The following is a 112875-nucleotide window of genomic DNA, read 5'->3' on the forward strand; positions in this document are numbered from 1 at the left end:
GCATGGACCAGTTCCTCCGGTCGTGACAAACGCCGGGAGATGCCCCGCAACACCTGCCCCAGCACCTCGAAATGGCGATAGGAACCGAGCCAGTCATCCGCCGCCATGTAAGGCGCGATCTGCGCCAGGCGCCCGGGCAGGCGCGGCTCACGCGCCAGCACCCGATAGACCCCGGCGGTGAAACCCTCCAGCGGCCCCTCGGCATACAGGGCCCAGTCCCGCGCCAGGCAATGGTCGAAGAACACATCCAGGACGATCCCGGCATAACGTCGACGGGTCAGCTCGAAACGCGACAGCGCCTGGTCCACCAGGGGATGGCTGTCGGTAAAGACATCGATCCGGCGATGCAACAGGATCGCAGCCTCGATCGAAGGCGTGAACTGCCCCTCCACGCGCCCCTTGACGAAGTCGCCATAGAGGCTGCCGAGCAGTTGTTCCGGGTGCTGTCCGCCCAGATGAAGATGTGCGAGATAGTTCATGGCTCCCAGCTTAGCACTCGCCACCTCTGTATCGTTATAACCCGATATAGCGATTCATGCTGAACACAGAGCAAAATCATATTGGTATATCGCGAAATAGCGATTTATATTTCGCCCCATCGCGATATACCGTTTTATCACCCCTGAGACACCGCCATGACCCTCGACCTCGACGAAATAATAAAAGCGCTGGCGCACCCAGTACGCCGAGACATCCTCCACTGGCTGAAAGACCCGAAAGCCCAGTTCCCCGACCAGTTGCACAACCACGAGTACGGTATCTGCGCCGGGCAGATCGACCAACGCTGCGGCCTGTCGCAGTCGACCGTGTCGGCGCACCTGGCGACGCTGCAGCGGGCCGGTCTGATCAGCAGCCAGAAGGCGGGCCAGTGGCATTTCTTCAAACGCAACGAGGAAACCATCCAGGAATTCCTCCGCATCATGAGCCAAGAGCTCTAAAGGATCGCATACGATGCCCCTCCCGCTACTCATCCTGGCCCTGAGCGCCTTTGCCATCGGCACCACCGAGTTCGTCATCATGGGCCTGCTGCCCGATGTGGCGACCGACCTCGGCGTGTCGATTCCCGGTGCCGGCTGGCTGGTGACCGGCTACGCTCTGGGCGTGGCGATCGGCGCACCGTTCATGGCCATGGCCACCTCGCGGCTGCCACGCAAGGCGGCCCTGGTGGTACTGATGGGGATCTTCATCGTCGGCAACCTGCTTTGCGCGGTGGCCAGTGACTACAACGTGCTGATGCTGGCACGGATCATCACCGCCCTGTGCCACGGTGCCTTCTTCGGTATCGGCTCGGTCGTCGCCGCCAACCTCGTGGCACCGGACAAGCGTGCCTCCGCCGTGGCCCTGATGTTCACCGGCCTGACCCTGGCCAACGTGCTCGGCGTACCGCTGGGCACCGCCCTGGGGCAACAGGCCGGCTGGCGCTCGACCTTCTGGGCGGTGACTGTCATCGGCGTGATCGCGCTGATCGGCCTGATCCGCTTCCTGCCGGTGAAACACGACGAGGAAAAACTCGACATGCGCGCCGAACTCGGCGCACTCAAGGGCGCCGGCCTATGGCTGTCGCTGAGCATGACCGTACTGTTCTCCGCCGCCGTGTTCGCCCTGTTCACCTACATCGCGCCGCTGCTCGGCGAAGTCACCGGCGTGTCACCACGGGGCGTGACCTGGACCCTGGTGCTGATGGGCCTGGGCCTGACCCTCGGCAACATCCTCGGCGGCAAACTGGCGGACCGCAACCTGGCCGCGACGCTGATCGGCGTGTTCATCGCCATGGCCGTGCTGGCGACCGCCCTGACCTGGAGCAGCGTGCTGGTCATTCCCGCCGAGCTCACCCTGTTCCTCTGGGCCACGGCCTGCTTCGCCGCCGTCCCGGCGCTGCAAGTCAACGTGGTGACCTACGGCCAGGCCGCCCCCAACCTGGTCTCGACCCTGAACATCGGCGCCTTCAACGTCGGCAACGCTCTCGGCGCCTGGGTCGGCGGCAGTGTCATCGCCCATGGCCTGGGCCTCACCAGCGTGCCCCTGGCCGCCAGCGCACTGGCAGTGCTCGCGCTGCTGGTGACCCTGATCACCTTTCGCCAGAACGGCCCCGCCGAACTGGTTCCAGCTAGCAACTAATCATCAAGAGGGTTGTACCCATGGCAACTATTTTCGATCCGATCAAACTGGGCGATCTCGAACTGCCGAACCGCATCGTCATGGCTCCGCTGACCCGCTGCCGGGCCGACGAAGGCCGTGTGCCGAACGCGCTGATGGCCGAATACTACGTACAGCGCGCCTCCGCCGGGCTGATCCTCAGCGAGGCCACCTCGGTCACACCGATGGGCGTCGGCTACCCCGACACCCCCGGCATCTGGTCCAACGACCAGGTCCGCGGCTGGACCAACGTGACCAAGGCCCTGCATGCCGCCGGTGGCCGGATCTTCCTGCAACTGTGGCATGTGGGGCGAATTTCCCACCCGTCGTACCTGAACGGTGAATTGCCGGTCGCACCGAGCGCGATCCAGCCCAAGGGCCACGTGAGCCTGGTTCGTCCGCAAGCGGACTACCCGACTCCACGCGCCCTGGAAACCGCCGAGATCGCCGACGTCATCGAGGCCTTTCGCGTCGGTGCGGAAAACGCCAAGGCTGCCGGTTTCGATGGCGTGGAAATCCATGCCGCCAACGGTTACCTGCTCGACCAGTTCCTGCAGAGCAGCACCAACCAGCGCACCGACCACTACGGCGGTTCCCTGGAAAACCGCGCCCGCCTGCTGCTCGAAGTGACCGACGCCGTGGTGGAAGTCTGGGGCCCCGGCCGGGTCGGCGTACACCTTGCTCCCCGTGCCGACTCCCATGACATGGGCGACGACAATCTCGCGGAAACCTTCACCTACGTCGCCCGGGAACTGGGCAAGCGTGGCATCGCCTTCATCTGCTCGCGGGAGAAGGAAGCCGACGACAGCCTCGGCCCACAGCTGAAAGCGGCGTTCGGCGGCACCTACATCGCCAACGAACGCTTCACCAAGGACAGTGCCAATGCCTGGCTGGCCGAAGGCAAGGCCGACGCGGTGGCCTTCGGCGTCCCGTTCATCGCCAACCCGGACCTGCCGGCCCGCCTGAAGGCCGATGCCGAGCTGAACGCAGCGCACCCGGAAACCTTCTACGGCAAGGGTCCGGTCGGCTACATCGACTACCCGACACTGTAAACTCAGAAACTTCAGTAGTGTGTGCAGGCCCCGACTCGCAAGAGCCGGGGCTTTTTCGTTGTAGTTGAATGTCCCGGCCTGGATATCGGAAAACACTCACAGAACAGAGAGTGGTTCACCGCGAGCTTTTTTTGTCCCGATCCTCATACTTGCCTGGCGCTATCCAACTGCGGAAAAGCGTGCAGCGTCACGGAATGGCGCTGCCATCGCGATCCACCCAAAAGGACTTAACATGTACCTCATGCAATTGCTGGGCGTAGCCCTGTCCTGCGCGGCCCTCTCCGGCCTGCTGTCATTTGCCGCCTATGCCGCGGGCACCGAGCCTTCGGCGACGGTCATCGTGGAAATCAGCAACGAGTCGCCACAACCACTCGAACTGCTCGGCACCGGCCTGGACCTCAAGGGTGCTCCGGTTTCGAACTTCTCGATCGCCAGCGGCGAACGTCGGGAACTGCGCCTGGAAGGGCCGCGGGCCTGGTTCATCTACGGCTCCGGGCCACGCAAATGCCGGTTCGTCGCCCAGCACTCGCTGAAGCAGCGCTTCACCGACTCGGAACACACCAGCTACCTGCCCACCTGGTCCCGCCAGGCCGAGTCGATCGGGGAACATGCGGCTTCCTGCAAGGCGCGCCTGAGCAAGACACTCAAGGTCCCGCCCTACAGCTATAGCGTGAAATTCAGCATGGGCTGAGCCTATCGAAGCTGGATGAATCACCTCCACCAGGGCTGTCGATGTCACTCAAAACGCTGACAGCCATGGAAAATTCCCACACAACAAACGGAAACCATTCCTATTTAGTCCCCTTCCCAGCGGCCGATTCTTGAAGCATCTGCACTCAGCAGTGATCGGTTCAACGGAAGGATCGCATGATCGACCTCGAACACTACGGCCCGCTGCCGCACCAGGTACTGGCCGAGGCCATCGACAACCTGCGGCTGGCCGGCCGGCGCGCCTGGCTCAGCCTGTTGGGACTGACCATCGGCAGCGGCTCGATCATCGCCCTGCTGAACATCGGCAACAGCGCACAATCCGAAGCCCTGCGTGCGTTCCAGGCCATGGGCACCGACATGCTGGTGGCCCGGTTTTCGCCGGGGCGCAAAACCTCCCTTCCCCCGCCCGTGACATTCGATGCGCAGACCTTGCGCAGTTCCCTCCCACAACTGATCGATATTGCGCCTGTCAGCCTGTATTCGGTCCGCTTCAGGCATTCGGCAATCGAGGTCGATGCCGCCCTGGTCGGTACCTCTGGCGACCTGGCAAAGGCCCTCGACCTGAAGCTGCAGAACGGTCGATTCCTGAACCCATTCGACCATCAGGAAACATTTGCCGTGGTCGGCGCTCGGGTCGCGCACCAACTCTCGATGAAAGGCCGCCCCCTGCAACTCCAGGATCGACTGCCCATCGAAGGCTATCTGTTCAGCGTTGTCGGTATCGTGGCAGAGCATTCCGGCAACCCATTGCTTCCAGTGGATATCGATCACTCGGTCCTGATCCCCGCAGAGGGGCTGCGACGGTTGTTCCCTGAACCGAAGATCGACAGCCTGATCGTGCGGATCGCAACGCATGCCGATCCGGATCTGACGGCACAAGCCCTGAAAGACCAACTGCCGGCGCTGTTCCATGGCCAGAAAGTCGAGATACAGATCCCACGACAGTTGCTCGACGGCCTGAAACGCCAGGCCGCGACCTTCTCTCGCCTGCTGGCCGGTCTGGGCGGCATCGTCCTGCTGGTGGCGGGCGTCGGTGTCATGAATGTGATGCTGATGAACCTGGCCGAACGGCGCCGGGAGATCGGCCTGCGCCTGGCGCTCGGCGCGCGTCCCCGGGATATCCGCAATGCCTTTCTCTGCGAGGCACTGTGCCTGTCGCTGCCCGGCGTCCTCGTTGGGGCGGTGCTGGGCAGCCTCGCCGCACTGATTTTCAGTCACTTCGCCAATTGGCCCTTGCGCCTGAGCCTCGAAGCCCTGCTGCTCGGCACCGGCAGTTCCCTGCTGACCGGGGTGTTCTTCGGCCTGCATCCGGCCCTCAAGGCCTCCCGCCTGCAACCCATGGAAGCACTACGGGAGACTGCCTATGAGTAACTAACACCGGAACACCACTTACAACTCAAATATCTCTCTATTTTTCAGGAATACCATCATGAAAAAGATGCTTTCGCTCGCCTTGATTTTGGCCAGCACTCAAACTTTTGCAGCGGATGCCAGTATCACCAAGTCGAAAAGGCCACCCAGCTTCTTCAGTTATATAAGCACAGCGACTTCAATACATAGCACGCAACTCGCCGACTTAACTCACCCGACTAACGTCCTGATGAAGCTGAAAGAGCTTCGCTGGAATACGACATTCTTTCCAGTCGCGATAAACGAGAAAGTTAAGCTCTGTTACTTCGAGCCTTACTCCAATGCCGAAGTCGACTGCCAAATCATTACTCCAAATTCGACAGGAAGTACCAGGATTTTCAATCAGAAACGCTTTGGCCATGGAGTAAAAGTCCACCTCACCCACATGACGGACGATCTGAAAGGACCTGCTCACCCCGCAGGGGAAGACAGCATCACATTTGAATACAGCTACCAGTAATGAGCCGCTCCGTCAGCAAAAGGCTGACGGAGCACCTATCTACCCACAAGGGCAACCAGATGAAAATTACTCAAACAGACAACTCATATAGACACACCCCACAAACAGCCAAAGAACCCCAAAGGACGCTCGAAAAAAACACCACAATCAAAACTGAATCCTCATCAGTCTCAATTAGCGGCCACGCACTACTGATAACCCATGTATATGGAGGAGAACCTAACCCGCACTTTGAAACAGTGCTCGACTCAACAAAATGCGAGAAATACTACCTAACCCAAGCCGACAGGGATCTATTGTCGCGTATTTACGAATTTGCTCAGGAACAGGGGGCATCCCCCAGATACGTCACAGCCCTGGCCAGGGACCTTGCAGAATATCGCCAGTTCCAAAATGGCACGATGCTACACAACTTGAACTGTGCTGAGAACTACGATAGCGAAGGACATCGACTGAGCTACAGTTTCATTGAAAAAGACGCTGCAACAGCCGACAGAATTCTCAAGGGCGACGCCCTGAAAGGCAGCGCCCTGGATCAGGATTTCATACGTTACACGACGGACCCCGACCATGGGGCTTACCACCTCTGCGATTTCGACTTTCTGGAAAAAGTCATCACCCGCTTTTCCAGTACCGGCGATCCGGATGTGAAACTGCCGCCTCAATTCCAGACCTACGAGCGCAAACAAGGCTACATCGAGCACAAGTCCAAGGAAATTCTCAACACAACGGTACTGGAACGCATGGCCAAAAAGCAGCAGGCTGCCACCGCCGAGAACAGCACCACGCCCTCCGCCGAGCCCGGCGCAACAACCACCGAAACCCTGAAAGACGTCTGGCACAGGGCCCTGCTGCAGATGATGCGCAAGGGCGGCTGGCAATCGTCATTGGCCACGTTTCTCAGCGGCAATCGCAACGGCTGACGGCCGCCCCTGGGGTCAGCCGCGCTTGCGCTGCCCCCAGGCCACCAACAATCCGCTCAGGCAGATCACCCCGATACCGACCACGGCGAACACGTCCGGCATATGGTCGAAGACCAGGTAGCCATACATGCCGGCGAAGAGAATCTGCCCGTAGCTGAACGGCGCCAGCATCGCCGGCGGGGCATGCCGGAACGCCTGGGTCAGCAGCAGGTGGCCGAGCATGCCGCAGGTGCCCAGGCCAATCATGAACAGGCCATGGACCAGGGTCGGCGCGTTCCAGAAGAACGGCAGCATGGCCGTCATGATCAGGCTGTTGAGAATGCCGGTGAGGAAGTTGCTGGTGGTCGGGCTGTCGATGCCGCTGAGCATGCGGGTCAGCAACTGGTAGAAACCGAAGCACAACGCCGAGCACAGTGGCAGCAGAATCGCCGGGGTGAACAGCGCACTACCCGGACGAATGATGATGAGCACCCCGACAAAACCGGCGATCACCGCCGCCCACTGCCCGCGGCTGACCCGCTCACCCAACAGCGGCACCGATAGGGCGGTCACCAGCAGCGGCGCGAGGAAGTTGACCGAGGTGGCTTCCGCCAGCGGGATGTAGCGCAAGCCGGTGGTGAACAACAGGCTGGTGCCGATCAGGCACAGCGCACGCAACAGCTGCAGCCCCGGGCGCTTGGTGCGTACCACCGCCGACAGGCCGCTGCGCGGCACGAACACCACCAGCATCAACAGGGTATGGACCACGTAGCGGGCCCAGACCACCATCACGATCGGGTAGAAGGCCGACAGGTACTTGGACAACGCATCGTGGCTGGCGAACAGCAGTACCGCCCCACAGATCAGCGCGATGCCCTTGAGCGGCTGCTCGGAGCCCTTGTGCAGCAGGTTCGGTACATTCATTCACAGGCTCGCAACAAATTCACTACAAAATACTTAGCACACTAACTACCAAGATGCAGCACGGCGGTATATAAATGATGCCCGCTGTCGAGGCACGCGCCGTCGGGTTGAGGTGACTGGCACAGGATACTGGCAACGCTGGACTCAGTTACACATTTTGACTCAATTGCGCAGGCTGGGGCTCAAGCGCAGCATGTCCAACCCTGTATCGACCCAGCGCTCGGCATCTTTATTCAGGTCGAAGCTGTCCGGTGCCAGCAGCCATTGATAGAGAATGCCATCGATCCAGGCATGGAGACTGATGGCCGCGCGGGCCGTATCGAGATTCTCCGGAAGCTGTCCTCGGTTCACCGCATTACGCAAGGCCAGTTCGATGTGCGCGTTGCAGTCCAGGCTGACGGCACGACGCTGGCGGCGCAGGTCACACATTTCATCGGTGAACTCGCACTTATGAAACAAAATTTCATTAATGCGTCGGACTTTCGGGTCGAGAGCAATCTGCTGAAACAAATGAATCAGCAATTGGCGCATGCAGCCCAACGGGTCGGGCTCGTCCTGATCCTCACTGGCCTTGGCCATGTCATCCAGCGGCTCGCGCAGCGAGTCGAGCATCGCCTGCACCAGGTCGGCCTTGTTGCTGAAGTGCCAGTAGATGGCACCGCGCGTGACCCCCGCCAGGGTCGCGATGTCGGCCAGGGTGGTACGCGCCACACCGCGCTCGTAGAACGCCTTCTCGGCAGCTTCGAGAATCTGCCTGCGGGTTTCCTGAGCTTCTTCTTTGGTACGACGAACCATGGCAGTAAAACCTCGATCAGGGTGCCGCGGACTCCCCCTGGGTTTAATCCGGGCTTAACGACGGGAGGCGATTTTTGTGCCTTTTCCCGAGATGAAATCCATGCTTTGTAACGACTTTTGGCAAAAGTTCAAGCCTTTACAAACAAACGTGAATGTAAGTATATTCATTAGCAACCTATTAATCCAGTCGGATCACCCTTCATACCCTTCCACCCTTCTTGTGCGCTTCACGCGCGCCTGACCCGAGGATCTTCATGCAACTCAAGCCAGCTGTTACCGCTCTGGTCACCGCCGTCGCCCTGGCATCGCTGCTCAGCGGATGCAATAAAAAGGAAGAAGCCGCTCCGGCGGCCGCCCCCGCCCCTCAGGTCGGCGTCGTGACCCTGCAAGCCCAACCCTTCACCCTGATCTCCGAGCTGCCCGGCCGTACCACGGCCTATCGCATCGCCGAAGTCCGGCCGCAGGTCAATGGCATCATTCTCAAGCGCCTGTTCAAGGAAGGCGGCGACGTCAAGGCCGGCCAGCAGCTCTATCAGATCGACCCATCGGTCTATGAAGCGACGCTGAAAAGCGCCGAGGCGAACCTGCAGTCGACCCGGTCGATCGCCGACCGCTACAAGCAACTGGTGAACGAACAGGCCGTCAGCCGCCAGGAATACGACACGGCCGTGGCCAACCGCCTGCAGTCGGAAGCGAACCTGCAAAGCGCGCAGATCAATGTGCGCTACACCAAAGTGCTGGCCCCGCTGTCCGGCCGCATCGGCCGCTCCTCGGTGACCGAAGGCGCACTGGTCAGCACCGGCCAGAGCGATGCCATGGCGACGATCACTCAGTTGGACCCGATCTACGTCGACATCACGCAATCCACCGCCGACCTGCTCAAGCTGCGGCGCGAACTGGACAGCGGTCGCCTGCAGAAGGCCGGCGACAACGCGGCCATGGTCAAGCTGACCCTGGAAGACGGCAGCACCTACGCCCAGCCGGGCAAGCTGGAGTTCTCGGAAGTCACCGTGGATGAAACCACCGGGTCCGTGACCCTGCGCGCGGTGTTCCCGAACCCTGACCACTCGCTGCTGCCCGGCATGTTCGTCCATGCCCAGCTGCAGTCCGGAGTGAACAGCGCGGCGATCCTCGTGCCGCAACAAGGCGTGACCCGTGACCTCAAGGGCACCCCGACCGCACTGGTCGTCGGCCCGGACAACAAGGTCGAGCTGCGTCAGCTCAAGGCCAGCCGTACCCAGGGCAGCCAGTGGCTGGTCGAGGACGGCCTAAAGTCGGGTGATCGGGTGATCACCGAAGGCCTGCAGTTCGTGCGCCCAGGCGTCGAGGTCAAGGCCAGCGAAGCCACCAACGTCAAAACCGCCAACCCGGCCCCTGCCCCGGCAACCGACAAAGCCGCGGGCAGCAAAGGGGAGTAAACCATGTCGAAATTCTTTATCGACCGCCCGATCTTCGCCTGGGTGATCGCCCTGGTGATCATGCTGGTCGGCGCGCTCTCGATCCTCAAATTGCCGATCAACCAGTACCCGGCGATTGCGCCACCGGCCATCGCCATTTCCGTGACCTACCCGGGCGCCTCGGCGCAGACCGTGCAGGACACCGTGGTCCAGGTGATCGAACAGCAGCTCAACGGTATCGACAACCTGCGTTATGTCTCCTCGGAAAGCAACTCCGACGGCAGCATGACCATCACAGCCACCTTCGAGCAGGGCACCAGTTCCGACACCGCCCAGGTCCAGGTCCAGAACAAGCTGAACCTGGCCACGCCCCTCTTGCCGCAGGAAGTGCAGCAGCAGGGTATCCGCGTCACCAAGGCGGTGAAGAACTTCCTGATGGTGATCGGCGTGGTGTCGACCGACGGCAGCATGACCAAGGACGACCTGTCGAACTACATCGTCTCCAACATGCAGGACCCGATCTCGCGGACTGCCGGAGTCGGTGACTTCCAGGTGTTCGGTGCCCAGTACGCGATGCGGATCTGGCTCGATCCGGCCAAGCTGAACAACTACCAGCTGACCCCGGTGGACGTGAAGACCGCCGTGGCCGCGCAGAACGTCCAGGTGTCTTCCGGACAACTGGGTGGCCTGCCGGCCCTGCCTGGCCAGCAACTGAACGCCACCATCATCGGCAAGACCCGCCTGCAGACCGCCGAGCAGTTCAAGAATATCCTGCTCAAGGTCAACAAGGACGGCTCGCAAGTGCGCCTGGGTGACGTCGCCGATGTCAGCCTGGGTGGCGAGAACTACAGTGTCTCCGCCCAGTACAACGGTAGCCCGGCATCCGGCCTGGCGGTCAAGCTGGCCAACGGCGCCAACGCCCTGGACACCGCCAAGGCGCTGCGCAAGACCATCAGCGACCTGGAACCGTTCTTCCCGCCCGGGATGAAAGTGGTATTCCCGTACGACACCACGCCGGTGGTGAGCGAATCGATCAAGGGTGTGGTTGAAACCCTGATGGAAGCGATCGCGCTGGTGTTCCTGGTGATGTTCCTGTTCCTGCAGAACTTCCGCGCCACCATCATCACCACCATGACTGTGCCGGTGGTACTGCTGGGTACCTTCGGGATCCTCGCGGCGGCCGGCTTCAGCATCAACACCCTGACCATGTTCGGCATGGTGCTGGCCATCGGCCTGCTGGTGGACGACGCCATCGTCGTGGTGGAGAACGTCGAACGGGTGATGAGCGAGGAAGGTCTCTCGCCCAAGGAAGCGACCAAGAAGTCCATGGGCCAGATCCAGGGGGCACTGGTGGGTATCGCCATGGTGCTCTCGGCGGTACTGCTGCCGATGGCGTTCTTCGGCGGCTCCACCGGTGTGATCTACCGCCAGTTCTCCATCACCATCGTTTCGGCCATGGGCCTGTCGGTGCTGGTGGCGCTGATCTTCACACCGGCGCTGTGCGCCACCCTGCTCAAGGCCATTCCCCATGGCGAGCATGGCACACCGAAACGCGGCTTCTTCGGCTGGTTCAACCGCAATTTCGACCGCAGCGTGCGGGCCTACGAGCGCAGCGTCGGCGGCATCCTGGCGCACAAGGCGCCGTATCTGCTGGCCTACGCCCTGATCGTGGTCGGCATGATCTGGCTGTTCGCCCGTATCCCCACCTCGTTCCTGCCGGAAGAAGACCAGGGCGTACTCTTCGCCCAGGTCCAGACCCCGGCCGGCTCCAGTGCCGAGCGGACCCAGGCGGTGGTCGACAAGATGCGCGCCTACCTGCTCAAGGACGAAACGGGAGCCGTGAGTTCGGTATTCACCGTGACCGGTTTCAACTTCGCCGGCCGTGGCCAGAGCTCGGGTATGGCCTTCATCATGCTCAAGCCGTGGGACCAGCGTAACGCCGACAACAGTGTGTTCAAGCTGGCGGAACGGGCCCAGGCGCATTTCTTCAGCTTCCGCGACGCGATGGTGTTCGCCTTCGCCCCGCCGGCGGTGCTGGAGTTGGGTAACGCCACCGGTTTCGACGTCTACCTGCAGGACCGTGCCGGCGTCGGCCACCAGAAGCTGATGGAAGCTCGCAACCAGTTCCTTGGCATGGCGGCACAGAGCAAGGTCCTCGCGGCGGTCCGTCCCAACGGCCTGAACGATGAACCGCAATACCAGTTGAGCATCGACGACGAGCGCGCCAGCGCCCTGGGCGTGAGCCTGTCGGACATCAACAACAGCCTGTCGATCGCGCTGGGCGGCAGTTATGTCAACGACTTCATCGACCGCGGTCGGGTGAAGAAGGTCTACATCCAGGGCAAGCCTGCCTCGCGGATGAGCCCTGAAGACCTGCAGAAGTGGTACGTGCGCAGCAGCAGCGGCACCATGGTTCCATTCTCGGCATTCGCCAAGGGCGAGTGGGTCTACGGCTCGCCCAAGCTGGCGCGCTACAACGGCGTCGAAGCGATGGAAATCCTCGGTGCCCCGGCACCGGGCCACACCACCGGTGAGGCCATGGCGGAAGTCGAGGCCATCGCCAAGAAGCTGCCGGCGGGTGTCGGTATTTCCTGGACCGGCCTGTCGTACGAGGAACGCCTGTCCGGTTCCCAGGCGCCAGCGCTGTTCGCCCTGTCGCTGCTGATGGTGTTCCTGTGCCTGGCGGCGCTGTACGAAAGCTGGTCGATCCCGATCGCGGTGGTACTGGTGGTACCGCTGGGGATCATCGGTGCACTGCTGGCGACCACCCTGCGCGGCCTGTCCAACGACGTGTACTTCCTGGTGGGGCTGTTGACCACCATCGGTCTGGCGGCGAAGAACGCCATCCTGATCGTCGAGTTCGCCAAGGAACTGCACGAACAGGGCAAGAGCCTGCGCGATGCGGCGATCGAGGCCTGCCGCATGCGTCTGCGTCCGATCATCATGACCTCGCTGGCGTTCATCCTCGGCGTGGTACCGCTGGCGATCTCCACCGGCGCCGGCTCCGGCAGTCAGCACGCCATTGGTACCGTGGTGGTTGGCGGTATGATCAGCGCAACCGTCTTGGCGATTTTCTGGGTTCCGTTATTCTTCGTTGCCGTCTCGGCCATTGGTGGCGAGAAGAAGCACGCGAAACCAGCAACCCCTGAAACTCCACAGCATGAGGCTGGCCAATGAGCAAGTCCCTTCTCTCTGTAGCGGTCGCGGCCTTCGTGCTCAGCGGCTGCTCGCTGATCCCCGACTACCAGCGCCCCGAGGCGCCGGTAGCGGCGCAGTACCCGCAAGGACCGGCCTACTCGCCGGCCCAGGCGGCGAACGTCGCCGCGGCCGAACAGGGTTGGCGCCAGTTCTTCAACGACCCGGCGCTGCAGCAACTGATCCAGGTGGCGCTGGAAAACAACCGCGACCTGCGGGTCGCGGCGCTGAACATCGAAGCCTACCGGGCCCAATACCAGATCCAGCGCGCCGACCTGTTCCCGGCCGTCAGCGCCGACGGCAGCGGCAGCCGCCAGCGGGTCCCGGCCGATGCCTCGGGCACCGGCAAGGCTGCGATCACCAGCCAGTACTCGGCGACCCTTGGCGTCAGTTCCTATGAACTGGACCTGTTCGGCCGTATCCGCAGCCTGAGCGAACAGGCGCTGCAGACCTACTTCGCCAGCGAAGAGGCCCGCCGTACCACGCAGATCAGCCTGGTGGCCAGTGTCGCCAACGCCTACCTGACCTGGCAGGCCGACAAGGAACTGCTCAAGCTGACCCAGGAAACCCTGGCGGCCTACGAGGAAAGCTACCGGCTCACCTCGCGCAGCAACGAAGTCGGCGTGGCCTCGGCCCTGGACCTGAGCCAGGCGCGGACCTCGGTGGAAGGCGCACGGGTCAAGCTGGCGCAGTTCACCCGCCAGGTCGCCGAAGACCAGAACAGCCTGACGCAACTGCTGGGCACCGGTATTCCGGCCAACCTGCCGGCGGCCCAGCCGCTGTCGGCCAAACTGCTCAGCGAACTGCCAGCCGGCCTGCCTTCGGACCTGCTGCAGCGGCGTCCGGACATCCTCAGCGCCGAGCACCAGTTGATGGCGGCCAACGCCAACATCGGCGCGGCACGTGCGGCGTTCTTCCCGAGCATCAGCCTGACCGCCAACGCCGGCACCCTGAGCCCGGACCTGGGCGGCCTGTTCAAGGGCGGTTCGGGCACCTGGCTGTTCTCGCCGAAGATCAGCATCCCGATCTTCAACGCCGGCAGCCTGAGAGCCAGCCTGGATTACTCCAAGATCCAGAAGGAAATCAGCGTCGCCAACTACGAGAAGGCGATCCAGACCGGCTTCAAGGAAGTCTCCGACGGCCTGGCCGCACGCCAGACCTTCAACGAGCAGTTGCAGGCCCAGCGCGACCTGGTCGCCGCCAACCAGGACTACTACCGCCTGGCCGAGCGTCGCTACCGCATTGGCGTCGACAGCAACCTGACCTTCCTCGATGCCCAGCGCTCGTTGTTCAGCGCCCAGCAATCGCTGATCAGCGATCGCCTGTCGCAGCTCACCAGCGAGGTCAACCTGTACAAGGCCCTCGGCGGTGGCTGGAACGAACAGACCGGCCAGGCCCGGCCAATCGACGAGACGCCACCGAAAGGCTGAGATCGTTCACGCTGCACAAAAACCCGCCATTGGCGGGTTTTTTCATGCCCGCACTGTTCCGTTCGATAATCGCCCAAAACCGTCAAACCCCGATTGAACACGCGGTTCGATCCGCCGCACCATGCCAGCGCATCGACCCATACCAATAACAACAGGTTCACCCGCCATGTCCCGACTCCCTGCCCTCAGCGGCTGATCGCAGCCGTTCGTTCCCCCTGTAAGCCCCTTGTCTGCAACCCCCGGGTTGCGGCTGCGCCCTGCTTCACCCCTAACAATTAGAGAGACCGATCCATGAAGCCACTGAACCACAGCAACCGTCCCCCACTTGCCCTGCTGACCCTCGCCCTCGCCGGTGCGGCCCTGCCGGCCATGGCCGAGGAACATGGCTTTGTGGAAGACGCCCAGGCCAACCTGAACCTGCGTAACTTCTACATCAACCGCAACTTCACCAACCCGGCCTACCCCCAGGACAAGGCCGAGGAATGGACGCAGAACTTCATCCTCGACGCCCGCTCCGGCTTCACCCAGGGCACCGTCGGTTTCGGCGTCGACGTGCTCGGCACCTTTTCCCAGAAGCTCGACGGCGGCAAAGGCACCGGCGGCACGCAACTGCTGCCGCTGGACCGTGACGGGCGCCCGGCGGACAACTTCGGCCGCCTGGACGTGGCGTTCAAGGCACGGATTTCCAAAACCGAGCTGAAGGTCGGCGAATGGATGCCGGTGCTGCCGATCCTCCGTTCCGACGACGGCCGCTCGCTGCCGCAGACCTTCCGCGGCGGCCAGGTCACCTCGAAGGAGATCGACGGCCTGACGCTGTACGGCGGCCAGTTCCAGAAGAACAGCCCGCGCAACGATTCGAGCATGACCGACATGTACATGCAGGGCAAAGCCGCCTTCACCTCCGACCGCTTCAACTTCGCCGGCGGCGAATACACCTTCAACGACAAGCGCACCCTGATCGGCCTCTGGAATGCCCAACTGAAGGACATCTACCGCCAGCAGTACGTCAATCTGGTCCACAGCCAGCCACTGGGCGACTGGACCCTGGGCGCCAACCTCGGTTTCTTCTACGGCAAGGAAGACGGCAGCGCGCTGGCCGGCGACCTGGAGAACAGAACCTGGTCGGGGTTGTTCTCGGCCAAGTACGGCGGCAACACCTTCTACGTCGGCCTGCAGAAGCTCACCGGCGACAGCGCCTGGATGCGGGTCAACGGCACCAGCGGCGGCACCCTGGCCAACGACAGCTACAACAGCAGCTATGACAATGCGCAGGAAAAGTCCTGGCAGTTGCGCCATGACTACAACTTCGCCGCGCTGGGAATTCCGGGGCTGACCCTGATGAACCGCTACATCAGCGGTGACAACGTGCATGTCGGCGCGGTCACCGACGGCAAGGAATGGGGGCGTGAGTCGGAACTGGGCTACACCGTCCAGAGCGGCACCTTGCGCAACCTGAACATCCGCTGGCGCAACTCGAGCATCCGCAGGGACTACAGCACCAACGAGTTCGACGAGAACCGCCTGATCATCAGCTACCCGATCTCGTTGCTGTAAACCGGTTGGGCTGACTTTGAGAGCAGGACTTCAGGGTCTATTCGCGGGCAAGCCCTGCTCCTACATGAGTGGAGTCTTACGCGGGCTTGCATGCGACACAAATCTGCAGGAGCAGGGCTTGCCCGCGAACCGGCCACCGGCAACACCGCTCGACTCAGTGCGAATCGCGGTCCCACCACCAATCCCAGAAACCGGGCAAGTGTACCGGCGTGGAGCTGCTCGGCACCGTACGCGCCAGTACCGCCCGCAGCAGCGCCGAACGATCGGTGTAGAACGGCTGCTCGGCAGTCCGCACACCGGTCTCCCGCGCACAATCCATCAGGATCTGCAGGTACTCCTGCATGTGCCGGGCGGTATAGCGGTTGAGGTCGTGGAAGGTCACCACCACCGGAATCACCCCATCGACCACCGGCATCTCGCCCCGGGCGATCTGCTCGCGCACCTCGGCCAGGTGCTTGAGCAGGTTGGCCCGACGCTGCGGGCTCGCGGTGATCCCCCAGACCTTGCCATCGTTGGCACTGAGGTCAGTCAGCAGCACGTGCAGCCCATGCTGCCGGTAGGCCGCGAACGTGCGCTTGTCGTAGTTCCAGAACGGCGGCCGCAGGAGGGTCGGCGGAGCACCGGTGATCGCTGCGATAACGGCACTGCCATCGTTCAGTGACTGTTCCAGTTCCTGCGGATTCAATGAACGATGGTTGGTGTGCCAGGGCCCCGCCGTATGAAAGCCGAGGACATGCCCCTCGGCCTGTTCGCGCCGCATCAGCGCCCGGCCTATGTCGCTGTTGCCGGCCCTGGGGGCACCGGTCTGGACGAAGAACACCGCCTTGATGCCCGGCTGAATCGGGTTATGGGCCAGGTCGTCGAGCACCGACGCGGTCGGGTTGTAGAAACTCGACGCACTGGGCCCGTCATCGAAGGTCAGCAGGAAACGGATCGGCGGCTGCGTGCGTAGCGCCTGTTCGGTGCTCGGGCTCAGGGGGATCGGCGGGCCGATACAGCCGGCCAGGCCCGTGGCGAGCGCAAGCACCAGGAATGAGGTCAAAAGCGATTTCATGAGGTTGGCCTGGTCCAGGTCACAACAATTGCAGAACCAAGATGTATTCAAGCCATCGTCATGCAGAACGGAATGGGAACTTGAGTGCGCATCTTACCGACAGGATGGCGCAACGTCCCTGCCCTCCGCCATCACACGGAGGGGCCATCGTTCCTGTCAGATCAGCGAAAACGCCAAGTGTTCCGGGATGGGCGTTTTTTCAGACGAATGAGAAAGGACCGCCGCCACGGCCTGTTCCCAGGCAGGCGCATGGGAACAGGCCGTGGCGGGCTTACTGACGCGATTCCACGCCCAGCTCGTCCCACACCGACTCCGCCAGGTGGAAGGTCGCGTTGGCCGCCGGGATGCCGCAGTAGATCGCGCTCTGCATCAGCACTTCCTTGATCTCTTCGCGGGTCACGCCGTTGTTGGCCGCAGCCCGCAGATGCAGCTTGAGTTCTTCATTGCGGTTCATGCCGATCAGCATGGCGATGGTGATCAGGCTGCGGGTGTGCCGGGGCAATCCCGGGCGGGTCCAGATATCACCCCAGGCATGGCGGGTGATCATCTCCTGGAACTCCGAGTTGAACTCGGTCAGGTTGTTCAGGCTGCGGTCGACATGGGCATCCCCGAGCACGGCACGCCGCACCCGCATCCCCTCGGCATAACGTTGTTTCTCGTCCACGGACACTCTCCTCAAACCCGGTCCAGCAGGAAATCCAGCACGCGCTGGCTGAAGGCATCGCCGGCCTGTACGTTCGACAGGTGGGCGGCATGGAATTCGGCGTACTCGGCGCCCTTGACGTGCTGCTGGATGAACAGACTGCCGCTGGGCGGCGTTACCGCATCCTCGCTGCCGGCGATCACCAGCACCGGAGCGCGGATCCTGTCCAGGTGCTCGCGAAAATCGGCATCGCGCACCGCCGCGCAGTTGGCCGCATAGCCTTGCGGCGACGTGGCGGCGAGCATGTCGGTGATCGGCTTGACCTGCTGTGGCTGCGCGGCGGAAAACTGCGGCGTGAACCAGCGGGCGATCGCCCCGTCGCGCAAGGCGGCCATGGCCGCCGCGCCATCGCGCAACACGGTCTCGATGCGCGGATTCCACATCGCCGGGTCGCCGATCTTCGCCGCCGTGTTGCACACGATCAGCCTGTTCAAGCGCTGGCCGGCATGGATACCCAGCCACTGGCCGATCAGCCCGCCCATGGACAGGCCGCAGAAGTGCGCCCGCTCGATACCCAGCGCATCGAGCAGGGCCACTACGTCACGGCCCAGTTGCTCGATGCTGTACGGACCTTCGGTCACCAGCGAACGACCATGGCCACGGGTGTCGTAGCGCAGCACCCGGAAGTGTTCGGCGAACGCCGGGATCTGAGTGTCCCACATGCCCAGGTCGGTGCCCAGGGAGTTGGAGAGCACCAGCACCGGTGCCTCCTGCGGACCGTCGAAGCGGTAGTGCAGTTCGCCATCAGCCAGTTGTACAAAAGCCACGACAATCTCCTTCAGGTAAAAGCCAGATGCTCGGCCACCGCACGCTCGACCCAGGTACGGGCCTGGCCGAGGTAATGGGCCGGATCGAGCAGGTGGTCCAGTTCTTGCACGGATAGTTGCGCGGTGATTTGCGGTTCGTCGCCCAGCACAGCCCGCAAGTGGCGCTGCTCGGCCACCGCGCGCTGACAGCACTGCTCCAGCAGGTGGTGGGCGGCGTCGCGCCCCAGGCGCTGGGCGAGGACGATACTCACCGCCTCCGCCAGCAACAGGCCACGGGTCAGATCGAGGTTGCTCAGCATCCGCGCCGGGTCCACTTCCAGGCCTTCGGCAACGATCAGCGCCTGCTGCAGCGAGCCCGAGACCAGCCGGCAGATTTCCGGCAGGGTCTCCCATTCGGCATGCCACAGGCCGAGGCTGCGCTCGTGTTCCTGGGGCATGGCGCTGAACAGGGTCGAGAGCAGGCCCGGAACCCGGGTCGCGGTGCCGATCAGTACCGCGGCGCCCACCGGATTGCGCTTGTGCGGCATGGTCGAGGAACCACCCTTGCCCGGTGCCGACGGCTCGAAGACTTCGGCGGCCTCGGTCTGCATCAGCAGGCTGACATCGCGTCCCAGTTTGCCCAGGCTGCCGGCAATCAGGCCGAGGACGGCACCGAATTCCACCAGGCGGTCGCGATGGGTGTGCCAGGGTTGTTCGGCGAGGTTGAGCTGCAGCTCCTCGGCCAGCGCCTCGGCCACCGGCATCGCCTGTTCGCCGAGGGCGGCCAGGGTGCCCGAGGCACCGCCGAACTGCAGGCACAGCAGCCGCGGTTGCAGTTCGCGCAGACGCTGGCGATGGCGGGTGACCGCGCCCAGCCAACCGGCGATCTTCATGCCGAGGGTGACCGGCGTGGCCTGTTGCAACCAGGTCCGCCCGGCCAGCGGTGTGTCCGCATACCGTTGGGCCTGGGCTGCCAATACGTCAGCCAGGCGTTGCAGGTCGGCGTCGATCAACTGCCAGGCACTGCGCAGTTGCAGCACCAGGCCGGAGTCCATGACGTCCTGGCTGGTGGCGCCCAGATGCACATAACGCTCGGCCCCGGCATCGGCGGCAGCGATCCGCTTGCCCAGTGCCTTGACCAGCGGGATCGCCGAATTGCCGGCCGTGGCGATCGCCTCGCCGAGAGCGGCGTAATCGTAGAACCCGGCCTCACATGCCGCGGCAATCGGCGCGACCGCCGCCTGGGGAATCAGCCCGACCCGCGCCTGCGCACGGGCCAGCGCGGCCTCGAAGTCGAGCATTGCCTGGACCCGGCCCTGGTCGGAAAACACCTGGGCCATATCGCGGGCGATAAAGTAGGCATCGAACAGTTGGTTGCTCGGTCGTTGCATGGGAAATCCCTGGTAAAGGCGCGCCCATCACAGGCGCGCAGGTCGATCAATGATCGTGGTGCAGATACGCCGCCTGTTTCGGCAGACGCAGGCTGAACAGGAAGGCGACCACCATCATGACGGTCACGTACCAGTAGAAGGCGTTCTCCATCCCCATCGATTTGAGGTTCAGCGCCACGTACTCCGCCGAACCGCCGAACACCGCGTTGGCCACCGCATAGGCCAGCCCCACCCCCAGCGCCCGCACCTGAACCGGGAACATCTCGGCTTTGACCAGGCCGCTGATCGAGGTGTAGAAGCTGACGATCGCCAGAGCCAGGCTGATCAGCACGAAGGCCAGGAACGGACTGGTGACGGTCTTCAGGGTCAGCAGGATCGGTACCGTGCACAGTGCCCCCAGGGCACCGAACCAGAGCATCGAGTTGCGCCGGCCGATCCGGTCCGAGAGCATGCCGAACACCGGTTGCAGGCACATGTAGAGGAACAGTGCGCCGGTCATCACGAAGCTCGCGGTCTTGGCGCTCATCCCGGCGGTGTTCACCAGGTACTTCTGCATGTAGGTGGTGAAGGTGTAGAAGATCAGCGAGCCGCCAGCGGTGTAGCCGAGCACGGTGACGAACGCCGCCTTGTGGTCACGGAACAGCGCCCGCAGGCTGCCGGCGTCCTTGTCCTGGCGGGTTTCCCTGCTGGTGGTTTCCTTCAGCGAACGACGCAGCAGCAACGAGATCACCGCAGCGACGGCGCCGATCACGAACGGGATGCGCCAACCCCAGGCCTTGAGTTCGGGTTCAGTGAGAAACTGTTGCAGGATCACCACCACCAGCACCGCCAGCAACTGGCCGCCGATCAGGGTCACGTACTGGAACGAGGCGAAGAAACCCCGCTGGCCACGCAACGCCACTTCACTCATGTAGGTCGCGGTGGTGCCGTACTCGCCACCCACCGACAGGCCCTGGAACAGCCGCGCCACCAGCAGCAGCGCCGGCGCCCAGGCGCCGATGCTGGCGTAGGTCGGCATGAAGGCGATGACCAGGGAGCCGCCGCACATCATCAGCACCGAGATCATCATCGAATTCTTGCGCCCGTGCTTGTCGGCCACCCGGCCGAACAGCCAGCCGCCGATGGGACGCATCAGGAAGCCGGCCGCAAACACACCGGCAGTGTTCAGCAACTGAACCGTCGGATCATCGGAAGGGAAAAAGGCGGGGGCGAAATAGATGGCACAGAAGGCATACACGTAGAAGTCGAACCATTCGACCAGGTTGCCCGAAGAAGCACCGACGATGGCAAAGATCCTTTTGCTACGTTCCTCACCGGTGTACGGCGTCGTTGTTGTTGTCATGTTCACTCACTCGTAAGGGATAGTTGCAGTCTAGACATACTTTGCAACAAGCCTGTTCCCCCGGCACACCAGACCTTTGTAGAAGCCTGCCTGCGGGCGATCAATACGACACGGAATCTCTGCTACACCCCATCGTCCTGATCACCAGCAAGCCGGTTCCTACAGAGGTGGGCTTCAGACCCGCTCGATAGCCAGCGCCAGGCCCTGGCCGACGCCGACGCACATGGTCGCCAGGCCCTTGCGGCCGCCGGTTTTTTCCAAGTGATGCAGCGCGGTCAATACCAGGCGTGCACCACTCATGCCCAGGGGATGGCCGAGGGCGATGGCACCGCCGTTCGGATTGACCTGGGCCGCATCGTCGGCGATCCCCAGCTCGCGCAACACCGCCAGACCCTGGCTGGCGAAGGCTTCGTTCAGTTCGATCACGTCGAACTCGCTCACCGCCAGCCCGAGGCGCTCGGTCAGCTTGCGCACCGCCGGCACCGGGCCGATGCCCATGACCCGCGGCGCCACCCCGGCACTGGCCATGCCGAGTACCCGCGCGCGGGCGGTCAGGCCATGCTTTTTCACCGCCTCGGCGGAGGCCAGGATCAGCGCCGCCGCGCCATCGTTGACACCGGAGGCGTTGCCGGCGGTGACGGTCTTGTCGGGACCGTTGACCGGCTTGAGTTTCGCCAGGGCCTCCAGGGTGGTATCGGCGCGCGGATGCTCATCCTGCTCGACCACGGTCTCGCCCTTCTTGTGGGCGATACGCACCGGCACGATCTCCTCGGCGAAGAACCCGGCGGCCTGGGCCGCGGCAGTCCGCTGCTGGCTGCGCAGGGCGAACGCGTCCTGGTCGGCGCGGGACACCCGGTAGTCGTCGGCGACGTTATCGGCGGTCTGTGGCATCGCATCGACCCCATACTGGGCCTTCATCAACGGGTTGATGAAGCGCCAGCCGATGGTGGTGTCTTCCAGTTTCATGTTGCGGGAAAACGCCGCATCGGCCTTGCCCATCACGAACGGAGCCCGGGACATCGACTCGACGCCACCGGCGATCGCCAGCTCCATTTCGCCGCTGGCGATGGCGCGGAAGGCATTGCCGATCGCTTCCATGCCCGAGGCACAGAGACGGTTGAGGGTCACGCCGGGAACGCTCTCCGGCAGCCCGGCCAGCAACAGGGCCATGCGCGCGACGTTGCGGTTGTCCTCGCCGGCCTGGTTGGCGCAGCCGAGGAACACCTCGTCGACCTCGCTCCAGTTCACCGACGGGTTGCGTTCCAGCAGCGCCTTGATCGGCACGGCGGCCAGGTCATCGGCACGCACACCGGCCAGGCCGCCGCCGAAACGGCCGATGGGGGTACGGACGGCGTCACAGATAAAGACTTCGCGCATCAGGCTTCTCCCGGGGCTTGGCCATGGGCCGCGGCAGTGCGGGCCTCAAGATCGCGCAGGGCGCTGAGCTCGACGTCGGTCGGCTCGGCGGTGCTGGCGACCTGCTCGGCGAACCGTACCGGCCAACCGGTGGCGGCAATCACCTGCTCACGGGTCACGCCCGGGTGCAGGGAGGTGACGACGAACTCGTGGGTCCCGGCTTCCGGTTCCATGATGCACAGGTCGGTGATGATGCCTACCGGACCGGCGCCCGGCAGACCGAGGCGCTGACGGGAATCGCCGCCCTCGCCGTGACCGACCGAGGTGACGAAGTCCAGCTTGTCGACGAAGGAGCGCGCCGACTGCTTGAGGATGATCAGCACGCTCTTCGCCGAACCGGCGATCTCCGGTGCGCCGCCAGCCCCGGGCAGACGGACCTTCGGCGAGAAGTAGTCACCCACCACCGTGGTGTTGATATTGCCGAAACGGTCGACCTGGGCCGCGCCGAGGAAACCGACATCGATGCGACCACCCTGCAGCCAGTAGCGAAAGATCTCGCCGGTCGGCACCACGGTATCGGCGGTTTCCGCCAGCTCACCGTCGCCGATGGACAACGGCAGCACGCTGGGCTTGGCGCCGATCGGGCCGGACTCGTAGATCAGCACCACATCCGGCGAGGACGTCAGGCGCGCCAGGTTGGCCGCCTTGGACGGCAGGCCGATGCCGACGAAACAGACCGAACCGTTCTTCAGGCGACGGGCGGCGGCAACGGTCATCATTTCATTGGTGGTGTAGGTCATTATTTTGCCTCCGAGGCTTGGGCCAGCTTGGCCCGGAACTCGGCGAAGTCCGCCGTGCCATGGATGTAGTCGGCGATCCAGGCGGTGAAGGTTTCACGGTCGCGGGCAATCGGATCCCAGGCCTGGTAGAAACGGTTGTCGCGCTCGCTGTAGCCATGGGCATAGGACGGGTGGGCGCCGCCCGGTACATGGCAGACCGCGCTGACGGCCCAGGTCGGCAGCACGCAGGCGTTCATCGGAGCCTGCAGATCGTCGACGATCTCCTCGACGGTGACGATGCAACGCCGGGCCGCCAGTACCGCTTCCTTCTGCACGCCGAGAATGCCCCACAGCAGGACGTTGCCCTTGCGGTCGGCCTTCTGCGCATGAATCACCGTGACATCGGGACGTACCGAAGGTACTGCGGCCAGCACTTCACCCGTGAACGGGCAGGTCACACTCCTGATCAGCGGGTTGACCTTCGGCAGGTCGGAGCCGGCGTAGGCACGCAGCACCGCGAATGGCAGGCCGGAAGCGCCGGCGACGTAGGCATTGGCCAGGTCGGCGTGGCTGTGCTCCTCGATTTCCAACGCGTGGGGCCACTGCTTCTCGACCGCATCGCGCAGGCGGTGCAGGGAACCGACACCCGGGTTGCCGCCCCAGGAAAACACCAGCTTGCGAGCACAACCGGCACCGATCAGTTGGTCGTAGATCAGGTCGGGGGTCATCCGCACCAGTGTCAGGTCTTTCTTGCCCTGACGAATGATTTCATGACCCGCCGCAGTCGGAATCAGGTGAGTGAAGCCTTCGAGCGCGACGGTATCGCCGTCATTGACGAATTGCTTCACCGCGTCATGCAGCGAAAGTATTTCAGCCATGGATACAGACTCCCGGTTTCAACAAGCCAGCTTGGAAGAAAAAGGCGCGAGGTCAGCGCCGGAGTGAAGCCAGATTAAGCCGGGGCTCGGCCCGCAAACAATCCGATAATCGCTTATGTGTTCGATAATCGAACCAATTGTTTGCAGGCTATCGACTCCCCCCACACCCGGTCGACTCAGGTCGCATCCGCGTGGCTGACCCGGCCCTTGATCAGCACGCCAGCCGTCGCCAGCGCCGCCGGTACCACCAGCACGGTCAGCACCTGCTCGAAGTTCCAGCCCATGCCCAACAGCGTAGCGCCCATCCAGGCGCCGAGAATCGCGCCAAAACGACCGATCCCGAGCATCCAGGACACACCCGTGGCCCGCCCCTGGGTCGGGTAGAAGCGTGCCGCCAGCGAAGGCATCGCCGATTGCGCGCCGTTCACGCACATGCCAGCCGCCAACACCAGGGTTCCCAGCAGGGCGATGTGGCCCAGGCTCTGGCCGACCGCGTAGGCAAAGATCCCGGCCAACAGGTAGAAAGTGCCGATGACCTTGTGCGGGTTGAAGCGGTCCATGGCCCAACCCACCCCGACCGCACTCAGCACCCCGCCGAACTGGAACAGGGCGCCAATGAACGCGGCCTGTTCCAGGCTCGCGCCGCTGTCACGCATCAGCGTCGGCAGCCAGCTGGTCAGCAGGTAGACGATCACCAGGCCCATGAAATAGGTCAGCCACAGCAGCAGGGTGCCGGCGCTGTAGGTGCCGGAGAAAATCACCGCCAGCACATTGCGCGCCTTGACTGTCTTCTGCTCCGGCACGCTGAAGCTCGCCGCCGCGGCCACCTGCTGTGGCGCGATCGGCGCCAGGGCCTTGCGTATCCTGTCCACGCCGCGGTTGCGCACCACCAGAAAACGCGCCGACTCCGGCAGCCAGAGCAACAACACCAGCACCAGCAACAGCGGCAGCAGCCCACCGATCAACAGCAAGCTGTGCCAGCCGAAGGCCGGGATCAGCTTGGCCGAGACGAAACCGCCACCGGCCATGCCCAGGTTGAAACCGCAGAACATGCTGGTCACCAGCAGCGACTTGTGCCGCTCCGGGGTGTATTCCGAGAGCAGCGTCGTGGCATTCGGCATGCCCGCGCCCAGACCCAGGCCGGTGAGGAAGCGCAGCACCAGCAACTGGTCGACGTTGCTGCTGTAGGCCGAGGCCAGGCTGAAGGCGCCGAACAGCAGAACCGCGCCCACCAGCACCACCTTGCGTCCGAAGCGGTCCGCCAGGGGGCCGGAACCGAGCGCGCCGAAGACCATGCCGATCAGCGCCGCACTCATCACCGGCCCGAGGCTGGCACGGTCGATGCCCCAGTCCTGGGACAGCGCCGGCGCGATGAAGCCCATGGCCGCCGTGTCCAGGCCATCGAGAAAAACGATCAGGAAACACAGGATCACCACCCGCCACTGGTACCTGGACAGCGGTTGGCTATTGATAAGGGACTGCACATCGAGGCAGTGACCGACAGTGGATTGAGGCTGGTTCATTATTTTTATTTCCACACAAGCGCGCAGACGAACAGGCGCCGACCGGGCCGGCGACGTTGGATGAAGCGGGTTGGTTCAGGCGTGCCGCGTCAGGACGGCGAACACGCGGGAGAGGTATCGGGAGAGATGTTCATGGCGGTCTGGCCTCTTCATTATTATTAGAGCGGCCCGGAGCGAGCCTTGCAGGCTCGTCAATTCAGGGCGCTGCCGCGACATTAATCAGCGGTATTCAACCGCGCAATTCGATAAACGCGTAACTGGGCGGTTATCGAACAGCTTTGCTGAGGAGCCGGCCATCAGGCGAACAGTTGGGCACTCAGGTCACGGCTGGCGGCGAGCATGTTTGGCAGGAAACGCTGCTCCAGCTCGCTGCGGCTGACACTGCCGGCATGGGTGCTGACGTTCAGGGCCGCGAGCACCTGGCCCGAGGCGTCGTAAACCGGTACGGCAATCGAACGCAGGCCCTGCTCCAGCTCCTGGTCGACGATGCACCAGCCCTGTCGACGCACCTGCTGCAGGCATTCGAGCAGCGCTTCGGGGGTATGCAGGGTACGGCTGGTCTTGGGCTGCAGGTCGGCATGTTCGAGGTAGTCCTGCAGCGACGCATCATCCAGCGCGGCCAGCAGGATCCGGCCCATCGAGGTGCAGTAGGCCGGCAGTCGCCCGCCGACGGACAGATCGACCGAGATCAGCTTCTGCGGCGTGGCCGAGCGGGCGATGTAAAGAATGTCGTCACCCTCGAGGGTGGCCATGTTGCAGGCCTCGTGGAGCTGCTCGCTCATGCGGTCCAGATAAGGCTGGGCCGACACCGCCAGAGGTGTCGAGGACAGATAGGCATGCCCCAGGGTGAGCACCTTGGGCAACAGCGAATAGGTGCGCCCGTCGGTGGTGGCATAGCCGAGCTTGATCAGTGTATGCAGGCAACGTCGCACGGCCGCCCGGGGAATCTCCGTGCGGTGGCTGATCTGCGCGATGGTCAGGTGCCGCTTGCGCTCCTGGAACGCCTGCACCACCGCCAGGCCACGGGCCAGCGACGTCATGAAATCCGGGTCGCCGGTAAAGGCCTGAATCCGCTTGGCGGGCGAGGCGACGATAGGCGGCGCGACGGAATTGAAGGCAGTACGCAGTGGGTCGTTCATTCCAGGTCCTTGTTCACACTGTCAGCCGCTATTACAGGCCGCCGACAGCCGATAGACAAGCCATGCAGGCCCTACATTGTGCGATTATCGAACATACGGCCGATAATCGCAATTGACCTGGGCGGTCCCGAGGCTTATAACGTTGCCTTGCCGCTCTGCGATTCCCGGCATACTGGTCAGGTACCCACCGGGGAACTCACCGGCACGGCCTTACCCACGAAGTAAGGCCGTTCTCCCCTCCCCCCTTTGCATTGCTGGTGATACAAACTTCCCTATACAACTGTTATTATCCAGCCAATTAGCGGTATCAAAAACTTCCAGCGAAAGTTTGCCGCCGGGAAACAGGCAGCACTTGCCCAAGCCCTCAAGTTACAGTTCAAAACTCCTACGTGACAAAGCCCCTGGACAAAGTTGACGGGCTCTCCCCTCTTCGCGGTAATATTGTTCAAACCGACCGATATACTCTACGTACGCTGCGTGCCATCAGGCGCCCTCGTAGCCGTGGGAGCCGGGCTCAGCCCTGTCAGGCAAGTCCATCCCGCGCGGTCGTGTTTACAGAGACGGAAAAACCCTTCAATTCAAATTAGGTAACACTGTGACGAAAGACGAACTGCGCGCGGAACTTGAGCGCCAGGAACAACGTTACAAGGATGTTTACGGCGGAGAAGTCACCACCTACGCCGCGCAACCCGAACCGGAACGCAAACCCTGGCGTAAACGGGCCAGTCTTCGCGACCAGGCCTTTAGCCAGGAACTGCAAAAGATGGAACAGGAACTCAAGGCGCAACAGGCCCAGGCGACTCAGCCTTGACACCGTGAGGCTTGCCTCCTGCAGCCTGTCATCCTACCCGGATCCTGCCAGGCTCCCGCATGTCAACGGCTTGCGCTATCCGCGACGAGCCCTGGAAGCCGCCCCACCCAACGGGCTGATTGACGCCAGGCAGGTCCTCACACAGAAATTTCATACAGCCGTTTCGGCCCAGAAGCCCTGCGCCGAAACCTCGCGTTTTCCCGATATTTCCAATGAAATCAGAAGCTTGCCAGAGCCCCGGAAAACCTGGGTTTGCAGGGTTTCCTACATTTTTTTTCATTGAAGAATGTTACCGATGGGCAGCTAGTGCATCGATTAGCGGGCTTTTCTGGCATAATCGCGCCCCCTTATGACCGGGTCAGAAAACCTACATGATCGATTTATTCAGCGGACTGGATGCTTGGGTCCTCGTGAGCCTGCTGCTCGCCCTGGCCTTTGTCCTCAGCTTCGAGTTCATCAACGGCTTTCATGACACCGCTAACGCGGTGGCCACAGTGATCTACACCAAAGCGATGCCGCCCCATCTCGCGGTGTTCTCCTCCGGTGTATTCAATTTCCTCGGGGTTCTGCTCGGCGGGGTCGGCGTTGCCTATGCCATCGTCCACCTGTTGCCGGTGGAACTGCTGATCAACGTCAACACCGGACATGGCCTGGCCATGGTGTTCTCGCTGCTGGCTGCGGCCATCACCTGGAACCTGGGAACCTGGTATTTCGGCATTCCGGCCTCGAGTTCCCACACCCTGATCGGTTCGATCCTCGGTGTCGGCCTGGCCAATGCCCTGCTCAACGACATTCCGTTAGGCGACGGGGTCAACTGGCAGAAAGCGATCGATATCGGTGCCTCGCTGGTGTTCTCGCCGCTGGCCGGCATGCTGGTGGCAGGCCTGGTTCTGGTCGCTCTGAAGTGGTGGCGTCCGAAGTCGAAGATGCACAAGACGCCGGAACAGCGCCGCAAGATCGACGACAAGAAGCACCCTCCGTTCTGGAATCGCATGGTACTGGTGGTTTCGGCCATGGCCGTGAGCTTCGTGCACGGCTCCAACGACGGTCAGAAAGGTATTGGCCTGATCATGCTGGTGCTGATCGGTATCGTGCCGGCGCAGTTCGTACTCGACCTGAGCACCACCACCTACCAGATCGAACGCACCCGCGACGCTACCCTGCACCTGAGCCAGTTCTACCAGCGCAACAGCGCCACCCTGAGCGAGTTCCTGGCACTGGGCAAGAGCGTGCAGGACGACCTGCCGGGCAAGTTCAGCTGCAATCCGCAGCAGACCGAACCGACCATCGCCGCGCTGCTGAACGATCTCAAGGGCGTCAACGACTACCATTCGCTGGCACCTGAAAAGCGTATCGAAGTGCGCCGCTACCTGCTCTGCCTCGACGACACCGCGAAAAAGGTCGGCAAGCTGCCGGGCCTGGACGCGCGCGAGAAGGCGGACCTGGAAAAACTGCGCAAGGACCTGACCGCCACGACCGAATACGCACCGTTCTGGGTGATTCTGGCGGTGGCCCTGGCCCTTGGCCTGGGGACCATGGTCGGCTGGAAACGGGTGGTGCTGACCATTGGCGAGAAGATCGGCAAGCAGGGCATGACCTATGCCCAGGGCATGTCGGCCCAGATCACCACGGCCGGGATGATCGGCCTGGCGAACATCTTCGCGCTGCCGGTTTCGACGACCCACGTGCTGTCGTCGGGTGTGGCGGGGACCATGCTGGCGAACAAGAGCGGGCTGCAGAGCAGCACGATCAAGACCATTCTGCTGGCCTGGGTACTGACCTTGCCGGCGACCGTCGGCTTGTCTGCCGGTTTGTTCTGGCTCGCTTCGAAGATTATCGGCAGTTGAGTTGACTGCCGTGATCTAAAAATAAAGGTGCAGCCTTTGGGGTGCGCCTTTTTTTTCGTCTTGATGTTTGTATGTAGTGTTTAACTTTGAGGTGAGTGTACATATCCGTTTGCGCGTTTAACTGATGTTACGGTTTCGCCCCTTACGGGCGAGTTACTTTTTTTCAGACGCCAAAAAAAGTAACCAAAAAACGCTGCCCCTCCATTGGCCCCTCGCTACGCGAGGGGTTCCCTCATTCCACCCTCGCTCCGTGGGTCGCGCCGCATGGGCATCCATGCCCATCGGCGCTAACTCGGCATCCATGCCGAGTTCCCCACTACACGAGGGCTCCATTCGGCCTGCTGGGAACGGGGCCGGTAGAGCAAGAGCAAGAGCAAGAGCAAGAGCAAGAGCAAGAGCAAGAGCAAGAGCAAGAGCAAGAGCAAGAGCAAGAGCTAAAGAGCTTCGCGGGCAAGCCCGGCTCCTACAAGTTTGCGTCGTACACAGAGGCTGCATACGACACCCATCTGTAGGAGCCGGGCTTGCCCGCGAAGAGGCCATTGAAGTCGCCGAAAAACTTCCAGATTCCCCCTCTGCTTTTGATCTTGCTTTTGATCTACCGGCCCCGTTCCCAGCCGGCTGAGTGGAGGTTCTGTTTCGAGAATCGCCCGGCAGGGATGCCGGGCGAGCCGTGTTGGGCCATGGATGGCCCGTCACGGCGTGCTCTCGAAACAGGACCGGAGCGAAGGAACCCTCGCGCAGCGAGGGCCAATGGAGGGGCAAGCGTTTTTTGGTTACTTTTTTTGGCGTCTGAAAAAAAGTAACTCGCCCGTAAGGGGCGAAACCGTAACATCAGTTAAACGCGCAAACGGATATGTACACCCAGTAACAATTACTCCCCCCCAAAAAGCCCAAAAACGCGAGACAAAAAAAGGGCGACCGAAGTCGCCCAAAATGCCTTGCGTGCTCGTTCTCTGAAAAGACCTAAGGTTTCTTCCTCTTATGTGAGTCTTTCCAGATAAAAAATCCAAAACCGCCGAGGAACACCACCATGAGGCCAACCGTCAGCACTCCGGCAATTACCACGTTATCGAAAAACATGACTGGCCTCCTGCACTCGCCCTGTTGCGATGTGGCTAAGTTACCCAAATGGGCACGGAGGAAAATTGACCGGCGTCAATGCCGCCCGGAACCGGGCGCGGGGAAAGGAAATTAACTGACTTGCATCAAGTTTCAGCGCAGATATCAGCGCTTTTTCGGCTTGTTCTTCGGCTTTTTCCTGCCCTTGCCCAACGGCATCGCCTGCTCGAAGGCCTGGCGTACTTCATTCAGGCGTTTCTCGTTCAGGTCATGGACACGCTTGGCCCGTTCCGCATTCAGGTCGATCAACTTGTCGTCTTGGCTCATGATCACTACATCGCTATCGGTCGAATTCAGCCAGGCTCGCCCCCGGCTCACGCAATACCCCCATAATGCGGGCAAGCGTCGGCGCTGACCAGCCGGGAAATGATCGAGCTATGTCCGCCATGCCCGTTTGCGCGCAAAATCGCCCACTCAGTATGGCTACCAAGGATCGTTGAAGTGACACTGCCCAAGGACCTCCCCCCGCTCATGGCCCTGCGCGCCTTCGAATCGGTGGCCCGCCACCTGAGCTTCATCAAGGCCGCCGATGAGCTGTCGGTCAGCCAGAGCGCGGTAAGCCATCAGATCCACAAGCTTGAGCAGTACCTCGACCAGCGCCTGTTCATCCGCAGGACCCGTGCCATCGACCTCAGCGACGCCGGCAGCCGCTATTACCAGCAGATCCGCCCGGCCCTGGAACAGATCGCCGAAGCCAGTCGACAACTGCGCGCACCGACATCCCCACGGGTGCTGCGGATCGGCCTGCTGGCGTCTTTCGCCACGCTCTGGCTGGCACCGCGCCTGACCGACTTCATTACCCGCCACCCGCACATCCAGGTTGCCCTGGAGCCGTCGATCCAGCTCGCCGATGTCGCCGGCGCCCAGGTCGACCTCGCCATCCGCTACGGCAAGGGCGGCTGGCCGGATGTCGATGCCAAGCGGCTGATGAGCGAACGCCTGTTCCCCGTCTGCAGCCCGGCCTTCAAGGCCGCATCCCACGGGCCGGGCCCGTTGCTGATGGCCCAGGCCCGGCAACCCTTCGAATGGATCGATTGGGCCCGGCACCATCATTTCGATCTGCAGCGCTACCCCACGGCCATGCTCCATGACTACAACATCGTGGTCGAAGCCGCCATCGCCGGCCAGGGTATCGCCATGGGCCGCCAGCGCCTGATCGATCGCCGGCTCAAGGACGGCTCGCTGGTACCGGCATTCGACAGCCCCCCTTATGAGAGCGAGATCGGCTATTGGCTGATCAAACCCAACACCGCGCTCTGCGCGGAAGCCGAAATCTTCTGCACCTGGTTGATGGAACAATGCGCGGACACATGAGCCAATCAGATACGTCCGATTTAATCTATCCGTTTGTCGGCCAATTCCGCGCCGAGCATGCTGAAACCTTCTTCAAGGAGGTTTCCCCCATGAGCAATTCCCTGTCAGATCGCGTCAGTCAACTGGGCCTGAACCTGCCGCAGCCCAGTCAGCCGATTGCCAACTATGTGAATTACGTAATCAGCAACAACCAGCTGTTCATCTCCGGGCAGATCCCCCTGCAGGATGGTCAGCCCGCCGGCATTGGCCGCCTGGGCGATACCCTGGGCGAAGAGGAAGGCGCCAGGGCAGCGGAGCTGGCGGCCCTCGGCCTGCTGGCGCAATTGCGTCACGCCATCGACGACAACCTGTCGAAGCTGGTGCGCATCGTCCGCCTCGGCGTCTTCGTTGCCGCCAGCCCGGACTTCAAACGCCAGGGCGTTGTGGCGAACGGCGCATCCAACCTGCTGGTCAACGTGCTGGGTGAAAAAGGTCGGCACGCCCGGACCGCGATCGGCGTATCGAGCCTGCCCAGTGGCGTCGCCGTGGAAATCGACGCGATCTTCGAGCTGCAGCCATGATCGTCGACGATTGGTCGGAAAGCGAAATCGCCCACCTGCGTGCCGCGACTCCCGGCTGCTCGCGGGTGATCCATTTCAATCACGCCGGCGCCTCGCTCCCCAGCCAGGCCACCCTGGAGGCAATGACCGCCCAGTTGCGACTCGAGGCAGGCATCGGCCCGATGGAGGCTGGCCCCGAGGGCGCGCGACTGGAGGAGGAAGCCCGCCAGGCTGCCGCCGAGCTGCTCAACACCAGCGTCCAGAGCATCGCCTTTGCCGGCAGCGGCTCAGCCGCCTGGGGCCAGGCCTTCGCCGCACTGGGCCCCTGGCGTGCCGGCGACCGGATCCTGGTCGGGCGTCATGAATGGGCCGGCAACCTGGCCTGCATGGCCGAAGCGGTCAAGGCCGGCGCTCGTCTGGAAGTGATCCCCTGCGATGAAACCGGTGCGGTGTCGGTCTCTTCCCTGGAACAGATGATCGACGCCCGCGTGCGCCTGATCGCCCTGACCTGGCTACCGGCCAATGGCGGCCTGATCAACCCCGCCGAGGCCATCGGCCAGGTGGCGCGACGCCATGGCATCGCCTATTTCATCGACGCCGGACAGGCTCTCGGCCAACTGCCGTGCGATGTCCAGGCCCTGGCCTGCGACGTGCTCAAGGGTGCCGCCCGCAAGTTTCTCCGGGGCCCACGAGGTACCGCGCTGCTGTATGTGCGCGAAGGCTTTCTCGAACAACTGACCCCCCGCTACCTCGATGTGTCATCCGCGCCCTGGGACGATCACGGCTTCACCCTGCGCAACGATGCCCGCCGCTTCGAAACCAGCGAGCGCTCGCTGGTGTTGATGGCCGGCCTGGCCAATGCGCTGAAGGAGGCCAATCAGTTGGGTATCGCGCGTATTCGCGGCAGGATTCAGCGGTTGGCGACAGGATTGCGCGAAGCCTTGCGCAAGATCCCCGGGCTGGAACTGCACGACCTGGGCCTGCCCGGACAGCAGTCGGGCCTGATTGCGTTCACTCTGGAAGGATGGGATGCCTTGGCGCTGAAACAACGGCTGGCCGAAAGCGCTATCAACATCGGTGCCAACGGCACCGCCTACACGCCTCTGGACATGCAGGCCCGCGAACTGCCGGCGATTGCCCGGGTCGCGGTGAGCTATCTCAATACCGAACAGGAGATCGGCTTGCTGCTGGAGGCCCTTGGGCAACTGGCCGAAGAGCGCCGTCAGACCTCGACGTCGACCAGCAGGCCCTGACGCGGCTGCTCTTCCATCAATGCGACCACCGGTACGGTGTTGTCGGCGTTCAATTCGTCGCCCGGCACCGCCAGGTGCAACTGCGGATCATCCTCGGCCTCACGCCGGCGTTGCTGCTGTTGCTGCTGGCGCCGCTGTTCCTCGCGCAACTGCCACGCGGCCTCTTCCGGGTCGCGCTTCTGCAGGTCGATGGTGCTTTCATTGGAGCTTTCCTGCACGGGCACCACAGGCGGGATATCCGGTCGCGGTCGGATCGGGTCCTGCTGGGAAGTGACCGGCACGGCACTCAGGGGTAACATCGGTGGCAGCATGATTTCTTCTCCTGTCGGCAGGCTTTCGGCGGCGGCTCCCGTGACTTGAGCCGTCAGTCGCGAAACTGTGACCCGGTTATCGCTAAAGGGTGCAATACGCTCCGACGAACGTCATGCTCAACGACCTTTCAGCCTGGGTCGGTGTACTTTCTCGGATCAGTCCTTTCGATCAAGAGCTTTGGCCTGAAAGCGTCGATTCCGTTAAGATAGTCGGCTTTTTCAAGGCGGGAGTCAGGCAGCATGGCGCAGCAGTATCAACCGGGGCAACGCTGGATCAGTGACAGCGAAGCCGAGCTGGGTTTGGGCACCGTTCTGGCACAGGATGGCCGCTTGTTGACCGTGCTCTATCCGGCCACTGGCGACACTCGCCAGTACGCGCTAAGGAATGCGCCCCTGACCCGCGTGCGATTCTCGCCCGGGGACAGCATCACCCACTTCGAGGGGTGGAAGATGACCGTGCGCGAAGTCGAGGATGTCGACGGGTTGCTGGTCTACCACGGCCTCAACGTGCAGAACGAAGTCGTCGCGCTGCCGGAAACCCAGCTGTCGAACTTCATCCAGTTCCGCCTGGCCAGCGACCGGTTGTTCGCCGGACAGATCGACCCGCTGCCATGGTTCTCGCTGCGCTACCACACCCTGGAACACACCAGCCGCCAGTTGCAATCGCCGCTCTGGGGCCTGGGTGGCGCCCGTGCGCAACCGATCGCCCACCAGTTGCACATCGCCCGGGAAGTCGCCGACCGTATCGCGCCACGGGTCCTGCTGGCGGACGAAGTGGGCCTGGGCAAGACCATCGAGGCCGGCCTGGTGATCCATCGCCAGTTGCTGTCCGGTCGCGCCAGCCGCGTGCTGATCCTGGTCCCGGAAAACCTCCAGCACCAGTGGCTGGTGGAAATGCGCCGGCGCTTCAACCTGCAGGTAGCGCTGTTCGATGCCGAGCGCTTCATCGAGAGCGATGCCAGCAACCCGTTCGAAGACACCCAGTTGGCCCTGGTGGCCCTGGAGTGGCTGGTCGAGGACGAAAAGGCCCAGGATGCGCTGTTCGCCGCCGGCTGGGACCTGATGGTGGTCGACGAGGCGCATCACCTGGTCTGGCATGAAGACAAGGCCAGCCCGGAATATACGCTGGTCGAACAACTGGCCGAGACCATTCCCGGCGTACTGCTGCTGACCGCCACCCCCGAACAGCTGGGCCAGGAAAGCCATTTCGCGCGCCTGCGCCTGCTCGATCCGAACCGTTTCCACGACCTGGCCGCGTTCCGCGCCGAAAGCGAGAACTATCGCCCGGTGGCCGAAGCGGTGCAGGAACTGCTGGACCAGGGCCGTCTGTCCCCGGCCGCCCACAAGACCATCCAGGGTTTCCTCGGCAACGAAGGCGAGGCCCTGCTCACCGCGGTCAACGACGGCGACAGCGAAGCCAGCGCGCGTCTGGTACGCGAACTGCTCGACCGTCACGGCACCGGCCGCGTGCTGTTCCGCAACACCCGCGCCGCCGTCCAGGGCTTCCCGGAGCGCAAGCTGCACGCCTACCCGCTGCCGAACCCGGACGAATACCTGGAGCTGCCGCTGGGCGAACACGCCGAGCTGTACCCGGAAGTCAGCTTCCAGGCCCAGACCGAAGGCGGTGACGAGGAACGCTGGTGGCGCTTCGACCCACGGGTCGAGTGGCTGATCGACCAGTTGAAAATGCTCAAGCGCACCAAAGTGCTGGTGATCTGCGCCCACGCGGAAACCGCCATGGACCTGGAGGACGCCCTGCGCGTGCGTTCCGGCATCCCGGCCACCGTGTTCCACGAAGGCATGAACATTCTCGAGCGTGACCGCGCCGCCGCCTACTTCGCCGACGAGGAATTCGGCGCCCAGGTGCTGATCTGCTCGGAAATCGGCAGTGAAGGCCGCAACTTCCAGTTCGCCCACCACCTGGTGATGTTCGACCTGCCGGCGCACCCGGACCTGCTGGAACAGCGCATCGGCCGCCTGGACCGGATCGGCCAGAAGCACGTGATCGAGCTGCATGTGCCGTACCTGGAAACCAGCCCGCAGGAACGCCTGTTCCAGTGGTACCACGATGCCCTGAACGCCTTCCTCAATACCTGCCCGACCGGCAACGCCCTGCAGCACCAGTTCGGTCCACGCCTGCTGCCGCTGCTCGAAGGCGGCGACGACGGCGAGTGGCAGAAGCTGGTGGACGAGGCCCGTGCCGAGCGCGAGCGCCTGGAAGCCGAATTGCACACCGGCCGCGACCGCCTGCTGGAACTCAACTCCGGCGGTGCCGGTGAAGGTGAGGCCCTGGTCGAGGCGATCCTCGAGCAGGACGACCAGTTCGCCCTGCCGATCTACATGGAGACGCTGTTCGACGCCTTCGGCATCGACAGCGAGGACCATTCGGAAAACGCCCTGATCCTCAAGCCGAGCGAGAAGATGCTCGACGCCAGCTTCCCGCTGGGCGACGACGAAGGCGTGACCATCACCTACGACCGCGGCCAGGCGCTGTCGCGCGAAGACATGCAGTTCATCACCTGGGAACACCCGATGGTGCAAGGTGGTATGGACCTGGTGCTGTCCGGCTCGATGGGCAACACTGCCGTGGCGCTGATCAAGAACAAGGCACTGAAACCGGGGACCGTGCTGCTGGAACTGCTGTACGTCAGCGAAGTGGTCGCACCACGCTCGCTGCAACTGGGCCGCTACCTGCCGCCGGCCGCCCTGCGCTGCCTGCTGGACGCCAACGGCAACGACCTGTCGCCACGCGTCGCGTTCGAGACCCTGAACGACCAGCTGGAAAGCGTGCCCAAGGCCAGCGCCAACAAGTTCATCCAGGCCCAGCGCGACAGCCTGGCGCCGAAGATCAACGCCGGCGAAGCGAAAGTCGCCCCTCGTCACGCCGAACGCGTGGCCGAGGCACAACGTCGCCTGGCGGCCGATACCGACGAGGAACTGGCGCGCCTGACCGCGTTGCAGGCCGTCAACCCGAGCGTGCGTGACAGCGAGCTGGTCGCACTGCGCAAACAGCGTGAACAGGGGCTGGCGATGCTGGAGAAGGCGGCGCTGCGCCTGGAAGCGATCCGGGTGCTGGTCGCCGGTTGATATGACGGTGCGCTGTGGGGCGGGATTCGTTTAGGGCTTCAGGGCCCCCTGTTCGCGGATGAATCCGGCACCCACAGTGGAGCGGTGTTCACAGATTTTGTGATCACCACTGGACCTGTGGGAGCCGGATTCATCCGCGAACAGGCCCCCATTCAACTGACTATCAAGCCGTTACAGGTGCCACGCCTTCCTGCTCCTGCCCCATCCCCTCGCGCATCCGCGCCGCATCCCGACTGAAACACCGTGCCGCCTGGAACAGGAACAGCAGCGTCAGCAGCAACGCCGCCGGAATCAGATACATCGCGTCATGCAGACCCACGGCCTTGAATGCCTCGGTCATTTCCTGCGCACCTGCCGCCAGCATCGCCGCATGGGCGAAATGGTCGGACAGCAGGCCGACCACCACCGGCCCCAGCCCCCCACCCAGCAGATACAGGCCGGCGAAATACACCGCCATCGCCATCGCCCGCAGCCGCGGCTCGACCACGTCCTGGATCGCGGTATAGACGCAGGTGTAGAAGTTGTAGGCAAACAGCCAGCCGACACTGAATACGGCGACGAACACACCGATCTCGATCCGCCCGGCATGCAGTGCCCAGGCCGTGGCCAGGGTCGACACCACCAGGCTCACGGCCGCGAACAGCAGGCGTCCGTTGGCGATGCGCTGGTGAATCTTGTCCGCCACCCAGCCGCCCAGGGTCAGCCCGACCAGGCCGGTCACGCCGACGATCACCCCGGTGGCCACCGCCGCTTCCTGCAACGGCATCTGGAAGTAGCGCTGCAGCATCGGCACCAGGAAGGAGTTGCAGGCGTAGGTGGCGAAATTGAAGGTCAGCCCCGCCAGCACCAGCCAGAGAAAGGTCGGGATCGCCAGCAGGCGCCGTACCGGCCGCTCGATCCGTGTCTGGGCGACCTGTACGGTTTCCGCCGCGCCGCGCTTGGGCTCCCTGATGAAGAACATGAACAGCGCCAGCACCAGGCCGGGGACCGCCGCAATGAAAAACGGCGCCCGCCAGCTGTCGAACGCCTTGACCATCGCGCCGATGGTGAAGAACGCCAGCAACAGCCCCAACGGCAGGCCCAGCATGAAAATGCCCATGGCCCGTGCCCGGCGATGGGCCGGGAACAGATCGCCGATCAGCGAATTGGCCGCTGGCGCATAGCTGGCCTCACCGATCCCGACGCCCATGCGCACCAGCAGGAAGCTCCAGAAACTGCCCACCAGGCCATTGACCGCCGTCAGCCCGCTCCAGACCGCCAACCCCCAGCCCATCAGCTTGCTGCGCGAACCGTTATCGGCCATGCGCCCCAGGGGCAGGCCGGCAACGGCATAGACGATGGTGAAGGCGGTGCCGATGATGCCGATCTGGAAATCGCTCAGGTGCCACTCCATGCGGATCGGTTCGATGATGATCGCCGGGATGGTCCGATCGAAGAAATTGAACAGGTTGGCAAGGAACAACAGGAACAGAATGCGCCAGGCATTCGCCGCTTGGGTCGAGTTCTGCATGGGGTCCGTCTCTTTATTGTTATAGGGCTTGGCTGCCACTCAATCTAGTCAGCCTGATATCGCCTGTCTGCCACCATTCGCGGCGCTGATACCGGCCAATGGAGGCTCTATCGGGACCCGTAAAAATACTTGTAACACCCCCTTACAAAGCCGCGGCCGAAGCCTAGAATAGTGCCAAACTCCCTCCCTTCTTCTTTCTCCGTTGACCTTCCATGTCTGATGCTAATCCGTGTCTGAATTGCGGTGCCTGCTGTTCCTATTTCCGTGTCTCGTTTTATTGGGGAGAGTGCGTGTCGGGCGGCGGCCTGGTGCCCGACGAACTGGTCAGCCAGATCAGTCCGAGCCGCGTGGCCATGAACGGTACCGAAGGGAAAAAGCCGCGCTGCACCGCCCTTGAAGGTGAAGTCGGTAAAGGCGTCAGTTGCTCGATCTACCACCAGCGCTCCAGCCCCTGCCGCGAATTCGATGCCGCCTGGGTCAACGGTGAACCCAACGAACGCTGCGATGCGGCCCGCGCCGCCTTCGGCCTGCCGCCCCTGGAGCCCGAGCAGCAGCCCGGCTTAGTACCAATCGCTATTTAGCTCATCGCCAAATCATTGGGAGCACTCTGCCATTAGGGCTCCCGGCTCCAGACGAGCCTCTATACTCCAACCCATTGGTCGGCGCGCAGCGTCGGTAGTCCAAGGGCGGAATAGGACAGGCTATGGAGTGGCTGGGTTTGCATTTTGTCGACAAACTTCCCGAGCAAGGGCAGTTGCTGCTCGACTGCAGCCACGATCCGCTGCTGGTCATGCTGGCCTATCTGGTGGCCTGCGCCGCGGGCTTCGCCACGCTCGACATGGCCGAACGGGTCGGTCATGTGGAAAAACCGGCGCAACAGCGCCTTTGGCGCTGGGTCGGTGCCTGTTGCCTGGCGGGCGGCATCTGGGCCATGCACTTCATCGCCATGCTGGCGTTTCGAACGCCCATCGCGATGAGTTACGACCTGCCCACCACCATGGTCTCGCTGCTGATCGCCCTGTTCGCCTCGTTTCTCGCCATGCACACCCTCGGTCGCGCCGAACTGCGCCCTTCCCAGACCGTTCGCGCCGCCCTGTCGATGGGGCTGGGGATCGCCGCCATGCATTACATCGGCATGTCGGCCTTGCGTTCGACTGCACAGCAGTACTATCAACCCGGCCTCGTCGGCCTGTCGGTACTGATCGCCATCGGCGCCAGCCTGGCGGCCTTGCTGCTGGCCAGGCACTTTCGCACCGGTAGCGGCATCTTCCATCAACTGCTCAAGTACAGCGCCAGCCTGGTGATGGGCGCAGCCATCGTCAGCATGCACTTCACCGGCATGTGGGCACTGCGCCTGGTCGTCCCGGAAGGCGACGTCCTGGGCGCCGCAGTGCAGAACAACCATCTGCAACTGGGCATGACCATTGCCCTGATCACCCTGCTGATCATCGGCAGCAGCATCAGCGCGGCCCTCTCCGACAAGAAGCTGCAGCACAAGGAACAGGACCTGCGCCGGGTCAACGCGCTGCTCAGCCAGTTGGACCAGGCCCGCCTGTCCCTGGCCCAGGTCGCCCACTACGATGCCCTGACCAACCTGATCAACCGCCGCGGCTTCAACCAGATCTTCGCCGAGAGACTGATCGAGCGCAGCAGCAATGGCGGCATGCTGGCGGTGATGTTCCTCGACATCGACCACTTCAAGCGGATCAACGACAGCCTCGGCCACGACGCCGGTGACGAGCTGCTCAAGGTCATCGCCGCGCACATCAAGAGTGCCACCCGCAGCCATGACGACGTGGTCGCGCGCTTTGGCGGCGACGAGTTCTGCATCCTCATCAGCCTGCACAAGCGCGACGAAGCCCGGCACATGGCCCAGCGCATCATGCAGAAGATGAAGGAACCGATCGAACTGGCCGGCCGGCGCATGGTGATGACCACCAGCATCGGGATCGCCGTGTTCCCCGAGGACGGCCAGACCTGCGAGGAGCTGCTGAAGAACGCCGACCTGGCGCTGTACCAGTCCAAGGAAGCCGGGCGCAACAGCCTGCATTTCTTCAACGCCAACCTGAAGACGAAGGCGACCCTGGAACTGCAACTGGAGGAACAACTGCGCCAGGCGCTGCGCGACGGCCGCGAGCTGCAACTGTTCTACCAGCCGATCTGTGCGGTCAGGACCGGCCAGGTCGCCAAGCTCGAGGCCCTGGTACGCTGGAACCATCCGCAACACGGGCTGCTGGCCCCGGACCGCTTCCTGCACATCGCCGAAGCCAACGGCCTGATCGCCGATCTGGACAAGTGGGTCCTGCGCACCGCCTGCCAGGACCTGGCGGCACTGGACGAACAGGGCTACAGCGACCTGATGGTCAGCACTAACTGCTCGTCCCTGAACCTGGCACGCGAGGAACTGGCCGACGACATTGAAAACATCCTGCGCAGCACCGGCGTTTGCGCCAACCGGCTGGAGCTGGAGGTCACGGAAAACGCGCTGATGGGCAATATCACCAATACCCTGCAGTTGTTGCGGCAGATGCGTACCCTCGGCGTCTCGCTGTCCATCGACGACTTCGGCACCGGCTACTCGTCCCTGGCCTACCTCAAGCGCCTGCCACTCAATACCCTGAAGATCGATCGCTCGTTCATCCTCGACATCCCCAAGTCGGCCCCGGACATGGAGATCATCCAGGCGATCATCGTCATGGCCCACACCCTGCATCTGCAGGTGGTCACCGAAGGCGTCGAGACCCAGCAGCAATACGAGTTCCTTGCCGAGTACGACTGCGACTACATCCAGGGCCACCTATTCAGCCGACCGGTGCTGTTCGAAGAACTGCCCGCGACCATCAGGCAGCTCAACCAGCGCCCACCACCCAGCGTCACGCCACTCACTCCGCCGGCGACGGCGGCTCGCGATACAGATTCACCAATGTCGCGGGATCCTTTTGCAGATACCCCTGGCTACCATGCAGGCGCATCAACTGTGCGGCCAATCCGCTGATGGGTGTCGCCGAACCCTGTTCACGGGAGAACTTCACGGCACCGTCCAGGTCCTTGAGCAAGGTGCGCACATGCCATTTGATCGGTTCAAAACGGCTTTCGGCCATCTGCGGCGCGAGGATCTGCAACGGCCTGGAGTCGGCGAAGCCACCGCCGAGCGCTTCGGCCAGCAGGCTGGCATCCACCCCGGAGCGTTCCGCCAGCGCCACCACCTCGGCAATCACCAGGGCATTGCAGGCCACGATCATCTGATTGCAGGCCTTGGTCACCTGCCCGGCACCCACCGCCCCCATGTGGGTGACGCGCTGGCCAAGGGTCAGCAAGACCGGGCGAACCCGTTCCAGATCGGCCACGTCCCCACCGGCCATGATCGCCAGGCTGCCGGCCTCGGCCCCGGCGGTGCCGCCGGAAACCGGCGCATCCAGCCAGCGCACACCGCGCTCGGCCAGCAGGCGCGCGGCCATTTGTCGCGTCGCCGTGGGCTCCAGGCTGGAAAAATCCACCAGCAGTTGACCCGTCTTCGCCGCCTGCGCCACCCCGTCGACCCCGAAAACCACCTCCTGCACCACCGCGGTATCGGCCAGGCACAGCATCACCACGTCTGCCTGCGCGCACAGCTCGGCAGGGGTGGCGACCTGCCGCGCACCGGCCGCCACCAGTTCGGCGCATTTGTGCGGCGACCGGTTCCACACCGTCAAGGGGTACCCCGCGGCCAGCAAGCGACGGCACATCGGCAGCCCCATCAGGCCGATTCCGGCGAACCCCAGGGCAGGTAGTACAGAATTCATAAAAAGTTCCCCGTCAATTAAAGAACGTCAAATACTGGCCGATTCAACGATATCCAGAGCAGGGTTCACCCCTAGGGAAACCTAGGGCCAACCCCTATCGATCAAGCCAATATCGCGCGTTAAAGTCGCGATCTCTCACCGTGATGGCGCGTTGATATTCCCTCGACCGCCCAACCAGACCAGGCATATGGCGCACAATGACCTCCAAAAATAACCCAGCCAACGCAGTATCCGATCTGATGTCGCCCGCGGTCGTGGAAAAAACCTACAAGGCCTACTCGACGCCCCGTCCACTGGCGACGCAGCAGTACCTTTATTTCACCGAAACCAATACGGATCGTATCCTCGACAACCTCGACGGTCTGCGCGACATGGTATTTCCGCGCCCACCGCACCTGGAGGTGGAGAACGAGGCCCGTCGCGAACAGGAATTCCCCTCGGTCTGCCTGATCGGTCTGGGCCGCTGCGGCTCGAACATCGCACTGGATGTCGCCGAACTGGTCTACAACGCCCGCAAGTTCTACCTCAACGAATTCAACAACGACGACAAGTCCGTCGACAAGGGCTACCGCCCCGCCCAGTGGATCCGCAATAACCTGCGCCTGGTGCAGAGCAAGTCCGCCAAGCCGGTGTTTCTGGTCGAACCGCTGGTGATGCTCGGCGACCTGGATAAGGACATCGCCGGCCGCATCCGCTTTTCGCGCAAGGGCGAGAAAAGCGGGTTCATCCGCGACTACAGCAAGATGAAGATCATGGACCTGTCCGAGGTGCATGCCGGTGGCGCGGGTAACGCCCCGATCCTCGGCCAGTACCTGGCCAAGATCATCCTGAACAAGGACACCCAACGCTTCTCCAGCCCAGACTGGAAGATGATCCACTCGTACCTGATCGACTCCTGCGGCATTAAGGCCAACCAGTCGCGCCTGTACTTCTCGATCTTCAGTGCCGGCGGTGGTACCGGTTCGGGCATGGCCTCGGAATTCGGCCTGGCCCAGCAGTACTCGTACATGAACAAGACGTTCGACACCAAGCCGATGGACGAGCACGACAGCAAGAGCGGCCACTCCTTCGTCTTCGAACCGATCTTCACCAGCGGCATCTGCGTGCTGCCGAACATCTCCGACCATCGCAGCGAAATGTCCGAGGCCCTGCACATCAACGCCGGCCGCCTGCTCTGCAAGTACCTGTCGGAAGAGTGGGACTTCTCGTACAACTTCGACAATGAAGACAGCAGCGAAGCCAGCGTCATGGGCCGTATCCGCCCATGGAACGCGATGATGCTGATCTCCAACGACATCATGCGTTATGCCGAAGAGAACGATGACGGCAATATCCAGAACATCGATGTCAATGCCATGGAGAAGCACGCCAACCAGTACATCTCCCAGCAGATCTTCAACATCCTGACCGCCCAGGCGGTGACCACCGACTACGACCAGAACTACTTCCGTCGTGCCGGCATCGACATCGGCGAGACCATCCGCCTGGACGCCAACGACCTGTTCATGAGCCTGGCAGGCCCCGTGGCGATCGCCTACGCCGAATCCGTGGTACCGGAACAGCCGGCGCCAACCGGCGACAAGTTCAAGGTGTTCGAAAAGGAACAGCAGCGGTTGAACATCGACGACCTGTTCTTCCGCTCCATCGACCTGCCGCACTTCAACAAGGTCACCCAGGCCATCGAAGGCATCAGCCTGCTGCCGATCGAGTCCAAGCGCTACCGCGCCGCCCTGGAGCAGTACAAGGCTTCGGGTTACGACGCCGCGGCGCTGCACGACCTGCATTTCTTCAAGAACTGCTCGTCGGTGGTTTCGATCGTCTCGCTGCCCAAGGACTACAAGCTGTCCTATATGGACCTGAACCGGCTCAAGACCCACCTCAACAGCCTGTTCCCCAACACCACGCTCAAGCGCTACGCCCTGGTGATCGGGGCCTCGGCCAACCTGTCGCTGACCACGCTGATCGCCAAGAGTCCGTGCCTGTCGGACGACTTCCTGACCCTGATCGTGGCCTTCATCAAGCGCTGCTTCGCGCGCAACCCGTACCGCTTCGACGACACGCTGGACAACTCGATGCTCGAGTTCATCACCCGCGACGAGTTCGACGAAGGGCATATCGACGACCTGCTCAACGAGTTCGAGAACCCGGCGAAGATCCTCGATACCAACTGGTACGCGATCAAGCCGATGTACGAGAAGAAGTACCGCGAACTGATCAACGACAAGGACAAGTTCGTCTCGATCAACGATATCCGCCTGTCCCGCGATTGCGTGAAGAAGGCGATCAAGTATCTGCGCGAGATCTACCGTCACCGCATCGGCAAGACCAAGGTCATTTCCTTGAACAGCCACACCGGTCGGACCGAGTACTGAGCCAACCGCCCCCATCACCCTGTAGGAGCCCGGCTTGCCGGCGAATGGGCCCTTGAGGCCGCCAGAAGCTTCGCAGGCAAGCCGGGCGCCTACAGAATCGGATGTCGTGGCAGGGAAGCTGCGATATGCCTGTCAAGGACTGTGGATTTTCTCCACGGGCAAACTGCCATTACTGCCGCATGCGGTTACTGGCCTACACACTCGTAGGCCATAAACGCATAACGCATATGCACCATTACAGTGCCTTGAATTACCTCGCCGCTCTTTCCTGGATCATCACCCAGGGCGATACCACCACCGCCCACAGGCTCGGATCACGCTCGAGAAGATCCTGGGCCCGCGTTTCAGACACCTTGGCCAACGCTCCGGTGGCCAGCCAATCCGCTACTTTCTCGGTCTGATTCTCGGCCATGGCCTGCGCCGCGGCGATCAGATCCAGCGACGGTTCGACCCACAATAGGGCACCCCGGGCAAAGAACGGTTGCAGCTCCTCCCAGCGGATAGATGCAGTTTCACCAAGCAGCTTGGCATAGAGGGTGCTAGGTTCTTCAATCATGGGAGTTCCACCTGAGAAAAAATCGGCGCAATCATAACGTCGCGACTCAAGGTAGAAAAACCCGGATGTAAAGGTTGGGGTGAAAGAAGGATCAGGGTTGCAGGGATTGCCGTGAAAGCTCAGCAACATCCAGATAATAATCTGCATGGCCATCTGCCGCTATTCTGTCTCTTTCTTTCATTTAAGCGACATCTCCCGATTTTGTCCCCGGCAGCCCGCTATCCAAGCGATAAACGAGCGCTCTAAACTGTATCGGTACAGTTGCCGGGTAAAATCGGGTTGTCAAAACCCGGTTCTGCCGCCCTGGCGTCAGGACTATAAAAATTACAACAGCAAGAGTGGAGCACTAATGACTAAGCAGATTTCCAAACTGTTCGCCGCTATGGTTCTGGCCGGTATCGCCAGCCATTCTTTCGCTGCAGACACCATCAAGATCGGCATCGCCGGCCCCAAGACCGGCCCTGTGACCCAGTACGGTGACATGCAGTTCACGGGCGCGAAACAGGCCATCAAGGACATCAACGCCAAGGGCGGCGTCGATGGCAAGAAACTCGAAGCGGTCGAATACGACGACGCCTGCGATCCGAAACAGGCCGTGGCCGTCGCCAACAAGGTTGTCAACGATGGTGTCAAGTTCGTCATCGGCCACCTCTGCTCCAGCTCCACCCAGCCCGCTTCGGACATCTACGAAGACGAAGGCGTGATCATGATCACCCCGGCGGCCACCAGCCCTGAAATCACCGCCCGTGGCTACAAGCTGGTGTTCCGCACCATCGGCCTGGACAGCGCCCAGGGCCCTGCCGCCGGCAACTACATCGCCGACCACGTGAAACCGAAAGTGGTTGCCGTACTGCACGACAAGCAGCAATACGGTGAAGGCATCGCCACCGCGGTCAAGCAGACCCTCGAGAAGAAAGGCGTGAAAGTCGCGGTCTTCGAAGGCCTGAACGCCGGTGACAAGGACTTCTCCTCGATCATCCAGAAGCTCAAGCAGAACAATGTCGACTTCGTCTACTACGGCGGCTACCACCCAGAGCTGGGCCTGATCCTGCGCCAGTCCAAGGAAAAAGGCCTGAACGCCAAGTTCATGGGTCCGGAAGGCGTCGGCAACGACTCCATCTCGCAGATCGCCCAGGACGCTTCCGAAGGCCTGCTGGTCACCCTGCCGAAGTCCTTCGATGCCGACCCGGAGAACAAGGCCATCGTCGACGCCATCAAGGCTGACGGCAAGGATCCGAGCGGTCCGTTCGTGTTCCCGGCCTACTCCGCTGTCGAACTGATCGCCGACGGCATCAAGAACGCCAAGAGCGAAGACACCGCCAAGGTGGCTGCCGCTATCCACGCCGGGACCTTCAAGACCCCGACTGGCGAACTGTCCTTCGACGAGAAGGGCGACCTGAAGAACTTCAAGTTCGTGGTCTACGAATGGCACTTCGGCAAGCCGAAGACTGAAGTATCCCCTCAGTAACTCAGGCCTGACAGGTCAACAAGCCCACTGTTTGCACAGTGGGCTTTGTTTTACGAGGTTTATGGGCCTGACACCCGCGATCCGGGAGCTGGCTCACCTGAAAATCTTAAAACCGTCACCAGCGGTTCGCTGGCAAACGCTCGTGCCAACGTGGCGACAGACCACGCCCGACGAGCCGGAACATGACTCCACCAGTGAAATGCGTATCGGGTTTTTAGGAGCGCTGTAATGCCTGAGATCTATCACTTCTTCCAACAGCTGGTTAATGGCCTGACCATTGGCAGCACCTATGCCTTGATAGCCATTGGCTACACAATGGTTTACGGCATCATTGGAATGATCAACTTCGCCCATGGCGAGGTCTACATGATTGGTTCCTACGTGGCCTTCATCGTCCTTGCCGGGCTGGCCATGATGGGAATCCACTCCCTGCCGCTGCTGATGACCGCCGCGTTCATCGCGACGATCGTCGTGACCAGTGCCTATGGCTACAGTATCGAACGCGTTGCCTACCGCCCACTGCGCGGCAGCAACCGTCTGATTCCGCTGATTTCCGCCATCGGCATGTCGATTTTCCTGCAGAACACCGTACTGCTGTCCCAGGACTCCAAGGACAAGTCCATTCCCAACCTGATCCCGGGGAGCATCTCCTTCGGTCCGGGGGGCGCAGAGGAAGTCCTGATTTCCTACATGCAGATCCTGGTTTTCGTGATCACCCTGATCGCCATGACCGGACTGACCCTGTTCATCTCCCGTTCACGCCTGGGCCGCGCCTGCCGTGCCTGCGCCGAAGACATCAAGATGGCCAACCTGCTGGGGATCAACACCAACAACATCATCGCCCTGACCTTCGTCATCGGTGCCGCCCTGGCCGCGGTCGCCGCCGTGCTGCTGAGCATGCAGTACGGGGTGATCAACCCCAACGCCGGCTTCCTGGTGGGCCTGAAGGCCTTTACCGCCGCAGTCCTGGGCGGTATCGGCAGCATTCCGGGCGCCATGCTCGGCGGGTTGGTGCTCGGTGTGGCCGAAGCCTTTGGTGCCGACGTGTTCGGCGACCAGTACAAGGATGTGGTGGCGTTCGGTCTTCTGGTCCTGGTGCTGTTGTTCCGTCCGACCGGCATCCTGGGCCGTCCGGAGGTTGAGAAAGTATGAACAGATATCTCAAACAGGCGCTGTTCAGCGCCCTGCTGGTCTGGGCCGTGGCCTTTCCGGTACTCGGCCTGAAGCTGAGCATCGTCGGGATCAACCTCGAAGTGCATGGCACCGGTCCCCTGACCCTGACCGTCATCGCCCTCTGCTCGGTGCTGATGTTCCTGCGCGTGCTGTTCAGCCAGCAGGTCAGCACGATGTTCAAGTCGTCCCGTGGCCCGCTGGTGTCGCCCAAGGTCGGTCAGTTCCTGACCCTGCCACGGACCCAGCGCTGGATCATCATCGGCCTGATCGTGGCCGCACTGATCTGGCCGTTCTTCGGCTCGCGGGGGGCGGTCGATATCGCCACCCTGATCCTGATCTACGTGCTGCTGGGCCTGGGCCTGAACATCGTGGTGGGCCTGGCCGGCCTGCTCGACCTGGGTTATGTCGGCTTCTACGCGGTGGGCGCCTACAGCTACGCGCTGCTGTCGCACTACTTCGGCTGGAGCTTCTGGCTGTGCCTGCCGGTCGCCGGTCTGATGGCCGCGACCTTCGGCTTCCTGCTCGGTTTCCCGGTGCTGCGCCTGCGCGGTGACTACCTGGCCATCGTGACCCTCGGCTTCGGCGAGATCATCCGGCTGTTCCTGCGCAACCTCACCGACCTCACCGGCGGCCCGAACGGCATCAGCAACATCCCCAAGCCGACCTTCTTCGGCCTGAGCTTCGAGCGCAGTGCCGCCGAGGGTGTGAAGACCTTCCACGAGTTCTTCGGGCTGGCCTACAACCCGGTGAGCAAGGTGGTCTTCCTGTACCTGGTCGCCCTGCTGCTGGCGCTGTTCGCGCTGTTCGTGATCAACCGCCTGCTGCGCATGCCGATCGGCCGCGCCTGGGAAGCCCTGCGTGAAGACGAGATCGCCTGCCGCGCCCTGGGCCTGAACCCCACCGTGATCAAGCTCTCGGCATTCACCCTGGGTGCCTGCTTCGCCGGTTTCGCCGGCAGCTTCTTCGCCGCCCGCCAGGGCCTGGTGACCCCGGAGTCGTTCACCTTCATCGAATCGGCGATCATCCTCGCCATCGTCGTGCTCGGCGGCATGGGCTCGCAACTGGGGGTGATTCTCGCAGCGATCGTGATGATCCTGCTGCCGGAGCTGATGCGTGAATTCAGCGATTACCGCATGTTGATGTTCGGCGCCATGATGGTGCTGATGATGATCTGGCGTCCACAGGGTCTGCTGCCGATGCAACGTCCACACATGGAGCTGCGCAAATGAGCCGCGAGATCCTGAAAGTCGAAAACTTGAGCATGCGCTTCGGCGGCCTGCTGGCGGTCAACGGCGTGGCCCTGACCGTGAAAGAGAAACAGGTCGTGGCACTGATCGGCCCCAACGGTGCCGGCAAGACCACGGTGTTCAACTGCCTGACCGGCTTCTACAAGCCCAGCGCCGGCAGCATCATCCTCGACGGCCAGCCGATCCAGGGCCTGGCCGGCCACGAGATCGCCCGCAAGGGCGTAGTGCGGACCTTCCAGAACGTGCGTCTGTTCAAGGACATGACCGCAGTGGAAAACCTGCTGATCGCCCAGCACCGTCACCTGAACACCAACTTCCTGGCCGGTCTGTTCAAGACTCCGTCGTTCCGCAAGAGCGAAAGGGAAGCCATGGAATACGCCGCGTACTGGCTGGACAAGGTCAACCTGACCGAATTCGCCAACCGCCCGGCCGGCACCCTGGCCTATGGTCAGCAGCGTCGCCTGGAAATCGCCCGCTGCATGATGACCCGTCCACGGATCCTCATGCTCGACGAACCGGCGGCCGGCCTGAACCCCAAGGAAACCGACGACCTCAAGGCGCTGATCAGCGTGCTGCGCGAGGAACACGGCGTCACCGTGCTGCTGATCGAGCACGACATGAAACTGGTCATGAGCATTTCCGACCATATCGTCGTGATCAACCAGGGCACGCCGCTGGCCGATGGCACACCACAACAGATCCGCGACAATCCCGATGTGATCAAAGCCTACCTGGGGGAAGCGTAAATGCTGCAGTTCGAAAACGTTTCCACCTTCTACGGCAAGATCCAGGCCCTGCACAGCGTCAACGTGGAAGTCCGCCAGGGCGAGATCGTCACCCTGATCGGCGCCAACGGCGCAGGCAAGTCGACCCTGCTGATGACCCTCTGCGGTTCGCCGCGGGCCCACAGCGGCAGCATTCGCTACATGGGCGAAGAGCTGGTGGGGCAGGAGTCCTCGCAGATCATGCGCAAGAGCATCGCGGTGGTGCCGGAAGGCCGCCGTGTGTTCTCGCGCCTGACCGTGGAGGAAAACCTCGCCATGGGCGGTTTCTTCACCGACAAGGGCGATTACCAGGAGCAGATGGACAAGGTCCTGGAACTGTTCCCACGGCTCAAGGAGCGCTTCAGCCAGCGCGGCGGCACCATGTCCGGCGGCGAACAGCAGATGCTCGCCATCGGCCGGGCGCTGATGAGCAAGCCCAAGCTGCTGCTGCTCGACGAGCCGTCGCTGGGTCTGGCACCGATCATCATCCAGCAGATCTTCGATATCATCGAACAACTGCGCAAGGACGGAGTGACGGTGTTCCTGGTGGAGCAGAACGCCAACCAGGCGCTGAAGATCGCCGACCGCGCCTACGTGCTGGAGAACGGCCGGGTGGTGATGGAAGGCAGCGGCAATGACCTGCTGACCGACCCGAAAGTCCGCGAAGCGTACCTGGGCGGTTGATTCCACTGCCGTGCAACGAGAAGGCCCCGTTCTGTCGGGGCTTTTCTTTGCCCGGAACATCGTGTCCGTACCCTCGCCGCCCATAATCGATTATGTTGGCCGCACCCCGCCTACCCTCGCTGCCCACACCAGACAGGAAGGCGCCCTCTTCAATTGGAGATCGACCATGAGCAACGCCACCAGCCGTACGCTGTCCGCCGCCACCCTCGCCCTGACCCTGGGCTCCGCCCTGAGCATCGCCGCACTGCCGATAACCGCCCACGCCGGGGACACCGAGAAATGCTTCGGTGTCGCCGCCAAGGGCCAGAACGACTGCGCCGCCGGCGCCGGTACCAGCTGTGCCGGTACCTCGACCCAGGACAACCAGGGCAGCGCCTGGAAACTGGTGCCCAAGGGCACCTGCGAGAAAACCGCCAGCAGCACCTCGCCGACCGGTTTCGGCCAACTGCAGGCCTTCACCGAAAAAGGCTGACACGCGCAATGCCGCCGTCAGCGCAATCCGCGCCCATTGATTGCGCCAGCGCCCACCCGCTCCCATCCAGGGTCGGGCTGGGGCTCAAGAGCGAGCACTTCCAGGTGGTCCTCGACAGCCGCCCCGACCTCGGCTTCTTCGAGGTGCATGCCGAGAACTACATGGTCGCCGGCGGCCCGTTCCAACATTACCTGGGGCGGATTCGCGAAGACTATCCGTTGTCGCTGCACGGGGTCGGCCTGTCCATCGGCGGCGAAGGCCCGCTGGACCGGCAACATCTCCAGCGCCTGGCCAGGCTGATCGAGCGCTACCAGCCACAGTCGTTTTCCGAACACCTGGCCTGGTCGGGACACGGCCCGGTGTTTCTCAACGACCTGCTGCCACTGGCCTACGACCCGGCCACCCTGCAACGGGTCTGCGAACATGTCGACCTGGTGCAGAACACCCTGAAACGCCCGATGCTGCTGGAAAACCCGGCGACCTACCTGCAATTCCAGCGCTCGACCCTGGACGAGACAGACTTCATCGGCGAGGTCATTCGCCGCACCGGCTGCGGCCTGCTGCTGGACGTGAACAACGTGTATGTCTCCTGCGTCAACCATCAACGCGATGCACTGGCCTACATCGGGGCCCTGCCGTTGCGAGCCGTCGGCGAGATTCACCTGGCCGGCTTCGCCGAGGACCGTGACAGCCTCGGCGACCGTCTGTTGATCGACGATCACGGCGCGCCCATCGATTCGGCGGTCTGGGCCCTTTACCAGCAGGTGCTGGCCAGGACCGGGGCGCTGCCGACCCTGATCGAGCGCGACAACCGCGTCCCGGCCTTCAGCGAATTGCTCGTTGAAGCGGCACGAGCCCAGGCCCTGCTCGATGGTGTCGAGGTAGGTCGATGAGTGACCAGGACCGCTTCAGCGCGGCACTGCTCGACCCGCAACAGCCCTGCCCGCCCGGCCTGCACAGCCGCAACGGCGCCGATCCGGCCAGCCGTTTCGCGGTGTACCGCAACAATGTCCAGAGCTCGCTGATCAACGCCCTGGCCGACAGTTACCCGGTGGTCCGGGCACTGGTCGGCGACGAGTTCTTCCGGGCCATGGCCGCCGTGCATGTCCGGCAGCACCCGCCCCGCAGCCCGATCCTCAACGACTACGGCCGGGAGTTCGCCACGTTCATCCGCGGCTTCGCGCCAGCGGCCAGCGTGCCGTACCTGGCCGACGTCGCGTGCCTGGAGCGTCTGCGGATCAACGCCTATCACGCCGCCGATGCCACGCCCTTGAGCCCGGAACAGATCGGCCTGCACCTGGCGGCACCGGAGTCCCTGGGCCGCCTGCTGGTAGGCCTGCACCCCAGCGTCGCGGTGCTGGAGTCACGCTACGCGACGCTGTCGATCTGGCTGGCGCACCAGGGCGAAGGCCGGTTGGAGCAGATCGACCCGAGCCGGGGTGAAGCGGCACTGGTACTGCGTTGCAACTGGCAGGTCGAGGTGTTCAGGCTCGACCGTGGCAGCCGGGTCTTCATCCAGGGCCTGCTCAATGAACAAGCGCTGGAAAGCGCCATGACCCACGCCCATGAAGCCGACCCCGAATTCGATCCGGCACGGACGCTGGGCCTGCTGATTCGCTACGGCGCCATTACCCGGCTGCAAGCGGCATGACTACAGCTCAAGCCGCTCCAGTGCCTCGCTGCTGCGCTTGAACCAACCGATCAGATAGTCGGCCAGCACCTGGGTGCGCCGCGGCAGCCCGCCCTGGTAGGGATGCACCAGGTACGCCGGCATGTCGCGGGTGCGATAGTCGCGCAACAGCCAGCGCAAACGCCCGTCTGCCAGTTCCGCGGCCAGCGCGTAGGACGGCAGCCGGGCGATACCGGCACCGGCCAGCGCGGCTTTCTTCAGCAGGCTGTAGTGGTTGCTGGCAAACGTGCCACCCACCCGCACCCGCAGCAGTTCATGCTGGCTATGGTATTGCCACTCCTCACGCCCACTGTAGTGGCTGTTGAGCAGGCAACGATGGTTGGCAAGCTCCCGGGGCGTCTGCGGCTCACCATGGGCCTCGAGGTAGGCCGGGCTGGCACAGGTCAGTTCGTTGATCACCAACAGCGGCCGGGCCACCAGTCGCTCATCGCGGCCGGTCTCGGTGCGAATCGCCAGGTCAAAGCCCTCGCGCACCAGGTCGCGGAAGCTGTTGCTCAGGTCCAGCTCGATCTGGACATCGGGATAATTGCGAGAGAACTCCAGCAGCAGTCCATCGAAAAAGGTTTCGCCCAGGGACACCGGCACCGTCATGCGCACCGGGCCGGCGATATCGTCCTTGAGCCGGGCCAGCGCCTGGCGCGCCCGTTGCACCTGCACCACCAGTGCCTGGGCCTGGGGCAGCAGGGCCGCTCCGGCGGCGGTGAGACTCAGGCGCCGGGTGGTGCGGTGCAGCAGTTGCACCGCGAACTGTGTTTCCAGGTGGCTGATGCGCTTGGACAACTGCCCCTTGCTGCACCCCAGTTGCTCGGCGGCCAGCGTGAAGCTGCCCGCTTCGACCAGCACGGCAAAGGCTGCCAGGTCATCCATTTCGCTCACGGGATTGTTTCCAGAATAAAACCAAAGGTTGCCTATTAGCACGCTTATCCGGGGAAAAATCCAGCCTAGACTGAGTGTTCAATCCCCCCACAGGAGCAAGCGCAGGATGAAAATTCTCTTGATTGGTGCCAGCGGCACCATCGGTTCGGCCATCAAAAAGGAACTGATCCAGCGACACGAGATCATCAGCATCGGCCGCACCAGCGGCGACCTGCACGTGGACATCAGCGACAGCGCCTCGATTCGTCAATTGTTCGAACAGACCGGCAAGTTCGATGCCCTGGTCTGTGCCGCCGGCAACGTCAGGTTCGCCCCGCTGGCCGAACTGACCGAAGAGGATTTCGCCGTGGGCCTGCAGGACAAGCTGATGGGCCAGGTCAACCTGGTGCGGATCGGCAGCGCATACGCCAATGACGGCGCCTCGTTCACCCTGACCACCGGCGTCCTCAGTCATGACCCGATCCGCTTCGGCGCGTCGGCCAGCCTGGTCAACGGCGCCATCGACAGTTTCGTCAAGGCGGCGGCGATCGAATTGCCGCGGGGTCTGCGGATCAACTCGGTAAGCCCGACCGTGCTGGTCGAGGCGATGGACGAGTACGCGCCCTACTTCCGTGGCTTCAAGCCGGTAGCGGCGGTGGACGTGGCGCTGGCCTACGCCAAGAGCGTGGAAGGCCTGCAGACCGGCCAGACCTACCGCGTCGGTTGAGCCGGTTCCCACAAGGCTTGTGATGCGGGTCCAGGCTGGGTAACGTGGCGGCACTTGCCAGGAGACCCGATGATGCGTGCCGCCCGTTCCTTGATGATTTTCGCCCTGCCCCTGTTCGCCGCCGGTTGCCAGATGCTCGCCCCCAGCGGCCCGCACCCCACGGCCGGACTGAACCGCATGCAGGGCGAACTGAGCAGTGTCGATGGCAAGCTGCTGTTCCAGCCCTGCCAGGAACAACGCCGCTTCATCGTCAACGACAGCGGCAACACCAGCATCGCCCAGCAAGCCGCGACCTTCGCCGGCAAGCCCGGCAAACTGTTCGTCGACCTGCGTGGCAGCTTCTCGTCGAGCAAGGCCGACGGCTCCGACGGCCAGTTGAACCTGCAGCAACTCTACCGCCTGGAGCGCGATACCGGCGGCTGCGCCGACCTCGACTTCCGGCGCCAGACCGTGATCGCCAGCGGCCATGGCCCGGACTGGTCGTTCAAGGCCAGCGGCAAGGGCATGATCCTCGAGCGCGACAAGCAGCCGCCCCTGGTCCTGCCCTACCTGGAAGAGCAATTGGGTGACGGGCGCTTCAGCCTGAGCACCGAAGCCAACAACCAGCACATCGAACTGTGGGTGGCACCGCAGCGCTGCGTCGACAGCACCACCGGCAGCGTCCGCCACCTCAGCGCCGAATTGCGCATCAACGGCCAGGTGCAGCGCGGCTGCGCCACGTTCGGCGGTGCCCGCAACGACTGATTCGGACCAGCAGTCATTCAAGCCTCACGGAAAACCGCCGTTGGGGCTTATAATCTCCGGTTTGTTGTAAAGCCGGCGCGCCCGCGTGGCCGCATACTGGACCCTGTCATGTTACGAATCACCGAACTCAAGCTGCCGCTCGACCATCCCGATGAAGACCTGCGCTCGGCCATCGTCCAGCGCCTGGGCATCGCCAGCGCTGACCTGCTGGACTTCACCGTGTTCAAGCGCAGCTACGACGCCCGCAAGAAGTCGTCCGAACTGCTGTTCATCTACACCATCGACCTGGCGGTGCGCAACGAAGAAGCCCTGCTGAAGCAGTTCGCCGACGACCACAATGTCGGTCCGGCGCCGGATGTCAGCTACAAGGTGGTCGGCCAGGCGCCGGCCGACCTGCGCGAGCGGCCGATCGTGGTCGGTTTCGGCCCCTGCGGCATCTTCGCCGGCCTGCTGCTGGCGCAGATGGGCTTCAAGCCGATCATTCTCGAACGCGGCAAGGAAGTGCGCCAGCGCACCAAGGATACCTGGGGCCTGTGGCGCAAGAGCGTGCTCAACCCCGAGTCCAACGTACAGTTCGGCGAGGGCGGTGCCGGGACCTTCTCCGACGGCAAGCTCTACAGCCAGATCAAGGACCCGCACCACCACGGCCGCAAGGTCCTGCAGGAGTTCGTCAAGGCCGGCGCGCCGGAAGAGATTCTCTACGTCAGCAAGCCGCACATCGGTACCTTCCGCCTGACCGGCATGGTCGAGAACATGCGCAAGGAAATCGAGGCCCTGGGCGGCGAAGTGCGCTTCCAGCAGCGGGTCACCGACCTGGTGCTCGACGGCGGGCAACTGACCGGCGTGGTGCTCGACAGCGGTGAACAGCTGCATTCGCGCCACGTGGTCCTGGCCCTGGGCCACAGCGCCCGCGACACCTTCCGCATGCTGCACAGCCGCGGCGTGTTCATGGAGGCCAAGCCGTTTTCCATCGGTTTCCGCATCGAGCACCCGCAGTCGCTGATCGACAGCGCCCGCCTGGGCAAGTATGCCGGCCACCCGAAACTCGGCGCCGCCGACTACAAGCTGGTGCACCATGCCAGCAACGGCCGTTCGGTCTACAGTTTCTGCATGTGTCCGGGCGGCACTGTGGTCGCCGCCACCTCCGAGCCGAACCGGGTGGTGACCAACGGCATGAGCCAGTATTCGCGTAACGAGCGCAACGCCAACTCCGGCATCGTCGTCGGCATCACCCCCGAAGTCGACTACCCGGGCGGCCCGCTGGCCGGTATCGAGCTGCAGGAGCGCCTGGAGTCCCACGCCTTCGTGCTCGGCGGCAGCAACTACGAGGCTCCGGCGCAACTGGTGGGCGACTTCATCGCCGGCAAGCCGTCGACCGCCCTGGGCAGCGTCGAGCCGTCCTACAAGCCGGGCGTGGCCCTCGGCGACCTGGCACTGGCGCTGCCGGACTTCGCCATCGAAGCCATCCGCGAGGCCCTGCCGGCCTTCGAGCGGCAGATCAAGGGCTACTCGCTGCACGATGCGGTACTGACCGGGATCGAAACCCGCACCTCGTCGCCGCTGCGCATTACCCGCGACGCGTCGATGCAGAGCCAGAACGTCAAGGGCCTGTTCCCGGCCGGGGAAGGCGCCGGTTATGCCGGCGGCATTCTCTCGGCCGGCGTCGACGGTATCCGCATCGCCGAAGCGGTGGCGCGCAATATCCTCGGGATCGAGGCCTGAGGCCTGCCGCGATGAGCTACAGCGTCTCGCCGATCGGTTTCGTGCGCTCCTGTTTCAAGGAGAAATTCGCCATCCCGCGCCAGCCACAACTGGCGCCGGCGGCACGCGGTGTTCTGGAACTGCTGGCACCGTTCGACCAGGGCGATGCGGTACAAGGCCTGGAACAGGTCAGCCATGTCTGGCTGCTGTTCCTGTTCCACCAGTCCCTGGAGGCCAAGCCGCGGCTCAAGGTGCGGCCGCCACGCCTGGGCGGCAACAAGTCCATCGGCGTGTTCGCCACCCGGGCGACGCACCGGCCGAACGGTATCGGCCAGTCGGTGGTGCGGCTGGACAAGGTCGAAGGACATCGGCTGTGGATCTCCGGTATCGACCTGCTGGACGGCACGCCGATTCTCGACATCAAGCCCTACGTGCCCTATGCCGACAGCGTTGCCACGGCCGTCAACGACATCGCCAGCGCGGCGCCGCAGCTGATTCCCGTGCAGTGGGCGGACAGCGCCCTGCACCAGGCCCAGGCGCACGCCCGGCGCCTGGGCGAGCCACTGATCGAGCTGATCGAACAGTGCCTGGCCCAGGACCCGCGTCCGGCCTATCAGACCCCCACGCCCGAGCGGGAATACGGCGCGCAGTTCTGGGACCTGGATGTGCGCTGGCACTACCCGCAGGCGGGCGTGATCCGCGTGCTGGAAGTCGTGCCCGCCGAGTAGAAACGCCAGAAACGAAAAAGCCCGCGCTGCCTTTCGGCAACGCGGGCTTTTTTCTGTGGCGCCGGCTTGCGGACGCTATCGCCGGCAAGCCGGCTGCCACAGCTCCGAAACGGACCTTACTTCTCGACGAAAGCGCGCTCGATCAGGTAGTCACCCGGCTCGCGCATACGCGGCGAAACGGTCAGGCCGAAGCTGTTGAGCACTTCGCTGGTCTCTTCGAGCATGCTCGGGCTGCCGCACAGCATGGCGCGGTCGTCCTGCGGGTTGATCGGTGGCAGGCCGATGTCGCGGAACAGCTTGCCGCTGCGCATCAGGTCGGTCAGGCGACCTTCGTTCTCGAACGGCTCGCGGGTCACGGTGGGGTAGTAGATCAGCTTCTCACGCAGCGCCTCGCCAAAGAATTCGTTCTGCGGCAGGTGCTCGGTGATGAATTCGCGGTAGGCGACTTCGTTGACGTAACGCACGCCGTGGCAGAGGATCACTTTCTCGAAACGCTCGTAGGTTTCCGGATCCTGGATCACGCTCATGAATGGCGCCAGGCCAGTGCCGGTGCTCAGCAGGTACAGGTGCTTGCCCGGCTTCAGGTCGTCGAGCACCAGGGTACCGGTAGGCTTCTTGCTGATGATGATCTCATCGCCTTCCTTCAGGTGCTGCAGTTGCGAGGTCAGCGGACCATCCGGCACCTTGATGCTGAAGAATTCGAGATGTTCTTCCCAGTTCGGGCTGGCGATCGAGTAGGCGCGCATCAGCGGCCGGCCGTTGGGCTGCTGCAGCCCGATCATCACGAACTGACCGTTTTCGAAGCGCAGGCCCGGATCGCGGGTGCACTTGAAGCTGAACAGAGTGTCGTTCCAGTGGTGAACACTGAGGACACGCTCGTGATTCATGTTGCTCATTGGGATAGGGCTCCTGGAGATTTGGCCTGCGCTATCAATGAGCGCAATTGCATAGCATTCTAATGGCGGCGACAATATCTGTTAAATGAATTATCAAGATAAGGGTTATCGGTTATATAGATATGCGATTTACTCTCCGTCAACTTCAAGTATTCGTCGCCGTCGCCCAGCAGGAAAGCGTATCACGGGCCGCCGGCCTGCTCGCGCTTTCCCAGTCCGCCGCGAGCACCTCGATCACCGAACTGGAACGGCAATCGAGCTGCCAACTGTTCGATCGCGCCGGTAAGCGCCTGAGCCTCAATGCCCTGGGCAAGCAACTGCTGCCCCAGGCCGTGGCCCTGCTCGACCAGGCCAAGGAAATCGAGGACCTGCTCAACGGCAAGTCCGGCTTCGGCTCCCTGGCCGTCGGCGCCACCCTGACCATCGGCAACTACCTGGCGACCCTGCTGATCGGCAGCTTCATGCAGTTGCACCCGGAGAGCCAGGTGAAACTGCACGTACAGAACACGGCGAACATTGTGCAGCAGGTCGCGCACTATGAAATTGATCTGGGTCTGATCGAAGGCGATTGCAGCCACCCCGATATCGAGGTGCAGAGCTGGGTCGAGGATGAACTGGTGGTGTTCTGTGCCCCGCAGCATCAATTGGCCCGACGCGGCCAGGCAAGCCTGGAGGAACTGACCCGTGAAGCCTGGATCCTGCGCGAACAGGGCTCGGGCACCCGGCTGACCTTCGACCAGGCCATGCGTCATCACCGCAGCTCACTGAATGTGCGCCTGGAGCTGGAACACACCGAAGCGATCAAGCGTGCGGTGGAATCGGGGCTGGGTATCGGCTGCATCTCGCGCCTGGCGCTACGCGATGCCTTCCGCCGCGGCAGCCTGGTAGCCGTGGAAACCCCGGAACTGGACTTGGCGCGGCAGTTCTACTTCATCTGGCATAAACAGAAGTACCAGACCTCGGCGATGCGCGAATTCCTGGAGCTGTGCCGCAACCTCACCGCCGGCGTACGCCGCAGCGATGAGATCGTGCTGCCGAGCCTGGTCTAGAGCAGGATCACCGCCCAGACCAGGGCGATCATGCTCAGGGCCACGAACTGCGCGGCGCTGCCCATGTCCTTGGCGTTTTTCGACAGGGGGTGACGGTCGAGGGAAATGCGGTCGATGGCCGCCTCCACCGCCGAGTTGAGCAACTCGACGATCAGCGCCAGCAGGCACACGGCGATCAACAGCGCGCGTTCGACACGGCTGACGTTGAGGAAGAACGCCACCGGGATCAGGATCACGTTCAACAACACCAGTTGGCGGAACGCCGCCTCACCGGTGAAGGCGGCACGCAGGCCATCCAGGGAATATCCCGACGCGTTGAGGATACGTTTTAAACCGGTTTGACCTTTAAAAGGCGACGACATAGGTAGGCAACTGAGCAAAATGGTGTGGGAAAGCTAGTTCAACCAAAGTCAAAAAAGCGTGAATGTCGGGCGCCCTACTGGCTCGAAATTGACTCAAGTTGTTGCAGGAGCAACGCCGCCTGGGTTCGGGTACGCACCCCCAGCTTGCGGAAGATCGCCGTCACATGGGCCTTGATGGTCGCCTCGGACACACTCAGCTCATAGGCGATCTGTTTATTCAGCAGGCCTTCGCAAACCATGGTCAACACCCGGAACTGCTGGGGGGTCAGGCTCGACAGGCCGGCACTGGCGGCCTTGGCCTCATCGGAAACGCTGACCGCCTCGAACGCCTGGGGCGGCCACCAGACTTCGCCGTCGAGCACATTGCGCACGGCCTGCTGAATCACCTCCAGGGAACTGGACTTGGGGATGAAACCGCTGGCACCGAACTCGCGGGAGCGCACCACCACCGCGGCTTCCTCCTGGGCCGAAACCATCACCACCGGAATCTGCGGGTATTGGCCACGCAGCAGTACCAGGCCGGAGAAGCCATAGGCGCCGGGCATGTTCAGGTCCAGCAGGACCAGGTCCCAGTCGGCTTTCTCGGTCAGGCGGGTTTCCAGCTCGGCGATGCTCGCCACCTCCACCAGCCGCACCTCGGGGCCGAGCCCGAGGGTCAAGGCCTGGCGCAGTGCGCTGCGAAAGAGAGGATGGTCATCGGCGATCAGGATTTCGTATGTGGTCATTTTTCAAATGATCCTGTTTTCTAGGCGGCATCGATCGGGTCGATACACGCCGAGGCATCTCGAAGCGACGGCCTGAGAAGGCCATGCGTCAAAGGGCACGTGATACGCCTGGGGCCCGGAGGAACCTGCGCTCGAACATTCTGCCGCACCCGAATCGGCGCCAAGCATGCCCAGCACGGGCGGGGTGGTCAAGTTCGATGCTTTACGGCAAAGTCACCGGCTATCTGACAAGAGTGCCCTTATGCGAAGCCAAGCCCTGCGTGCCGATATCCTGATGCTGTTGACCGCCATGATCTGGGGCTCCGGCTTCGTCGCGCAAACCTCGGGCATGGAACATGTCGGTCCCTTCCTCTATTCCGGCCTGCGTTTCGCCCTCGGCTCGCTGTGCCTGCTGCCGCTGGTTTTGCGCCGCCCTCCCCAGCAGATCCGGCCCGAGCCGTTTCTCACCCGCGGCCTGTTGCTCGGCGGCATGCTCATGGGCCTGGCCCTGGCACTGGGCATCAACCTGCAGCAGGTCGGCCTGCTGTTCACCACCGTGACCAACGCCGGTTTCATCACCGGCCTCTATGTGATTGTAGTGCCGCTGCTGGGACTGTTCATCGGCCACAAGACCGGTATCGGTACCTGGCTGGGAGCGCTGCTCGCAGTGGTCGGCATGTTCCTGCTGAGCGTCGGCGAGCAGTTCCAGGTGTCGCCGGGAGACTGGCTGCAACTGATCGGCGCCTTCGTCTGGGGCGGGCACGTGATTCTGGTGGGGGTGTTCGCCAGGCGCCACGACGTGATCCGCCTGGCCTTCCTGCAGTTCGCCACCTGCGCCGTGGCCAGCCTGGTGCTGGCCCTGTGCCTGGAGCCGATCCACTGGCCGGCCATCGTCGCGGCCGGCCCGGCGATTCTTTATGGTGGCGTCGTCGCGGTCGCCATCGGCTACACCCTGCAGGTCATCGCCCAGAAGGACGCGATCGCTTCCCATGCCGCCATCATCTTCTCGCTGGAGGCGGTATTCGCCGCCATCGCCGGGGCCTGGCTGCTCAACGAGTCGCTGCACCTGCGCGGCTATATCGGCTGCGCCCTGATGCTGGCCGGCATGCTGGTCGCCCAACTGTGGCCGCAGGCAACGGCTACGGCGCCGGGAGAAAAGGCCTGAGTCGCCGGTGGGCTTCGTCGTCGAAATCGAGCGGCAGCTGGAACTTGGCACCCAGATAATGGGTGGTGAAGACCTCCAGCAAGGCGCTCACCGCCTCGCCAGCGCGGGTATCGCCGGCCAGTTCCAGGCACAGGGCGCCAACTTCCGCCGTGCAGAAGTGATCGTCACGCTTGGAGCGGCGCAGTTTGTAGCGTGACAGTTGCTCCGATTCCAGGCTCAGCACCGGGAAACGCTCCAGGTACGGGCTCTTGCGAAACATCTTGCGTGCCTCGGTCCAGGTCGCATCCAGCAGGATGAACAGCGGCCGTTTGCCCTCCACCGGCTGTACCTCGGTCACCACCCGCTGCGGGGCGACGAATTCGCCGGGAAACACAATGAACGGCTGCCATTGCGGATCGTCCAGCAGCGCCAGCAATTGCGGGTCGACTTCGGTACGCGACCAACTGAAGGCGGTGGTATCAGCCAGCACGTCGGCGATCAGCCAGCCGGTATTGCTCGGCTTCATCGGTTCCACGTCATGCATCAGCAGGCAGATCGCCGAGCGTGCCGGTACCCGCGCAAGCCAGTCACACAGGCAGTATTGCGGGATCACACGACACCGTTCACAACGCTCGGCTCGTGAGCCGCGGGCGGTGAATGGCGCTTTCGCGCGGGCCAGGCGCTCGGCGCGCAGGCGGGAAACAGCATGGCTCATAGGGGGCCACGCTGGCGGCAGGAAGGGTTGGACACGAGAAGTACGGCTCACAGCGGTGAAAAGTCCGCGCAGTCTAACAGAGGCCGCCAACGGGTTTGCGCGGCTTGATCTCGGCATTTTCCTTCAGCAGCGAGCTAGTAGGTCCGACAACGGCCCTCTATACTTCGCGACCACTGAACGCACAGCCCGACAATGGGTCGAAGCACCAGTTACCGAACCAGGAGAGTTGCATGCTGCGCCTTACCGTACCGTCCATCGCCCTTTTGCTGGCGTTGCCTTTCAGTGTCCAGGCGGCATCGCTGAAGGATTTCGAACTGAACAAGATGCTCAAGGACGTCGCGCAGAAGAGCAACGAAACCCTGCCTCGCGAGATCAACGAGCACATCCTGGAAGTTGCCTACACGGTCGAGGACAATCAACTGATCGACCACCTGAGCGTGCAGTCCGACTACGCCCAGAGCATGCGTGATAACCCCAAGGTGGTCTACCTGCAAATGGGTGCCAGCGTCTGCCGCAACGTCAACTACCGCAAGCTGATGGCCCAGGGCGCGATCATGCGCTACGAATTCACCGAGAATAAGAGCAATCGCCCCGTCGCCTCGGTCCGCTTCGTGGAGAGCGACTGCCCGAAAGAACCACCGGCGAAGAAGAAGTAACTACTGCCGGGCCTGGCGCCGCTGTTCATCATCGGCGCGCAGTTCCGCCACCAGGGCCTGCAGGTAACGCGAACGCCGGTCCGCGCCCTCCAGGCGCCGCAGGCATTCCTCCTCGAGGCTGAGGTGATTGGCCTGCGCGGCCATTCTTAACAGCTGATACAACTCGGTATCGACTTCCAGTGTCACTCTCTCCATTACGCGCCTCCGTGCGCCGCACCTGAACCGGCCAACCCCGATGCGACGTTTCCGCTCGACCCGAGATTAAGTAAATCAGAGCCGCGCCCCCGAGGCAGTGCTTCTGACGAGCGGCACAAATCATCCGCAATGAAACAACAAGCGGTTGCCGACAAGGCCTGCTGGGCCCATGATCAATTCGCCAGTTGTCATGCACAGGCATCAGACTGGATGTACAGCGACACATGCAGTGTCGCGGCGCCGGCGACGATTTCGGCCGCGCCAGAGGTTCCGTGCAGAAGGAGACATTACATGCCCTACGAACCGAATGACTTGCTGTCCCGTCATTTCCAGAACAACGGTGTCGACCTGACGAAACAGGTCGAAGAACAACTCCAACAGATTGCCCCCGACAGCCCCAACCTTCCGCTCTATCGCGACATGATGCTGACCGTCCTGCGCATGGCCCAGGACGACCGCAACCGCTGGAACGCCAAGATCGTCCTGCAGGCCCTGCGCGAACTGGAGAACGCCTTCCGCGTGCTCGACCAGTTCAAGGGCCGCCGCAAGGTCACCGTGTTCGGCTCCGCCCGCACGCCCATCGAACATCCGCTGTATGCCCAGGCCCGTGAGCTGGGTGCCGCCCTGGCCAAATCCGACCTGATGGTCATCACCGGTGCCGGCGGTGGCATCATGGCCGCTGCCCACGCCGGTGCCGGCCTGGAGCACAGCCTCGGCTTCAATATCACCCTGCCCTTCGAACAGCATGCCAACCCGACCGTCGACGGTACCGTCAACCTGCTGTCCTTCCACTTCTTCTTCACCCGCAAGCTGTTCTTCGTCAAGGAAGCCAACGCGCTGGTGCTGTGCCCGGGCGGTTTCGGTACTCTCGACGAAGCCCTGGAGGTGCTGACGCTGATCCAGACCGGCAAGAGCCCGCTGGTACCGGTGGTATTGCTGGATGCACCCGGCGGGACCTTCTGGCAGAGCGCCATCGACTTCATCCGCAACCAGCTGGAAGCCAACCGCTACATTCTGCCCAACGACCTGAAGCTGGCCCGCCTGGTGTACAGCGCCGACGAGGCGGTGGCGGAAATCAACCAGTTCTACAGCAACTTCCACTCCAGCCGCTGGCTGAAGAACCAGTTCGTGATCCGCATGAATCATCCGCTCAACGAGCAGGCCCTGGCCCGACTCGACGAATTGTTCGCCGACCTGTGTGTCAGTGGGGGTTTCCATCAGCATGGCTATGCGGGCCAGGAACACGACGAAGCACAATTCAGCCATCTGTCACGGCTGGCGTTTCACTTTACGGCGCGGGATCAGGGACGCTTGCGGGAACTGGTGGACTTCATCAACCAGCCGGAAAACTGGAGCAAGCCGGCGGTGACCGCGCAGCCACGCGTACGGGAACCGATCAAGGCGACCTGATCAGTCATCCAGCCCTCGGCCGCTCAACAGGCGGCCGATCATGTCCATGGAATAACCCCGGTAACTGAGGAAGCGACCCTGTTGGGCACGCTCGCGGGCATCAGCCGGCAGGCGCCCGGCGAACTTGCGCCGCCAGGTTTCTTCCAACTGTGCCTGCCAGTCGAGGCCGCTTTCACGCAGGGCCAGCTCGATATCGGAACGCTGCAGGCCACGCTGGCTCAACTCGTCGCGAATACGCAGGGGTCCATAGCCGGAACGGGCACGGTAGGAAACGAAGCTTTCGAGGTAACGGGATTCGGACAGCAACCCCTCGTCCGTCAGGCGGTCGAGTTCACTGTCGATCATTTCAGGCGGGGCGCCGCGCTGACGCAACTTGCGCGTCAGCTCGACTCGACCGTGCTCGCGGCGCGCGAGCAGGTCCATTGCAGCACGCCGTACGGCGACCGGGGTATCCAGTACGGCGCTCATCGGCTCACTCAGATATCGGCGTCAGCCAGATCGTCTTCGGTTTCGTCGGCAGTGGCACTGCCTTTGAAGTCCGCAGGAGCATTGGTGTTCAGCAGCTTGTCACGCAGTTGCTTCTCCAGCGCCGCAGCGACGTCCGGGTTCTCTGCCAGGAACTTGGCCGCGTTGGCCTTGCCCTGACCGATCTTGCTGCCGTTGTAGCTGTACCAGGCACCGGACTTCTCGACGAAGCCGTTCAGCACGCCCAGGTCGATCATCTCGCCATTGAGGTAGATGCCCTTGCCGTACAGGATCTGGAACTCGGCCTGACGGAACGGCGAAGCCACCTTGTTCTTCACGACCTTGACGCGGGTTTCGCTGCCCACCACTTCGTCGCCTTCCTTCACCGCGCCGGTACGGCGGATGTCCAGGCGAACCGAAGCGTAGAACTTCAGCGCATTACCACCGGTGGTGGTTTCCGGGCTACCGAACATCACACCGATCTTCATGCGGATCTGGTTGATGAAGATGACCAGGCAGTTGGCGTTCTTGATGTTGCCGGTGATCTTGCGCAGCGCCTGGGACATCAGGCGAGCCTGCAGGCCCACGTGCATGTCACCCATCTCGCCTTCGATCTCGGCCTTGGGTACCAGGGCCGCCACGGAGTCGACGATGATCACGTCAACCGCGTTGGAGCGCACCAGCATGTCGGTGATTTCCAGGGCCTGTTCGCCGGTGTCCGGCTGGGAAACCAGCAGGTCGTCGACGTTCACACCCAGCTTGCCGGCGTATTCCGGATCCAGGGCGTGTTCGGCGTCGACGAAGGCGCAGGTGGCGCCAGCTTTCTGGGCCTGGGCGATAACGGAAAGCGTCAGGGTGGTCTTACCCGAGGATTCCGGACCGTAGATCTCGATGATCCGGCCTTTCGGCAGGCCGCCGATGCCCAGGGCGATGTCCAGGCCCAGGGAACCGGTGGAGATCGAAGGAATAGCCTGGCGCTCATGATCGCCCATACGCATCACGGCACCCTTGCCGAATTGACGTTCGATCTGACCCAAGGCCGCAGCCAAGGCTTTCTTCTTGTTGTCGTCCATTAAAGTCCTCACGTAATCAATAAGGCCTGTGACGGCCAACACCTGTATAAGTAGACAGTATTATTCCACAGCCTTGGCGACTCGCCTACCCCTGATTTGCGATTTCTGCTTCCGCCCGTCGCAACAGCCCTTCCAGGGCGGCCTGCACCGTCTGCCGACGCACCGCATCACGGTCGCCGGGGAACTGGCGGCGCTCGGTGGTCAACTCATCGCCGACGCCCCAGGCCAGCCAGACGGTGCCCACCGGTTTCTCGGCGGAACCGCCATCCGGCCCGGCGACGCCGCTGACCGCCACGGCGAAACGCGCCCCACTGTGGGCCCGGGCGCCACGGACCATGGCCTCGACCACCTCGCGGCTGACCGCGCCGACCTGGCCGAACAATGCCTCGGGCACCTGCAACTGACGAGTCTTCTGCTGGTTGGAGTAGGTCACATAGCCGGCCTCGAACCAGGCCGAGCTGCCGGGAATCCGCGTGATCGCCTCGGCGATGCCGCCGCCGGTGCAGGACTCGGCGGTGGTGACCTGGGCCTTGAGGGTCTGCAGGCGCTTGCCGAGTTCGGCGGCAAGCCGGGTGATGTCGTCCACGTTGCTCTCCTGTCCAAAGATAAACCGCATCCTCTCCTGATTCGAGAGAGGCTCATCTGGCCCTTTCGCGGGCAAGCCCGGCTCCTACAGGATTCGCCTCGAACCCCCATGCTGCGTACAACCCAGCTCTTGTAGGAGCCGGGCTTGCCCGCGAAAGCGGCCGCAAGCCTTACCCACAAACCTGCAATCGCCCGCAAAAAACTGTCGCCGGCGCCGCGAAATAAACACCCTACACGAGCCAATCGGGCTTTCAAGACGCACTTTGCATCCGAATGTCAGCGCGAAACCTTCCCGGCATACGCCTGGCAAGCCTGCAAGGCGATCAGGGCGCGGTCGCCGTCGTCGGTGATGGCGACAATTCGTTGAGCATGCGCCGGGTCAAGTCGGGCGCGTGGGGCTGCATGAACCACGCCGCCGGTGGCGGTGGTGGCAGGCAACGCACAGCCGCTGGCGGGGTCGCTGCGGTCGAGGAGGACTGACAGCCGCAGATCGGCAGTAGCCAGGCGATCACGCAGGCGAGCCTGATCCTGTTGCACATCGTTCAACTCCTTGGAGTGGGTTTGGTCACTGGCCTGGAGCTGCTGCTCCAGGGCCAGGCGCTTGTCCTGTTCGGCACGCTGTTGCGTCGCCGCGGCCAGGGAAATCTGTTGCAGCGCATTGGCCTGCAACCGGGCCTGATGCTCCAGTTGCAGGCCGTAACGCAAGCCTTGAATCCGCCAGGCCAGTGCCGCCGAACCACCGGCAACCAGGGCCAGCAGCACGACGACAGCGAACAGACGGTAAGGCGCCGGGATCAGGTCGAGGAGGCGCATAGCACCGCCCTCGCCCGCGCCCAGAGTTGCAGGCGGTCATCGAGGCCGTTCAGGCCGCCGTTGATCCTGCGGGTGATGCTGTTGAACTGATCGGCATCGGCCAACCCGTTCAACCCTTGCTGCTCCCAGAACCAGGCCGCCGACTCGGCGGCCCATTGCGGCTGCTCCAGGAGTTCCGGTTGTTGCAGCAGACGCTCGTCGCCGAACAGCGCGAGGCTACATTGACGGTAGTTGCTGCGACCGGTGACCTGGATCAGCCCGCGACCGCGATAGCGCTGGCCATCGCCGTCGGCGTCCGGGGTGTTGCCCAGGCGCAGGGCCAGGGTGCCCGTGTCGTACTTGCTCAGGTACTGGTCACTGCCCAGCTCACGCACGTAGCGCAGTTGCGCGGACTCATGGCCGATCTGGGCCAGGAAGGCGGCGATGCGCTTGGGGGTGGTGATGTCGTGCCGGGACATGGCGGTGTTGAGAGCGGGTACGAAAACGCCGGCTTTGGGGCCGGCGTTGGGCAGGATTTGCAGCAGTTGCTGCTCGGTAACGGGCATGGCTTTCTCCGGGCCCAAAAAACCGCTCGATGGCGGTGGATGAAGTCTGGGTTTTGCCCAAACGGTAAGCGCAGTCGCTGCCTGCAGCTAGGCCTGCCAGTTCAATGAGGCGAGCCATTCAGGTGCAACAGGGCGGTCACCGGACGCCGGGAAATCGGCCGACTGGGGCCAATCGCGCAGCGCCTGCATGTACACCAGCAACTCACTGAACTGTTCATCTGAAAGCGTGGTGGTCACGTCGATTTCCTTTTGATCACGGTGCCGATCACGAATCCCCATGACAGCCGACAGAGCACCATCCCGCCATGCCCGCTCCAGGGCAGCAGATTGCTCTGCCGTCAGGCTTGGGGCCGTGGCAAGAGGCAGTCCATTTGCATCAGGCACGATCACCTTGCCGGCAGACTCATCGGAAAGCAGGGCATCTCGCATGCCCTCCGTGATCTGCTGTCCACCGTTGTCAACGAGCGAGAAAGCAAATCGGGCGTCAGCCTCAATCCATTTTGCGTAGATCATAGTTACTCCTTGATTCAGTTTCCGATAGCGAGCCATTTCATCGAGCCAGGGGCAGCCAGAACCGCTGAGGCTGTAAACCCGGTCGTCGAAGAAGATCGGTATGATTGATACTGGCCCGCAACTGCCGCAGTGCTGTCGTAGTTGGCAGCGACCAGTGACAGGTAGTGAAGGTTTGCCGGAAACTGCAAGGGGAATGTCACACTCGTAGAGTTGGTCGTGCCCCACTGAATAACCAGGCCACCCAACCAGGATGGAAAAGCCACGAAACCACTCGGAGCAAGACTCATCGCGAAGCCAAACCGGAGTTTTTTCGAGGTCACGAACGACTCGTTGTCCACGCCGGCGACAACCTGCTCCTGAGTTGCAACCTTCGCTGTTCCTGGCCGAATCTCGGTGGCGGGAGCCACCAGCTGTGCCAATGCCGAAATGTCGATGTTTGCTTGGTTGATCGGTGCATTCCAGGCCTTGATGCACCACATGACCGCAAGGTTTCGAGGACGAGTTTCAGTAGCAACGCTTGGTGCTCCATTGACACCATCAGAGACTATGGTTGCAGCCTGTATCGTATTGGCATTTGTAACGGCCAACCCAATGTTCGCGCCACCAGCAAAACCAAATGGACCGACAGAAGCCCCTGAATAGTTAAGAGCATGGTTATGTCCTTGCATCGCATTGGACTGATAGGTCCCCACTGCACGACCAGCATCCACTCCTCGTCCATGATCCCACCCACGCAGGAACTCGCCACGTGACTCCGGCAAACGGAAGTGGCCAGCAGGCTCCGTACCATCGTTGAACGTCGTTCCCAGGTACGCGTAGAGATCCGGGTAGACAGCGATGCTTTGCACGCTATGGTCGGCTTCGAGAAAACCTGCCGGGACCGTGCCCTTCGGAAAGGGCACCATGGAGCCCACAGGTAGTGACGAGGCTTTTTTCAACAGCGCTTCGACTTCGTCCTTGGTATAGGCATTGGTAATACCATATTCGGCCAGCGTCGTACGAACCTTCTCCGGCGGCAGCGAGCTTTGAATGATCGTCCGGATGGCGATCAGCAACTGGTCGTGAGCCGCTTCGGACGGTTCAAGCCCACCGGCCTGGACAATACTCAACAACTCGTCCGTCACCAGATTCCCCCAGCTCGCCGGAATCAGCGAACCGGGAGCGCCGGTAATGGGGTTATCGTCTACAAACTTGCCATTCGACAGCCCGACACCGGGAACACTTTTCGGATAATCCATTTACATCTCCTCTAGCCATCATTGATATGCACCTTCTGCTTAATAAAAGGCGCGCTATCTCGGGCATTTCTGCCCGAGAAAAAAATACCGGCTCGTGGCCGGTTGTACTCGTTCATCAGATAGTCACTCAGTAAGGTCAGGCAGGAAGCACGGGCCACTCGATGGTTTCTGGATAACCTGTCTGCTCTGGCAGGCGATTGAGTGCGACGCGATAGCGCTTCCACTCTTTGAGCTGCGCTACTTCGATCTGGGTGGCCTCACCAAGATCCACTGCGTCCTGCAATGGAGCAATCCTCAGCCCGGCGACAGATAGCAACTGATTCGCCTGCCCCCTTACTCGATCCAGCACTTCTTCCGGCGACTCTTTCGGTCTCTCCGGCATGACTTCCGAGTAGTTCTCAAACGCTGGATCCGGAAACAACTTGGAGTCGTCATTCGGATCAGCAACAGGTATATCTACGGCCCTGAAGCCTGTTCCGTCCTTCCTTACTGCCCAACCGCTCATAGATTGTCCTCCCACCCCATGCATTGAAGAATTCCAGTTGTTGCCGTAGATCCATACATCACTGAGGAGCCCTCAATAAGAAGCTCGCCGTGAATTGTCGTAACAGGACCACCTGAGTTGTAGCCGCCTGCAATTGGAGCGGCAGTCAGGTATGACGTACTCAGATACTGGTTGACAGCAGAGCTGAAAGCGGCACTTGGCGAGACATTGATCTGGCCTGAGGTGGTACCGCCAGTCAGTTTGATCATTGAGGCGCCAGGCGGCACAACCCCCGAAATCGAGGCAGCCACCGCTGGCGATGCAATTCCCGAGGCAATAGTGGGGTAGGCCGTAACGTTGGTTCCTGCGGTCACGATATAACCGACCCGGCCGCCGACCTGACTGAACCTGAACGGGTATTTGTTCGCAGTGGCGTCTGTCCGAACCCATCCGACCCGGGCCTTGTGCGTATAGCCTGATGGCAACGTAGGTGCTGTCGCACTGAGAGACAGCAGCCCAGCCACACCGCTCGCACTGCTCCAGATAACCCAGACGCTGTACCAATTGGACGCAGCCAGCGCGCCGCTATCCAAACCATTGACGCCTATGACAGCTGAGTTGATGCTCAGGCTTAAGGCGCTCAGAACCTTGAATGACGCATCGTTGCCTACCACCAACTGGTCTGCAACAACATTTACCAACGAACTCTGCCCTGATGCCGAGGCGGTCAGTCCTTTATATGCACCTGCAATTGCAACCCTCTGCAGGTTCTGCACTTGGGCAACCAATGCAGCAACATCGACGTTCCCTTGGTTGACCGGAGAGTTCCAGGCCTTGATACACCACATGACAGAGATGTTCCGAGGACGTGTTTCCGCTCCTCCAGTCTTGTCGGTTGCTACACCAGACACACCTCTGGCAAAAGCGTTAAGTCCTCCTGAACCCTGATTGCTAGGAAGGTTGTTGACGCCATTCTGAGTATGGTCGTGCGACTGAATATCAAAGTTCTGCCAGGATCCTATGGTTCGGCCAGAGTCCACACCTCGTCCGTGATCCCAACCCCGTAGAAACTCCCCACGCGACTCCGGCAAGCGGAAGTACCCCGCAGGCTCATCTCCCCTATTGAACGTGCTCCCCAGATACGCCGCCAGGTCCGGATAGGACGCACTGCTCTGCAAGCTGCCATCGGCCTCCAGGTAACCTGGAGGCACCACACCTCTGGGGAATGACAACATGGAACCGATAGGCACCGAAGCTTTCAACTTCTGCACTTCGTCGACCAGGGCTCCCACATCGATCTGACCTTGGTTAACTGGTGCATTCCAGGCCTTGATGCACCACATCACCGACAGGTTGCGCGGCCGAGTTTCTGAAGACGTCCGCGGCGAACCGTTTACACCGTCAGTTTTAGGAGAGGTGACTTTCTCGCCAGGCATGACAATGCCGTCACTACCCTGAAGCGTGTTTACCGCTGTCCCCGACGCAGCATCGCCGCCAGCCGGACTGCTGGTGATGTCGTGATAATGGCCCTGAAAGGCGTCAAGCTGGTATGTGCCAAGGCCACGCCCAGCATCCACCCCCCGCCCATGATCCCACCCACGCAGAAACTCCCCGCGCGACTCCGGCAACCGGAAATTCCCCGCCCCCTCATCCCCCTTGTTGAACGTCGTCCCCAGATACGCCGCCAGGTCCGGATACGTAGCAATGCTCTGCAGACTACCATCGACCTCGAGGAACCCATTCGGCACCACGCCCTTGGGAAACGCCATCATCGCCCCGACCGGCAACGCGGTGGCGTTTTTGAACAGCGCCTCGACCTCCGCCTTGGTATACGCATCGGTAATCCCGTACGCCGCCAACGTCGTGCGAATCTGCTCCGGCGGCAGCGAGCTCTGGATGATGGTCCGGATCGCTTTCAGCAGTTGGTCATGCTCCGCCTCCGCAGGCTCCAGCCCACCCGCCTGGACCACATTGAGCAATTCCTCGGTCACCGCATTGCCCCACACCGCCGGAATCAGCGACCCAGGCGAACCATTGACCGGGTTCTCATCGACAAACCTGCCATTGACCAACCCAACGCTGGGCGTGCTTTTTGGATAATCCACGTATCCGTCCTCTTCAGTCGTAATTGATGTGCACCAGCGTGTGCGCCGGCGCTGTGCGGTGAATCAGGCATTCCAGGGCGCTGCCCGGGTTGGCGCCGAAGCGCTCGCCCCAATAGCTGGCGCCGAAGCGACGGCCCATGAGCAGGCGGCCGCCGGTGTTGAGCGTCCACATGAACTGCGCCTGCCAGGTGCCGAACCGCGCCCGGCCGAAGCGGGCGCGGCCCATGCGCGGGGTCTGCTGTTCGGTGATGGTGGCGTTGGGGTAGCCCTGGCTGCGGGCGATATCCAGGAAGTAGCCGATGCTCTGGTCGCCCACCGCCAGCAGGCGCCGACGTACCGCCAGGCGGCGGTCGTCGAACAGCGGCTTGGGCCCCAGGCACGGGTCGGGCAGGTTCATCACCCGCTCCCAGTCCGGCACCAGTTCGCTGACGGTCACCGGGTCCACTTCGTTGAGCAGGTCCACCGCCCGGGCATCGACCCGGGCCAGCTCCTGGGCGATGCCCAGCAGCACCTGCTGGATCTCCGGAACCAGCTCCGGGTCCCAGGCGGGACCGGCCGGCAGCAGGCTGCGCAGTTGCTCCTGGTATTGCGCGGCAGTTCTTATTCCAGCCATACGCAGCCTCCGAAGGTCAGCAACTGGTTGGTGGCTGCTGGCACATCGGCGGACGGGCTGACCAGCAAGTGGTCGTTCTCGCCCGTGGCGCTGCTGATCGATTCGGCGATATGGGTCAGCAACAGGGTCTCGCCGAGACCGCCCTCACGCTTGTGCAGGTCGCGCAACTGCGCTTCCACCGCGGCACGGGTCGCGCTGGTATCCGGCACCAGGCGCAGGGTGTAGGTCACCGGCACCTGCACCGGCGCCAACACATGCAACTCGGCGGTCACCGGACGCAGTGGCTCGATGTAGGCCTGAACCACCGCCAGTTGCGTGGCATCGGGAATCGGTACCGGGTCGTCGTCACGCATGACGAACAGGCCGACGGTGCCAGGCCCGAGGTAGTTGCCGCGGCACCAGGCCCGGGTGATCCCCGGACACTCAAGCGCCCAGGTCTCGTAGTCGGAAGCCGCCCCGCCATGGGGAATGATCCGATAGGAACGAATCACCCGCGAACGCAGGGACTCGAGGCTTTCCGCCGCCACCCCGCCGCTCAGGCCGGGGGCGAGCACGGTGAAGGTGTTGCCGATGCCCTGCACCGGCTGGACCGGAAACAGCGTCAGGCCGGCGTCGGCATTGCCCAGGCTGCCGGCATCCAGCGCCTGGATCTGCGCGGTATTGCTACCGGCGCGGGTGGTGCCTCCCTGGGTCACCTTGTAGCTGCGGCCGTCGTTGCTCTGCAGCAGGGTGTCGACGTCCAGCACGGCACCGGCGGCAGCGGTAAAACTCACGCTGCCGGTGGCCGCCTGGGCGGCCTTGCGCGGTTGGTGCAGACGAAGCGCGGCAATGCGCTCCAGGGTGGATTCATCGGCGGTGTCGGGCAGGATCTGCGCGGCAATCCAGTCGAGGTATCCATACAGGCCGAAGGCCGCGCCGCTGAGGGTGCGGGCCAGGACCTGGGCATCGGACTGGCGCAGCGCATCGCTGGCCAGGTCGCTTTGGGTGCGGTTGATCAGCACCGGCAGCGAAGGGGTTTCAAACGGCATAAGTCACCTGCCAACTGTGGTTCGGGTTGATATCCAGGCGCTCGCCGTTGGCCAGGGTCAGAACCGTGCGCAGGTTCAGCCGCTGGGCGTCGAGCCGTTCGGTTTGAATCTCGATGGCGCTGCAATGGCCGTCGTCGATCAGCCATTGCAAGGCTTCACGGGCATAGAACTCGGCATCGAGCCGGGTCTGCGCGGTCAGCTTGACCCGCCGCAGCAGCCACAACCGCGAGCCGATGCGGTCGTTGGCGACCATGGGGAAACTGTCGCCCCACCAGCCGTAGCGCTCATCGTCGTCGATCGGGTCGTCGCTGTTGGCCCGGCGCCAGGTGAACAGGCTGATCAGCACCGAGCGGGTCAGCGCCGCCTTGAGGTCGTTGGACACGAACATCACGCACCTCCCGCCGGTACGCCGGTCTGGCCGTTGCCTGGCTGGATGCCACCGTGCACGTGCTGTATCTGGCTGATGCCGCCGGCGACCTGGTCGCCCTGGGAGACGATCCTGCCGGTCTGGGTCAGGGTCGGGCTGTCGAGGTGAATGGCGGTACTGGCGCGGATGTTCAGGGTGCCGGTCTGGATATCGATGATCCGGCCGCGCTTGAAGTGGATCCGGTCGCCTTCGTCGGTGTAGAGGGCGATTTCGCCGGGGGCGAGGTTCTGCAGGCGGTAGCGGCGGTCGGCGACCACCAGCACGATGCCATGGGAACGGTCGCCGCCGAGGAAAGTGGCGATGCCTTCGGCGCCAGCCAGCGGGTTGCTGGTGAAACCGTAGGGTTCGAAGTGTTCCATGTCGTCGTTCACTTCACCGGCGGTCAGGCGCATTTGCAGCGATTGCAGTTTGTTGGCCGAGTTGGCGAGCACGACGGTGCCGCGCGCCAGCAGGCGGGTCAGTAGGCTCATGAGGGGTTCCTTGGGCGAGCGGTGTGTCAGAGGGGCACCTTTCGCGGATAAATCCGGCTCCCACAAGGTTCAGCGGTTGTCACAAGGGATGTGAATGCCGGAACACTGTGGGAGCAGGATTTATCCGCGAAAGAGGCGCCGCGAAGAGGGGGGTTACCTGGCCTTGCTCCGGGCCTTCGTCGGCGTCGCCTCGAAGACTTCCGGCGGTGCCACTTCCAGGGTGGTGAGCGAGCCCTGCCCGGACAGCGAGTAGGTGATCTTGGAGATCAGCATGTCCTGGTCGACGTCGAGCACCGGGTCCTTTACCCGCACCAGCAGGTTGTGCCGCCACAGGTCACCGTTGGACTGTCGCCAGCCCTGCACGGTGTAGGTGGTGGCCAGGGCCTTGCCGGCACGGGTGGCCCGTTCCCAGTCGGCCCGTTGCTGGGCCAGCTCCGGGGTGAGCTGGACGCTTTCGCTGATCACCGTGACGCGCCTGCGCTGCGGATTGCTCTCGCTGGACACGCCGCTGACTTCACTCACCGCACTGCCGCTCTTCTGGTCGCTGCCCTTGTGCTGGCCGATCACCCGGTACTCGGAGAACACCGCGCTGAAATCCCTCGCGGTACTGGCCGAGAGAATGTTTCTGCCCAGTTCCAGCACATCGCTGGCGCGCCCGGCACTGCCAGACTTGGCCAGCACCAGGTTGCCGCTCGCGTCATCGGTGGAGAACACCCGATACAGGGTCAGCAGGCGGTCGATGGACTTGAACACCGTTTCCCCCGGCACGATGCTGTGGGTCTGCAGCCGGGTGGTCTCCGGGATCTCGCTGCGCACGTTGACCTTGTAGGGTTTGGCGAGCGCCTCGACGATCGTCAGCAGGCCCTGCTGGCGCCATTGACTCGGCTGGTTGATGGCCGCGCAGTCCACCAGGTCGCGGGTCAGCGAACTGCCCTCGATGGTCAGGCTGATCTGCTTGCCGTCATAGCTGATGGGCGCCTGGTAGACATGCCCGGTGAGCACCAGGTCGCAGCCGATTAGCACCTGGCAGCGGGCCCCGGCCTTGATCGGCACAGCCAGGGTCTGCCCCGGCCATTGCCAGGTAATGCCCAGCTTGAAGGTGCGGAACTGGCGCTCGAGATCGGCACTGATTTCGATGGCCTTCCAGCCCTCGTAGCTCAGGCCGTCGACCAGCAGGACGACGGCGTTGTCGATGTCGTTCATGGCTTACTCCCGGGAGATCTGCAGGGGCGCCGGCGGGATGAAACCGGGATGGGCAATGCGGTTGCGCTGCACCACTTCCCCGACCCGCGTGGCATCGCCGAAGTTCCTGTAGGCCACCACCAGCGCCGGCAGGTTGCTCTTGGGCACCAGATCAATCAGTCGCACACCGTTGGAGGCCACCGCGTTGAGATGCTGCACCAGCGCCTGGCGCACGGTATTGAGTGCCTGGTAATGCACCGAATCGGCCTTGAGCGCCGCCTGCCAGATCGCCTCGTTGAGGCTGTCGCGCAGCGCCAACACGTCATCGACCACCGGCACATCGGCGCGTTGCACCGGCTGCTGGGCCTGTTGCGCCAGCGACGGGGTAACGGCCAGTTTCACCGCCTGGGTCGCCGCGGGTATCACCGACACCAACTGGGCGATCTGCACCAGCAGGGCATCCTGGATCAGGTTCACCGTGGCCTGCGAGGCCGCGGCGGTGTCCTTGCCAATCGCCAGTTGCGAAGCGTCGAGGGACTTGGCGTCCTCGACCTGTTTCGACAGGTCGGCCAGCATCCCGTGATAACCCTGGACGGCGAAGTCCTTCAATCCACGGACTTCACCGACCAGCCCACGGACCTCGCCGACCAGGTCGTTGAACTCGGCCTTGACCTCGCCGAGTACGCCCTTGACCGCCGCGCTGACCTGGTGAGGAAACTCCTTGACCGTACGGACCAGCGCGTAGACATTCGCGTAGGTCTCGATCAGCGGCTGCAACTGCTGTTCGATCACCTGATACGCCTGGGTAATGCCCTTGCGCAGGTTCTCTACGCCGACCCGGGCCTGGTTGACCAGCTTCATCGCCTCGTCGAAACGGCCCACCGAGGCGTCGAGCAGTTTGCTCGACGCCACCTGCAGTTGCTCCTGGGTGTCGACCACCGGCTTGGGAAACTGCAACGGCTCGTCCGGGTAGAACTTCAGGTTGAAGGTCACCAGTCCACCATCCTGGCGGGTCTGGGTCATGTCGCATTCGCCAACCTTGACCTGCATCCGTCCCAGCCATGGATGGACCAGCTCGCCGCTGCCCTCCTCCAATGCCTTGAGCAGGTTGTCACGCTGCTCCAGGCAATCGGCACCGACGATGAAGGCGGTCAGGTCATGGATTTTCGCCTGCTGACCAAGCCGTTCGAAAAACGGCTGGTCGCGCTGGGGATATTCATGCAACTGGCCTTTCTGGCCGACCGGGGTTTTCGCCTGGTCGACCCAGAACGGCACGCCGCGAAACGACGCCGGCAACAGGCGATCACGCCAGTTAGTCGCCATAGGCACCTCCGAAGGAAAGCGAGCGATAGCCGACGGCAGGCGTCAGACTCAGGCCCGGCTGGTTGGTCTGGGGTTGGTCGACGCGCAGGCCCTGCGGTGCGTTTTCGAAACGCACGGTCAGGCCGCCTTCGAGTTGAGTACGGTTATTGGTGGCGGCTTGCTGAATGAGGGAACCTGAACTCTGAATCAGACCGGAACCGGCCTGGGCGTTGCGCACCTCCTGCTGCTGCGCCAGGCTGTCGACTTCACCGGTGACCTGGGCGATAAAGCCACCAAAGCCGCCACTGAACAGCTCCCGTATTGGCGCGATAAAATTCTGCAGGCGGTTCCACAACTCACCGAACCAGCCAACGATCGGCTCCCAGTTCTTGATGATCAGCCCCAGTGGCGACCACTCGAACATCCCCTGGAGAAATGCGACCACCGGTTCCGCCAGACTACGCAGCACATTCCACAAGGTCGCAAACGTCTCAGTGAGCGGTTGCCAGTTGGCGATGATCAGGCCTATGGGAGACCAGTCGAATAGTGTCTTCAGAACACCCGGCACCGGAGCGACGGCCGCCACGAGCGCTGTCCAGAGGCCATCGAAAAATCCACTGATCGGTCCCCAGTTGTTGACGACCATGCCCAGCGGCGACCAGTCGAACAGTGTCTTCAGAAAATCCCTCACCGGAACCGCCAACGCCTTGAGTAATCGCCAGATCGAATCGAACAGCCCCGTCAGCGGCTCCCAGTTGGCGATGACGATGCCCAGTGGGCTCCAGGAAAACAGCGTCTCGAAAAAGTCGACCACAGTGGTTGCAGGGCCCTTGAGCGAATCCCAGAGCCCGGTGAAAAAATCGCTGATCGCTCCCCATCCTGCGGTAAGCAGCGGCATCGGCGACCAGGCGAGCACCTTGGGCAGGATCGACATGACGGTCGCAGCAGCACTCTTGATGCCCTCCCACAGCCGACCGAAAAAGCCTGAAATCGGCTCCCAGTAAGCAACGATCAGTGCAGCCGCCGCAGCAATGCCCAAGGCAACCAGGCCAATCGGCGAGGCCAGCATGGCGACCTTGGCCAACTCCATTGCCGCCATTACGCCCGTCACCGCGCCCCGTAGGGCCGTAAACGCCAGGGCTCCTGCAGCCAGTCCCTGGACAAGGTTCGGGTTCGCCGCCACGAACTCGGCAACCCGGTTGACCAACGGCACCAGCGCGGTGACCACCGTATTGACCGCCGGCAACAACGCCTGACCGAACTTGACGGAAACACTGTCGAGGGCGTCATCCAAGTTCGCCAGATTCTGTGCGGTATTCCCCAGCGCGCGCTCCTTGGCCCCAGTGCTCTCGGCCTGCTTGCGCGCCGTGGTCAGTTTGTTTTCTTCCTCAATGGCGGCCTGAACACCAGCCACAAAGGGGGCTGCTAGCCCTCCGCCCTTGAATACGGCGGAAATGTCCAGCGTGCCCAGGCCGCTGTCCTCCAGGCGTTTCTTGAATGTCTCGACCTTCGTGGTGACCTTGGCCATTTCGGTCTCCATTTTCTGGACACCGTTGATGACCACAGCCATGTTGACGAGGGTCTGGGTATTCAGCACCCGCAGCACATTTTGCTGGGTGTTGTTGATTGTCGTAGCCATCACTCCACCTGCTGCATCGCATTGATCCGTTGCGCGTGCTCCAGGGACTCCCGGAGCACATCCAAGGGCCTTGCCATCATCTGTTCGGGGTCAACCTTCCAGAACCAGGCCAGGTCATAGGCGACCGCAATCAGTTCGCCGATGGCTGCGATGCCGCACTCATGAAAAAACCGGCCACCGCCCAGCTCAAGGTGTTGAGGTCGGACAGGTCCAGCTGGTTGACCGACGACGGCGGGATACCGGCGCAGACCGCGATGTACTTGGCCGCGACATCCATGTCGAGGCTGACTTCTTCGCTCTTGTCGATCTTGTACGGCAGCGCCTTGATCGCCCGCACTTCCTGCACCGTCGGACGGCGCAGGGTGAGTTCGTCGAGGGTCGCGCCGTGGGCTTCGATGGGCACCTGCAGCTTCATCGGCTCGCTCATTGCCAGGTCCCCTTGATGCCTTCGAATTTCAGCTCGATGGCCGCGTCATCACCCTTGATGACCGGCTCCTCGACCAGGTAGGCACCGGCCAGGACATAGACCTTGCCGTTGCTGAACTCGCAGGTGACGGTCATGTCGGAACCGGCGATCAGTTGCTTGAGCGGAAAGTCCGCAGTGTGCAGCGCGGTGACCTTGAAGGAGGGAGCGATGTCGGTTTCCTTGTAGAAACCCGGTACCACCGTTTCCCGCTTGACGGCCATCAGCGGGGCTTCGCAGCCGCCGTTGATGGTCAGTTGAGCGCCGTCCACTTTGACGTAGCAGGTGCCCGCAATCAGTTGACCCATGATGTATCTCCAAAAAATAAGCCCGCTCAAGGCGGGCTGGAATGAAACCGTGAAGAGGACGCGGCTCAGGCCGCCGCGTCGTACTGCAGGCGGAACTGGTTGAGCAGCGCGAACACGCGCAGGCCGTTGACGTAGTCAGGCGGGAACAGCACGTTGACCCGGCTCGGATCCTGGCTGTCGCGCTCGACGATCAGGTGCTCGGCGAACAGCTCGGCGTTTTCCACATGGCCTTCCAGTTCGAGCTTGGCGTACTGGGCGATCAGTTCACCGCGAATGGTGCTCGGGGTGACGATCGGCTGGCCGGCGCCGAAGCGGGTGCCATCGGCAGCCAGCTTGTGGCGGCCATACTTGCTGGTGATCACGCTTTGCAGGCGGCGCACGATGTAGGCCGACTGGTGCATGGTCTCGCTGTCCAGATAGGAGTTGTCCGCCTGGCCGTAGGCGTTCTTCTGGTAGGTGGTGATCGCCCGCTGGATGCGCACGTAGCCGCCTTCGTAGTAGGCGGTGGCAATGCCGTAGCTGAGCAGCGACTGGCGCTCGGTCAGGGTGAAGCGCTCGCTGGCTGCGGCCGGATCGATACCCGGCAGGCTGCCGCTCTGGGTCGGACGGCTGGCGTCGGCCGAGATGAACACCGAGGTCCGTGCAGCCAGTGCGGCGGCCTGGACCCACACCGGTTGCGGTACGCCCTGCTCCATCGCCAGCACGGTGACGTGCTGGTCGTTGCGCGCCTGGCCGGCGGCGACCAGGGTGCCGACGGTGCCACGCTTGGCGGTGTAGACATGGCCGAACAGCTGCTTGGACCACGACCAACGACCGACGCTGTCATCCATCGCCGCCTGCCAGGCGTTCAGCGAAGCCGCGTCGGACCAGGGCTGGCAGATGAACTCGAACGGCTCGTCGCCCAGGGCCGCGAGGGCCGCGACCTGGTCCGGCACGCCAGCGCCACCGGCCATCTTCGCGCTGACGATGGTCAGGCCGGCCGGGGTTTCCTCGCCGTTGCTCTTGCCCAGGCGGTTGAACTGCAGGCTGATGTCGTTGCCGCTGTCACCGGTCCACTTGCAGCTCAGGGTGACGGTGCCATCAGTGGCCACGGCGCTGACCGGCAGGTCGGCGGCGGCATTCACCTGCAGCGCCAGGGTGGTGGCGACCTGGGCGGCGGTCTGGCCGCTGACCACCGCGGCCTGCACGCGGACACCGCCGACATACAGGTTGAGCACGCCGCTTTCGGTGGCGGAGCCGGTGAGTTTCAGGTCAGCCTTGGCGATCGCGCCGGTGGTGTTGCGCACTGGCAGGCACCAGATCTCGCCGACCGGGTCGGCCTTGCGCCAGGTGTCGTACATGGCGGCGAGCATCGAGCCTTGACCGCCGATGCTTTTTGCCAGGGCGACGCTGGAGACCAGTACCAGGCTGCCGATTTCCGGGCTGGTGGCGTTGTCATTGACCTGAGCGACGATCAGTCGACGCAGGGTCGACGACGCGCTATTGGCCGCCGAGTTGTCCATTTCGGCATAGAACAGCGGAACACGCAGGTCCGCGGGGATGTTGCTGAATCCGATAGCCATTACTGGGCTTCCTGTGGTTGTGCCGCTTGCACGGCGGAAAGGGTGATATCGCCATCGGCCTGGCGGCGGCGCCACCAGGCGCTGTCGGCCACTTCGCGACCGGCGGCCGGCAGCAGGTCGCCCGCCTCCGGGTCCGGTACGGCACGGCCGGCGGCCGGTACTACGGTGATGCGTTGAGTCATGGTTTTACGTTCCCTGAAAAGGCCAGCTCCAGGCGCCCGTCGGGGCCTGGGCGGTGCAGATTGGGGTCGGCGGGGTCGATGGCATCGACCCGTACCGTCACCCCGGTAAAGGACGGCAAGCCGTCCAGTTCACGCTCATGCCAGGTTTCCGCCGGGTCGGTGGCGTGGTTGCGCCCCAGTTGGAACTCGGCGAAGAAACGCAGGCGATAAAGCAAGCGAGTGGCGTTGATCGACACCAGCCGGCCGCCGCCGTATTGGAGGGGCGTGTAGAAGGTGTCGGGTTTGAACCCCACCAGCGCGCGCCACAGTTCGGCGCGCAGGGCGTGGAGTCGATCGAAAGGCGCCTGACCATTGCTGGCGTCGAGCACCAGGGTCAGTTCCAGGCGGTCGCGAAGGGTCTGCCGGGAAACGTTCTGTGCGGTGTTCTCGGCGGCCAGGTCGCAACGAAGGGTGATGAAGGCCGACGGGGTCGGCAGCGTGGTATCGCCTTGCAGCAGGTCCAGGTCGAGGCCGGTGGAAATGTGCTGGGCAAGGCTGGGGCATTCAGCACGCAGTTGCGTGATGATCGGGGTAATGTTCATGGGGAGTTTCCAATTCGTCTGGAAAGACCCGGCACAGGCCGGGCGAATGATGCAGGGCCCAGTCCGACTATCGGGCGGCGGGAGCCGAACTCGCTAGCGGTCCAGGCAACTGGCGCAAATGCTGCAGCGGTAACTGTTGGCGCGGTTGCCGCTGGCCGTCACCTTGTCGATGGACCAGCGACCCTGCATGAAATCCGGCCAACTGCTGTCCAGCAGGACCAGGCCTTCGGCCGCCAACGCCGGATTTCCCGGGCAGTCGATACGCAGCTTCAGGGCTTCGCGCTCCATGCGCCGCACCTCGCCTTCACCGGCAGCTCGCGCCTCGTCCTCGGAGGGGTAGCGCTGGCGAAGTTTCTTGAAGGGTTTCACACCGGTCTCGACCACACGTTCGCGCCCGGCTGCCGCGTCCCACCAGGTGGTCTGGCAGCCCTGGTACTTGCCACGGCTGCTGTCGTCCAGGGTGGCGGCGACAAAGGCCGGATCGCCCGGACGATTGTCGCGAGTCACCGACAGGCGCACGTCTTGCAACTGCTTGCCGGACAGCGACTTGACCTGGCCACGCCGGGCCAGCACGTACAGCTCGTTGACCGGTTTGGTGACCGCATCGAAGCGACGGGCAATCCGCGTGAGAAAGCCCATGTCGGTCTCATTGGACTGGTCCAGGTGAGTGATGCGGATGGCATCCAGCTCCGGCGCCACCCTCGGCGAAAAGCCATGCCGGGAGGTCAGTTGCCGAAACAGCGCACCCAGGGTGGTCGGGCCATGGCTGACGCTGCGGCGGACCCTGAAGCCGGTTTCATCGTTCACCTTGAACGGTGCCGCGGTAGCCAGCAGGGTCAGACGCAGGGGGAACAGCATCGGTGTACGCCGGGTGACGATGAACTCACCCTTGTCGACCAGCCCGGACTCCCGGTAGCCGATGCGCAGCCCCACCCTTGCACCGAAGCTGGGCAGCCCCGACAGGCCTTCGATATCCAGTGTCAGCTTGAGCTGGTCGGATTCGATACCCGCGGCATCGGTGTATTCCCAGTCGATCAGGCGTTCGTTGAGCCGCGCGGCATTGGCGCCATACAGCTGTACCTCAGGGGTAAATCCCAGGCTCATGACGTCCTCCTCAATCCCAGGCCGACACGGGCGCGGCAATCAGGTTCCGCGCCTCGACCTCGGGCAGGGTCACCCAGACACCGGCCGGCAATACCGCGCCATATTCGGCAAGTCGCGGATTGAGGCGCCAGAGCGCCTCTTCCATCACATCGTCACAACGCCCCTGCTCGCGGTACAGCAACAGGTTCACCGAATCACCGGCGACGCTTCGTACCCTACGCATTGACGAACTCCTTCAGTTCCACCGTCCAGTCGACGATCATCGCGGTGCCGTCATCGATGATCAGGCCCTGGGTCTCCGATACATTGTCGATTCGCCACAGACCCCAGTTGCGGCCGATCCCATCGACCAGCGGCAGGGGCACGGCACGGGCCTGCAGGGCACGCAACTGGTCGAGCCGTTCCATGCCGGCAGCGCCCATGGCCTTGCCGCCGATGGTCAGGCTCTCCAAACCGGGACCGGTCTGGCTGGACTTCGGTTTGCTCTGCAGGATGTTCAGTTCGACCCAGCCGCCGGCGGTCTTGCGGATCAGCGAGCTGTAGGCGAAATCCCGGGACAGGCCGAAAATGAAATCGCCCAACGCCATTTGCTGTCGCATCAGTCACCTCCATCGGTCAGGGCCGTACCGCGCCGTGCGGCAAGGGGATCGGCCATCATCATCGGGACGAATTGCGCCTGCATCTGCTGCATCACGGTATCGGCCAGTTGTCGGGCAGTGGCCTGGTCCAGGCCGTTGATCTGGATCACCGGGGCGAAGGTGACCTGGCGGTTGTCCGCGGGCTTGGCGGTCAGCTCGCTGCCGACCGCACCCGGATCGGGCAGACGGTTGCCAGAGCCACTGATTCTGTTGCCCAACTTGTCGCCCAGCCATGAGCCGATATCGCTGCCGGCAATACCGCCAAGCACGCCGCCCAAGGCACCGCCAACGGCTGTACCGACACCCGGAAAAATCAGCGTGCCGAGAGCAGCACCCGCCGAAGCCCCGGCGGAGGCACCCGCCCAGCCACCGCCGGCCACGCCGAGGCCGCTGAGCATGGATCGGGTATCACCTTCGCGTACCGCGTCGAATACCTGCATGCCGGCGTCCATCACTCTCAGGGGCCCCGGCAGGCGGCCACGCAAGGCGCGTGTTCCGGCCATGAGGCGTTCACCCGTGGTCGAGGCGAGTGTGTTCATCGGACGCACCCCGGCGAAGCCCAGCGTCAGGGCAGTACCTCTGGCTGGGCGAGCCGACTTGCCCCGTGCCTCCGGCACCGACGAGGCGACCTTCCGCTCGGACTGCGGCTTTTTCCGGACCTTGATATCGGGTTTGTCCCGAGATGTGTTGCGAGGCTTCTTCGGCGCTCGGATCCTGGCATTGCGGACCCTGGGACCGCGCTTGCCTCGGCGATTTCGCGGGTTCCTGCGGCGAGCGGGTTGCCCGGACGAATCAGCCTTGTCGGTGCTCTCGGGCCCCAGCTTTTCGGCGATACGCCGATTGATCGCCGCCGCCGCGGTCTCCAGGCCATTGGCGAGCATGCCCCCTGCCAGGGCCTTGAGCCCCACTGCCGTCAACGCAACGACGCTGGTGGTAGCCGCCACCGCCAGTTTGGGCATGCTTTCGGCCAGGCCACTCAAGCCGTCGATCAGCTCACCCAACGGCACCAACAGCCCTTCGACCACAGGCGCAAAGGCATTGCCCAGCGTCGTCGAAAATCGACTCAGGCTGGCCGAAAACCGGTTCCAGTTGCCCGACAGGGAATCACTGCCATTTTCCGCCGCCTGGTTCAGGGCGCTTTTGTCCCCCAGCACGGAACTCGCATAACGCCCCTTGTCGGCAACCTCGGCAAGAGCCGTCTTCAGCGGTGCCGGATCCTTCTGCAGGGCCAGCAGCGCCTCGTCATTGCCGAACAGGCTCTTGGCCAGACCGGCCTGCCGGTCGGCAGGCGCCTTGCCCAAGGCCTCCAGCAGAGAAACCATCGCGGCCGGTGCATCCTGCTTCATCGCCAGGGACAACTCGTTGCGATCCAACCGGAGTTCGGCAAACGCCGCCTGCTGTTGCGAGGAAGCCTGTGTACCCAGGGCAGTGCTGAAGGTCTTCAAGCTGCCGCTCGCCTGGTCCTTGTTCATGCCGGCCTGCAACAGCACGGCAGAAAACGCCGCCGTCTGCTCCGGCGAAAGCCCTGCCTCGGCAGGAGTGGTGCCCGCCTGCCGAACGACCGCGCCGATATCCGTGGGCATCACCCCGAACTTCTGCGCCAGCAGACTGGAGGCATCCGCCAGATCGCGCACCTGGGCCTGATCGAGTTTCAGTTCGGTACGCCAGCCGGCCATGAGTTCTGCCGACTGTTCGGCGTCGATCCGAAAGGCCGACGCCATGAGCGCGGCATCGCGGGTAAAGCCCAGCACGGCATCGCGCCGCTCGCCGGAGCCGCTCAACTCCCTGCCGATGCCTGCCGTGACCGCGCCCCTCTCCACCCTGGCCAGGTCCGCAGCGCTGATGCCCCTGGCAGCCAAGGGGCGCTCGCTGGCCATCTTCAGATTGGCCTGTGACAGAGCCTCGCGCTCGCTGCGCTCAAGCTTCATCACCACGGCCAGGTCAGCCATCGCCGTGTCCAGCGCGACGGCCGACTGGAGCAGTGGGGGCGGCTTGCGTTCATCGCCCGAGGCCGGCTTGCCGGTTTCGGCGGCCGGCGCCGACAGCGTGCGCGAGGCGGCCAGCGAGCTGTTCAGCGATTCGATCGCCGTGCGCAACTGTCGCTGTTCGACGGTCAACAGGGCAATCTGGCTGCCCAGTGACAGATCGAGTGCGGCCCAGCCTTCGCTGACCGCGGTGGGTCGCCAGGAAATGCTATCTTGTGCCATCCGGCGCTACTCCTCTTTCAACCCCAGGCGTGCCACCGCTATGTCGTAGCGGCGTAGCGCCTTCGCAGCGTCCCACTCGAGGATCTCCGCCTCGCTCGCCAGGTAGACGAGCGGCACGATGTCGAGGATCAGTTCGATGTCGCGCTCAGAAAGAAGGCCGCCGGTTTGTTTAAAAAATCGTCGATACGCACCTGCAACTGGGTCCAGTCAGGTACGGTGAGATGAGCCAGGTCGGGAATCATCAGCCCGGTACAATGGGCAGTGATGAACTCGGCCCGTTCCTTGGCCGTCTTCAGCGTCTTCATCACCTTGGTGGCCCGCAGCACGGGCATTTCCAGGCTCAGCGAAGTGACACTGCGTCCGCCCAGGTCCAGCGGTTGCAGCAGCTGCACCTGGTCCGGATCCGGCTCGTGCGCAGCCTCGCCAGCCTGCTCCAGGAAATGGCGGGTCGGGCGGGTCGACATGTCGTGAACGTACTGGGCGATGCTCACGTAGTCCGGACGCTTGAGCTGGTCGAGCAGCTTGTCCGAGAGGCCGGTGGCGAGCTTGGCCAGTTCGAAGAACTGATCGTCCTCATCCTCGCCGGCACGGGCCAGGGCCTCCTTTTGCGCGGCGTAGAACAGCGGCTTGAGCTGGATCTCTGCGATCTGCGAGCCGTCATCGGCGTTGATTGGCGAAAGCAGGCGATGCTTGGGGGGCAGCCAGGACATGTAGTGAACTCCTTGATGACGGATGGGGCCGCCAGCGACGCCATGGAATGCGTCGGGACGGCCAACAGGAAGCGGCGAAACGCGGCTCAAGGCATCAGCACGGCACGGCGTGCGCTACCGAGGATGTCCACGCCGTTGAGCACGAACTTCTGCGTACGCACGTCGACATCGATCACCGACACGCCGTTTTCCAGGCGGTTGTAGGTACGGCAGGAGAACTCGAGGGTGGTCTTGGGCTTTTCGCCCATTTTCAGCGTGCCTTCCTCAAGGGATTTCAGCCGGCCGCCGACGGTGTGGTAGATGAAGTAGGTGTTGCCATCCTGGTCCTGGCCCGCCTCGCGGACATTGAGCAGGATGTCGTCGCCCACGGTCACGCCCAGGGCCAGCATCAGTTCCGGACCAGCGCCCTGCAACTCCAGCTTGGCGGTCAGCGGCTTGCCACTCTTGGCCATTTCCTCGCCGATGAAGCGCCCACCTTGCATCGTCTCCATCTCGAATTCGATCTTCGGTGGGGTAAACGTCTCCACCGTGGCCGACAGCGGCAGGCCTTGGAGGGTGGCCGCAATGGCCTGTCTTACGCGGTTGGTAAACATTAGAGAACGTCCTCCAGGAACTGTTCGATGATTTCATCGCGGGCGTTGAGCTGGTAAACCATGTGCTCGTTGGGGGCATAGCGGCCGTAGTCGATGACCACGAACCAGGTGCCGTTCTTGTACTTCTCGACGCTGTTCAGCTCGGGATGCAGGTAGACGTTGCCACCCGGGATGGTCTCGTCGGCCACCAGGGTCTGCAGCCAGTCGTTGATGCGCTTGACCTCCTGTTCCATGAAGGACTTGGTGAGGTTGCGCGCCATGGCCTTCTGGCCGGCCTTGACCAGCTTGCGGCTGATGGCATCCTCCAGGCCGACGTAGCTGATGAACTTGCCGGTGACCGAACGGTTGCCCAGCAGGGAAAAGCCGCCGAGCACGGTGCGGGCGTAGTAGCTGACGCCGTAGCGGTTGAGCAGATCGCCCTCGGTGGAGGTATCGAGGATGTTGTATTCGACGACGCGGGACACGTCCTCGGCGAAGGTCACCTGGTTGCCCGGGCTTTCCCACTGCTTGACCTTGGCCAGTGCGGCAATGGCCAGGCTCGACGGCGCCAGGAACACGTTCTTCTTCGCCACCTTGGAATAGACGGCCGGCAGGTTGTGCACCAGCAGGCAACGGTCGAAACCCAGGTCGGCGCCCCCCAGTTCCTTGCTGTAGGCCACCTGGTCGGCGACCGGGGCATCCTTGCCATCGAGTACCACCCTGGCCTTGATGCGCTTGCCGAAGGCGGCGAACTCGCCGGCAACGGCCTTGGAGCCGGTGAAGCCCGGCGCGCCGATAATGGTCAGGTCCTCGGGAACGCTGCTCAGCGCCGCCAGGCCCAGCTTGCGGCCGGTGGCCGGATCTTCACCGCCGATCACGTTGTTCAGGGTGTCGGCAAAGGTCGCGCCCTCTTCGACGATGACCACGTAGACCGGTACCTTGACCACTTTCAGGATCTGGTACACCGCCTGGAACAGGGTGCCGGCCTCCGCGCCGGTAGGATCCAGCTGGGCCTGGCTGGTGAAGCTGTTCAGCCGCAGCGGGGTGTTGCGCGGCAGCAGGGCGCCGGCATTCGGTGCGGTACCGACCAGACCGATCACGTTGTCGCCCAGGCCACCCATGGCCTCCGGCGATTCGGTGGCATTGACGGTGATGCCGTTGTGCTCGAAGTTCAAAACCTCAGCCATGGTTATTCTACCTTCCGGGTGTTGGCCTTCTTGGCCGGGTGGGTGTTCTGGGCCAGGACGCTGGACAGTTCCAGGCGCCCGGCGCTACGCAGCGCGCTGGCCTCGACATCGAGCAGCTCGAGCTCCTGGCCGACGCTCGACCAGTGCCCGCCCCCGATGGGGAACGGCACGATGACGGTGTATTTCTGGCGGTTGGACATTTGCGAATTTCTCCAGACGCAAAAACACGAAAGCCCCTGGGCAGGGGCTGTGTGCAGGCGAAAAAAAACCGCTTTCGCGGTGGTGTACTACTTCAGGAATGCGGGCTTCTCAGGCCAGACGATATCGTCAGGATTGTCTCCCTGATCTGGAATATCACGCAGTTGTTGGCGATAGGCAGTCAATGCCAATCGCTCGCTGTCAACTAACGGATAATCGGCCATCAAGGCGTAATCGCTTGATGCAAGATCAGCATCACGAGCTGCCCGGATCAACTCCCACTTGATAATGGGATGAAGAGAGGGCGTTTGAAAAATTGGTTTCATGAAAACTCCTTAATCTTACGAACTCATCGCCAACATCGTCCCCCAATCTCCAGGGTGAGTTACGACACCTGTACAGGCCCCCGCCAGCATGACTTCCACAACGCCAGTAGAAGAAGTGCGCATAGGATGCAGATGATAATAAACACCAAAAATCTTGGTAGGAACGATAATAGAGGAGCACCAACGCCACTTACCAATTTCTGTCCCGACCGCCCAGGCACCCGACACACTACCCTCCGACACGCGTACAAAGGCACCAATCGTCAGGTAGGAATTCTGCGGGACAGCAGCGGCACCGGCAGACACTGCGCTGTCTGAAGCATACGGGAAAGCCAGATAGGGACTAGCGGAAGCGATGCTCCATTTCATTTGCCAGACATGGGCCGGTGTCCGCCAGTAGTCGGATGCACGGATATCAAAATCGGGGAACTGCTCACGTACATCTGCCTGAACCTTGAGCAGAAACTCAACATCCTGAGCAGGCCTCCCTGTCGCCTGGGATGAGGTTGTAATACTGCGCAATTTGCTTACCGTGATATCCTGGTGAACACCCCAGCCATCAATCATCGTTCCCGCCGCATTCGGCGCCATTATGAAGTTCTTGGTCGCCAGCAAACGGGGCAACCGATTCCTGAGATCATCGAGCTGATGTTCATAGGACTGGCGAGCAGCTACCAGAGCATTGTCGATATCACCAATTTTTCCATTGACGGTATTGGTCAGATTATTCGCCGCGCTTACCAGCGAGGCAATTTGCTGTTCTGTACTCAAAATATAGTTCCTTGCATTAATCGAATAACTTTCAGGGCAAAACCACTCGGCCCTCAAGCTTCATAACTCTAAACAAGATCCCGAGTTGTCGCGCCATACTGTCGATACTTGCAGCAGAAATAGCCGCCAACTCTTCCACCATCAAGATGTTGAGGTTTTCAGATCCGACAACTACAGTCACACTGTTCAGTGGAAGAGCGGATACATCCAGCGTGAACTTCTGCAGCACACGTGCCGCCGCGGCCTTGTAGGTCAGCAGGGTGCCTGCCACCGAATACACCGCCAGCAAGGTCCCGCTGGCGAGGTAGAAGCCGAACTCGCCGATTTCGTATTCCTCAGGCCCATCGAACAGCGCAGCCATCCGGAGTTGCCGGGAGCCCAGGTCCTCGTAGTCGACGATCGCCACCCGCTGGCGTTCGTCGCGCAGGGTGGTCTCGCTGCCGTTCGGGTCGTAGCGCGCGGTCCCGGCGCCGATATGGGTGATGCTTCCTTTCAAGCCCTGGTTTCTTGCCTGCAGCACTTCAGCCAGGCCGGCTGAGGTGAAGCGAACCAGGCGCGTAATGTCTTGTGTCATGGCTGCGCCTTGAAATTGTCGTGTGAAAAGGGCTCCGACGGGGCCCATCGATTGCGCCTGCCCGTCCGTTCAGGGCAGGACCGCACTGAGGAAAAGCTCACCCTCGCCGAACGGCTGGTGAGTACCACTGCCGACGCCCAACGATGCCTGCAGCCTCAGGTCAGGCAACGCGCCTTCGAGGCTGTCGTCATGAATACTGAGCGGGCTGTCGGCGGCAGCGGCGACCCGCACATCCCCGCGGGTTTCGTGCACGAGGGTGATCGTCCCCAGGTCGCGCTCGCTTTTGGCCGCATTGATGCGGCGGATCAGGCGGTTGTGATCGCCACTCGACCAACTGCGACCGATGATCGCCTGCACATCGAAGGAGTACGGCATGCCCTGGGGCCGCTGTTCGTACCAGGCAAAAATGTTCGGCGTGAAGCCCAGCGATTCCACGGCATGGCTCAGTGCCTGGCGCACCCCGGCCTGGCGCTGGATCTGCCAGGAGAGCGCAACCGTCAGACGTTTTTCGGTTTCGCTGGCCTGCGCATCCCACTCGCCAACCCCCCGGTCCGCGCCCAGATAGGGCAGGAACCCGGCTGGGGTCTGCAACGGATTCATCAGTTCGGGAAACGGCGGGACGACACGTTCGAGCAGTTTGCCGAAAGCCAGGTCGAGGGCCTTTTCCAAGGGTGAACTGTTCGCAGGCAACAGGCTGCCGGGGGTGTTTTCTTGCGTCATATCGTCAGCACCTCAACCTCGACACCCGTGCAGTAGGGCGCCTGAAAGGCCGTCGTGACGATGGGCTCGCGCGGCTCGAGAATCTCGACCTGAATCGCCCCGGCACTGTGCAGGGTGTAGTCGATCCAGCTCGGCTCGACCCGCCCTTCCAGGCGATGACAGGCCTCGGCATAGGCCTGGAGCTGACGGCTGGCCGCCAACTGGGTAAGACCCGAATCCGGTCCACCGTTGATCCTGGCCACTACGCGGATCCTGTAGTCCTTGATCTCGGCGCCCTGGACACTCACGAGATCCGTCTCCGGTCTTACATCGGGCCGGGAGAAATGGCTGCGTACCCGCTCAAGCAGATCGGCCGAAGGCGTGCCATCGCCACTGCGTGCAAGAACCGTCACCATCACCTCGCCAGGCGCCGTGCGCCGGCCGTTGCCGTCCTTGACCTGAGCGGCGTAACCATCCGGGTCGAAGGTGTAGGTGACCGCCACGACGCCCGGTGAAGTGCTTTGTACCTTGACCGAGGGCCGCTCACCCAGCGTGAACACCTCACGACGATACTGCATGCGCGACCCTGCGGCCGGCGCATGGGGTGCCAGGTAGTAGCGCAGGCGCGCATCGTCATCGCTTTCATGGATCGGTGGAACCGGCGGAAACGCCGTCGGGTCGCCCGGATCCAGCAACTGTCGCTCCAGCCCCATGTCCGCCAGGCGAGCGTCAAGGTTGCTGCCGGTGGCCCACCACGCCAGCATCTGCCTGATACGGGCGTTGTACTTGCGCTCATGGGTTTGCAGACGCACGCAGAACGCTTCGAGGGCCATGGTCAGCAACTCGCTTTCATTCTCGAGGCTGACTTTCAGCTTGGCCGCACTGTCGGGGGAACGGGCGCCGACATACTCGACGACAAAGGTCTTGAACTCGGCGAGCAGGTCCTCGAAAACGTCGACGTTGACGATCTCCGGCTCCGCCAACTGGTTCTGCCCAGGGATCAACATGCTCATGTGACTACCTCGAATGTCTGTTGACGGTTCTTCCAGGTCCCGGCGAAACGCAGCAACAGGCCGGCATCCTGGCGACTGGCGACGATCACCTGCGGAGCGAAATCGCCGATGCCATTGGCCGGGTTGTAGAACGCCTGTGCCGCATGACTCTGGGCCAGCAGCAGCAGGTCGTCGCCCAGGTTCTGCCCCAGCAATTCGGGAATCCGCGAGCCGTAGAGAGGCCGCTTCTGGCGGGTGCCCAGGGGCGTGGTCAGCGCGCGGGTGGCGCGCTGCACGAACTGGAGCCAGTCGTCGACCGTGGCTCCGCTATTTCTGTCGACTCCGATCAAGACGGGCTCCTTATGCGGTGCTGATGACCCGGCCCTGGTGATCCACCAGCGGGCCGAGCAGGTGAACGCCCGCGGCATCGAGGGTCAGGCCCACCGCGCCCAGCTTCAGTTCGATGGACTGCGGTGTCAGCGCCAGGCGCGCCGGTCCCAGGGCCAACTCAATGGTTTCGCGGGAACCTCGAAAAGTGGCTTCGGCGTTTTTCCAGCTCAGGACATGAGCGCTATCGTCGTAGCTGCTCTCGGTACCGTCCCTGTGCAGCCGGCGTGTCAGGTTGGCCGTCGTCGCAGCCGGGGGGAAGCGATCGCAGTTGATGCCAAACAGCGCCACCGACTGGCTACCACCCTCGCCGGCGCCGTAGTTCAGCAGCAGGCATTGCTCGCCCACCGAGGGGATGCGCGATTCGCTCTGCTCGCCAGCGCTGGGATTGAAGAAACGGATCGCCGGTGTCAGCAGCTCGCCGTGGCTGACCTTGCAGGTATGGCTCGCCGCGTCCACCGCAGCGCATACGCCAATACGGCAGAAACTCTCGGCCCGGCGATGCAGGTCGTCGATTTCCGCCTCCATTTCGGCAAGACGCTCGATGATCGGGCTCAGTTGCAGGCGTAGCAGCGCCTCGAACATGATGAGCTCCTTGTGGGTTCTCTAGGGAAGCGGCAGGTATTGATCGGGGTCGTCCAGGTTGGTCACTTCCCAACTGCGGGCGAACCTGGGAATACCGGTCGGATCGTCCAGCAGGGGCTGGCCGAAATAGAACATCTGCTTGAAGGAAATGGTCCAGCCGCCGTAGACCTGGCCGGCATCGGCGAAGATCGAGGGCACCCCCTGGATGTTGCTCGGCAACTCGCATTGCCCTGCTGCTCCCCAGCGGTTATCGATCACCAGATCGATCAGTTGGCTGGCGAGGTTGCAGGCCGACAAGGTCGCATCCATCTCCTGGGTGGACACGACTGTCTGCAGCGAAAGGCTGAACTCGTGGGCGCGGCGACCGTCGTGGGCGCGACTACCCGCGCTGTCACCGTCGATGCCTATCAGCACCCAGGCAGGTACCACCACGCCATCGAACTCGCGACGAGTCCCCACCTTGAGTTGTGGGTAAGCGGCCTTGATCACGTTCCTGAGGGTGCTAAACAGCATCGAGGGCGTGTCGATAGTGTTTGAAGACATATACGATTCCTGTTGCAGCGTCACGGCCGATCCGATTGAGAATTGCGCACGACCGGCTCATCGATCCCGATGCGCCTGGCCGCCCAGCGCTCATAGAGACCGATGGCGACATCCGCCCCGGCCATGGCGGTCAGGCAGCCGAAGGCACCGGCGGTCCAGATCGACACGCCGGCGGCGTACAGCAGCATGATGGTCGACACGCCGCAGACCATGCAGGCGCCGGAGCGCAGTACCAGCCGCCGCAGCAGTGGCCAGCCGCGGGCGCCCTCCTTGTCGGCGCGCCACATCTCGCCGGACACTCCGCCGATCACGGCCAGTACGATGACCAGCCAGATAGGCATGTCCGCCAACGCTTGTTGCTCGTTCGTCATGTCACGCCTCCTGTGGAAGAAAATGGCCATTGGCTGGCCGGTAATGGTTTGGCTTGTAGTTCAAGGTGAAGGATTCTCGTGGGAGCCCGGTTCCGTGGGCATTCCAAAAGGTCCGGCTCGAGCCAGGCCCTTTGGTAATGCCGGTGTCGGCTCCGGCCCCGCACGCCATCAGGGCGAGCGCGGGATACGCGAAGCGGACACCCGATCCTTCGGCGCTACTGGCGCGGTACGGATCGATTCAAATTGTTCCTCCGACCGCGGCCCCTGCCCGCCGGATAACTGCTTACGGTGCTTTACGCTGCACACCCGGGTCAGTTGCCAACCCTCTGGACCATCAAGGCCGATCCATCGCTGCCTGTTCTTTGAAGCGGTACGACTAAAGAGCTTCGAGGTCATGCCCCTGGCATCGCTGCCTTTGGCTGGCCTTTCCGGCCGGCTTGGAACAAAGAATATGCATGTATGCATATCCAGTCAATGCATAAATGCATTTATTTTTGCGCGAGCAATGCACGAATGCATGGAGGCCCCGCCGATCAAGGGGTTGGTCTTTTTTGCAGGCGAAAAAAAACCCACATGACTGTGGGTTTTTCCGAATCAGAGAGGGTTAACGGGCGTACATGCCCCACCAGAAGACGTGTCCGAGGATGGCGATCTGCTCTTCCTGGATTTCCTGGAAGGTGTAGTCCTCATCCGGGTGCTCGTCGCGGTTGAAGCTGCGCAGGCGGATACCGGTGGGCAGGCGATAGAGCTGCTTCACCCGCAGTTGGCCGTTGTGGTTGATCGCGTAGAGATCGCCGTCGACGATATCGCCGATGGCACTCTTGCCGGCGTTGACCCCGACCGTGGCACCGTCGCGCAGTACCGGCAACATGCTGTTGCCGCGCACGGTCACGCACTTGGCCTGGTCGAACTGCACGCCGTTGTGGCGCAGGCTGCGCTTGCCGAAGCGCAGGCTGGCCTTCTCGCTTTCCTCGATGACGAATCTTCCTGATCCAGCAGCCAATTCAACCTCGCGAAGAAAGGGCACGGACACCTCGTCTTCATCGACGGGGGTGTCGTCGTCCCACAGGCTTATATCCTTGAGTTCAGAGTGCAGCGGGCCCTGCTCCTGGTCGCGGGCGGCGCCGATATCGGCACGGCCGCGCAACTGGTCGGTGCTCACCTGGAAATACTCGGCGATCTTCGAAATGTGCTTGTCCGAAGGATCGACGATCTTCCCGCTGAGTATGCGCGACAGGGTGGATTGGGGCACGCCGGTACGACGGTGAAGCTCCGTGGGGGAGATCCCGTGGCGGTCGAGCAGCGCTCGGAGGACGGTAGAAACATTGCGTATTTGCATAACGCGCATATTGATTGGGCTTTGCGTGAATAGCAAATGCTAATTTGCATATCCAGTGCATAAAGCTATATCTGCATCAAAAAGCCACACCTATAGAGACCTCGCCTCTCCATGCTAGCCTTACCCGAGACCGGCCCAAAGAGCTCTCCTTGATGGGATACGATGTAGACTCAAGCAAACAGCCGTTGACCGCTGAAGAGCTTGATATATCAGAAGAGGCAATGCGCTTCGCTCGATCGAACAAGAAGTCGATAGCAAGGCGGCGCACGGACAAAAATCTGTACCCCGCAGAAGAAGCGCCTGTGTCAGTTTTCATGGCAGGCTCGCCAGGGGCAGGAAAGACTGAAGCATCAATCGCTCTCGTCAACCTTTTTGCAGATACCGCAATCCTGCGCGTGGATCCTGATGAGTTGCGTAGCGAATTCTCTTGCTACTCGGGAGGAAACTCCTGGCTTTTCCAGGCTGGGGTATCGATTTTGGTTGAGAAAATTCTGGATCTCGCGCTTAGCCAACGACAGTCCTTCATTCTTGATGGGACATTTTCAAATCTAGTCGTAGCGCGAAGGAACGTAGAACGCTCACTGAACAAAGGAAGATTCGTCCAAATTCTGTATGTCTACCAAAATCCTCTCCTGGCGTGGAGCTTTGTCAGAGCGCGGGAGGAAGCAGAAGGCCCGTGACGTAGTGAACGCTCTCAAGCTAGAGTATGGTGGTGATATCCATGTTGACCTGCTGATCAAGCATATCGACAATTCCGGACGGCTTTACAAGGCCGGCGTCGACAAGATCGACTACCACATTCCCGAGCAGCACACGCGCTCCGATCTGGAAGCCGAGCTCAAACCATCATGAGGAGCAGATCCATGATTTCGATTAAGCTGGGCCCTGCCAAAGGTGCGAAAAGCTCCTTCGCCGACTTCATCCGTAACGCAAAGTCAGATCAGAAAAAACGCGTGTACAGCGAAGTATTGACCGAGGCCACCAAGCAACAGAATCTGGTAATGATGCAAGCCGAGGCGAAACGCGCCTGACTAGCGGGCTTTAGCCAGCCACCCGCCTTGGCCTGCGATGATCAGAAGCCCGGCCATGTGCCGGGCTATTCATTTCAATCATTGCCAAATGGCTGCTCCAGTTTTCCCTTGGCAATTTCCCTGATCACATCCTCCCAGCCACTTCCCACCTTTGTGCCGAGAGGAAACGGCAAAAAGCCACTTTGGCGAACACTAAAGACCCCGTGTTAACCTTGTGCGCATCGCAGGCAAATGGGCGCCAAGGAGTGCCATAGTCCCAAAAGGGTAGTTGTTCGACGATTCTTCATCGACGGGATAGAGCCGCACCCGAAACAGGCATTCACTCGCAATGCACACAGCCTCATCTTTTAATTTTTGACTTAACCCACTGATGAATAAGCCAATTTCCGACCTGTCCTCGCACACCCCGATGATGCAGCAATACTGGCGCCTGAAGAACCAGCATCCCGATCAGCTGATGTTCTACCGCATGGGCGACTTCTACGAGATTTTCTATGAAGACGCGAAGAAGGCCGCCAAGCTGCTGGACATCACCCTGACCGCCCGCGGCCAGTCGGCCGGGCAGTCGATTCCGATGTGCGGGATTCCGTTTCACTCCCTCGAAGGCTACCTGGCCAAGCTGGTGAAACTCGGCGAATCGGTGGTGATCTGCGAACAGATCGGCGACCCGGCGACCAGCAAGGGCCCGGTGGAGCGCCAGGTGGTGCGGATCATCACCCCCGGCACCATCAGTGACGAAGCCCTGCTCGACGAGCGCCGCGACAACCTGATCGCCGCCGTGCTCGGCGACGAGCGGCTGTTCGGCCTGGCGGTGCTGGACATCACCAGCGGCAACTTCACCGTGCTGGAAATCAAGGGCTGGGAAAACCTGCTGGCCGAGCTGGAGCGGATCAATCCGGTGGAACTGCTGATCCCCGACGACTGGCCGCAAGGCCTGCCGGCGGAGAAACGCCGTGGTACCCGTCGTCGCGCCCCCTGGGATTTCGAACGTGATTCCGCGCACAAGAGCCTCTGCCAGCAATTCGCCGTGCAGGACCTCAAGGGCTTCGGTTGCGAAACCCTGACCCTGGCCATCGGTGCCGCCGGCTGCCTGCTAGCCTACGCCAAGGAAACCCAGCGCACCGCACTGCCGCACCTGCGCAGCCTGCGTCATGAGCGGCTGGACGATACCGTGGTGCTCGACGCCGCCACCCGCCGCAACCTGGAGCTGGACATCAACCTCGCCGGCGGTCGCGACAATACCCTGCAGTCGGTGGTCGACCGTTGCCAGACCGCCATGGGCAGCCGCCTGCTGACCCGCTGGCTGAACCGCCCGTTGCGCGACCTGAAGATCCTCACCGCGCGCCAGGTGTCCATCGGCTGTCTGCTGGAAGGCTACCGCTTCGAACGGCTGCAACCCCAGCTCAAGGAAATCGGCGATATCGAGCGGATCCTCGCCCGGATCGGCCTGCGCAACGCCCGCCCGCGCGACCTGGCCCGCCTGCGTGATGCCCTCGGCGCCTTGCCGCAACTACAGGACGCGATGCTCGAACTGGACGCGCCGCACCTCAGGCAACTGGCGGCGACCGCCCGCACCTACCCGGAACTGGCGATCCTGCTGGAACGCGCCATTATCGACAACCCGCCGGCGGTGATCCGCGACGGCGGCGTATTGAAGACCGGCTACGATGCCGAGCTGGACGAGTTGCTGTCGCTCAGCGAAAACGCCGGGCAGTTCCTGATCGACCTGGAAGCCCGGGAAAAGGCGCGCACGGGCCTGGCCAACCTCAAGGTCGGCTACAACCGCGTGCACGGCTACTTCATCGAACTGCCGAGCAAGCAGGCCGAATCGGCCCCGGCCGACTACATCCGGCGCCAGACCCTCAAGGGCGCCGAGCGCTTCATCACCCCGGAACTCAAGGAATTCGAAGACAAGGCGCTGTCGGCCAAGAGCCGCGCCCTGGCACGGGAGAAGATGCTCTACGAGGCGCTGCTGGAAACCCTGATCGGCGAGTTGCCACCGCTGCAGGACACCGCTGCCGCGCTGGCCGAACTGGATGTGCTGAGCAACCTTGCCGAACGCGCGCTGAACCTTGACCTGAACTGCCCGCGTTTCGTCGACGAGCCGTGCATGCGCATCAGCCAGGGTCGCCACCCGGTGGTCGAGCAGGTGCTGACCACACCGTTCGTGGCCAACGACCTGGCCCTCGACGACAACACCCGCATGCTGGTGATCACCGGTCCGAACATGGGCGGTAAATCCACCTACATGCGCCAGACCGCCCTGATCGTGTTGCTGGCCCACATCGGCAGCTATGTGCCTGCCGCCAGTTGCGAGTTGTCGCCGGTGGACCGGATCTTCACCCGGATCGGCTCCAGCGACGACCTGGCCGGTGGTCGTTCGACCTTCATGGTGGAAATGAGCGAAACCGCCAATATCCTGCACAACGCCACCGAGCGCAGCCTGGTGCTGATGGACGAGGTCGGTCGCGGCACCAGTACTTTCGACGGCCTGTCCCTGGCCTGGGCCGCCGCCGAGCGCCTGGCGCACCTGCGGGCCTATACGCTGTTCGCCACCCACTACTTCGAACTGACGGTGCTGCCGGAGAGCGAACCGCTGGTGGCCAACGTGCATCTGAATGCTACCGAGCACAACGAACGGATCGTCTTCCTGCACCACGTGCTGCCCGGTCCGGCCAGCCAGAGCTACGGCCTGGCGGTGGCGCAACTGGCCGGCGTACCCGGCGACGTGATCCGCCGTGCCCGCGAACACCTGAGCCGCCTGGAGACCACCAGCCTGCCCCACGAGGCGCCGGTGGCCAAGCCCGGCAAGCCGGCGGTGCCGCAGCAGAGCGACCTGTTCGCCAGCCTGCCGCACCCGGTGCTCGACGAACTGGCCAAGCTCGATCTGGACGACCTGACACCACGCCGTGCGCTGGAAATGCTTTACACATTGAAGACACGGATCTAACGCAGACGGCCGCAAGCTGCTAGAATCTCGCGCGGCTTGGGAAGCTGCGGGCTATTAGCCTGGTTCGCAGAGCCGTTCCCAAGCCCAGCGAGCCCGTCCTGATAGGGTTTTCGCCGCCGCCGCCTGAGGAGAGAATTAGAAATGACCTTCGTCGTCACCGACAACTGCATCAAGTGCAAGTACACCGACTGCGTAGAAGTCTGTCCGGTGGACTGCTTTTACGAAGGCCCGAACTTCCTGGTGATTCACCCGGATGAGTGCATCGATTGCGCACTGTGCGAGCCGGAATGCCCTGCCGTGGCCATCTTCTCCGAAGATGAAGTCCCGGAGGAAATGCAAGAGTTCATTCAGCTGAACGTCGAGCTGGCCGAAATCTGGCCGAACATCACCGAGAAGAAGGATTCGCTGCCGGACGCCGAGGAGTGGGATGGCGTCAAGGGCAAGATCAAGGATCTCGAACGCTGAGATCCGGCGTGTTCCCAAAAAAGGCCCCTTGCGGGCCTTTTTGCATTTCAGGGCCGGGGCCTGCACTTTTCTGCAGGCAAAAAAAAGGGGCGGTGTAACCCGCCCACATTTTTTCCCTAGTCCCTTTTTTCCCTTTCATCATCCTGATGAATCGCATCCTGCGATGTTCCTCTCAGCGATCCTCCGTGATCGCCGTGTCTATCCGTCGACACAGGGCTGATATTAATGACTTTCAGATCGCCCGCAAGTGGATCCAGAAGCACACAGAGAGTTTTCGGATCCATTGGAAGTTTTAAAAAGTACTTATATTTCAATCAATTAAACAGATTTCTCGGCAATCTGCTGCCCTATTGATCCTCGATCGCTTACGCAACACGTAAGTAAAGGCTTACACAGCCAAGCCAGCAAGAAAGAACTTCCGCAGCTCCGGAAGGTCGGAATGAACCCCGAAAACGCTCAAAAATAAGTAACGCCTTCGTCACCCGGTTCCCTCCGAAAACTTTCCACAGGTAAAAACCTGGATACTCAAAACCAATCCTTAGTATAGAAAACAGCACTCAGATATTCAGCTACCTCACGCCACGCAGGCTCATGCAACTTGGGCAAGACAGCGACTCTTCCAAACTGAAGACCGGGAAACCGGCCCTTGACCGAAAGGTCAAATGCTAATTATTATCATTAGCATAACCCCGTCAGGTGCCGTCGTGACGCAATCCCAGTTCAACCAGGTCTTCCTCACCCAGCGGCTTACGTTGCTGCGCACGCTGCAACGCATGGTGCAGAACCCCAGCACCGCCGAGGACCTGCTGCAGGAGACCTACCTGCGGGTCACCCGTGCCCTGAGCGAACGCTCCATCGATCATCTTGAACCCTTCGTGTTCCAGACCGCCCGCAACCTCGCGCTCGACCACCTTCGTGCACGGCGTATCCAGGCCCGCACGCTGATGGAGGATGTGCCGCTGGAGGTGGTGGAAAGTGTCGTCGCCCCCTTGAGTACTCCGGAAGATGCCACCCATGCCGAACAATTGCTGGAGCGCCTGAGCGTGAGCCTGGGTCAACTGACTGCCCGCCAACAGCAGATCTTCATTCTCAGCCGCCTGCATGGCTGCAGTTACCAGGAGATCGCCGAACGCCTCGAAGTGTCCCTGAGCACCGTGCAGAAGGACCTGAAGCTGATCATGGCCATCTGTGTCGGGGTGGCCGAACGCCTGGATCGCCCTTAAGCTTGCCCTCAGCGCCAAGACCTAAAAGGTCCGCCAGCCCACGGGAGGCGGATCACCGAACCAAACCGTGACAACGATTGCCGAGGAACACCCGTGACGGACAGCCCCAACCAGCCACCTCCCGCAGCCGCTCGGCCAGTGTTGCCAGACGACGCCATGGATCAGGCACTGGACTGGCTGATCGTGATGGAATGCCCGACAGCCGGGCAACGCGCCGAATTCGACGCCTGGCTTGCCGCCGATCCGGCCCATGCCCAGGCCTATGCCCGGGCCAGTGGCGCCTGGAACGCACAAGCGGTGATCGCCGCCGCCCAGGCGCTGCAGGCAACCACCCGCCGGCGACCGTCCCTGCTGCGGCGCCTACGCCCACACTGGAAACCGCTGGCAACCGCCGCCGTGCTGCTGATCGCCATCGGCACCTACGGCAACCTGCCCCTGCGCCTGCAGGCCGATCACCTGACCGTGGCCGGCGAGCGCCAGCACCTGCAACTGGAAGACGGCTCGAAGGTCCTGCTCAACACCAACTCGGCGTTCTCCAGCCGTTTCACCGACCAGCAACACCTGGCCCGACTGTACAAGGGCGAGGCGTTCTTCGAGGTATCCGGCCAGCGCGAACATCCGCTGGAGATCGATGCCGGGCCGGTCCAGGCCAGCGTACAGGATACCGCCTTCGCCGTGCGCTACCTGGACGGTGAGGCGCAGGTGCAGGTACAGCGCGGCGATGTCGACCTGCGTACCCGCGACGACAGTGCCCGCCTGCGCCTGTCCGCCGGCAGCAGTGTGCGGGTCGGCCCGCATGGTTTCGGGCCTCCGGAAAAACTCGATGCACAGAAGGACCTGGCGTGGATCCAGGGCCGCCTGGTGTTCGAGAATTGCCCGATGGGCCAGGTGCTGGACGAACTGCGACGCTACTACCCGGGCTGGATCGTCAACAACAACGAGCAGTTGGACAAGGTCGCCGTGACCGGCAACTACCGCCTGGACAAGCCGCTGGACGTGCTCCGCTCACTGGCCCACATCACTTCCGCAAGGGTCTCGGAGTACCCAGCGCTGGTCATTCTCAACTGACCGAAAGTTTTTTTACTCGATAGCACTCGATCATTCGTCTCGTCATAGCCAATGCAAGTGATTCTCATAACGAATCGCATCGCAACTATAAGTTTCGAAGATCGGAGCGCTATCGATGCCCACTCGTTTCACCTCCAAGGCCCGCAGTGGCGGCCTGCAACAGTGCACCCTGTCCCTGCTTACCGCCGCCATGCTGCTCGCCGGCGCCCAGGCGACACCCGTACTGGCGGCCAGCGGCGCCACGCAACCGGCGCGCAGCCTCGCCAACTACAATTTCGCCATCGCCCAGCAGCCGCTGGTTTCGGCGCTGAATGCGTTCACTGCGGTGACCGGTTGGCAGGTCGGCTTGCCCGCCGAGCTCGGCCAGGGCGTGGCATCGCCTGGCGTACACGGTGCGTTGCCCCCGGAAAAGGCCCTGGAGCAGTTGCTGACCGGCACCAACCTGAGCTACCGCAAGCTCGGCGACAACAACGTCGTCCTGGAAAAGCGGGCCAATGGCACCACGCTCAATCTGCAACAGGTGACCATCAGCGCCACCCGCCAGGAGCAGGACGTGTCCTCGGTCCCCAGCACCGTGACTGTGCAGGACCGCCAGCAGCTCGACCGGCAGAACGTCAACACCATCAAGCAACTGGTGCGCTATGAGCCGGGCGTTTCCGTCAGCGGCGCGGGCCTGCGCGGCGGCGGTATCAGCGGCTACAACATCCGCGGTATCGATGGCGACCGCATCCTGACCCAGGTCGATGGTGTCGAGATTCCCGACAGTTTCTTCAATGGCCCCTATGCGCAGACCCACCGCAACTACGTCGACCCGGAAATCGTCAAGCGCGTGGAAATCCTTCGCGGCCCGGCGTCGGTGCTCTACGGCAGCAACGCCATCGGTGGCGCAGTCAGCTATTACACCCTCGATCCGAGCGACATCATCAAGCCCGGCGAGGACGTCGGCGCCCGCCTGAAGAGCGGCTACAGCTCCGCCGACAACAGCTGGCTGACCTCCGGCACCGTCGCCGGCCGTACCGGCGACTTCGATGGCCTGCTGCACCTGAGCCAGCGCAACGGCCGCGAAACCGAGTCCTACGGCGACACCGGCGGCACCGGCCTGAAACGCACCGAAGCCAACCCGGAAACCAACCGCACCACCAACGTGCTGGCCAAGCTGGGCTGGAACTACAACGATGACTCGCGCCTGGGCCTGACCTACGAGCGCTACAAGAGCGATATCGACACCAACCAGCGCAGCGCCGTGGGTGGGCCGTTCAGCAATGGTGCGGGAGTGGGCATGTACCGTTCGCGTACCGGCAACGATACCGTCACCCGCGAACGCTTTGGCATCGAGAACAGTTTCGGTCTGGACAGCGCCGTGGCCGATCACGTCAAGCTGAGCCTGAATTATCAGACCGCCAAGACCGATGAAAGCACCCTGGAAGACTACTTCCCCTTCGTGCGTCGTGTGCTGCGCAGCCGGGACACGGTCTACAAGGAACAGCAATGGGTACTCGACGCCCAGGCGGACAAGGCCTTCAACCTCGGTGAAACCGATCACCTGCTGACCTACGGCAGCACCATCAAGCAGCAAAAGGTCACCGGCTCGCGCAGCGGCAGTGGCACTTGTCTGGCGGTGAGCACCGTACCCGGCCAGGGTTGCACCGCGGTCGGCGGCAACAGCCCGCTGGATCGCCTGGTGAAATCCAGCGATTTCCCCGATCCGACCATCGACACCTACTCGCTGTTCGCCCAGGACCAGATCAGTTGGAACCAGTGGACCTTCCTGCCCGGCCTGCGCTACGACCGTACCGAGCTCAAGCCGCATATCACCCAGGCATTCATCAACACCATCACCGCCGCAGGCGGTGGCCAGATCGATGGCTCGAACAAGACCTGGCACCGCGTCTCGCCCAAGTTCGGCCTGACCTACGCCCTGACCGACCAGTACACCTGGTACGGCCAGTACGCCGAAGGTTTCCGCACCCCGTCCGCCAAGGCCCTGTACGGTCGCTTCCAGAACGGTACCACCGGCTATAACGTCGAACCCAACCCGAACCTGGAGCCGGAAAAAAGCAAAAGCTACGAAACCGGCCTGCGCGGTCGATTCGAGGCCGGCTCCTTCGACGTGGCGGTGTTCTACAACAAGTATCGCGATTTCATCAATGAAGACGCGGTCGCTCCCGGCTACAGCGAGCTGACGTTCCAGACCAACAACATCAAGCACGCCACCATCAAGGGCGCGGAGGTCAAGGGACGGCTGAACCTGGACCACTTCGGCGCACCACAAGGGCTCTACACCCAAGGCTCGCTGGCCTATGCCCACGGTCGCAACGATGACAGTGGCGAGCCGATCAACAGCGTCAACCCGCTCACCGGCGTGTTCGGCCTGGGCTACGACCAGGAAAAATACGGGGCGCTGCTGAGCTGGACCCTGGTCAAGCGCAAGGACCGGGTCGACGACACCACCTTCAACGCCCCCGACGGCCTGGCCAGCAGCAAGCAGTTCAAGACGCCGGGTTATGGCGTGCTCGACCTGACCGGCTTCTACAAGGTCACCGACGACGTGACGGTCAATGCCGGCCTGTACAACCTGACCGACAAGAAGTACTGGAACTGGGATGACGTACGTGGCTACGACGGCGTGGGCGAAGCCGGCGTGCTCAGCCCGGCCAACCTCGACCGTCTGACCGCTCCGGGCCGCAACTTCTCGGTCAACCTGATCTGGGATATCTGACCGATCGCCGCCTCCCCCGCCACGAAAGCCATCGGCGGGGTGAGGTTTTTTTACTGTGGCGCGTCTCCTTGTTCGTCTAGTAACTGAAAGCGCCTCTCATTCCCAAGGACTCCCCAATGACCTCCCAGGACAATACCCCACGCCCAAGCCTGCGCTCCCAGCGTCTGAACCAGATCACCCACGAGCCACACAGCAAGCTCGATCAACTGGTGAAGGCCCACGCACCGTTCGAGAACCAGGCCAATTTCGCCCGTTTCGTGGTCGCCCAGTACCTGTTCCAGTCGGAACTGGTGGCGCTGTACAACGACCCGGAACTGATCGCCATCGTCCCCGACCTGCCGGCGCGCTGCCGTGCCGAAGCGGCCAAGGCCGACCTGGCGGACCTGGATACCGAAGTCCCGGAGCCGGTGGCCGGTGCCCTGAAGCACCCGAGCAAGGCCGAAGCCCTGGGCTGGATCTTCGTCTCCGAAGGTTCCAAGCTCGGTGCCGCGTTCCTGATCAAGCGTGCCGTAGGCCTGGGCCTGAGCGAAACCTTCGGTGCCCGTCACCTGGGCGAGCCGGCTGGTGGCCGTGCCGAGGGCTGGAAGAGCTTCATCAGGACCCTGGACGGCCTGGAGTTCAGCGCCGAGGAGGAAGCGGCGGTGGAGAAAGGGGCCATCGATGCGTTCGTACGCTTTACCGTGCTGCTGGAACAAGCCTACGAATCGGCGCCTGAGCTGGCCTGAATACGGGTCTGCCTGCAAGACCTTCGGTGGTTTCGAAGGCCTCTTCGCAGGCAAGCCCTGCTCCTACAGAGATAAGTCGTACATCCTTCCAGGATACGGCGCACATCTGTAGGAGCAGGGCTTGCCCGCGAAGGGCCCCGACGTGAATGAAACACCAGGCTTGAGCCAAGCCGCCCGGCGCACCACAATTGAGACCATGACCAGCAAAACACCCTCGTCCTCCAAGCTCAGCCGCATCCTGTTCGGCGTGCTTGCCTATGTCAGCCTCGGCATCGGCCTGATCGCCATCGTCGTGCCCGGCCTGCCCACCACCGAGTTCATCCTGCTGGCCGCCTGGGCCGCCACCCGCAGTTCGCCGCGGCTCAGCGCCTGGCTGGAGAACCACCGGCTGTTCGGCCCGATCCTGAGCAACTGGCGCAACGGCAAGATCATCGCCCGTCGGGCCAAGGTCAGCGCCACCGTCAGCATGCTGCTGTGCGCGACGCTGATGCTGGTGATGCTCGAACACCACTGGCCGGTGTACCTGGCCATTGCCGGCATGACCCTCGGCAACCTGTGGATCTGGTCCCGCCCCGAACGCCTGCCGGTCATCGAGCTGCCCTGAAAGGCAGCGAAGCCCCGCACTGATGTACGCCCCGCCTTCCTGTAGAAGCAGGGCTTGCCCGCGAATGGGCCCTCAAGCCCCCAGCCAATTCTCCGAAATATCCCATTCAGCCATCGCGTCCAGCGCACAATCGTCGGAAGGGACCTGCAAAAATCGACAGCCGCGAATATTTGCGCTGCAATGATTCTACTCATGGAGGGCCTTTCGATGACCGATCTGCTGACATCCATTCAAGCCGCACTCGAGCTACCCGCCTCGACTCCAGACTTCACCGAATCCGGTGCCCTGCCCTCGGCCTTTGCCGTCACCGAGTTGGCCAGCGCCAGCCTGGCGGCCGTGGGCGAAGCGGTGGCCGAACTGCTCCGGCAACAGACCGGACAAAACCCGGGAGTCAGCGTCGACCGGCGCCTGGCCTCGTTCTGGTTCGCCAGCTCCCTGCGCCCCATCGGCTGGAACCTGCCAGAGCCCTGGGACCCGATTGCCGGCGACTACGCCACCGCCGATGGCTGGATTCGCCTGCACACCAACGCGCCGCATCATCGGGCCGCCGCCGAGCGGGTACTCGGGCCGGCCGGCGACCGCGCGGCAATGGCCGAGCTCGTCGCCCGCTGGAACAAGGGCGAGCTTGAGCAGGCGATCGTCGACAGCGGAGGCTGCGCTGCCGAAATGCGCACCTGGGACGACTGGAAAAACCACCCCCAGGGACTGGCGGTCAACGCCGAGGCGCTGATCCAGCGCAGTACCGACGACGATCCGCAACCCCGGGCCTGGAGCGGCTCGACCACGCAGCCGCTGGCCGGAGTCAGGGTCCTCGACCTGACCCGTATCCTCGCCGGCCCCGTCGCCAGTCGCATGCTGGCCGGGCTCGGCGCCGAGGTGTTGCGAATCGATCCGCCCCATTGGGAGGAGCCGAGCCTGGTCCCGGAAGTCACCCGGGGCAAACGCTGCGCCCGCCTGGACTTGCACGACAGCGCCGACCGACGGGTGTTCGACCGCTTGCTGGGCGAGGCCGATATCCTGCTGCATGGCTATCGGGCCGACGCGCTGGAACGGCTGGGCTACGCTGCGCAGCACCGTCGGCAACTGTCGCCCGGGTTGATCGATGTCAGCCTCAATGCCTATGGCTGGAGCGGGCCGTGGCGCAACCGCCGCGGCTTCGACAGCCTGGTGCAGATGAGCTGCGGCATCGCCCAGGCCGGCATGCACTGGAAGCCGGCGCAGGTGCCGACGCCACTGCCTGTGCAAGCACTGGACCATGGCACCGGCTACCTGATGGCGGCCACGGCGATCCGCGCGTTGACCGAACGGCTGCACAGCGGACGTGGCGGCTCGGCCAGGCTGTCGCTGGCACGCACGGCGAAACTGCTGCTGGAGCAGGGGACGGCCCATGACCCGCAGCCCCTGCGTCGGGAAACCTCCAGAGACCGTAGCACCTGGGTCGAGTACACCGCCTGGGGGCCGGCGCATCGCCTGATCCCGCCACTGAACATCGAGGGCACGCCGTTGCATTGGCGGTTGCCGGCCACGAAATTGGGCAAGCACCCACCCCAGTGGTGACTTCGAGGGCTGGCCATTATATGGCCAGCCTTTTTATTTCCAGTTATTTCAGTCGCTGAGAAACATGTAGGTCCTACACCATTAACCCTGTTCCAACTCATGGCGCCACAAACTTTCAAATTAGCGACAAAGCCTGACCGACAAGCCCATAAAAAACATAAAAAAAGCAATAAAAATCAATTACTTAAAATAAATAGCCGCGCAATTAACTGTAGTTGGACATTCAAGATCCGATACACCCATAACCTGATCTGAATCAGTTCCCGCCTCAACCTGCATCCCTACTCTGGAGCCTCACTTCTCCTGAACTGGAGTCATGCAATGGCTGAGTCTCCCGGAAAACTACGCTTGGGCGCCCTGGTTGCCCTGGTAGTGGGTTCGATGATCGGCGGTGGAATCTTTTCCCTGCCACAAAACATGGCCGCCAGCGCCGATGTCGGCGCGGTCCTGATCGGCTGGGCGATTACCGCCGTGGGCATGTTGACCCTGGCCTTCGTGTTCCAGACCCTGGCCAATCGCAAGCCGGACCTGGACGGCGGGGTCTACGCCTATGCCAAGGCCGGATTCGGCGACTACATGGGTTTCTCCTCGGCCTGGGGTTACTGGATCAGCGCCTGGCTGGGCAACGTCGGCTACTTCGTCCTGCTGTTCAGCACCCTGGGCTACTTCTTCCCGATCTTCGGCGAGGGCAATACCGTCGCGGCGGTGGTCGGCGCCTCGTTGCTGCTGTGGGCCGTACACTTCCTGGTGTTGCGCGGCATCCGGGAAGCAGCGTTTATCAACCTGGTGACCACGGTCGCCAAGGTGGTGCCGTTGCTGCTGTTCGTACTGATAGCGCTGTTCGCCTTCAAGCTGGACATTTTCACCGCCGACATCTGGGGCCTGAACAACCCGAGCCTGGGCAGCGTGATGAACCAGGTGCGCAACATGATGCTGGTCACCGTCTGGGTGTTCATCGGCATCGAGGGCGCCAGTATCTTCTCCTCCCGTGCGGAAAAACGCTCGGACGTGGGCAAGGCCACGGTCATCGGTTTCATCACCGTGCTGCTGTTGCTGGTGCTGGTCAACGTGCTGTCGCTGGGGATCATGACCCAGCCGGAACTGGCCAAGCTGCAGAACCCGTCCATGGCCGCCGTGCTCGAACACGTGGTCGGTCACTGGGGCGCACTGCTGATCAGCGTCGGCCTGATCATCTCGCTGCTCGGGGCCCTGTTGTCGTGGGTGCTGCTGTGCGCCGAGATCATGTTCGCCGCCGCCCGCGACCACACCATGCCGGCGTTCCTGCGCCGCGAGAACGCCAATCACGTACCGGCCAACGCCCTCTGGCTGACCAACGCCATGGTGCAGATATTCCTGGTCATCACGCTGTTCTCCGCCAGTACCTACCTGTCGCTGATCTACCTCGCCACCTCGATGATCCTGGTGCCCTATCTGTGGTCGGCGGCCTATGCGGTGCTGCTGGCGGTACGTGGCGAAACCTATGAAAACGCCCTGGCCGAACGCCGCAAGGACCTGTGCATCGCGGCCATCGCCCTGCTCTACGCGATCTGGCTGCTGTACGCCGGTGGGGTGAAGTACCTGCTGCTGTCCGCCCTGCTCTACGCCCCGGGCGCGATCCTGTTCGCCAAGGCCAAGCACGAGCTGGGCAAACCCATTTTCACCCCCGTCGAGAAGCTGATTTTCACCGCGGTGGTCGCTGGCGCCCTGCTGGCCGCCTACGGCCTCTACGACGGCTTCCTGACGCTGTAACCCCCTGTTCGTTCCCTCTGGAGGATCTGCAATGACCACGGAAAAAGTGAAGTACGGCGTCCATTCCGAAGCCGGCAAACTGCGCAAGGTGATGGTGTGCTCCCCCGGCCTGGCCCACCAGCGGCTGACCCCGAACAACTGCGACGAACTGCTGTTCGACGATGTGCTCTGGGTTGCTCAGGCCAAGCGCGATCACTTCGACTTCGTCACCAAGATGCGCGAACGCGATATCGACGTGCTGGAAATGCACAATCTGCTGACCGACATCGTCGGCCAGACGGAAGCCCTGGACTGGATTCTCGATCGCAAGCTCACCGCCAATCAGGTCGGAATCGGCCTGGTCAACGAAGTCGGCTCGTGGCTGCGCAGCCTGGAACCCCGCAAGGCCGCCGAGTTCCTCATCGGCGGGGTGTCCGCCGATGACCTGCCCGACAGCTTCGGCGGCAAGGCCATCCAGATGTTCCGTGACTTCCTCGGCCACTCCAGCTTCATTCTGCCGCCACTGCCCAATACCCAGTTCACCCGGGACACCACCTGCTGGATCTACGGCGGGGTCACCCTCAACCCGATGTACTGGCCGGCACGCCGCCAGGAAACCCTGCTGGCCACGGCCATCTATAAATTCCACCCGGAATTCGTCAACGCCGACTTCCAGGTCTGGTACGGCGACCCGGACCAGGAGCACGGTAACGCCACCCTAGAGGGCGGCGACGTGATGCCGATCGGCAACGGCGTGGTCCTGATCGGCATGGGCGAGCGTTCCTCGCGCCAGGCCATCGGCCAGTTGGCGCTGAACCTGTTCAAGAACAAGGCGGTGGAACGGGTGATCGTCGCCGGCCTGCCGAAGTCCCGCGCGGCCATGCACCTGGACACCGTGTTCAGCTTCTGCGACCGCGACCTGGTGACCGTCTTCCCGGAAGTGGTGAACCAGATCGTCGCCTTCAGCCTGCGGCCCGACGAGAGCAAGCCGGGCGGCATCGATGTACGCCGCGAGGAAACCAGCTTCCTCGACACCGTCGCCAAGGCCCTCGGCCTCAAGGCCCTGCGCGTGGTGGAGACCGGCGGCAACAGCTTCGCCGCCGAACGGGAACAGTGGGATGACGGCAACAACGTGGTCGCCGTGGAGCCGGGCGTGGTGATCGGTTACGACCGCAACACCTACACCAACACCCTGCTGCGCAAGGCCGGCGTCGAGGTCATCACCATCAGTGCCGGCGAACTGGGTCGCGGCCGCGGCGGCGGCCACTGCATGACCTGCCCGATCGTGCGCGACCCCATCGACTACTGACTCCCCCTAAACGCCAGTCCCCGCCCTGTAGGAGCCGGGCTTGCCCGCGAATAGGCCCTCAAGTCTGGCGTCGCCCATACAGACGCCTTCGCGGGCAAGCCCGGCTCCTACAAGGGCGGGCAAGACCGAACCATCGCGGTGACAACCGCTATCGAGGAGATCCACCATGGCTTTCAACATGCGCAACCGCAGCCTGCTGAGCTTGATGCACCACACCAACCGCGAGCTGCACTACCTGCTCGACCTGTCCCGCGACCTCAAGCGTGCCAAGTACACCGGCACCGAGCGGCCGCACCTCAAGGGCAAGAACATCGCGCTGATCTTCGAGAAGACCTCGACCCGCACCCGCTGTGCCTTCGAGGTCGCGGCCCATGACCAGGGCGCCCACGTCACCTACATCGACCCGGTGTCATCGCAGATCGGCCACAAGGAAAGCATGAAGGATACGGCCCGCGTCCTCGGACGGATGTTCGACGCCATCGAGTACCGCGGCTTCGAACAGGAGATCGTCGAGGAACTGGCCCGGTTCGCCGGCGTGCCGGTGTTCAACGGCCTGACCGCCGAGTTCCACCCGACCCAGATGATCGCCGACGTGCTGACCATGCGCGAGCACAGCGACAAGCCACTGCATGACATCAGCTACGCCTACCTGGGCGATGCCCGCTACAACATGGGCAACTCACTGCTGATGATCGGCGCCAAGCTCGGCATGGACGTGCGAATCGCCGCACCGAAGGCGCTGTGGCCCCATGCCGACTTCATCGCCCAGTGCCAGGCGTTCGCCGAGGACAGCGGCGCACGCATCACCCTCACCGAGGACCCCGTGGCGGCGGTCAAGGGCGTGGATTTCATCCACACCGACGTGTGGGTCTCCATGGGCGAGCCGGTGGAGGCCTGGGATGAACGCATCGAGCAGTTGCTGCCGTACCAGGTCAACAGCCGGCTGATGAAGGCCGCAGGCAATCCACGGGTCAAATTCATGCACTGCCTGCCGGCGTTCCACAACAGCGAGACCAAGGTCGGCAAGGACATCGCCGCCCGTTACCCGCACCTGGCCAATGGCGTGGAGGTCACCGAGGAGGTGTTCGAGTCGCCAGCCAACATCGCCTTCGAACAGGCGGAAAACCGCATGCACACCATCAAGGCGATCCTGGTGGCGGCGTTGGCGGATATCTGACCCTGCAGGAGCGGGCTTGTCGGGACGCCGCACCGCCGCGAAGCCCTTGGCGGCCAAGCCCACTCCCCCCAAAAACCGGCCACACGACTCTCAAAGAAGGACTGCACCATGCGTATCGTCGTAGCCTTGGGCGGCAACGCCCTTCTGCGCCGTGGTGAACCCATGACCGCGGACAACCAACGCGCCAACATCCGTATCGCTGCCGAACAGATCGCGAAAATCCACCCTGGCAACCAACTGGTGATCGCCCACGGTAACGGGCCGCAGGTCGGTCTGCTGTCATTGCAGGCGGCCGCCTACACCCAGGTTTCGCCCTACCCGCTGGATGTCCTCGGCGCGGAAACCGAGGGCATGATCGGCTACATCATCGAACAGGAACTGGGCAACCTGCTGGATTTCGAGGTGCCCTTCGCCACCCTGCTGACCCAGGTCGAGGTCGACCCCGGCGACCCGGCCTTCCAGCAGCCGAGCAAACCCATCGGCCCGGTCTATACCAGGGAAGAGGCCGAACGGCTGGCCGCGGAAAAAGGCTGGAGCATCGCCCCCGACGGCGACCGGTTCCGCCGGGTGGTCGCCAGCCCGAAACCCAAGCGCATCTTCGAGATCCGTCCGATCAAGTGGCTGCTGGAAAACGGCAGCATCGTGATCTGCGCCGGCGGCGGCGGGATTCCGACGATGTACGACGAAAACCGCAAGCTGCAAGGCATCGAGGCGGTGATCGACAAGGACCTGTGTTCGGCGCTGCTGGCCCGGCAGTTGGAATGCGACCTGCTGGT

General features: G+C 62.8%; 113 protein-coding genes and 1 pseudogene (2 of these 114 cut by a window edge). 50 read left to right on the forward strand and 64 right to left on the reverse strand.

Annotated features, from left to right (window positions below; genetic code table 11):
• On the reverse strand, positions 1-479 hold the 5' portion of the coding sequence (locus ACM62G_RS04795) for an ACP phosphodiesterase (RefSeq protein WP_273826216.1). It extends 109 nt beyond the left edge of the window; the window shows 479 of its 588 coding nt (coding positions 1-479); the start codon lies at positions 477-479; its stop codon lies off the left edge, out of view.
• Positions 480-635: 156 nt separating this feature from the next.
• Here ACM62G_RS04795 and ACM62G_RS04800 point away from each other — a divergent pair, with 156 nt between their 5' ends.
• From ACM62G_RS04800 to ACM62G_RS04830, 7 genes are all read left to right on the forward strand, one after another.
• Positions 636-938, forward strand: coding sequence for an ArsR/SmtB family transcription factor (locus tag ACM62G_RS04800; protein ID WP_054058916.1), 303 nt, complete (start codon positions 636-638; stop codon positions 936-938).
• Between the two features lie 13 nt (positions 939-951).
• Positions 952-2118 (forward strand): MFS transporter, encoded by a 1167-nt coding sequence (locus ACM62G_RS04805; protein WP_419736773.1) that lies wholly within the window; start codon positions 952-954, stop codon positions 2116-2118.
• A gap of 20 nt (positions 2119-2138) precedes the next feature.
• On the forward strand, positions 2139-3188 hold the full coding sequence (locus tag ACM62G_RS04810) for an alkene reductase (protein ID WP_054058914.1): 1050 nt from the start codon (positions 2139-2141) through the stop codon (positions 3186-3188).
• 232 nt (positions 3189-3420) lie between these two features.
• A complete protein-coding gene (locus ACM62G_RS04815; RefSeq protein ID WP_054058913.1) occupies positions 3421-3879 on the forward strand; it encodes a hypothetical protein in 459 nt (152 codons plus the stop codon).
• 176 nt (positions 3880-4055) lie between these two features.
• On the forward strand, positions 4056-5270 hold the full coding sequence (locus ACM62G_RS04820; protein WP_054058912.1) for an ABC transporter permease: 1215 nt from the start codon (positions 4056-4058) through the stop codon (positions 5268-5270).
• A 58-nt stretch (positions 5271-5328) separates the two neighbouring features.
• On the forward strand, positions 5329-5769 hold the full coding sequence (locus tag ACM62G_RS04825; protein ID WP_419736774.1) for a hypothetical protein: 441 nt from the start codon (positions 5329-5331) through the stop codon (positions 5767-5769).
• A complete protein-coding gene (locus tag ACM62G_RS04830; protein WP_419736775.1) occupies positions 5769-6692 on the forward strand; it encodes a hypothetical protein in 924 nt (307 codons plus the stop codon). Before ACM62G_RS04825 ends, ACM62G_RS04830 begins: the two co-directional genes overlap by 1 nt.
• A gap of 15 nt (positions 6693-6707) precedes the next feature.
• Here ACM62G_RS04830 and ACM62G_RS04835 read toward each other — a convergent pair whose 3' ends face one another.
• Positions 6708-7595 (reverse strand): DMT family transporter, encoded by an 888-nt coding sequence (locus tag ACM62G_RS04835; protein WP_419736776.1) that lies wholly within the window; start codon positions 7593-7595, stop codon positions 6708-6710.
• 162 nt (positions 7596-7757) lie between these two features.
• Positions 7758-8390 (reverse strand): efflux system transcriptional repressor EmhR, encoded by a 633-nt coding sequence (gene emhR / locus ACM62G_RS04840; RefSeq protein WP_054058908.1) that lies wholly within the window; start codon positions 8388-8390, stop codon positions 7758-7760.
• Positions 8391-8644: 254 nt separating this feature from the next.
• On the opposite strand from emhR, the gene ACM62G_RS04845 reads away from it, so the two are divergent.
• The 4 genes from ACM62G_RS04845 (at position 8645) to ACM62G_RS04860 (ending at position 15966) form a co-directional block, all read left to right on the forward strand.
• Positions 8645-9808 carry an efflux RND transporter periplasmic adaptor subunit gene (locus tag ACM62G_RS04845; RefSeq protein WP_054058907.1) on the forward strand — a complete coding sequence of 388 codons (1164 nt, stop codon included), beginning with the start codon at positions 8645-8647 and terminating at the stop codon, positions 9806-9808.
• 3 nt (positions 9809-9811) lie between these two features.
• Positions 9812-12964, forward strand: coding sequence for an efflux RND transporter permease subunit (locus ACM62G_RS04850; protein WP_273826221.1), 3153 nt, complete (start codon positions 9812-9814; stop codon positions 12962-12964).
• Positions 12961-14412 carry an AdeC/AdeK/OprM family multidrug efflux complex outer membrane factor gene (locus tag ACM62G_RS04855; RefSeq protein WP_054063949.1) on the forward strand — a complete coding sequence of 484 codons (1452 nt, stop codon included), beginning with the start codon at positions 12961-12963 and terminating at the stop codon, positions 14410-14412. The genes ACM62G_RS04850 and ACM62G_RS04855 overlap by 4 nt, the downstream gene beginning before the upstream one ends.
• A 291-nt stretch (positions 14413-14703) precedes the next feature.
• On the forward strand, positions 14704-15966 hold the full coding sequence (locus ACM62G_RS04860; RefSeq protein WP_419736777.1) for an OprD family porin: 1263 nt from the start codon (positions 14704-14706) through the stop codon (positions 15964-15966).
• Positions 15967-16120: 154 nt separating this feature from the next.
• Here ACM62G_RS04860 and ACM62G_RS04865 read toward each other — a convergent pair whose 3' ends face one another.
• The 10 genes from ACM62G_RS04865 to pcaR all read right to left on the reverse strand — a co-directional run bounded on the left by ACM62G_RS04865 (position 16121) and on the right by pcaR (position 26877).
• A complete protein-coding gene (locus ACM62G_RS04865) occupies positions 16121-17020 on the reverse strand; it encodes a polysaccharide deacetylase family protein (RefSeq protein WP_419736778.1) in 900 nt (299 codons plus the stop codon).
• Between the two features lie 271 nt (positions 17021-17291).
• Positions 17292-17684, reverse strand: a complete 393-nt coding sequence (gene pcaC / locus ACM62G_RS04870) for a 4-carboxymuconolactone decarboxylase (protein ID WP_054060792.1) — start codon at positions 17682-17684, stop codon at positions 17292-17294.
• A gap of 11 nt (positions 17685-17695) precedes the next feature.
• Positions 17696-18490, reverse strand: coding sequence for a 3-oxoadipate enol-lactonase (gene pcaD / locus ACM62G_RS04875; RefSeq protein ID WP_419736779.1), 795 nt, complete (start codon positions 18488-18490; stop codon positions 17696-17698).
• Positions 18491-18501: 11 nt separating this feature from the next.
• Positions 18502-19860 (reverse strand): 3-carboxy-cis,cis-muconate cycloisomerase, encoded by a 1359-nt coding sequence (locus ACM62G_RS04880; protein ID WP_419736780.1) that lies wholly within the window; start codon positions 19858-19860, stop codon positions 18502-18504.
• A 46-nt stretch (positions 19861-19906) separates the two neighbouring features.
• On the reverse strand, positions 19907-21202 hold the full coding sequence (locus ACM62G_RS04885) for an MFS family transporter (protein WP_054057639.1): 1296 nt from the start codon (positions 21200-21202) through the stop codon (positions 19907-19909).
• 174 nt (positions 21203-21376) lie between these two features.
• Positions 21377-22582 (reverse strand): 3-oxoadipyl-CoA thiolase, encoded by a 1206-nt coding sequence (pcaF, locus tag ACM62G_RS04890; protein WP_192842682.1) that lies wholly within the window; start codon positions 22580-22582, stop codon positions 21377-21379.
• Complete coding sequence (locus ACM62G_RS04895) at positions 22579-23361, reverse strand: CoA-transferase subunit beta (protein WP_193394249.1); 783 nt, start codon at positions 23359-23361, stop codon at positions 22579-22581. Before ACM62G_RS04895 ends, pcaF begins: the two co-directional genes overlap by 4 nt.
• The gene (locus ACM62G_RS04900; protein WP_419736781.1) at positions 23358-24215 is read right to left on the reverse strand and encodes a CoA transferase subunit A; all 858 of its coding nucleotides are present in this window, start codon (positions 24213-24215) and stop codon (positions 23358-23360) included. The genes ACM62G_RS04895 and ACM62G_RS04900 overlap by 4 nt, the downstream gene beginning before the upstream one ends.
• A 176-nt stretch (positions 24216-24391) precedes the next feature.
• On the reverse strand, positions 24392-25738 hold the full coding sequence (locus tag ACM62G_RS04905) for an MFS transporter (RefSeq protein ID WP_054064824.1): 1347 nt from the start codon (positions 25736-25738) through the stop codon (positions 24392-24394).
• A 296-nt stretch (positions 25739-26034) separates the two neighbouring features.
• Positions 26035-26877, reverse strand: a complete 843-nt coding sequence (pcaR, locus tag ACM62G_RS04910; protein ID WP_054057634.1) for a pca regulon transcriptional regulator PcaR — start codon at positions 26875-26877, stop codon at positions 26035-26037.
• Positions 26878-27472: 595 nt separating this feature from the next.
• Between pcaR and ACM62G_RS04915 the strand changes: the two genes are divergently transcribed.
• On the forward strand, positions 27473-27688 hold the full coding sequence (locus tag ACM62G_RS04915; RefSeq protein WP_081005909.1) for a hypothetical protein: 216 nt from the start codon (positions 27473-27475) through the stop codon (positions 27686-27688).
• Between the two features lie 371 nt (positions 27689-28059).
• Positions 28060-29535, forward strand: a complete 1476-nt coding sequence (locus tag ACM62G_RS04920) for an inorganic phosphate transporter (RefSeq protein WP_054057632.1) — start codon at positions 28060-28062, stop codon at positions 29533-29535.
• A gap of 963 nt (positions 29536-30498) precedes the next feature.
• On the opposite strand, the gene ccoM is transcribed toward ACM62G_RS04920, so the two are convergent.
• Both ccoM and ACM62G_RS04930 read right to left on the reverse strand, forming a co-directional pair.
• A complete protein-coding gene (ccoM, locus tag ACM62G_RS04925; RefSeq protein ID WP_010449458.1) occupies positions 30499-30615 on the reverse strand; it encodes a cytochrome c oxidase subunit CcoM in 117 nt (38 codons plus the stop codon).
• A gap of 144 nt (positions 30616-30759) precedes the next feature.
• Positions 30760-30921 (reverse strand): hypothetical protein, encoded by a 162-nt coding sequence (locus ACM62G_RS04930; RefSeq protein WP_192842680.1) that lies wholly within the window; start codon positions 30919-30921, stop codon positions 30760-30762.
• 174 nt (positions 30922-31095) lie between these two features.
• Between ACM62G_RS04930 and ACM62G_RS04935 the strand changes: the two genes are divergently transcribed.
• The 3 genes from ACM62G_RS04935 to ACM62G_RS04945 all read left to right on the forward strand — a co-directional run bounded on the left by ACM62G_RS04935 (position 31096) and on the right by ACM62G_RS04945 (position 33760).
• Positions 31096-31968, forward strand: coding sequence for a LysR substrate-binding domain-containing protein (locus ACM62G_RS04935; protein WP_419736782.1), 873 nt, complete (start codon positions 31096-31098; stop codon positions 31966-31968).
• A gap of 89 nt (positions 31969-32057) precedes the next feature.
• Positions 32058-32528: a RidA family protein gene (locus ACM62G_RS04940; protein WP_273819551.1), complete on the forward strand. Its 471-nt coding sequence runs from the start codon at positions 32058-32060 to the stop codon at positions 32526-32528.
• Positions 32525-33760: an aminotransferase class V-fold PLP-dependent enzyme gene (locus ACM62G_RS04945; RefSeq protein ID WP_419736783.1), complete on the forward strand. Its 1236-nt coding sequence runs from the start codon at positions 32525-32527 to the stop codon at positions 33758-33760. The genes ACM62G_RS04940 and ACM62G_RS04945 overlap by 4 nt, the downstream gene beginning before the upstream one ends.
• On the opposite strand, the gene ACM62G_RS04950 is transcribed toward ACM62G_RS04945, so the two are convergent.
• Positions 33730-34071 (reverse strand): hypothetical protein, encoded by a 342-nt coding sequence (locus ACM62G_RS04950; protein WP_054057628.1) that lies wholly within the window; start codon positions 34069-34071, stop codon positions 33730-33732. The two genes, ACM62G_RS04945 and ACM62G_RS04950, sit on opposite strands and share 31 nt — an antisense overlap.
• Before the next feature lie 240 nt (positions 34072-34311).
• Between ACM62G_RS04950 and rapA the strand changes: the two genes are divergently transcribed.
• Positions 34312-37158: an RNA polymerase-associated protein RapA gene (gene rapA, locus ACM62G_RS04955; RefSeq protein ID WP_054057627.1), complete on the forward strand. Its 2847-nt coding sequence runs from the start codon at positions 34312-34314 to the stop codon at positions 37156-37158.
• A 163-nt stretch (positions 37159-37321) separates the two neighbouring features.
• Here rapA and ACM62G_RS04960 read toward each other — a convergent pair whose 3' ends face one another.
• The gene (locus tag ACM62G_RS04960) at positions 37322-38668 is read right to left on the reverse strand and encodes a spinster family MFS transporter (RefSeq protein WP_419736784.1); all 1347 of its coding nucleotides are present in this window, start codon (positions 38666-38668) and stop codon (positions 37322-37324) included.
• 212 nt (positions 38669-38880) lie between these two features.
• Here ACM62G_RS04960 and ACM62G_RS04965 point away from each other — a divergent pair, with 212 nt between their 5' ends.
• Both ACM62G_RS04965 and ACM62G_RS04970 read left to right on the forward strand, forming a co-directional pair.
• The gene (locus ACM62G_RS04965) at positions 38881-39249 is read left to right on the forward strand and encodes a YkgJ family cysteine cluster protein (protein WP_054057625.1); all 369 of its coding nucleotides are present in this window, start codon (positions 38881-38883) and stop codon (positions 39247-39249) included.
• A gap of 122 nt (positions 39250-39371) precedes the next feature.
• Complete coding sequence (locus ACM62G_RS04970) at positions 39372-41663, forward strand: putative bifunctional diguanylate cyclase/phosphodiesterase (RefSeq protein WP_419736785.1); 2292 nt, start codon at positions 39372-39374, stop codon at positions 41661-41663.
• Here ACM62G_RS04970 and ACM62G_RS04975 read toward each other — a convergent pair.
• A complete protein-coding gene (locus ACM62G_RS04975) occupies positions 41551-42450 on the reverse strand; it encodes an NAD(P)-dependent oxidoreductase (protein ID WP_419736786.1) in 900 nt (299 codons plus the stop codon). The two genes, ACM62G_RS04970 and ACM62G_RS04975, sit on opposite strands and share 113 nt — an antisense overlap.
• Positions 42451-42647: 197 nt before the next feature.
• Here ACM62G_RS04975 and ACM62G_RS04980 point away from each other — a divergent pair, with 197 nt between their 5' ends.
• On the forward strand, positions 42648-44822 hold the full coding sequence (locus ACM62G_RS04980) for a hypothetical protein (protein WP_054061012.1): 2175 nt from the start codon (positions 42648-42650) through the stop codon (positions 44820-44822).
• A 250-nt stretch (positions 44823-45072) separates the two neighbouring features.
• Here the strand turns inward: ACM62G_RS04980 and ACM62G_RS04985 are convergent, their stop codons facing one another.
• Positions 45073-45378, reverse strand: coding sequence for a DUF2288 domain-containing protein (locus ACM62G_RS04985; protein ID WP_419737487.1), 306 nt, complete (start codon positions 45376-45378; stop codon positions 45073-45075).
• Positions 45379-45727: 349 nt separating this feature from the next.
• Between ACM62G_RS04985 and ACM62G_RS04990 the strand changes: the two genes are divergently transcribed.
• From ACM62G_RS04990 to ACM62G_RS05025, 8 genes are all read left to right on the forward strand, one after another.
• Entirely contained in the window at positions 45728-46846 is a 1119-nt protein-coding gene (locus ACM62G_RS04990; protein WP_054061011.1) for a branched-chain amino acid ABC transporter substrate-binding protein, read from the forward strand.
• Between the two features lie 228 nt (positions 46847-47074).
• Positions 47075-47998: a high-affinity branched-chain amino acid ABC transporter permease LivH gene (gene livH / locus ACM62G_RS04995; protein WP_054061010.1), complete on the forward strand. Its 924-nt coding sequence runs from the start codon at positions 47075-47077 to the stop codon at positions 47996-47998.
• Positions 47995-49248, forward strand: a complete 1254-nt coding sequence (locus ACM62G_RS05000) for a high-affinity branched-chain amino acid ABC transporter permease LivM (protein WP_054061777.1) — start codon at positions 47995-47997, stop codon at positions 49246-49248. The genes livH and ACM62G_RS05000 overlap by 4 nt, the downstream gene beginning before the upstream one ends.
• The gene (gene livG / locus ACM62G_RS05005) at positions 49245-50012 is read left to right on the forward strand and encodes a high-affinity branched-chain amino acid ABC transporter ATP-binding protein LivG (RefSeq protein ID WP_054061008.1); all 768 of its coding nucleotides are present in this window, start codon (positions 49245-49247) and stop codon (positions 50010-50012) included. Before ACM62G_RS05000 ends, livG begins: the two co-directional genes overlap by 4 nt.
• Positions 50013-50714, forward strand: coding sequence for an ABC transporter ATP-binding protein (locus ACM62G_RS05010; protein ID WP_054061007.1), 702 nt, complete (start codon positions 50013-50015; stop codon positions 50712-50714).
• A 166-nt stretch (positions 50715-50880) separates the two neighbouring features.
• Positions 50881-51186 (forward strand): DUF2282 domain-containing protein, encoded by a 306-nt coding sequence (locus tag ACM62G_RS05015; RefSeq protein ID WP_419736787.1) that lies wholly within the window; start codon positions 50881-50883, stop codon positions 51184-51186.
• An 8-nt stretch (positions 51187-51194) separates the two neighbouring features.
• Positions 51195-52079 (forward strand): DUF692 domain-containing protein, encoded by an 885-nt coding sequence (locus ACM62G_RS05020; protein ID WP_419736788.1) that lies wholly within the window; start codon positions 51195-51197, stop codon positions 52077-52079.
• Positions 52076-52837 (forward strand): DNA-binding domain-containing protein, encoded by a 762-nt coding sequence (locus tag ACM62G_RS05025; RefSeq protein WP_273819539.1) that lies wholly within the window; start codon positions 52076-52078, stop codon positions 52835-52837. Before ACM62G_RS05020 ends, ACM62G_RS05025 begins: the two co-directional genes overlap by 4 nt.
• Here ACM62G_RS05025 and ACM62G_RS05030 read toward each other — a convergent pair whose 3' ends face one another.
• Positions 52838-53752: a LysR family transcriptional regulator gene (locus tag ACM62G_RS05030; RefSeq protein ID WP_419736789.1), complete on the reverse strand. Its 915-nt coding sequence runs from the start codon at positions 53750-53752 to the stop codon at positions 52838-52840.
• A gap of 106 nt (positions 53753-53858) precedes the next feature.
• On the opposite strand from ACM62G_RS05030, the gene ACM62G_RS05035 reads away from it, so the two are divergent.
• From ACM62G_RS05035 to tsaA, 4 genes are all read left to right on the forward strand, one after another.
• Complete coding sequence (locus ACM62G_RS05035) at positions 53859-54458, forward strand: short chain dehydrogenase (protein ID WP_419736790.1); 600 nt, start codon at positions 53859-53861, stop codon at positions 54456-54458.
• Between the two features lie 69 nt (positions 54459-54527).
• Positions 54528-55202, forward strand: a complete 675-nt coding sequence (locus ACM62G_RS05040; RefSeq protein WP_416772109.1) for a COG3650 family protein — start codon at positions 54528-54530, stop codon at positions 55200-55202.
• A 108-nt stretch (positions 55203-55310) separates the two neighbouring features.
• Entirely contained in the window at positions 55311-56924 is a 1614-nt protein-coding gene (locus ACM62G_RS05045; RefSeq protein WP_419736791.1) for an NAD(P)/FAD-dependent oxidoreductase, read from the forward strand.
• 11 nt (positions 56925-56935) lie between these two features.
• Positions 56936-57631: a tRNA (N6-threonylcarbamoyladenosine(37)-N6)-methyltransferase TrmO gene (tsaA, locus tag ACM62G_RS05050; RefSeq protein ID WP_419736792.1), complete on the forward strand. Its 696-nt coding sequence runs from the start codon at positions 56936-56938 to the stop codon at positions 57629-57631.
• A 116-nt stretch (positions 57632-57747) separates the two neighbouring features.
• Here tsaA and fpr read toward each other — a convergent pair whose 3' ends face one another.
• On the reverse strand, positions 57748-58527 hold the full coding sequence (gene fpr / locus ACM62G_RS05055; protein ID WP_016966062.1) for a ferredoxin-NADP reductase: 780 nt from the start codon (positions 58525-58527) through the stop codon (positions 57748-57750).
• A 122-nt stretch (positions 58528-58649) separates the two neighbouring features.
• Here fpr and ACM62G_RS05060 point away from each other — a divergent pair, with 122 nt between their 5' ends.
• Positions 58650-59576 carry a LysR family transcriptional regulator gene (locus tag ACM62G_RS05060; RefSeq protein ID WP_054060998.1) on the forward strand — a complete coding sequence of 309 codons (927 nt, stop codon included), beginning with the start codon at positions 58650-58652 and terminating at the stop codon, positions 59574-59576.
• Here ACM62G_RS05060 and ACM62G_RS05065 read toward each other — a convergent pair.
• Positions 59573-59938: a diacylglycerol kinase gene (locus tag ACM62G_RS05065; RefSeq protein ID WP_054060997.1), complete on the reverse strand. Its 366-nt coding sequence runs from the start codon at positions 59936-59938 to the stop codon at positions 59573-59575. The two genes, ACM62G_RS05060 and ACM62G_RS05065, sit on opposite strands and share 4 nt — an antisense overlap.
• A 74-nt stretch (positions 59939-60012) precedes the next feature.
• Entirely contained in the window at positions 60013-60663 is a 651-nt protein-coding gene (erdR, locus tag ACM62G_RS05070; RefSeq protein ID WP_054060996.1) for a response regulator transcription factor ErdR, read from the reverse strand.
• A 241-nt stretch (positions 60664-60904) separates the two neighbouring features.
• Between erdR and ACM62G_RS05075 the strand changes: the two genes are divergently transcribed.
• Positions 60905-61807, forward strand: coding sequence for a DMT family transporter (locus ACM62G_RS05075; protein WP_054060995.1), 903 nt, complete (start codon positions 60905-60907; stop codon positions 61805-61807).
• Here the strand turns inward: ACM62G_RS05075 and ACM62G_RS05080 are convergent.
• A complete protein-coding gene (locus ACM62G_RS05080) occupies positions 61782-62501 on the reverse strand; it encodes a tRNA-uridine aminocarboxypropyltransferase (RefSeq protein ID WP_054060994.1) in 720 nt (239 codons plus the stop codon). The two genes, ACM62G_RS05075 and ACM62G_RS05080, sit on opposite strands and share 26 nt — an antisense overlap.
• A gap of 230 nt (positions 62502-62731) precedes the next feature.
• Between ACM62G_RS05080 and ACM62G_RS05085 the strand changes: the two genes are divergently transcribed.
• A complete protein-coding gene (locus ACM62G_RS05085) occupies positions 62732-63157 on the forward strand; it encodes a PA3611 family quorum-sensing-regulated virulence factor (protein ID WP_054060993.1) in 426 nt (141 codons plus the stop codon).
• Here ACM62G_RS05085 and ACM62G_RS05090 read toward each other — a convergent pair whose 3' ends face one another.
• Positions 63158-63352, reverse strand: a complete 195-nt coding sequence (locus tag ACM62G_RS05090) for a hypothetical protein (RefSeq protein ID WP_054060992.1) — start codon at positions 63350-63352, stop codon at positions 63158-63160. It abuts the gene before it with no gap.
• A 291-nt stretch (positions 63353-63643) separates the two neighbouring features.
• Here ACM62G_RS05090 and ACM62G_RS05095 point away from each other — a divergent pair, with 291 nt between their 5' ends.
• Positions 63644-64762: an LOG family protein gene (locus tag ACM62G_RS05095; RefSeq protein WP_419736793.1), complete on the forward strand. Its 1119-nt coding sequence runs from the start codon at positions 63644-63646 to the stop codon at positions 64760-64762.
• Here ACM62G_RS05095 and recX read toward each other — a convergent pair whose 3' ends face one another.
• From recX to ACM62G_RS05290, 39 genes are all read right to left on the reverse strand, one after another.
• Entirely contained in the window at positions 64763-65230 is a 468-nt protein-coding gene (recX, locus tag ACM62G_RS05100; RefSeq protein ID WP_416772095.1) for a recombination regulator RecX, read from the reverse strand.
• A gap of 8 nt (positions 65231-65238) precedes the next feature.
• Positions 65239-66300 (reverse strand): recombinase RecA, encoded by a 1062-nt coding sequence (recA, locus tag ACM62G_RS05105; protein ID WP_054060989.1) that lies wholly within the window; start codon positions 66298-66300, stop codon positions 65239-65241.
• An 85-nt stretch (positions 66301-66385) separates the two neighbouring features.
• Entirely contained in the window at positions 66386-66916 is a 531-nt protein-coding gene (locus ACM62G_RS05110; RefSeq protein WP_162491330.1) for a CinA family protein, read from the reverse strand.
• A 292-nt stretch (positions 66917-67208) separates the two neighbouring features.
• Complete coding sequence (gene rz1, locus ACM62G_RS05115) at positions 67209-67424, reverse strand: lysis system o-spanin lipoprotein Rz1 (RefSeq protein WP_026145515.1); 216 nt, start codon at positions 67422-67424, stop codon at positions 67209-67211.
• 255 nt (positions 67425-67679) lie between these two features.
• Complete coding sequence (locus tag ACM62G_RS05120) at positions 67680-68243, reverse strand: glycoside hydrolase family 19 protein (protein WP_419736794.1); 564 nt, start codon at positions 68241-68243, stop codon at positions 67680-67682.
• 87 nt (positions 68244-68330) lie between these two features.
• On the reverse strand, positions 68331-68756 hold the full coding sequence (locus ACM62G_RS05125; protein ID WP_419736795.1) for a phage tail assembly chaperone: 426 nt from the start codon (positions 68754-68756) through the stop codon (positions 68331-68333).
• Positions 68757-68770: 14 nt separating this feature from the next.
• Positions 68771-69994 carry a tail fiber protein gene (locus tag ACM62G_RS05130; protein ID WP_419736796.1) on the reverse strand — a complete coding sequence of 408 codons (1224 nt, stop codon included), beginning with the start codon at positions 69992-69994 and terminating at the stop codon, positions 68771-68773.
• 136 nt (positions 69995-70130) lie between these two features.
• Positions 70131-70499: a tail fiber assembly protein gene (locus ACM62G_RS05135; protein ID WP_273819521.1), complete on the reverse strand. Its 369-nt coding sequence runs from the start codon at positions 70497-70499 to the stop codon at positions 70131-70133.
• A complete protein-coding gene (locus ACM62G_RS05140; protein ID WP_419736797.1) occupies positions 70496-72583 on the reverse strand; it encodes a phage tail protein in 2088 nt (695 codons plus the stop codon). The genes ACM62G_RS05135 and ACM62G_RS05140 overlap by 4 nt, the downstream gene beginning before the upstream one ends.
• Positions 72584-72596: 13 nt before the next feature.
• Positions 72597-73196 (reverse strand): YmfQ family protein, encoded by a 600-nt coding sequence (locus ACM62G_RS05145; RefSeq protein ID WP_054056817.1) that lies wholly within the window; start codon positions 73194-73196, stop codon positions 72597-72599.
• Positions 73184-74224, reverse strand: coding sequence for a baseplate J/gp47 family protein (locus ACM62G_RS05150; RefSeq protein WP_273819518.1), 1041 nt, complete (start codon positions 74222-74224; stop codon positions 73184-73186). The genes ACM62G_RS05145 and ACM62G_RS05150 overlap by 13 nt, the downstream gene beginning before the upstream one ends.
• The gene (locus tag ACM62G_RS05155; protein WP_054061787.1) at positions 74214-74612 is read right to left on the reverse strand and encodes a phage GP46 family protein; all 399 of its coding nucleotides are present in this window, start codon (positions 74610-74612) and stop codon (positions 74214-74216) included. The genes ACM62G_RS05150 and ACM62G_RS05155 overlap by 11 nt, the downstream gene beginning before the upstream one ends.
• Positions 74612-75121 (reverse strand): phage baseplate assembly protein V, encoded by a 510-nt coding sequence (locus tag ACM62G_RS05160; RefSeq protein ID WP_419736798.1) that lies wholly within the window; start codon positions 75119-75121, stop codon positions 74612-74614. Before ACM62G_RS05160 ends, ACM62G_RS05155 begins: the two co-directional genes overlap by 1 nt.
• Positions 75122-75274: 153 nt before the next feature.
• Complete coding sequence (locus tag ACM62G_RS05165; protein WP_419736799.1) at positions 75275-76324, reverse strand: phage baseplate assembly protein; 1050 nt, start codon at positions 76322-76324, stop codon at positions 75275-75277.
• 3 nt (positions 76325-76327) lie between these two features.
• A complete protein-coding gene (locus ACM62G_RS05170) occupies positions 76328-77626 on the reverse strand; it encodes a DNA circularization protein (protein WP_273819516.1) in 1299 nt (432 codons plus the stop codon).
• On the reverse strand, positions 77616-79244 hold the full coding sequence (locus ACM62G_RS05175; protein ID WP_419736800.1) for a phage tail protein: 1629 nt from the start codon (positions 79242-79244) through the stop codon (positions 77616-77618). The genes ACM62G_RS05170 and ACM62G_RS05175 overlap by 11 nt, the downstream gene beginning before the upstream one ends.
• A gap of 130 nt (positions 79245-79374) precedes the next feature.
• On the reverse strand, positions 79375-79671 hold the full coding sequence (locus ACM62G_RS05180; RefSeq protein ID WP_026007905.1) for a phage tail assembly protein: 297 nt from the start codon (positions 79669-79671) through the stop codon (positions 79375-79377).
• Positions 79668-80015 carry a phage tail tube protein gene (locus ACM62G_RS05185; protein ID WP_010451233.1) on the reverse strand — a complete coding sequence of 116 codons (348 nt, stop codon included), beginning with the start codon at positions 80013-80015 and terminating at the stop codon, positions 79668-79670. Before ACM62G_RS05185 ends, ACM62G_RS05180 begins: the two co-directional genes overlap by 4 nt.
• Before the next feature lie 65 nt (positions 80016-80080).
• On the reverse strand, positions 80081-81577 hold the full coding sequence (locus ACM62G_RS05190; protein WP_273819513.1) for a phage tail sheath subtilisin-like domain-containing protein: 1497 nt from the start codon (positions 81575-81577) through the stop codon (positions 80081-80083).
• A complete protein-coding gene (locus ACM62G_RS05195; RefSeq protein WP_054056811.1) occupies positions 81577-81759 on the reverse strand; it encodes a DUF2635 domain-containing protein in 183 nt (60 codons plus the stop codon). The genes ACM62G_RS05190 and ACM62G_RS05195 overlap by 1 nt, the downstream gene beginning before the upstream one ends.
• Positions 81756-82340: a phage tail terminator protein gene (locus ACM62G_RS05200; RefSeq protein WP_273819511.1), complete on the reverse strand. Its 585-nt coding sequence runs from the start codon at positions 82338-82340 to the stop codon at positions 81756-81758. The genes ACM62G_RS05195 and ACM62G_RS05200 overlap by 4 nt, the downstream gene beginning before the upstream one ends.
• Before the next feature lie 93 nt (positions 82341-82433).
• The gene (locus ACM62G_RS05205) at positions 82434-83444 is read right to left on the reverse strand and encodes a phage late control D family protein (RefSeq protein WP_419736801.1); all 1011 of its coding nucleotides are present in this window, start codon (positions 83442-83444) and stop codon (positions 82434-82436) included.
• Between the two features lie 10 nt (positions 83445-83454).
• Positions 83455-83667: a tail protein X gene (locus ACM62G_RS05210; RefSeq protein ID WP_054061795.1), complete on the reverse strand. Its 213-nt coding sequence runs from the start codon at positions 83665-83667 to the stop codon at positions 83455-83457.
• Positions 83660-84043 (reverse strand): phage tail protein, encoded by a 384-nt coding sequence (locus ACM62G_RS05215; RefSeq protein WP_273819508.1) that lies wholly within the window; start codon positions 84041-84043, stop codon positions 83660-83662. Before ACM62G_RS05215 ends, ACM62G_RS05210 begins: the two co-directional genes overlap by 8 nt.
• Complete coding sequence (locus ACM62G_RS05220; protein ID WP_419736802.1) at positions 84043-86289, reverse strand: phage tail tape measure protein; 2247 nt, start codon at positions 86287-86289, stop codon at positions 84043-84045. Before ACM62G_RS05220 ends, ACM62G_RS05215 begins: the two co-directional genes overlap by 1 nt.
• 128 nt (positions 86290-86417) lie before the next feature.
• On the reverse strand, positions 86418-86999 hold the full coding sequence (locus tag ACM62G_RS05225; RefSeq protein ID WP_273819505.1) for a phage tail assembly protein: 582 nt from the start codon (positions 86997-86999) through the stop codon (positions 86418-86420).
• An 86-nt stretch (positions 87000-87085) separates the two neighbouring features.
• Entirely contained in the window at positions 87086-87592 is a 507-nt protein-coding gene (locus tag ACM62G_RS05230; RefSeq protein WP_273819504.1) for a phage major tail tube protein, read from the reverse strand.
• The gene (locus ACM62G_RS05235; RefSeq protein WP_419736803.1) at positions 87592-88758 is read right to left on the reverse strand and encodes a phage tail protein; all 1167 of its coding nucleotides are present in this window, start codon (positions 88756-88758) and stop codon (positions 87592-87594) included. The genes ACM62G_RS05230 and ACM62G_RS05235 overlap by 1 nt, the downstream gene beginning before the upstream one ends.
• A gap of 2 nt (positions 88759-88760) precedes the next feature.
• The gene (locus ACM62G_RS05240; protein ID WP_054056803.1) at positions 88761-88958 is read right to left on the reverse strand and encodes a hypothetical protein; all 198 of its coding nucleotides are present in this window, start codon (positions 88956-88958) and stop codon (positions 88761-88763) included.
• An 87-nt stretch (positions 88959-89045) separates the two neighbouring features.
• Positions 89046-89282: a tail fiber assembly protein gene (locus ACM62G_RS05245; RefSeq protein ID WP_273819502.1), complete on the reverse strand. Its 237-nt coding sequence runs from the start codon at positions 89280-89282 to the stop codon at positions 89046-89048.
• A gap of 15 nt (positions 89283-89297) precedes the next feature.
• Positions 89298-90053, reverse strand: a complete 756-nt coding sequence (locus tag ACM62G_RS05250) for a hypothetical protein (RefSeq protein WP_273819501.1) — start codon at positions 90051-90053, stop codon at positions 89298-89300.
• 31 nt (positions 90054-90084) lie between these two features.
• Positions 90085-90627 carry a hypothetical protein gene (locus tag ACM62G_RS05255; protein WP_273819500.1) on the reverse strand — a complete coding sequence of 181 codons (543 nt, stop codon included), beginning with the start codon at positions 90625-90627 and terminating at the stop codon, positions 90085-90087.
• Between the two features lie 69 nt (positions 90628-90696).
• Positions 90697-91347 carry a phage tail protein I gene (locus ACM62G_RS05260; protein WP_419736804.1) on the reverse strand — a complete coding sequence of 217 codons (651 nt, stop codon included), beginning with the start codon at positions 91345-91347 and terminating at the stop codon, positions 90697-90699.
• Positions 91344-92339, reverse strand: coding sequence for a baseplate J/gp47 family protein (locus ACM62G_RS05265; protein ID WP_419736805.1), 996 nt, complete (start codon positions 92337-92339; stop codon positions 91344-91346). The genes ACM62G_RS05260 and ACM62G_RS05265 overlap by 4 nt, the downstream gene beginning before the upstream one ends.
• Positions 92336-92668 (reverse strand): phage baseplate protein, encoded by a 333-nt coding sequence (locus tag ACM62G_RS05270; protein ID WP_054061802.1) that lies wholly within the window; start codon positions 92666-92668, stop codon positions 92336-92338. The genes ACM62G_RS05265 and ACM62G_RS05270 overlap by 4 nt, the downstream gene beginning before the upstream one ends.
• A gap of 10 nt (positions 92669-92678) precedes the next feature.
• On the reverse strand, positions 92679-93290 hold the full coding sequence (locus tag ACM62G_RS05275) for a phage baseplate assembly protein V (protein ID WP_419736806.1): 612 nt from the start codon (positions 93288-93290) through the stop codon (positions 92679-92681).
• Between the two features lie 21 nt (positions 93291-93311).
• The gene (locus tag ACM62G_RS05280) at positions 93312-93803 is read right to left on the reverse strand and encodes a hypothetical protein (protein WP_419737488.1); all 492 of its coding nucleotides are present in this window, start codon (positions 93801-93803) and stop codon (positions 93312-93314) included.
• 50 nt (positions 93804-93853) lie between these two features.
• Positions 93854-94204: a phage holin family protein gene (locus tag ACM62G_RS05285; RefSeq protein WP_054056796.1), complete on the reverse strand. Its 351-nt coding sequence runs from the start codon at positions 94202-94204 to the stop codon at positions 93854-93856.
• A 604-nt stretch (positions 94205-94808) separates the two neighbouring features.
• Positions 94809-95552, reverse strand: a complete 744-nt coding sequence (locus ACM62G_RS05290; protein WP_081009781.1) for a LexA family transcriptional regulator — start codon at positions 95550-95552, stop codon at positions 94809-94811.
• Between the two features lie 212 nt (positions 95553-95764).
• On the opposite strand from ACM62G_RS05290, the pseudogene ACM62G_RS05295 reads away from it, so the two are divergent.
• The 14 genes and pseudogenes from ACM62G_RS05295 to arcC form a co-directional block, all read left to right on the forward strand.
• A pseudogene (locus ACM62G_RS05295) lies at positions 95765-96395 on the forward strand (zeta toxin family protein).
• Positions 96396-96406: 11 nt separating this feature from the next.
• Positions 96407-96574 carry a hypothetical protein gene (locus ACM62G_RS05300; protein WP_273819494.1) on the forward strand — a complete coding sequence of 56 codons (168 nt, stop codon included), beginning with the start codon at positions 96407-96409 and terminating at the stop codon, positions 96572-96574.
• 382 nt (positions 96575-96956) lie between these two features.
• Complete coding sequence (gene mutS, locus ACM62G_RS05305; RefSeq protein ID WP_273819558.1) at positions 96957-99524, forward strand: DNA mismatch repair protein MutS; 2568 nt, start codon at positions 96957-96959, stop codon at positions 99522-99524.
• Between the two features lie 141 nt (positions 99525-99665).
• A complete protein-coding gene (gene fdxA / locus ACM62G_RS05310) occupies positions 99666-99989 on the forward strand; it encodes a ferredoxin FdxA (RefSeq protein WP_007924025.1) in 324 nt (107 codons plus the stop codon).
• 704 nt (positions 99990-100693) lie between these two features.
• A complete protein-coding gene (locus ACM62G_RS05315) occupies positions 100694-101212 on the forward strand; it encodes an RNA polymerase sigma factor (RefSeq protein ID WP_054056792.1) in 519 nt (172 codons plus the stop codon).
• A gap of 93 nt (positions 101213-101305) precedes the next feature.
• Positions 101306-102280, forward strand: coding sequence for a FecR family protein (locus ACM62G_RS05320; protein WP_273819483.1), 975 nt, complete (start codon positions 101306-101308; stop codon positions 102278-102280).
• A gap of 115 nt (positions 102281-102395) precedes the next feature.
• Positions 102396-104999, forward strand: coding sequence for a TonB-dependent receptor (locus ACM62G_RS05325; RefSeq protein WP_419736807.1), 2604 nt, complete (start codon positions 102396-102398; stop codon positions 104997-104999).
• A gap of 116 nt (positions 105000-105115) precedes the next feature.
• Complete coding sequence (locus ACM62G_RS05330; protein WP_419736808.1) at positions 105116-105724, forward strand: biliverdin-producing heme oxygenase; 609 nt, start codon at positions 105116-105118, stop codon at positions 105722-105724.
• 196 nt (positions 105725-105920) lie between these two features.
• Positions 105921-106328 carry a YbaN family protein gene (locus tag ACM62G_RS05335; RefSeq protein ID WP_273819481.1) on the forward strand — a complete coding sequence of 136 codons (408 nt, stop codon included), beginning with the start codon at positions 105921-105923 and terminating at the stop codon, positions 106326-106328.
• 207 nt (positions 106329-106535) lie between these two features.
• Positions 106536-107885 carry a CoA transferase gene (locus tag ACM62G_RS05340; protein ID WP_419736809.1) on the forward strand — a complete coding sequence of 450 codons (1350 nt, stop codon included), beginning with the start codon at positions 106536-106538 and terminating at the stop codon, positions 107883-107885.
• A 321-nt stretch (positions 107886-108206) separates the two neighbouring features.
• Positions 108207-109634, forward strand: a complete 1428-nt coding sequence (gene arcD / locus ACM62G_RS05345) for an arginine-ornithine antiporter (protein WP_419736810.1) — start codon at positions 108207-108209, stop codon at positions 109632-109634.
• Between the two features lie 31 nt (positions 109635-109665).
• Positions 109666-110922: an arginine deiminase gene (gene arcA / locus ACM62G_RS05350; RefSeq protein ID WP_419736811.1), complete on the forward strand. Its 1257-nt coding sequence runs from the start codon at positions 109666-109668 to the stop codon at positions 110920-110922.
• Between the two features lie 166 nt (positions 110923-111088).
• Entirely contained in the window at positions 111089-112099 is a 1011-nt protein-coding gene (locus ACM62G_RS05355; protein WP_054061036.1) for an ornithine carbamoyltransferase, read from the forward strand.
• A 108-nt stretch (positions 112100-112207) separates the two neighbouring features.
• On the forward strand, positions 112208-112875 hold the 5' portion of the coding sequence (gene arcC / locus ACM62G_RS05360) for a carbamate kinase (RefSeq protein WP_054061037.1). The gene runs 262 nt beyond the window's last position; 668 of the gene's 930 nt are visible here — the first part of the coding sequence; the start codon lies at positions 112208-112210; its stop codon lies beyond the right edge, outside the window.

It is taken from the genome of Pseudomonas sp. COR18 (assembly GCF_048568395.1).
Classification (GTDB): Bacteria; Pseudomonadota; Gammaproteobacteria; order Pseudomonadales; family Pseudomonadaceae; genus Aquipseudomonas; species Aquipseudomonas fuscovaginae_B.

What these genes read in the sequence shown, in the direction of transcription:
- ACM62G_RS04835 (WP_419736776.1), bottom strand. Translation starts at nt 7,595, where the DNA reads ATGAATGTACCGAACCTGCTGCACAAGGGCTCCGAGCAGCCGCTCAAG.
- ACM62G_RS04990 (WP_054061011.1), top strand. Translation starts at nt 45,728, where the DNA reads ATGACTAAGCAGATTTCCAAACTGTTCGCCGCTATGGTTCTGGCCGGT.
- ACM62G_RS05150 (WP_273819518.1), bottom strand. Translation starts at nt 74,224, where the DNA reads ATGCCGTTTGAAACCCCTTCGCTGCCGGTGCTGATCAACCGCACCCAA.
- ACM62G_RS05020 (WP_419736788.1), top strand. Translation starts at nt 51,195, where the DNA reads ATGCCGCCGTCAGCGCAATCCGCGCCCATTGATTGCGCCAGCGCCCAC.
- ACM62G_RS04865 (WP_419736778.1), bottom strand. Translation starts at nt 17,020, where the DNA reads ATGAAATCGCTTTTGACCTCATTCCTGGTGCTTGCGCTCGCCACGGGC.
- ACM62G_RS05145 (WP_054056817.1), bottom strand. Translation starts at nt 73,196, where the DNA reads ATGGCTGGAATAAGAACTGCCGCGCAATACCAGGAGCAACTGCGCAGC.
- ACM62G_RS04805 (WP_419736773.1), top strand. Translation starts at nt 952, where the DNA reads ATGCCCCTCCCGCTACTCATCCTGGCCCTGAGCGCCTTTGCCATCGGC.
- ACM62G_RS05215 (WP_273819508.1), bottom strand. Translation starts at nt 84,043, where the DNA reads ATGCGACAGCAAATGGCGTTGGGCGATTTCATTTTCGGCCTGTCCCGG.
- ACM62G_RS04985 (WP_419737487.1), bottom strand. Translation starts at nt 45,378, where the DNA reads ATGATTGAAGAACCTAGCACCCTCTATGCCAAGCTGCTTGGTGAAACT.
- ACM62G_RS04905 (WP_054064824.1), bottom strand. Translation starts at nt 25,738, where the DNA reads ATGAACCAGCCTCAATCCACTGTCGGTCACTGCCTCGATGTGCAGTCC.
- ACM62G_RS05025 (WP_273819539.1), top strand. Translation starts at nt 52,076, where the DNA reads ATGAGTGACCAGGACCGCTTCAGCGCGGCACTGCTCGACCCGCAACAG.
- ACM62G_RS05010 (WP_054061007.1), top strand. Translation starts at nt 50,013, where the DNA reads ATGCTGCAGTTCGAAAACGTTTCCACCTTCTACGGCAAGATCCAGGCC.
- ACM62G_RS05190 (WP_273819513.1), bottom strand. Translation starts at nt 81,577, where the DNA reads ATGGCTATCGGATTCAGCAACATCCCCGCGGACCTGCGTGTTCCGCTG.
- ACM62G_RS05330 (WP_419736808.1), top strand. Translation starts at nt 105,116, where the DNA reads ATGACCTCCCAGGACAATACCCCACGCCCAAGCCTGCGCTCCCAGCGT.
- ACM62G_RS05335 (WP_273819481.1), top strand. Translation starts at nt 105,921, where the DNA reads ATGACCAGCAAAACACCCTCGTCCTCCAAGCTCAGCCGCATCCTGTTC.
- arcD (WP_419736810.1), top strand. Translation starts at nt 108,207, where the DNA reads ATGGCTGAGTCTCCCGGAAAACTACGCTTGGGCGCCCTGGTTGCCCTG.
- ACM62G_RS05165 (WP_419736799.1), bottom strand. Translation starts at nt 76,324, where the DNA reads ATGAACGACATCGACAACGCCGTCGTCCTGCTGGTCGACGGCCTGAGC.
- erdR (WP_054060996.1), bottom strand. Translation starts at nt 60,663, where the DNA reads ATGACCACATACGAAATCCTGATCGCCGATGACCATCCTCTCTTTCGC.
- ACM62G_RS05285 (WP_054056796.1), bottom strand. Translation starts at nt 94,204, where the DNA reads ATGACGAACGAGCAACAAGCGTTGGCGGACATGCCTATCTGGCTGGTC.
- ACM62G_RS05300 (WP_273819494.1), top strand. Translation starts at nt 96,407, where the DNA reads ATGATTTCGATTAAGCTGGGCCCTGCCAAAGGTGCGAAAAGCTCCTTC.
- ACM62G_RS04975 (WP_419736786.1), bottom strand. Translation starts at nt 42,450, where the DNA reads ATGAATTCTGTACTACCTGCCCTGGGGTTCGCCGGAATCGGCCTGATG.
- ACM62G_RS04930 (WP_192842680.1), bottom strand. Translation starts at nt 30,921, where the DNA reads ATGAGCCAAGACGACAAGTTGATCGACCTGAATGCGGAACGGGCCAAG.
- ACM62G_RS04980 (WP_054061012.1), top strand. Translation starts at nt 42,648, where the DNA reads ATGACCTCCAAAAATAACCCAGCCAACGCAGTATCCGATCTGATGTCG.
- ACM62G_RS04810 (WP_054058914.1), top strand. Translation starts at nt 2,139, where the DNA reads ATGGCAACTATTTTCGATCCGATCAAACTGGGCGATCTCGAACTGCCG.
- ACM62G_RS05245 (WP_273819502.1), bottom strand. Translation starts at nt 89,282, where the DNA reads ATGAAACCAATTTTTCAAACGCCCTCTCTTCATCCCATTATCAAGTGG.
- ACM62G_RS05235 (WP_419736803.1), bottom strand. Translation starts at nt 88,758, where the DNA reads ATGGCTGAGGTTTTGAACTTCGAGCACAACGGCATCACCGTCAATGCC.
- ACM62G_RS04850 (WP_273826221.1), top strand. Translation starts at nt 9,812, where the DNA reads ATGTCGAAATTCTTTATCGACCGCCCGATCTTCGCCTGGGTGATCGCC.
- ACM62G_RS05075 (WP_054060995.1), top strand. Translation starts at nt 60,905, where the DNA reads ATGCGAAGCCAAGCCCTGCGTGCCGATATCCTGATGCTGTTGACCGCC.
- ACM62G_RS04845 (WP_054058907.1), top strand. Translation starts at nt 8,645, where the DNA reads ATGCAACTCAAGCCAGCTGTTACCGCTCTGGTCACCGCCGTCGCCCTG.
- ACM62G_RS04830 (WP_419736775.1), top strand. Translation starts at nt 5,769, where the DNA reads ATGAGCCGCTCCGTCAGCAAAAGGCTGACGGAGCACCTATCTACCCAC.
- ccoM (WP_010449458.1), bottom strand. Translation starts at nt 30,615, where the DNA reads ATGTTTTTCGATAACGTGGTAATTGCCGGAGTGCTGACGGTTGGCCTC.
- ACM62G_RS04965 (WP_054057625.1), top strand. Translation starts at nt 38,881, where the DNA reads ATGTCTGATGCTAATCCGTGTCTGAATTGCGGTGCCTGCTGTTCCTAT.
- ACM62G_RS05195 (WP_054056811.1), bottom strand. Translation starts at nt 81,759, where the DNA reads ATGACTCAACGCATCACCGTAGTACCGGCCGCCGGCCGTGCCGTACCG.
- ACM62G_RS05120 (WP_419736794.1), bottom strand. Translation starts at nt 68,243, where the DNA reads ATGCCCGTTACCGAGCAGCAACTGCTGCAAATCCTGCCCAACGCCGGC.
- emhR (WP_054058908.1), bottom strand. Translation starts at nt 8,390, where the DNA reads ATGGTTCGTCGTACCAAAGAAGAAGCTCAGGAAACCCGCAGGCAGATT.
- ACM62G_RS05035 (WP_419736790.1), top strand. Translation starts at nt 53,859, where the DNA reads ATGAAAATTCTCTTGATTGGTGCCAGCGGCACCATCGGTTCGGCCATC.
- ACM62G_RS05110 (WP_162491330.1), bottom strand. Translation starts at nt 66,916, where the DNA reads ATGCGGTTTATCTTTGGACAGGAGAGCAACGTGGACGACATCACCCGG.
- ACM62G_RS05090 (WP_054060992.1), bottom strand. Translation starts at nt 63,352, where the DNA reads ATGGAGAGAGTGACACTGGAAGTCGATACCGAGTTGTATCAGCTGTTA.
- recX (WP_416772095.1), bottom strand. Translation starts at nt 65,230, where the DNA reads ATGAGCGCCGTACTGGATACCCCGGTCGCCGTACGGCGTGCTGCAATG.
- ACM62G_RS04920 (WP_054057632.1), top strand. Translation starts at nt 28,060, where the DNA reads ATGATCGATTTATTCAGCGGACTGGATGCTTGGGTCCTCGTGAGCCTG.
- ACM62G_RS05200 (WP_273819511.1), bottom strand. Translation starts at nt 82,340, where the DNA reads ATGAACATTACCCCGATCATCACGCAACTGCGTGCTGAATGCCCCAGC.
- ACM62G_RS05275 (WP_419736806.1), bottom strand. Translation starts at nt 93,290, where the DNA reads ATGTTCGAGGCGCTGCTACGCCTGCAACTGAGCCCGATCATCGAGCGT.
- ACM62G_RS05230 (WP_273819504.1), bottom strand. Translation starts at nt 87,592, where the DNA reads ATGTTTACCAACCGCGTAAGACAGGCCATTGCGGCCACCCTCCAAGGC.
- ACM62G_RS05015 (WP_419736787.1), top strand. Translation starts at nt 50,881, where the DNA reads ATGAGCAACGCCACCAGCCGTACGCTGTCCGCCGCCACCCTCGCCCTG.
- recA (WP_054060989.1), bottom strand. Translation starts at nt 66,300, where the DNA reads ATGGACGACAACAAGAAGAAAGCCTTGGCTGCGGCCTTGGGTCAGATC.
- rz1 (WP_026145515.1), bottom strand. Translation starts at nt 67,424, where the DNA reads ATGTGCAACAGGATCAGGCTCGCCTGCGTGATCGCCTGGCTACTGCCG.
- ACM62G_RS05170 (WP_273819516.1), bottom strand. Translation starts at nt 77,626, where the DNA reads ATGGCGACTAACTGGCGTGATCGCCTGTTGCCGGCGTCGTTTCGCGGC.
- ACM62G_RS04900 (WP_419736781.1), bottom strand. Translation starts at nt 24,215, where the DNA reads ATGGCTGAAATACTTTCGCTGCATGACGCGGTGAAGCAATTCGTCAAT.
- ACM62G_RS04825 (WP_419736774.1), top strand. Translation starts at nt 5,329, where the DNA reads ATGAAAAAGATGCTTTCGCTCGCCTTGATTTTGGCCAGCACTCAAACT.
- ACM62G_RS05040 (WP_416772109.1), top strand. Translation starts at nt 54,528, where the DNA reads ATGATGCGTGCCGCCCGTTCCTTGATGATTTTCGCCCTGCCCCTGTTC.
- fdxA (WP_007924025.1), top strand. Translation starts at nt 99,666, where the DNA reads ATGACCTTCGTCGTCACCGACAACTGCATCAAGTGCAAGTACACCGAC.
- ACM62G_RS05125 (WP_419736795.1), bottom strand. Translation starts at nt 68,756, where the DNA reads ATGATCTACGCAAAATGGATTGAGGCTGACGCCCGATTTGCTTTCTCG.
- arcA (WP_419736811.1), top strand. Translation starts at nt 109,666, where the DNA reads ATGACCACGGAAAAAGTGAAGTACGGCGTCCATTCCGAAGCCGGCAAA.
- ACM62G_RS05080 (WP_054060994.1), bottom strand. Translation starts at nt 62,501, where the DNA reads ATGAGCCATGCTGTTTCCCGCCTGCGCGCCGAGCGCCTGGCCCGCGCG.
- ACM62G_RS04945 (WP_419736783.1), top strand. Translation starts at nt 32,525, where the DNA reads ATGATCGTCGACGATTGGTCGGAAAGCGAAATCGCCCACCTGCGTGCC.
- ACM62G_RS05290 (WP_081009781.1), bottom strand. Translation starts at nt 95,552, where the DNA reads ATGCGCGTTATGCAAATACGCAATGTTTCTACCGTCCTCCGAGCGCTG.
- ACM62G_RS04815 (WP_054058913.1), top strand. Translation starts at nt 3,421, where the DNA reads ATGTACCTCATGCAATTGCTGGGCGTAGCCCTGTCCTGCGCGGCCCTC.
- ACM62G_RS04880 (WP_419736780.1), bottom strand. Translation starts at nt 19,860, where the DNA reads ATGCAACGACCGAGCAACCAACTGTTCGATGCCTACTTTATCGCCCGC.
- pcaR (WP_054057634.1), bottom strand. Translation starts at nt 26,877, where the DNA reads ATGAACGACCCACTGCGTACTGCCTTCAATTCCGTCGCGCCGCCTATC.
- ACM62G_RS05095 (WP_419736793.1), top strand. Translation starts at nt 63,644, where the DNA reads ATGCCCTACGAACCGAATGACTTGCTGTCCCGTCATTTCCAGAACAAC.
- ACM62G_RS05220 (WP_419736802.1), bottom strand. Translation starts at nt 86,289, where the DNA reads ATGGCACAAGATAGCATTTCCTGGCGACCCACCGCGGTCAGCGAAGGC.
- livH (WP_054061010.1), top strand. Translation starts at nt 47,075, where the DNA reads ATGCCTGAGATCTATCACTTCTTCCAACAGCTGGTTAATGGCCTGACC.
- ACM62G_RS04855 (WP_054063949.1), top strand. Translation starts at nt 12,961, where the DNA reads ATGAGCAAGTCCCTTCTCTCTGTAGCGGTCGCGGCCTTCGTGCTCAGC.
- ACM62G_RS05065 (WP_054060997.1), bottom strand. Translation starts at nt 59,938, where the DNA reads ATGTCGTCGCCTTTTAAAGGTCAAACCGGTTTAAAACGTATCCTCAAC.
- rapA (WP_054057627.1), top strand. Translation starts at nt 34,312, where the DNA reads ATGGCGCAGCAGTATCAACCGGGGCAACGCTGGATCAGTGACAGCGAA.
- ACM62G_RS05155 (WP_054061787.1), bottom strand. Translation starts at nt 74,612, where the DNA reads ATGTTCGTGTCCAACGACCTCAAGGCGGCGCTGACCCGCTCGGTGCTG.
- ACM62G_RS05180 (WP_026007905.1), bottom strand. Translation starts at nt 79,671, where the DNA reads ATGAGCGAGCCGATGAAGCTGCAGGTGCCCATCGAAGCCCACGGCGCG.
- ACM62G_RS05225 (WP_273819505.1), bottom strand. Translation starts at nt 86,999, where the DNA reads ATGTCCTGGCTGCCCCCCAAGCATCGCCTGCTTTCGCCAATCAACGCC.
- ACM62G_RS04950 (WP_054057628.1), bottom strand. Translation starts at nt 34,071, where the DNA reads ATGCTGCCACCGATGTTACCCCTGAGTGCCGTGCCGGTCACTTCCCAG.
- ACM62G_RS05340 (WP_419736809.1), top strand. Translation starts at nt 106,536, where the DNA reads ATGACCGATCTGCTGACATCCATTCAAGCCGCACTCGAGCTACCCGCC.
- ACM62G_RS05060 (WP_054060998.1), top strand. Translation starts at nt 58,650, where the DNA reads ATGCGATTTACTCTCCGTCAACTTCAAGTATTCGTCGCCGTCGCCCAG.
- ACM62G_RS04800 (WP_054058916.1), top strand. Translation starts at nt 636, where the DNA reads ATGACCCTCGACCTCGACGAAATAATAAAAGCGCTGGCGCACCCAGTA.
- ACM62G_RS05355 (WP_054061036.1), top strand. Translation starts at nt 111,089, where the DNA reads ATGGCTTTCAACATGCGCAACCGCAGCCTGCTGAGCTTGATGCACCAC.
- ACM62G_RS05280 (WP_419737488.1), bottom strand. Translation starts at nt 93,803, where the DNA reads ATGCTGTTTAGCACCCTCAGGAACGTGATCAAGGCCGCTTACCCACAA.
- ACM62G_RS04970 (WP_419736785.1), top strand. Translation starts at nt 39,372, where the DNA reads ATGGAGTGGCTGGGTTTGCATTTTGTCGACAAACTTCCCGAGCAAGGG.
- ACM62G_RS05130 (WP_419736796.1), bottom strand. Translation starts at nt 69,994, where the DNA reads ATGGATTATCCGAAAAGTGTTCCCGGTGTCGGGCTGTCGAATGGCAAG.
- tsaA (WP_419736792.1), top strand. Translation starts at nt 56,936, where the DNA reads ATGAGCTACAGCGTCTCGCCGATCGGTTTCGTGCGCTCCTGTTTCAAG.
- fpr (WP_016966062.1), bottom strand. Translation starts at nt 58,527, where the DNA reads ATGAGCAACATGAATCACGAGCGTGTCCTCAGTGTTCACCACTGGAAC.
- ACM62G_RS05260 (WP_419736804.1), bottom strand. Translation starts at nt 91,347, where the DNA reads ATGACGCAAGAAAACACCCCCGGCAGCCTGTTGCCTGCGAACAGTTCA.
- ACM62G_RS04940 (WP_273819551.1), top strand. Translation starts at nt 32,058, where the DNA reads ATGAGCAATTCCCTGTCAGATCGCGTCAGTCAACTGGGCCTGAACCTG.
- ACM62G_RS05135 (WP_273819521.1), bottom strand. Translation starts at nt 70,499, where the DNA reads ATGAGCGGTTGGGCAGTAAGGAAGGACGGAACAGGCTTCAGGGCCGTA.
- ACM62G_RS05265 (WP_419736805.1), bottom strand. Translation starts at nt 92,339, where the DNA reads ATGAGCATGTTGATCCCTGGGCAGAACCAGTTGGCGGAGCCGGAGATC.
- ACM62G_RS04860 (WP_419736777.1), top strand. Translation starts at nt 14,704, where the DNA reads ATGAAGCCACTGAACCACAGCAACCGTCCCCCACTTGCCCTGCTGACC.
- ACM62G_RS05085 (WP_054060993.1), top strand. Translation starts at nt 62,732, where the DNA reads ATGCTGCGCCTTACCGTACCGTCCATCGCCCTTTTGCTGGCGTTGCCT.
- ACM62G_RS05160 (WP_419736798.1), bottom strand. Translation starts at nt 75,121, where the DNA reads ATGAGCCTACTGACCCGCCTGCTGGCGCGCGGCACCGTCGTGCTCGCC.
- ACM62G_RS05175 (WP_419736800.1), bottom strand. Translation starts at nt 79,244, where the DNA reads ATGGCTACGACAATCAACAACACCCAGCAAAATGTGCTGCGGGTGCTG.
- ACM62G_RS05000 (WP_054061777.1), top strand. Translation starts at nt 47,995, where the DNA reads ATGAACAGATATCTCAAACAGGCGCTGTTCAGCGCCCTGCTGGTCTGG.
- ACM62G_RS04960 (WP_419736784.1), bottom strand. Translation starts at nt 38,668, where the DNA reads ATGCAGAACTCGACCCAAGCGGCGAATGCCTGGCGCATTCTGTTCCTG.
- ACM62G_RS05210 (WP_054061795.1), bottom strand. Translation starts at nt 83,667, where the DNA reads ATGCGTAGGGTACGAAGCGTCGCCGGTGATTCGGTGAACCTGTTGCTG.
- ACM62G_RS04820 (WP_054058912.1), top strand. Translation starts at nt 4,056, where the DNA reads ATGATCGACCTCGAACACTACGGCCCGCTGCCGCACCAGGTACTGGCC.
- ACM62G_RS04885 (WP_054057639.1), bottom strand. Translation starts at nt 21,202, where the DNA reads ATGACAACAACAACGACGCCGTACACCGGTGAGGAACGTAGCAAAAGG.
- ACM62G_RS05045 (WP_419736791.1), top strand. Translation starts at nt 55,311, where the DNA reads ATGTTACGAATCACCGAACTCAAGCTGCCGCTCGACCATCCCGATGAA.
- ACM62G_RS05255 (WP_273819500.1), bottom strand. Translation starts at nt 90,627, where the DNA reads ATGACACAAGACATTACGCGCCTGGTTCGCTTCACCTCAGCCGGCCTG.
- ACM62G_RS05325 (WP_419736807.1), top strand. Translation starts at nt 102,396, where the DNA reads ATGCCCACTCGTTTCACCTCCAAGGCCCGCAGTGGCGGCCTGCAACAG.
- ACM62G_RS05185 (WP_010451233.1), bottom strand. Translation starts at nt 80,015, where the DNA reads ATGGGTCAACTGATTGCGGGCACCTGCTACGTCAAAGTGGACGGCGCT.
- livG (WP_054061008.1), top strand. Translation starts at nt 49,245, where the DNA reads ATGAGCCGCGAGATCCTGAAAGTCGAAAACTTGAGCATGCGCTTCGGC.
- ACM62G_RS05205 (WP_419736801.1), bottom strand. Translation starts at nt 83,444, where the DNA reads ATGAGCCTGGGATTTACCCCTGAGGTACAGCTGTATGGCGCCAATGCC.
- ACM62G_RS05240 (WP_054056803.1), bottom strand. Translation starts at nt 88,958, where the DNA reads ATGTCCAACCGCCAGAAATACACCGTCATCGTGCCGTTCCCCATCGGG.